The sequence below is a fragment of the Hydrogenoanaerobacterium saccharovorans genome, assembly GCF_003814745.1.
In the GTDB taxonomy this organism is placed as follows: domain Bacteria; phylum Bacillota; class Clostridia; order Oscillospirales; family Ruminococcaceae; genus Hydrogenoanaerobacterium; species Hydrogenoanaerobacterium saccharovorans.
Window position 1 is genome coordinate 1 of record NZ_RKRD01000003.1, and the last position, 115,343, is coordinate 115,343.

General features: G+C 42.8%; 95 protein-coding genes, 5 tRNA genes, 1 rRNA gene, 1 pseudogene and 3 riboswitches (1 of these 105 running past the window's edge). Of the genes and pseudogenes, 53 read left to right on the top strand and 49 right to left on the bottom strand.

What is annotated here, in order from left to right:
• From rrf to EDD70_RS12260, 7 genes and pseudogenes are all read left to right on the top strand, one after another.
• Positions 1-90, top strand: a 5S ribosomal RNA gene (gene rrf / locus EDD70_RS12230); the annotation flags it as partial.
• Between the two features lie 90 nt (positions 91-180).
• A tRNA-Asn gene (locus EDD70_RS12235) sits at positions 181-256 on the top strand.
• Positions 257-313: 57 nt separating this feature from the next.
• Positions 314-390: transfer RNA gene (locus tag EDD70_RS12240), tRNA-Ile, on the top strand.
• Positions 391-416: 26 nt separating this feature from the next.
• A tRNA-Trp gene (locus EDD70_RS12245) sits at positions 417-492 on the top strand.
• A 216-nt stretch (positions 493-708) separates the two neighbouring features.
• A tRNA-Asp gene (locus EDD70_RS12250) sits at positions 709-785 on the top strand.
• Between the two features lie 4 nt (positions 786-789).
• Positions 790-865, top strand: a tRNA-Thr gene (locus EDD70_RS12255).
• A gap of 900 nt (positions 866-1,765) precedes the next feature.
• Positions 1,766-1,927: pseudogene (locus EDD70_RS12260) on the top strand (transposase); the annotation flags it as partial.
• A 1,600-nt stretch (positions 1,928-3,527) separates the two neighbouring features.
• Here EDD70_RS12260 and EDD70_RS12265 read toward each other — a convergent pair.
• The 7 genes from EDD70_RS12265 to EDD70_RS12295 form a co-directional block, all read right to left on the bottom strand.
• Positions 3,528-4,007 carry a DUF3888 domain-containing protein gene (locus EDD70_RS12265; RefSeq protein ID WP_092755786.1) on the bottom strand — a complete coding sequence of 160 codons (480 nt, stop codon included), beginning with the start codon at positions 4,005-4,007 and terminating at the stop codon, positions 3,528-3,530.
• 359 nt (positions 4,008-4,366) lie between these two features.
• Positions 4,367-5,602 (bottom strand): uroporphyrinogen decarboxylase/cobalamine-independent methonine synthase family protein, encoded by a 1,236-nt coding sequence (locus tag EDD70_RS12270; protein WP_092755788.1) that lies wholly within the window; start codon positions 5,600-5,602, stop codon positions 4,367-4,369.
• Positions 5,603-5,604: 2 nt separating this feature from the next.
• Positions 5,605-6,027 (bottom strand): ureidoglycolate lyase, encoded by a 423-nt coding sequence (locus tag EDD70_RS12275; protein ID WP_092755790.1) that lies wholly within the window; start codon positions 6,025-6,027, stop codon positions 5,605-5,607.
• Positions 6,024-8,204, bottom strand: coding sequence for an alpha-amylase family protein (locus EDD70_RS12280; RefSeq protein ID WP_092755792.1), 2,181 nt, complete (start codon positions 8,202-8,204; stop codon positions 6,024-6,026). The genes EDD70_RS12275 and EDD70_RS12280 overlap by 4 nt, the downstream gene beginning before the upstream one ends.
• A gap of 4 nt (positions 8,205-8,208) precedes the next feature.
• The gene (locus EDD70_RS12285; protein ID WP_092755794.1) at positions 8,209-9,033 is read right to left on the bottom strand and encodes a carbohydrate ABC transporter permease; all 825 of its coding nucleotides are present in this window, start codon (positions 9,031-9,033) and stop codon (positions 8,209-8,211) included.
• Positions 9,033-9,905, bottom strand: a complete 873-nt coding sequence (locus EDD70_RS12290) for a carbohydrate ABC transporter permease (protein ID WP_092755796.1) — start codon at positions 9,903-9,905, stop codon at positions 9,033-9,035. Before EDD70_RS12290 ends, EDD70_RS12285 begins: the two co-directional genes overlap by 1 nt.
• Before the next feature lie 67 nt (positions 9,906-9,972).
• Positions 9,973-11,301 carry an ABC transporter substrate-binding protein gene (locus tag EDD70_RS12295; protein ID WP_092755798.1) on the bottom strand — a complete coding sequence of 443 codons (1,329 nt, stop codon included), beginning with the start codon at positions 11,299-11,301 and terminating at the stop codon, positions 9,973-9,975.
• 399 nt (positions 11,302-11,700) lie between these two features.
• A riboswitch (cyclic di-GMP riboswitch) is annotated at positions 11,701-11,786 on the top strand.
• A 142-nt stretch (positions 11,787-11,928) separates the two neighbouring features.
• Positions 11,929-12,014: riboswitch (cyclic di-GMP riboswitch) on the top strand.
• A 139-nt stretch (positions 12,015-12,153) separates the two neighbouring features.
• Positions 12,154-12,239: riboswitch (cyclic di-GMP riboswitch) on the top strand.
• Between the two features lie 68 nt (positions 12,240-12,307).
• Between EDD70_RS12295 and EDD70_RS12300 the strand changes: the two genes are divergently transcribed.
• Positions 12,308-18,169, top strand: coding sequence for a Spy0128 family protein (locus EDD70_RS12300; protein WP_092755800.1), 5,862 nt, complete (start codon positions 12,308-12,310; stop codon positions 18,167-18,169).
• A 125-nt stretch (positions 18,170-18,294) separates the two neighbouring features.
• Here the strand turns inward: EDD70_RS12300 and EDD70_RS12305 are convergent, their stop codons facing one another.
• From EDD70_RS12305 to EDD70_RS12335, 7 genes are all read right to left on the bottom strand, one after another.
• The gene (locus EDD70_RS12305; RefSeq protein ID WP_092755802.1) at positions 18,295-22,071 is read right to left on the bottom strand and encodes a glycosyl hydrolase family 95 catalytic domain-containing protein; all 3,777 of its coding nucleotides are present in this window, start codon (positions 22,069-22,071) and stop codon (positions 18,295-18,297) included.
• A 279-nt stretch (positions 22,072-22,350) separates the two neighbouring features.
• On the bottom strand, positions 22,351-24,597 hold the full coding sequence (locus tag EDD70_RS12310; protein WP_092755804.1) for a glycoside hydrolase family 30 protein: 2,247 nt from the start codon (positions 24,595-24,597) through the stop codon (positions 22,351-22,353).
• A gap of 26 nt (positions 24,598-24,623) precedes the next feature.
• Positions 24,624-25,517, bottom strand: coding sequence for a carbohydrate ABC transporter permease (locus EDD70_RS12315; protein WP_205408619.1), 894 nt, complete (start codon positions 25,515-25,517; stop codon positions 24,624-24,626).
• A 4-nt stretch (positions 25,518-25,521) separates the two neighbouring features.
• Positions 25,522-26,403 carry a carbohydrate ABC transporter permease gene (locus tag EDD70_RS12320; RefSeq protein ID WP_092755806.1) on the bottom strand — a complete coding sequence of 294 codons (882 nt, stop codon included), beginning with the start codon at positions 26,401-26,403 and terminating at the stop codon, positions 25,522-25,524.
• A 114-nt stretch (positions 26,404-26,517) separates the two neighbouring features.
• Complete coding sequence (locus EDD70_RS12325) at positions 26,518-27,843, bottom strand: ABC transporter substrate-binding protein (RefSeq protein WP_092755808.1); 1,326 nt, start codon at positions 27,841-27,843, stop codon at positions 26,518-26,520.
• Positions 27,844-27,996: 153 nt separating this feature from the next.
• The gene (locus EDD70_RS12330) at positions 27,997-29,598 is read right to left on the bottom strand and encodes a response regulator (protein WP_092755810.1); all 1,602 of its coding nucleotides are present in this window, start codon (positions 29,596-29,598) and stop codon (positions 27,997-27,999) included.
• Positions 29,599-29,622: 24 nt separating this feature from the next.
• Positions 29,623-31,404: a cache domain-containing sensor histidine kinase gene (locus EDD70_RS12335; RefSeq protein ID WP_092755812.1), complete on the bottom strand. Its 1,782-nt coding sequence runs from the start codon at positions 31,402-31,404 to the stop codon at positions 29,623-29,625.
• Positions 31,405-31,810: 406 nt separating this feature from the next.
• Here EDD70_RS12335 and EDD70_RS12340 point away from each other — a divergent pair, with 406 nt between their 5' ends.
• Both EDD70_RS12340 and EDD70_RS12345 read left to right on the top strand, forming a co-directional pair.
• A complete protein-coding gene (locus tag EDD70_RS12340; RefSeq protein WP_092756271.1) occupies positions 31,811-32,332 on the top strand; it encodes a transcription repressor NadR in 522 nt (173 codons plus the stop codon).
• A 97-nt stretch (positions 32,333-32,429) separates the two neighbouring features.
• Positions 32,430-33,026: a hypothetical protein gene (locus tag EDD70_RS12345; protein WP_092755814.1), complete on the top strand. Its 597-nt coding sequence runs from the start codon at positions 32,430-32,432 to the stop codon at positions 33,024-33,026.
• 103 nt (positions 33,027-33,129) lie between these two features.
• Here the strand turns inward: EDD70_RS12345 and EDD70_RS12350 are convergent, their stop codons facing one another.
• The 8 genes from EDD70_RS12350 to EDD70_RS12385 all read right to left on the bottom strand — a co-directional run bounded on the left by EDD70_RS12350 (position 33,130) and on the right by EDD70_RS12385 (position 40,656).
• The gene (locus EDD70_RS12350; protein ID WP_092755816.1) at positions 33,130-34,281 is read right to left on the bottom strand and encodes an ABC transporter substrate-binding protein; all 1,152 of its coding nucleotides are present in this window, start codon (positions 34,279-34,281) and stop codon (positions 33,130-33,132) included.
• Positions 34,278-35,045: a DUF364 domain-containing protein gene (locus tag EDD70_RS12355; RefSeq protein ID WP_092755818.1), complete on the bottom strand. Its 768-nt coding sequence runs from the start codon at positions 35,043-35,045 to the stop codon at positions 34,278-34,280. The genes EDD70_RS12350 and EDD70_RS12355 overlap by 4 nt, the downstream gene beginning before the upstream one ends.
• Positions 35,029-35,601 (bottom strand): FmdE family protein, encoded by a 573-nt coding sequence (locus EDD70_RS12360; RefSeq protein WP_092755820.1) that lies wholly within the window; start codon positions 35,599-35,601, stop codon positions 35,029-35,031. Before EDD70_RS12360 ends, EDD70_RS12355 begins: the two co-directional genes overlap by 17 nt.
• Positions 35,598-36,317, bottom strand: coding sequence for a class I SAM-dependent methyltransferase (locus EDD70_RS12365; RefSeq protein ID WP_092755822.1), 720 nt, complete (start codon positions 36,315-36,317; stop codon positions 35,598-35,600). Before EDD70_RS12365 ends, EDD70_RS12360 begins: the two co-directional genes overlap by 4 nt.
• Complete coding sequence (locus tag EDD70_RS12370) at positions 36,301-37,107, bottom strand: ABC transporter ATP-binding protein (RefSeq protein WP_092755824.1); 807 nt, start codon at positions 37,105-37,107, stop codon at positions 36,301-36,303. The genes EDD70_RS12365 and EDD70_RS12370 overlap by 17 nt, the downstream gene beginning before the upstream one ends.
• Positions 37,104-38,120, bottom strand: a complete 1,017-nt coding sequence (locus EDD70_RS12375) for a FecCD family ABC transporter permease (protein ID WP_092755826.1) — start codon at positions 38,118-38,120, stop codon at positions 37,104-37,106. Before EDD70_RS12375 ends, EDD70_RS12370 begins: the two co-directional genes overlap by 4 nt.
• A 75-nt stretch (positions 38,121-38,195) precedes the next feature.
• Positions 38,196-39,110, bottom strand: a complete 915-nt coding sequence (locus EDD70_RS12380; RefSeq protein WP_162840919.1) for an NTP transferase domain-containing protein — start codon at positions 39,108-39,110, stop codon at positions 38,196-38,198.
• A 205-nt stretch (positions 39,111-39,315) separates the two neighbouring features.
• The gene (locus EDD70_RS12385; RefSeq protein ID WP_162840920.1) at positions 39,316-40,656 is read right to left on the bottom strand and encodes a glycoside hydrolase family 18 protein; all 1,341 of its coding nucleotides are present in this window, start codon (positions 40,654-40,656) and stop codon (positions 39,316-39,318) included.
• Positions 40,657-40,882: 226 nt separating this feature from the next.
• On the opposite strand from EDD70_RS12385, the gene sigI reads away from it, so the two are divergent.
• From sigI to EDD70_RS12400, 3 genes are all read left to right on the top strand, one after another.
• Entirely contained in the window at positions 40,883-41,599 is a 717-nt protein-coding gene (sigI, locus tag EDD70_RS12390) for an RNA polymerase sigma-I factor (RefSeq protein ID WP_092755832.1), read from the top strand.
• Positions 41,596-42,711 carry an anti-sigma-I factor RsgI family protein gene (locus tag EDD70_RS12395; RefSeq protein ID WP_092755834.1) on the top strand — a complete coding sequence of 372 codons (1,116 nt, stop codon included), beginning with the start codon at positions 41,596-41,598 and terminating at the stop codon, positions 42,709-42,711. The genes sigI and EDD70_RS12395 overlap by 4 nt, the downstream gene beginning before the upstream one ends.
• 388 nt (positions 42,712-43,099) lie before the next feature.
• Positions 43,100-44,014 (top strand): GGDEF domain-containing protein, encoded by a 915-nt coding sequence (locus EDD70_RS12400; protein WP_092755836.1) that lies wholly within the window; start codon positions 43,100-43,102, stop codon positions 44,012-44,014.
• 17 nt (positions 44,015-44,031) lie between these two features.
• On the opposite strand, the gene EDD70_RS12405 is transcribed toward EDD70_RS12400, so the two are convergent.
• The 4 genes from EDD70_RS12405 to EDD70_RS12420 all read right to left on the bottom strand — a co-directional run bounded on the left by EDD70_RS12405 (position 44,032) and on the right by EDD70_RS12420 (position 48,624).
• Positions 44,032-45,132, bottom strand: coding sequence for a GerAB/ArcD/ProY family transporter (locus EDD70_RS12405; protein WP_092755838.1), 1,101 nt, complete (start codon positions 45,130-45,132; stop codon positions 44,032-44,034).
• A gap of 251 nt (positions 45,133-45,383) precedes the next feature.
• A complete protein-coding gene (locus tag EDD70_RS12410; protein WP_092755842.1) occupies positions 45,384-46,529 on the bottom strand; it encodes a Ger(x)C family spore germination protein in 1,146 nt (381 codons plus the stop codon).
• 2 nt (positions 46,530-46,531) lie between these two features.
• A complete protein-coding gene (locus EDD70_RS12415; protein WP_092755844.1) occupies positions 46,532-48,064 on the bottom strand; it encodes a spore germination protein in 1,533 nt (510 codons plus the stop codon).
• Positions 48,065-48,216: 152 nt separating this feature from the next.
• The gene (locus tag EDD70_RS12420; protein ID WP_092755846.1) at positions 48,217-48,624 is read right to left on the bottom strand and encodes a bacteriohemerythrin; all 408 of its coding nucleotides are present in this window, start codon (positions 48,622-48,624) and stop codon (positions 48,217-48,219) included.
• 201 nt (positions 48,625-48,825) lie between these two features.
• Here EDD70_RS12420 and EDD70_RS12425 point away from each other — a divergent pair, with 201 nt between their 5' ends.
• A complete protein-coding gene (locus tag EDD70_RS12425; RefSeq protein ID WP_092755848.1) occupies positions 48,826-49,038 on the top strand; it encodes a hypothetical protein in 213 nt (70 codons plus the stop codon).
• Positions 49,039-49,047: 9 nt separating this feature from the next.
• Here EDD70_RS12425 and trxB read toward each other — a convergent pair whose 3' ends face one another.
• The 6 genes from trxB to EDD70_RS14995 form a co-directional block, all read right to left on the bottom strand.
• Positions 49,048-49,959, bottom strand: a complete 912-nt coding sequence (gene trxB / locus EDD70_RS12430; RefSeq protein ID WP_092755850.1) for a thioredoxin-disulfide reductase — start codon at positions 49,957-49,959, stop codon at positions 49,048-49,050.
• A gap of 630 nt (positions 49,960-50,589) precedes the next feature.
• Complete coding sequence (locus tag EDD70_RS14985) at positions 50,590-50,757, bottom strand: hypothetical protein (RefSeq protein ID WP_162840921.1); 168 nt, start codon at positions 50,755-50,757, stop codon at positions 50,590-50,592.
• A 9-nt stretch (positions 50,758-50,766) separates the two neighbouring features.
• Entirely contained in the window at positions 50,767-50,919 is a 153-nt protein-coding gene (locus tag EDD70_RS14990) for a hypothetical protein (protein WP_162840922.1), read from the bottom strand.
• A gap of 5 nt (positions 50,920-50,924) precedes the next feature.
• Positions 50,925-51,110: a hypothetical protein gene (locus EDD70_RS12435; RefSeq protein ID WP_092755852.1), complete on the bottom strand. Its 186-nt coding sequence runs from the start codon at positions 51,108-51,110 to the stop codon at positions 50,925-50,927.
• 114 nt (positions 51,111-51,224) lie between these two features.
• Positions 51,225-51,428, bottom strand: a complete 204-nt coding sequence (locus EDD70_RS12440; RefSeq protein ID WP_092755854.1) for a hypothetical protein — start codon at positions 51,426-51,428, stop codon at positions 51,225-51,227.
• 15 nt (positions 51,429-51,443) lie between these two features.
• Positions 51,444-51,602 carry a hypothetical protein gene (locus EDD70_RS14995; RefSeq protein ID WP_162840923.1) on the bottom strand — a complete coding sequence of 53 codons (159 nt, stop codon included), beginning with the start codon at positions 51,600-51,602 and terminating at the stop codon, positions 51,444-51,446.
• Between the two features lie 141 nt (positions 51,603-51,743).
• Here EDD70_RS14995 and EDD70_RS12445 point away from each other — a divergent pair, with 141 nt between their 5' ends.
• The 3 genes from EDD70_RS12445 to EDD70_RS12455 are packed head-to-tail and all read left to right on the top strand — an operon-like array spanning position 51,744 to position 52,914.
• Complete coding sequence (locus EDD70_RS12445; protein ID WP_205408620.1) at positions 51,744-52,070, top strand: hypothetical protein; 327 nt, start codon at positions 51,744-51,746, stop codon at positions 52,068-52,070.
• A complete protein-coding gene (locus EDD70_RS12450) occupies positions 52,057-52,245 on the top strand; it encodes a hypothetical protein (protein ID WP_243116510.1) in 189 nt (62 codons plus the stop codon). Before EDD70_RS12445 ends, EDD70_RS12450 begins: the two co-directional genes overlap by 14 nt.
• Positions 52,246-52,248: 3 nt before the next feature.
• Positions 52,249-52,914 carry a GH25 family lysozyme gene (locus tag EDD70_RS12455; protein ID WP_092755858.1) on the top strand — a complete coding sequence of 222 codons (666 nt, stop codon included), beginning with the start codon at positions 52,249-52,251 and terminating at the stop codon, positions 52,912-52,914.
• A 26-nt stretch (positions 52,915-52,940) separates the two neighbouring features.
• On the opposite strand, the gene EDD70_RS12460 is transcribed toward EDD70_RS12455, so the two are convergent.
• A complete protein-coding gene (locus EDD70_RS12460; protein ID WP_092755860.1) occupies positions 52,941-53,288 on the bottom strand; it encodes a DUF3888 domain-containing protein in 348 nt (115 codons plus the stop codon).
• Positions 53,289-53,584: 296 nt separating this feature from the next.
• Here EDD70_RS12460 and EDD70_RS12465 point away from each other — a divergent pair, with 296 nt between their 5' ends.
• Positions 53,585-54,289: a response regulator transcription factor gene (locus EDD70_RS12465; protein WP_092755862.1), complete on the top strand. Its 705-nt coding sequence runs from the start codon at positions 53,585-53,587 to the stop codon at positions 54,287-54,289.
• The gene (locus tag EDD70_RS12470) at positions 54,264-56,405 is read left to right on the top strand and encodes an MFS domain-containing histidine kinase (RefSeq protein ID WP_123811054.1); all 2,142 of its coding nucleotides are present in this window, start codon (positions 54,264-54,266) and stop codon (positions 56,403-56,405) included. Before EDD70_RS12465 ends, EDD70_RS12470 begins: the two co-directional genes overlap by 26 nt.
• A 73-nt stretch (positions 56,406-56,478) precedes the next feature.
• Here the strand turns inward: EDD70_RS12470 and EDD70_RS12475 are convergent, their stop codons facing one another.
• The gene (locus tag EDD70_RS12475) at positions 56,479-58,776 is read right to left on the bottom strand and encodes a hydratase (RefSeq protein WP_092755866.1); all 2,298 of its coding nucleotides are present in this window, start codon (positions 58,774-58,776) and stop codon (positions 56,479-56,481) included.
• Positions 58,777-58,954: 178 nt separating this feature from the next.
• On the opposite strand from EDD70_RS12475, the gene EDD70_RS12480 reads away from it, so the two are divergent.
• Entirely contained in the window at positions 58,955-59,842 is an 888-nt protein-coding gene (locus EDD70_RS12480; RefSeq protein ID WP_162840924.1) for an LCP family protein, read from the top strand.
• A 368-nt stretch (positions 59,843-60,210) separates the two neighbouring features.
• Here the strand turns inward: EDD70_RS12480 and EDD70_RS12485 are convergent, their stop codons facing one another.
• The 6 genes from EDD70_RS12485 to glmU form a co-directional block, all read right to left on the bottom strand.
• A complete protein-coding gene (locus tag EDD70_RS12485; protein ID WP_242943171.1) occupies positions 60,211-60,705 on the bottom strand; it encodes a helix-turn-helix domain-containing protein in 495 nt (164 codons plus the stop codon).
• 495 nt (positions 60,706-61,200) lie between these two features.
• Positions 61,201-62,244, bottom strand: a complete 1,044-nt coding sequence (locus EDD70_RS12490; RefSeq protein WP_092755874.1) for a hypothetical protein — start codon at positions 62,242-62,244, stop codon at positions 61,201-61,203.
• A 159-nt stretch (positions 62,245-62,403) separates the two neighbouring features.
• Positions 62,404-65,862, bottom strand: coding sequence for a transcription-repair coupling factor (mfd, locus tag EDD70_RS12495; protein WP_092755876.1), 3,459 nt, complete (start codon positions 65,860-65,862; stop codon positions 62,404-62,406).
• 7 nt (positions 65,863-65,869) lie between these two features.
• Complete coding sequence (gene pth, locus EDD70_RS12500; protein ID WP_092755878.1) at positions 65,870-66,505, bottom strand: aminoacyl-tRNA hydrolase; 636 nt, start codon at positions 66,503-66,505, stop codon at positions 65,870-65,872.
• Between the two features lie 86 nt (positions 66,506-66,591).
• The gene (locus EDD70_RS12505) at positions 66,592-67,551 is read right to left on the bottom strand and encodes a ribose-phosphate diphosphokinase (protein ID WP_092755880.1); all 960 of its coding nucleotides are present in this window, start codon (positions 67,549-67,551) and stop codon (positions 66,592-66,594) included.
• 61 nt (positions 67,552-67,612) lie between these two features.
• Positions 67,613-68,977 carry a bifunctional UDP-N-acetylglucosamine diphosphorylase/glucosamine-1-phosphate N-acetyltransferase GlmU gene (gene glmU, locus EDD70_RS12510; protein ID WP_092755882.1) on the bottom strand — a complete coding sequence of 455 codons (1,365 nt, stop codon included), beginning with the start codon at positions 68,975-68,977 and terminating at the stop codon, positions 67,613-67,615.
• A gap of 345 nt (positions 68,978-69,322) precedes the next feature.
• On the opposite strand from glmU, the gene ppdK reads away from it, so the two are divergent.
• The 3 genes from ppdK (at position 69,323) to EDD70_RS12525 (ending at position 73,569) form a co-directional block, all read left to right on the top strand.
• Positions 69,323-71,953, top strand: coding sequence for a pyruvate, phosphate dikinase (ppdK, locus tag EDD70_RS12515; protein WP_092755884.1), 2,631 nt, complete (start codon positions 69,323-69,325; stop codon positions 71,951-71,953).
• 152 nt (positions 71,954-72,105) lie between these two features.
• The gene (locus EDD70_RS12520; protein ID WP_092755886.1) at positions 72,106-72,450 is read left to right on the top strand and encodes a Smr/MutS family protein; all 345 of its coding nucleotides are present in this window, start codon (positions 72,106-72,108) and stop codon (positions 72,448-72,450) included.
• 9 nt (positions 72,451-72,459) lie between these two features.
• A complete protein-coding gene (locus tag EDD70_RS12525; RefSeq protein ID WP_092755888.1) occupies positions 72,460-73,569 on the top strand; it encodes a DUF3810 domain-containing protein in 1,110 nt (369 codons plus the stop codon).
• Positions 73,570-73,622: 53 nt separating this feature from the next.
• On the opposite strand, the gene EDD70_RS12530 is transcribed toward EDD70_RS12525, so the two are convergent.
• Positions 73,623-74,057, bottom strand: a complete 435-nt coding sequence (locus EDD70_RS12530; RefSeq protein WP_092755890.1) for an RrF2 family transcriptional regulator — start codon at positions 74,055-74,057, stop codon at positions 73,623-73,625.
• 235 nt (positions 74,058-74,292) lie between these two features.
• On the opposite strand from EDD70_RS12530, the gene EDD70_RS12535 reads away from it, so the two are divergent.
• The 3 genes from EDD70_RS12535 to EDD70_RS12545 all read left to right on the top strand — a co-directional run bounded on the left by EDD70_RS12535 (position 74,293) and on the right by EDD70_RS12545 (position 75,977).
• Positions 74,293-75,309, top strand: a complete 1,017-nt coding sequence (locus EDD70_RS12535; protein ID WP_092755892.1) for an alpha-hydroxy-acid oxidizing protein — start codon at positions 74,293-74,295, stop codon at positions 75,307-75,309.
• A gap of 34 nt (positions 75,310-75,343) precedes the next feature.
• Complete coding sequence (locus EDD70_RS12540; RefSeq protein WP_092755895.1) at positions 75,344-75,601, top strand: hypothetical protein; 258 nt, start codon at positions 75,344-75,346, stop codon at positions 75,599-75,601.
• 103 nt (positions 75,602-75,704) lie between these two features.
• Entirely contained in the window at positions 75,705-75,977 is a 273-nt protein-coding gene (locus tag EDD70_RS12545; protein ID WP_123811056.1) for a hypothetical protein, read from the top strand.
• Between the two features lie 161 nt (positions 75,978-76,138).
• Here EDD70_RS12545 and EDD70_RS12550 read toward each other — a convergent pair whose 3' ends face one another.
• Complete coding sequence (locus EDD70_RS12550) at positions 76,139-77,089, bottom strand: AEC family transporter (protein ID WP_092755899.1); 951 nt, start codon at positions 77,087-77,089, stop codon at positions 76,139-76,141.
• Between the two features lie 648 nt (positions 77,090-77,737).
• Between EDD70_RS12550 and glgB the strand changes: the two genes are divergently transcribed.
• From glgB to EDD70_RS12585, 7 genes are all read left to right on the top strand, one after another.
• The gene (gene glgB, locus EDD70_RS12555) at positions 77,738-79,771 is read left to right on the top strand and encodes a 1,4-alpha-glucan branching protein GlgB (protein ID WP_092755901.1); all 2,034 of its coding nucleotides are present in this window, start codon (positions 77,738-77,740) and stop codon (positions 79,769-79,771) included.
• 59 nt (positions 79,772-79,830) lie between these two features.
• Positions 79,831-81,033: a glucose-1-phosphate adenylyltransferase gene (locus EDD70_RS12560; protein ID WP_092755904.1), complete on the top strand. Its 1,203-nt coding sequence runs from the start codon at positions 79,831-79,833 to the stop codon at positions 81,031-81,033.
• Positions 81,034-81,049: 16 nt separating this feature from the next.
• Positions 81,050-82,174 (top strand): glucose-1-phosphate adenylyltransferase subunit GlgD, encoded by a 1,125-nt coding sequence (gene glgD / locus EDD70_RS12565; RefSeq protein ID WP_092755906.1) that lies wholly within the window; start codon positions 81,050-81,052, stop codon positions 82,172-82,174.
• A gap of 113 nt (positions 82,175-82,287) precedes the next feature.
• Positions 82,288-83,712 carry a glycogen synthase GlgA gene (gene glgA / locus EDD70_RS12570; RefSeq protein WP_092755908.1) on the top strand — a complete coding sequence of 475 codons (1,425 nt, stop codon included), beginning with the start codon at positions 82,288-82,290 and terminating at the stop codon, positions 83,710-83,712.
• A 106-nt stretch (positions 83,713-83,818) separates the two neighbouring features.
• Positions 83,819-84,769 (top strand): AEC family transporter, encoded by a 951-nt coding sequence (locus tag EDD70_RS12575; protein WP_162840925.1) that lies wholly within the window; start codon positions 83,819-83,821, stop codon positions 84,767-84,769.
• Between the two features lie 15 nt (positions 84,770-84,784).
• Positions 84,785-85,087, top strand: a complete 303-nt coding sequence (locus EDD70_RS12580) for a DUF6506 family protein (RefSeq protein ID WP_242943172.1) — start codon at positions 84,785-84,787, stop codon at positions 85,085-85,087.
• A 193-nt stretch (positions 85,088-85,280) separates the two neighbouring features.
• Positions 85,281-86,624, top strand: coding sequence for an MATE family efflux transporter (locus EDD70_RS12585; RefSeq protein ID WP_092755912.1), 1,344 nt, complete (start codon positions 85,281-85,283; stop codon positions 86,622-86,624).
• Here the strand turns inward: EDD70_RS12585 and EDD70_RS12590 are convergent.
• A complete protein-coding gene (locus tag EDD70_RS12590; protein WP_092755914.1) occupies positions 86,577-87,464 on the bottom strand; it encodes a LysR family transcriptional regulator in 888 nt (295 codons plus the stop codon). The two genes, EDD70_RS12585 and EDD70_RS12590, sit on opposite strands and share 48 nt — an antisense overlap.
• 200 nt (positions 87,465-87,664) lie before the next feature.
• Here EDD70_RS12590 and EDD70_RS12595 point away from each other — a divergent pair, with 200 nt between their 5' ends.
• A complete protein-coding gene (locus EDD70_RS12595; RefSeq protein WP_092755916.1) occupies positions 87,665-88,855 on the top strand; it encodes a coenzyme F420-0:L-glutamate ligase in 1,191 nt (396 codons plus the stop codon).
• A gap of 150 nt (positions 88,856-89,005) precedes the next feature.
• Here the strand turns inward: EDD70_RS12595 and EDD70_RS12600 are convergent, their stop codons facing one another.
• Entirely contained in the window at positions 89,006-89,245 is a 240-nt protein-coding gene (locus EDD70_RS12600) for an AbrB/MazE/SpoVT family DNA-binding domain-containing protein (RefSeq protein ID WP_092755918.1), read from the bottom strand.
• 122 nt (positions 89,246-89,367) lie between these two features.
• Here EDD70_RS12600 and EDD70_RS12605 point away from each other — a divergent pair, with 122 nt between their 5' ends.
• Positions 89,368-89,619 (top strand): helix-turn-helix domain-containing protein, encoded by a 252-nt coding sequence (locus EDD70_RS12605; RefSeq protein ID WP_092755920.1) that lies wholly within the window; start codon positions 89,368-89,370, stop codon positions 89,617-89,619.
• Between the two features lie 63 nt (positions 89,620-89,682).
• Here EDD70_RS12605 and EDD70_RS12610 read toward each other — a convergent pair whose 3' ends face one another.
• Positions 89,683-89,922, bottom strand: a complete 240-nt coding sequence (locus tag EDD70_RS12610) for an AbrB/MazE/SpoVT family DNA-binding domain-containing protein (protein ID WP_092755922.1) — start codon at positions 89,920-89,922, stop codon at positions 89,683-89,685.
• A gap of 156 nt (positions 89,923-90,078) precedes the next feature.
• Between EDD70_RS12610 and EDD70_RS12615 the strand changes: the two genes are divergently transcribed.
• Complete coding sequence (locus EDD70_RS12615; RefSeq protein WP_092755924.1) at positions 90,079-90,321, top strand: helix-turn-helix domain-containing protein; 243 nt, start codon at positions 90,079-90,081, stop codon at positions 90,319-90,321.
• A gap of 132 nt (positions 90,322-90,453) precedes the next feature.
• On the opposite strand, the gene EDD70_RS12620 is transcribed toward EDD70_RS12615, so the two are convergent.
• Positions 90,454-91,047 (bottom strand): TetR/AcrR family transcriptional regulator, encoded by a 594-nt coding sequence (locus EDD70_RS12620; protein WP_092755926.1) that lies wholly within the window; start codon positions 91,045-91,047, stop codon positions 90,454-90,456.
• A 233-nt stretch (positions 91,048-91,280) separates the two neighbouring features.
• Here EDD70_RS12620 and EDD70_RS12625 point away from each other — a divergent pair, with 233 nt between their 5' ends.
• From EDD70_RS12625 to EDD70_RS12655, 7 genes are all read left to right on the top strand, one after another.
• The gene (locus EDD70_RS12625; RefSeq protein ID WP_092755928.1) at positions 91,281-93,377 is read left to right on the top strand and encodes an efflux RND transporter permease subunit; all 2,097 of its coding nucleotides are present in this window, start codon (positions 91,281-91,283) and stop codon (positions 93,375-93,377) included.
• Entirely contained in the window at positions 93,374-95,905 is a 2,532-nt protein-coding gene (locus EDD70_RS12630) for a hypothetical protein (RefSeq protein WP_092755930.1), read from the top strand. The genes EDD70_RS12625 and EDD70_RS12630 overlap by 4 nt, the downstream gene beginning before the upstream one ends.
• 202 nt (positions 95,906-96,107) lie before the next feature.
• Positions 96,108-96,842, top strand: coding sequence for an elongation factor P 5-aminopentanone reductase (gene ymfI, locus EDD70_RS12635; protein ID WP_092755932.1), 735 nt, complete (start codon positions 96,108-96,110; stop codon positions 96,840-96,842).
• A 20-nt stretch (positions 96,843-96,862) separates the two neighbouring features.
• Positions 96,863-97,531, top strand: a complete 669-nt coding sequence (locus EDD70_RS12640) for a lactate utilization protein (RefSeq protein WP_092755934.1) — start codon at positions 96,863-96,865, stop codon at positions 97,529-97,531.
• Complete coding sequence (locus EDD70_RS12645; RefSeq protein ID WP_242943186.1) at positions 97,531-98,196, top strand: M48 family metallopeptidase; 666 nt, start codon at positions 97,531-97,533, stop codon at positions 98,194-98,196. The genes EDD70_RS12640 and EDD70_RS12645 overlap by 1 nt, the downstream gene beginning before the upstream one ends.
• Positions 98,197-98,407: 211 nt before the next feature.
• On the top strand, positions 98,408-98,734 hold the full coding sequence (locus tag EDD70_RS12650; RefSeq protein WP_092756277.1) for an ArsR/SmtB family transcription factor: 327 nt from the start codon (positions 98,408-98,410) through the stop codon (positions 98,732-98,734).
• Between the two features lie 83 nt (positions 98,735-98,817).
• On the top strand, positions 98,818-101,079 hold the full coding sequence (locus tag EDD70_RS12655; protein ID WP_092755938.1) for a heavy metal translocating P-type ATPase: 2,262 nt from the start codon (positions 98,818-98,820) through the stop codon (positions 101,077-101,079).
• Positions 101,080-101,304: 225 nt separating this feature from the next.
• On the opposite strand, the gene EDD70_RS12660 is transcribed toward EDD70_RS12655, so the two are convergent.
• Positions 101,305-102,864 carry a HAMP domain-containing sensor histidine kinase gene (locus EDD70_RS12660; protein WP_092755940.1) on the bottom strand — a complete coding sequence of 520 codons (1,560 nt, stop codon included), beginning with the start codon at positions 102,862-102,864 and terminating at the stop codon, positions 101,305-101,307.
• Positions 102,848-103,522 (bottom strand): response regulator transcription factor, encoded by a 675-nt coding sequence (locus EDD70_RS12665; RefSeq protein WP_092755942.1) that lies wholly within the window; start codon positions 103,520-103,522, stop codon positions 102,848-102,850. Before EDD70_RS12665 ends, EDD70_RS12660 begins: the two co-directional genes overlap by 17 nt.
• Positions 103,523-103,725: 203 nt before the next feature.
• Here EDD70_RS12665 and EDD70_RS12670 point away from each other — a divergent pair, with 203 nt between their 5' ends.
• The 3 genes from EDD70_RS12670 (at position 103,726) to EDD70_RS12680 (ending at position 106,044) form a co-directional block, all read left to right on the top strand.
• Positions 103,726-104,868, top strand: coding sequence for an aldo/keto reductase (locus EDD70_RS12670; RefSeq protein ID WP_092755944.1), 1,143 nt, complete (start codon positions 103,726-103,728; stop codon positions 104,866-104,868).
• 145 nt (positions 104,869-105,013) lie between these two features.
• Positions 105,014-105,733: an NAD-dependent protein deacylase gene (locus EDD70_RS12675; protein ID WP_092755946.1), complete on the top strand. Its 720-nt coding sequence runs from the start codon at positions 105,014-105,016 to the stop codon at positions 105,731-105,733.
• 29 nt (positions 105,734-105,762) lie between these two features.
• Entirely contained in the window at positions 105,763-106,044 is a 282-nt protein-coding gene (locus EDD70_RS12680) for a CPCC family cysteine-rich protein (protein WP_092755948.1), read from the top strand.
• A gap of 95 nt (positions 106,045-106,139) precedes the next feature.
• Here EDD70_RS12680 and EDD70_RS12685 read toward each other — a convergent pair whose 3' ends face one another.
• Positions 106,140-106,958: a MerR family transcriptional regulator gene (locus EDD70_RS12685; RefSeq protein ID WP_092755950.1), complete on the bottom strand. Its 819-nt coding sequence runs from the start codon at positions 106,956-106,958 to the stop codon at positions 106,140-106,142.
• Between the two features lie 907 nt (positions 106,959-107,865).
• Here EDD70_RS12685 and EDD70_RS12690 point away from each other — a divergent pair.
• The 7 genes from EDD70_RS12690 to EDD70_RS12720 all read left to right on the top strand — a co-directional run.
• Complete coding sequence (locus EDD70_RS12690; protein WP_162840927.1) at positions 107,866-108,912, top strand: LacI family DNA-binding transcriptional regulator; 1,047 nt, start codon at positions 107,866-107,868, stop codon at positions 108,910-108,912.
• Positions 108,913-108,935: 23 nt separating this feature from the next.
• Entirely contained in the window at positions 108,936-109,565 is a 630-nt protein-coding gene (locus EDD70_RS12695) for a bifunctional 4-hydroxy-2-oxoglutarate aldolase/2-dehydro-3-deoxy-phosphogluconate aldolase (RefSeq protein ID WP_092755955.1), read from the top strand.
• Positions 109,562-110,305, top strand: coding sequence for a sugar phosphate isomerase/epimerase family protein (locus EDD70_RS12700; RefSeq protein WP_092755957.1), 744 nt, complete (start codon positions 109,562-109,564; stop codon positions 110,303-110,305). The genes EDD70_RS12695 and EDD70_RS12700 overlap by 4 nt, the downstream gene beginning before the upstream one ends.
• Before the next feature lie 45 nt (positions 110,306-110,350).
• Positions 110,351-111,643, top strand: coding sequence for a citrate transporter (locus EDD70_RS12705; RefSeq protein WP_092755959.1), 1,293 nt, complete (start codon positions 110,351-110,353; stop codon positions 111,641-111,643).
• Between the two features lie 167 nt (positions 111,644-111,810).
• Positions 111,811-113,940: a hydantoinase/oxoprolinase family protein gene (locus EDD70_RS12710; protein ID WP_092755961.1), complete on the top strand. Its 2,130-nt coding sequence runs from the start codon at positions 111,811-111,813 to the stop codon at positions 113,938-113,940.
• Positions 113,930-114,601: a hypothetical protein gene (locus EDD70_RS12715; RefSeq protein WP_092755963.1), complete on the top strand. Its 672-nt coding sequence runs from the start codon at positions 113,930-113,932 to the stop codon at positions 114,599-114,601. The genes EDD70_RS12710 and EDD70_RS12715 overlap by 11 nt, the downstream gene beginning before the upstream one ends.
• A gap of 4 nt (positions 114,602-114,605) precedes the next feature.
• Positions 114,606-115,343 carry the 5' portion of a sugar kinase gene (locus EDD70_RS12720; protein ID WP_092755965.1) on the top strand. Its footprint extends 207 nt past the window's final position, so the window shows 738 of its 945 coding nt (coding positions 1-738); its start codon is at positions 114,606-114,608; its stop codon lies beyond the right edge, outside the window.

The following is a 115,343-nucleotide window of genomic DNA, read 5'->3' on the forward strand; positions in this document are numbered from 1 at the left end:
CCCGTTCCCATACCGAACACGGTAGTTAAGCTCATTTGTGCTGAAAATACTTGGTGGGAAGCTGCCTGGGAAGATAAGTCGATGCCGACACTTTGCAGTTTCTTCACTATATAAAAGTGAAGAAACATTGTAGATTTAAGAATATTTTCAATCTGCAGCAAATATATTGTTTATTAATATTCCTCAATAGCTCAGTTGGTAGAGCATGCGGCTGTTAACCGCAGGGTCGTTGGTTCGAGTCCAACTTGGGGAGCCAAAATGTCTGCTGTGTAGCTATATATGCAGCAGACATTACCCTATTTTTGTAAGATAGGGGCCATTAGCTCAGTTGGTTAGAGCAACCGGCTCATAACCGGTCGGTCCTGGGTTCGAGTCCCCGATGGCCCACCAAATAACGCTCTTTACCAATCTTTTATAGGGGTATAGCTCAGTTGGTAGAGCAGTGGTCTCCAAAACCACGTGCCGAGGGTTCAAGTCCTTCTGCCCCTGCCAAATTTGCAAGGTCCGGCTGAAGATAGTTGGACTTTGTTTTTTTGTTATAAGCCATAACTAAAATAGTTATAAAATTGGGTATGCATTAAGTCTGTATTTTTTACTATAAAGCTTGACAAATTAGCTGTTTATGTGTATAATAAATTACATTGCGAAATAAAAGGCAGACAAAATTCCACTGGATCTACTGTCAGAATTACGCGAAAAAAGTTATTTGGCCTGGTAGTTCAGTTGGTTAGAACGCTAGCCTGTCACGCTAGAGGTCGTGGGTTCGAACCCCATCCAGGTCGCCAATATGCTGTTATAGCTCAGTTGGCAGAGCACTTCCTTGGTAAGGAAGAGGTCACGCGTTCGAATCGCGTTAACAGCTCCATTACATGAAAAGGGTTTACTTAATGTAAATCCTTTTTTTGTTGCGCAGCAAAGTATATAACTAGCAGGCAATGCTCGAACATCCTCCACTCGGTGATTATATGAGTTTCCATTTTGCACAAGCACATTTCCTATCCCTCAGCTAGGTAGCAATGCAGCAGTTAAGCTATCTTAGAATGTATTCACAAGGTTTCGCTATGCGCCGATTAAATAAAGGGCGAGCAGAATGCACACTATCCTTTATGCCTTGGTATTATGTTCTTGTATGGCTATTCAGTTGTTAGAGCATTTGAAAATGCTGTGCTCTAGCAGACGTCAATTGCGTTGCTGTCTGCTTCGTAACAAGGTGCGCCAGTGGGTTAAAGGTAAACCGTTACCCTAGCCCGCACATACCGATTAGGTTCATTCGACAGAAACAAGTCGATATTCGGTATGGATTTATTTAAAATGGTCGAGTGACCACCTTAAAACAAAAAAGCAAGAGTCCTCAAATGCCTCCGATGGATAGGTTGCATTTGAAAGCCCTTGACAGTGTATATCAAGCCGTGTTAAAATCACGACATGAATGCACTCTCATAAGTCTTACAAGATGTCCTTATCATCTTTAAGGCGGATGCGCATTGTCTGTTGACAGCAGATAATGCGCTGTGAGGGTGTTATTTTGTTGTCTCTAAATAATAGTACATGGTAAAGGATGCAAGGAATCCCCAATTTTATTTGCAAGTGAAAATACAAGTATTTTCTATGCAACACCGCAAGATGTAGTTTCCGGCGGGTATTTGTACATTGTAGAAAGTTCGTTTTAGTTGGCACGCCAGCTTTTTACACCCAAGGGGTATTTTGCACCCCATTTGGCCTTTAATTAATCCAGTGCGCCATTGGCACCGATTTGGAGAGTAAAAAAGATGTTTTGGGCATTTGGGTGGGTGCCAGTGAATCGGCGAAATACTGGCTTAGCGTACTCAATGGCCTGAAGAATCGTGATGTGAAGGATATCTTAATTGCATCGGTAGATGGCTTATCGGGCTTTGCAGAAGCCATTAGCGCAGCGTTTCCGCATACGTAAGCCGCTTTCTTTCTCCCATAACATAATACCTCCAAAGTCAGTTCTATTTTACTGATTTTGGAGGTTTACACAATCTTTTCTGTGCTACCTTGGACTTTACACAAAATTTTACGCGTTCTCCGCTAGTTTGTCGAGGGTAAGCTATAAAAATTCCACATCAGGTGTTAGTATCATCCTTTATTCTAATGGTAAATAGTTATTATTTGCTAGTTGTACCTCTATAACCCGTTGGTTGAATTCTCCGCTGGACAGGCATCCATTTAACATACAAAAACACCCCAATCGTTATTCGGTATATCATACTGTCTAACGATTGGGATGCAGTCCACTTTAGGGGGGAGTTCACTATTTTCATTGTAATAGAGGCTTCCAATAATTCTGAGACAGCCTGAATACCGGACAAGGATCAAAAGTGCAATCTATTTGCAGAGTATTGTAATTTGAAACTTAAAAGACAATGAAGTCTTCTATAAGTACTTACCGCATCTGTAACATCTTCTTGGTGTTCCCGCTCCCGGTGAGTGTCCTAGAGGTCCACCCTGCATGTTTCCACATTTGGTACATGTTCTAGGTGAAGTACAAGTAGCATCTTTATAAGTGTGCCCCGAAGCATATCCTGAGGTTGTGCCACATCGTGTACACCTGCCGGGGCTAGTACAAGTTGCGGCAGTAAAGTTATGTCCAAGAGGCGATCCACTACCAGCTCCACATCGAGTGCAAGTACTACGATTTGTACAAGTAGCTTGAGTATAATTGTGCCCTAATGGGCTGCGACCTAACGAACCGCAGCGGGTGCATTTTTCAAAACTAGTACATGTTGGTGGGGTATAGTTATGACCAAGCGCAAAACCACCACTAGCACCACAACGAGTACAATGCGATCCATTTGTGCATGTTGCAGTTGTGTAATTATGTCCCAAAGCCGGAGATTTTATCAAACCACAACGTCTACATGTAGATGAAGCCGTGCATGTCGCAGTGGTGAAATCATGACCCCATGCCACACCGATTATTACTCCACAGTTCTTACATACACTAGGTGATGTGCAGGTGGCTAGTGTGGGCTGATGATTTGTGCAAACGTCAGCAGGAATTGCCTCTGATATCATTACGGGATTGCTTTCACTTGAACTGGATGTTAATTCCATCTCATCATGATCATGTGCATTAAGTGCACTCGTGGGTACGGTGGTAGCAACTACTAACAAAAATAATGACAGTACTGTGGCTAAAATTCTTTTTTTCATAGTTACACTCCTCTTTATTATTTGGGTATCAATTGTAAATATTTTACAATATTGTTTTTATATTGTCAATACAATTTAGCGTATTTATGCCTGCGTCAAGAGAAGTTCGCGAAAAGGGAATCCTGTAATATGAATTAAGTTGCTTTTTGCAGCAATGTATGAATAGATTGCTTACTAATATATGCTCTAGAGACAGACCAGTCCTCCGCATATTCCATAAGATAGGTGGTAACCAGCCGAAGGTAAGCATCTTCGTTAATAGCATCAGGTAATTTAATATAGCGGTTTATATTGGCGTTTCTTTTCATAAAAAATAAGACACCCAATGCAAGGAGTGTCTTAACGGCTATTTATTCATATTCACCGGGTATTCTTTTTAATGCAAGGCTTTTTAGATGGTCAGGCAAGGTATAACTTATAATGTGCTTAAATTCAGTTAATTTTACTTCTCCTGTAAAATCAGCAGAAAAAGTAATTTCATCTTTACCAATTGTAATATGAGGACCGATAAATGGCTCAGAAATGAATGTGATAAAACTTGTTGAATTTACTGAGGATATTTTTTTAACAGTAATTACAAAATATTGAACTCTTGGCTCAGTTGTAAAGTACTCACTATAAAAATCAATCGTCGCCTGTTCAATGTCATTTAAGTAGGTGTTTACTAAAGCCTTTTTGCATACTGATTGTGACTCATAACCTTGTTGTATTGTTGCCTGTACATTTTGATTTGAATGCCTTGTCAACAAAAAACAGGTACTGATAACGATAAAGATAAATATAACGATAAAAACAGCAGTTTTGTTATTCATTTTTACAATAGTAAACATTCTCACCTCCTCAATAAATTATATGAGTATATCGAGGTGGTGTATGTTTATTTACTAGGGTTAAAAAGTCAAGTAAAGAGCACTGCAACAAAATTTGCTTATCCGAACATACCCTTTGTCAGTTCAGATGGTCAATGTAACACGGTCTTCGTGATTGGCAATAGTGAACGGCGCTGGGTTGCTAAATCTACCGCAGCACCTAGGGCGGTGGTAACCGTTGCCCCCTTTGACACTCCACATGAAACATCCTGAGACGTTAGGCGCACCATCATATCGGAGGGAGGGGGGGATCGCCCAGCAAATTATTACTCAGCCCTAAAAAATCATAGCGCAAATTAAAATCATCGCCGCAAAGCAATTTATGGCTGATAATATTTTTCGCATTGCTCGCGAATAATTTCTACGTATCTTCGCACTTTAGTTGGATTGTTGTGCACGGTATAAACATCGCGCTGTGTAAATTCAACCACGCAGCCTGCGGCGGCGTCCAGCGTTTCTTGAATATGCGCACGCACGGCGGCTTCGTCCAACACCTCATCAACGCCGAGAAAATTGGGGCTGGGCTTACGGTGAAAAATAATATTGGTGTTTTTCAGTTCACTGCCCATCATCTTTTGGTCGCACCACGGCGAGACAGAAACTTTTCGCAGATTGGGAAGCGTTTTTACAAATTGCCATACGGCAGAAACCGGCTCGCAGCAACCATAAGAAAGCAGCCCAAACTCAGCGGCAATTTGCCGATAGCACGGAAAAATTAAGTCCTCGTACATCTGCGGAGAAATAGATACAGTTTCCTGCGAATCCATAAAGCCCCAAATTTCATTGAGACTTGGGTGAGGTTTTTCTGGTAAACAATCCGTAAAGCATTTGCTGCCCTGTTTGAGCAGCTCGAAACTTGTCGTGGAACATAGCAGACCGTTATCCTGCAAAAAATGGTGGTAGGCAATGTAATCATCAGCAATGCGCTGCATCATTTGGCTAAAAAGATCGGGGTAATCGGTCATGTTGAAAAACATATTTTCCATACCCATCAAATGCACAACTTTTTGCGTAGGTACCGCCTCTGGGCTGGACATCACCATGCGTACAGGCAGAATATCGCCAAAAGCATCCTCAGCAGCGCTGCGATAGCTTTCGGTGGCTTCATAATCTACCGACCATGTGCTTTTACCCAGTTTTTCAAAATCGTCTTCTAAATCCGCAAGCACATGATTAAAGTGATGGCCTAGGGTATGGCCATTGACATCAGTTGCCGTGGTGCGTGTGATATTGTAACCAAACAGATGAAAATCGGTCTTCCACTGCACGCCGAAATAAGGCGCAACTACCCAGTCGTCGTCAAAAAGCTCGAAATTTATAAAGTTGCGCAAAAGGTCCGTTTCAAGCTGGCGAGCGGTCGCATCTTGGCACTCCAACACAGGAAGAATCACTTCTTGCTCAAATGTGTCAATTTCTACATGCACAATAGGGCGACCGCGTTTGCCTGCATTGTGGCGTTTCCAATCCTCCACACGAGCAAGGTTGATGGGGCTGTTTGCCAGCTCCAATTGCTTTTTTGCAAGGGTACGCAGGCGCTCTTTTTCTTTTGCGTTCATCTTCAACCCTCCGTTGCACCTATAGTAATGGGCGCAGTAAAATTGTAAAACTCAGATGTTACTTCAAGATTTTCTGTGATTTGATAGAATGATTTTTCACTAAGTGTAATCACCTCGTGCCATACACCCTTTCCAAGGCAGACCGAAGTATCCAGCAAAAAAGCGTGTACGTCGGCAGGAGTTTCAGGCGATGCACACAGCAGCACTCCTGTTCCGGAAAGAGGCGTAAAGCTTTCCAGTGAATGGGGATGACATTCCAACCGCTGTGCCGCCTTGATTGAAACACAAAATACCGCGATACGCCATGGCTGCGCAGGCTCGGTAACTTTAATTTCAAAGCGTGGGTCGGGCGGATTTTCCCCAAAGGTGAGTACGGTACCAAAGGGAGCAAAGCTCTCCGGCGTAATTTTTAAAATTTCTTTCATACAATTTCCTCTTTTTTGAAATGCAAAATAATTTCCGCACTGCCTTTTTGAAATTCCACCGACACAATGAGCAAGTCACCTTGTGCGCAAGTGATGTTTGCACCGTCTGCTGTGGCACTTTGCAACGTCATGCCTTTGGGAAGATGCACAAAATACTGTTCCGTGGTGCAAGGCACGCCGGTAAGCGTAACGGTAAGTGTATCCGCGGCGGCATGGTATTCTTTTACGCTGACCGCGTCCATAGAAACGTGTCGGCTTGACGCAATCAGCTGCGGCACCTCCTGCATACGGTGCAGCGCGATAATCTGACATTCACCGATAGCAAGTGCCTCGCAGTCCAATGCGGTTTTGACGATGCCAAGGAATTTCTGCTGCCAGAAATCAAAAGCAAGATACGTTTGGTTTGCTTCAAGGCCAAGATTTTCAAGCGGCAGACTGCAAGCAGGAAGCGGCATAGTTGCAATACGCGCGGCAACACACCAACTGCCCTGTGCACCCTGCAAGTGAAATGCCCATAAGGACGAGAACGGGTGGTTGTTGTGCATGGTGGGAAAATCGCCTGCCATGTTGAGCGCATCCTCGAGCGAAACATCCTCCATTTCCACTGGTGTTTCATGGCTTTGTACGGCAAAACCGTGCAGCTTTGTCCATGTGTATGCCGGATATTCGAGCGAAAGCGGACCTGTTTCGGCGGTTTTGCCCGTGAGCGGCGGCAGCGTTTTGCGAATGACTTCCAGCTTTTCCGGCGTATAGGCATCGGTAGTGTCGCTGAGCATATACAGTTCGCCCGTTAGTGAAATCAGCGACAGCACGCTTTTTGCCCATGCAAGCTTTGTACGCACGCACACATGGTCGGGGTCGTTCAAAAACAGAATACGATGCGTATGAAACCAACGTGCAGATTCAAATAGCTGCATGCGAACGCCTGCCCATGTGGGGTTTGCATCCATGGAAATGCGGCAGGCATCCGCCACGCCGACTACCTCGTGCATTTCACCCCAACTGGCGAGATAATACACCTCGTCACCAAGCCCCTTTCGTGTGGCCTCCATGTAGGCGCGAAAACGTGCTTCGGCATCTTCGTTTGTCATAATGCCAAGCCGCACACACTCGTGCAAACCGTCAAACAGCAAGTGGCGGATGGCATCAATTTTGACGTAAGTGTAGCCGGTCTCTTTATATTTGCGAAAGAGCGGCTCCACATGCATGGCAAGGCATTCGGGCGAACAGGTGTATAGAAAATCAATCCACTCGCCTTTCAGCGGTTTACCATCGTGGAAAATTACATCGTTCGGATGATTTTCCGGGAACTCCGGATTGGTGATATTGGCATTCGTCCACACAGCGGGTGCAAAGCCTTTGTTCTTAATGGCTTGCACTATGCTGTCGTGACCTCCGGGGAATTTTGTTTTCTCACAGGTGAACCACCCCTCCGTCATTGTGCCTTTGGGGTTTGCGGGCAGAGGCATTTTTTGATATCCGTCATCTACTTGAATGTATGTAAGGCCGTAATCCTTGAGCTTTTCGTTCATAAACGCGGCGATATGCTCGATTTTGTCGATGCTGATGTCACGGCGATACGCCTCCCACGAGCACCAGCCTGCTACTGCCTTTTGATTGGGGACAAATTCCCAAGGTTTGTGATAGGTATATCCAAGGTGCTTGCGGTAATACTGCGGACGCAGATTGATAAACATTGCTTTTTGCGAAAAGCTAACTTCCATACGTGCGATGCATTTGCCTTCGGCAGTGGTTTCGATGCTGCTTGACAGCCAATGCCAATCGCAGCCATGCCAGTCCAGCAGCAAATCCCACTGTGTATCGTACATGCCGTTGGCACCGTGAATAAGTGGTGTACCAAGTTGCCCGAGAATGGCTTGCTCGGCCTGTGCACGGTGCGGGCGCAAATTGATGGCACCCGCATTTAGCGTAAAGGTAACGATTGCTTTGACCGGCACATCGCTTGACACGTAAATCTGCTGGCAATACTGGATACTTTGCATAGAGCCGTCCGAACCATGGCGAAAACCAATATTGTGTCCTGTCGGTATTTGCAGCGTAAGCACATCCATGCCGTTGTATTCATAGCGTAGTGTACCGGTTGCTTCGTCCCAATGGTGCAGGGCATGGGCAATCGGCGGTACTTTTTGTATGGGATGAAAATTTTTGTTGTTCATAGCATTACCCTTTCACCGCGCCAGCGGTCATGCCGGAAATCAGATATTTCTGGCCAAAAATATAGATGAGAACAATCGGGATGATATTGACAATCATCACTGCGCACACGAGGTTCCATGAGCTGATAAACTGGCTGAAATAGTTGTACATCAGCATAATCATACCCCATTTTGAAGACGAATTGAGGAAGTACAGCGGTACGATGAAATCGTTCCAGCAATTGAGAAAATTAATAACAACCGCTGTCATAGTAACCGGCTTCAGCAAGGGGAAAATGATGCGGTAAAACAGTTTGATGCTGCCGCAGCCGTCGATGATGGCGGCCTCGTCCAGTGTGCGGGGCACACCGCCGATAAAGCCGTAATAAATAAAAATGGTAAACGGGGTGTACTGCGCAGTGTAAAGCAGAATTGCACCTGCAAAGGTATTGATGAGATGTAAGTATTGCAGCACTTTCACCGTGGTAATGTAGTTGATGGGTGCCACAAGACCCAGCAGAAACACAATGTAAATAAAGCGGTTGAATTTGCTGCGGTTGCGTGAAAGCACAAAGGCCGCAAGTGAAGAAAGTGCAGTGGTGGCAAAGCACGAACCTACACAAAGCAGCACACTGTTAAAAAACGAGCGCACAAGCTTGTCGTCGCGCAGCACCTCAAGATAGTTTTCGGGATGGAAAGCAGTGGGCAGCTTGAGGCTCATCACAGCCGACTCGGTGACATCCTTAAATGAGTTGAGGATAATCATAGCGAGCGGCACGATAATGACAAGGCTGAGTATCCACAGCAATGCGCCGATGAGAAAGTCGGCTCTTTTTTGTTTTGCACGCATTATACATCCTCCTCATCTTTAGTATAAATTCGAATTACCGCAATAGAAATAATCGATAGTACCACAAACAAAATGGTATTGAGCGCTGTGCCGTAACCATAATCGCCCATAGAAAATTGTTTGAAAATTGTGATGTTGATAACTTCGGATGCGCGACCGGGGCCGCCGTTGGTCAGCGTGAAAATCACGTCAAACACCTTGAGGCCGGAAATTACATTGAGCAGCATATTGATGACCACAGACGGCATAATCAACGGAAAGGTGACGCGCTTGAATTTTTGCCACGCACCTGCGCCGTCAATATCACATGCCTCGTACATATCCTGCGGCACCCCCTGCAAGCCTGCAAGAAAAATAATCATATTAAAGCCTGCTGCCTTCCATACCTCAATGGCAACACAGGACCACATTACAATTTCGGGGGCAATCAGCCAGTTTTGTGCCAGTGCGCCAAGACCAGCCGCATTGAGAAAAAGGTTTAAAACGCCATGCTCCGGATGTAAAATCTGCTGAAAAACCAAACCTACAATCAGGTTTGAAATAACCATCGGCAGAAAGAAAATAGTGCGCAGTAAGTTGCGCGTTTTGATGGCGCGATTGAGTGCAAGTGCCAAAAGCAGACCAAAGGCACCCTTAAACAGGCTTGTCATCACTGCATAAAATACGTTGTTGCCAAAAACCTGCCACATGGATTTATCCATAAATATTTTTTTATAGTTTTCAAAACCGATAAATTTGATGCCGTCGCTCATTACATTCCAGTTTGTAAATGAAAAAAACAGACCAATGATACTCGGCAGCAAAAACAGCACAAAGAACACAAGAAACGCCGGCAGAACATACCAGCCTTTGTAAACTTTTTTAAGCTGCATAAGACTTCCCCTCTCTAAAAAGAGGCCGGTAAAATTTTTTACCGGCCTCCAACAAATTTACAAACGATTAGCTTTGTGCGTCAAACATTTTCTGACGGTCCGCGTCAATGGATTCGAGCACTTGTTTTGCAGTTTTGTTGCCAAGCAGCATTTCTTGCATGTAAACACCTACCTGTGTATTGTCCCAGTACAGCACACCGTATTCCATTTCCATGCCCTCGCCACCGGTTGCATTTTTCATCATGGCATTGCCTGCAGCAGTTGGATTGCCCGGTACATCTGTAAAGGATGGGTTGGATTGCAGGTCGGGGCGGCCTTCGTAATATGTTTTCAGGTTTTCAGCTTTTGTAAGGAAATCGAAGAACTGTTTTACATATTCGAGGTTTTTAGAATCTTTATACGCAACGGTCATGTTGCCGCCGGCACTGTGAGAATACATGTTGTTACCTGCGATGGGCAGGGGATACATCTCCCATGTTTCCGCTTTGCTGTCGGGATATTTCTCAGCAACTTCGTTCTGATAGGACTGATAGCCAAGGAAACCTGCCGCTTTGCCTTCGCCCAGTTGTCCATAAGCGGCATCCCAGGGATTGGCAAGGCTGTTTTGACCAAGGTAACCTTTGTCGTAAATGGATTTGAACTCGTTGAGGAATGCTTCGAATTCTTTAACATCGGCAAATTTCATTTCGTTTGCGTTCAGTTTTTCATAAAGATTCGGGTTTTTGCTGGCTGCATAAGGGCCGTAGCTGGACAGCCAAATGCCCCAGTGCCATGTGTCCTTGCCGGTTTCGTATACCGGTGTGATGCCTTTGGCAAGCAACGCGTCGCAAGCTGTGGCAAATTCTTCGGTCGTTGTGGGAACTTTAATGCCCATTTCATCGTACATGGCTTTGTTGTACAAAATGCCCCAGCCGTCTACGTTCCAGCGCATCAAGCCCATGATTTTTCCGCCAATGGTGGTACCTTGTTTTGCGTATTCAGCATAACGAGAAACCCACGCTTCATTCGAAAGGTCTGCAAAATATTTTTCAGGCATAAATTTCTGTGCACCTACGCCGCCGGACACCATGAACATATCGGGCACTTCACCGGTAGAAAGTTTTGTTTTCAGCACGTTGACGTACTGGTCATCCGGAATTACCTGCATATCAATTTTGATGCCGGTTTCTTCTTCAAATTTTTTGTTTAGGTCGTCATCGACTGTGCTGCCTTTATTGACCCAGTTTTGAGATACGACATAAGTAAGCGTAACCCCTTCTACCTTGCCGGATGCCTGTGACGAATCGGCATTGGATGACGAAATGTCTGTGGATGCCTTTGAACCGCAGGCAGTTATGCTGAGTGCCATTAACCCAGCCAGCGTGGCACTCAAAATGCGTGTTGTGGTTTTCATCATTATTCCTCCTTAAAATGTAGGTTCAGTTTTATGCCGAAAGAGTTTTCGGCTTTCGCTATATTCAGCATACTCTACCGCGCACAGAAAAGGAATGCACATTTACCCACAGTTGAGGTGGACAAAACGATACTGACGGTTATGAAAGTTGCATAGATACTTCGTTAGACAAAAACAATTTTCAGTATTATAATGACAACAAACTTTACCGCGCGGTGCTTGATCCTGTCAATATCTGCCGTAAAAAAAGCAGAGCGAATTCAGCTCTAAAATTCCTTTTGTATTTTGTGTAATTAAAATGACAAACAAATAGTAATTTGCCTATTGCTTTTTCTTGAAAAATATTCTATAATATCAATAATTCAGCAAATATAGGCTTACGTAAAAAGTTTATTATAAACAAATTAATATTGGCAAAGCCAGCGAAAGTTGGTGACGCAAAGCTGTGAGTCTAAAGCATAATTTGCTATGGCAGTCAAGTTGCAATCGTTGTTCCCCATAAATGGGAATGATGATTGCTTTTTTTATACAAATTTTAAACAATATCAAATTTGTATAGTTACTCAAAATGCGTTTAGTATCGGTTTTTGCAATACAGTATCTAATGAAACATTTAACTTTATTACAAAACTGAATAGTAGGCAAACCCAGCGAAAGCTGGTGACGCAAAGCTGTGAGTCTAAAGCATAATTTGCTATGACAGTCTAGTTGCAATCGTTGTTCCCTAAAGAGGGGGCGATGATTGTTTTTTTATACAAATTTTAAACAATATCAAATCTGTATAGTTACTCAAAATGCGTTTAATAGCGATTTATGCAATCCGGCATCTATGAAACATTTAACTTTATCACAAAACTGAAAAATAGGCAAAGCCAGCGAAAGCTGGTGACGCAAAGCTGTGAGTCTAAAGCATAATTTGCTATGGCCGTCAAGCTGCAATCATTGTTCCCCATAAATGGGAATGATGATTGCTTTTTTTATATAACTGATATATTAGGAGGAAACAACCATGAAGCAATCAAGACGATATTCGTTGAGATTACAGGCACTTATTTTAAGCATTGCCATAGCACTGACTTTTGCTTTTCAAGCCCTTGATGTAGTTGCAGTATCCGATGAAAATAATGAATTATCAAACGTGTTGGATTCGGGAGCGATTGATTCAGGAGAAGTAGATTTCACTGCTGCTGACCCGGCGGACTTGGGCTCGGGCTATATTGATTCAGGTATTGTGGATTTGAACCGAAACCAAGACCAAACGGCAAACTCTGATATTGTTCGGGACTTAACTTTGCATTACATGCTCAAGGGCAGCTCAGAGTTTTTGGAACTTTTGCCCCCTTACCAAATTAAAGATGGGCTAAAAGTTGAAAAATATCATGCCAAGTACAAATTTAAGCTCAATGATAATATCGATACTCAAACGGGAGAACCGCAAAGAACCCTAAAAAAGGGAGATTATTATCTTATAAATTTGCCTGAAAAACTGAACATCAAGAACCCAAAAGACGGAGATATTTTAGGCAACGCGAACGAACCGATTGCGAATTACAGCTTTGTAAAAACCGAAAACGGTACGTGGCAAATAAAAGTGACTTTTACCGATTATATCGATAACCCCAATGAGTTTGATATATTTGGTGAAATGGAATTTGATTTTGAACTTGATTTAAGTGCTGAAGAGGGAGGAACAACTTCAACAATCTCTATCCCAATTGATAATGAGAATAACGTGGAAATTGAAATAACCATACCCGAGCCCCAACCAAACGCACCTGTTTCCCTTACCAAAACAGCATCAAGCTACAATCACCTAACAAGAGAGCTTGTATGGAATGTAAAAATAATGCCAGAAACGGGTGTGTTCAGCGGGTGTGTGTTTACAGACACAATCGACAGAACTTACCTTGACCTAGCATCAATCAAGCACGGTAACATCACCCTTACTGAGGGCAAAGATTATACCTTTGACGATGCAACGGGTAAAATTACATATACGATTCCCGACGGACGTGACGGCAAAGATTATCAGAATATCACCATTACCACGGTTGCCAAAAGAGGCATCTATGGTAATACGACAGCTACTACAGTGCAAAATCAGGCAAACTTATCCGGCGGAACATCGGATGTTGACATTGATTCGAATACGGCATCCCATACAATTACCCCCGACTGGCTTAAAAAGAAAGGTTCATTATATCAAGGCAACAGAATAGTGTGGACGATAACTGCCAACAGTACGCGGCAGCTTATGTACAACGCCGTTATTACGGACTTGCTGCAGGCAGATGTTAAGCTGGATAAAAATTTAGTCTACCTAGGGAGCCAAAAAGTAACGATTTATGATAATGCCCATACACCTGCCGATGACAAAGAAATATATGGGGTGTTGGTTGCAAACAGTGACGGCACATCTCAGCTTAAAATTTACTTGCCGAGAGGGAAAGAAAACGCCTCTGATGCGGTACAAACCATTACACTTGTAACCGATATTGTTTTAATCAATGATTCACCTACGGAGCAGAACCAGGTTTACAGCAACTCCGCCAGCCTGGAAGCCAACTATGTAACCGATGGTGACGGTGAGGGCAGCGTGGAGACCGGTGATTTAAGCCAAATTGGCGTGTCTGTTCCCAATGTTTTTGTTGACAAAAGTCATAATGCGATTTTGGAAGAAGATAAACGAAATGGCACGATTACTTGGAAAATTTCTGCGGCGAGCAATCATTCTAGTTACGGCAAATCTCAAATAATAGATAGTTTGCCTAAAGACCAAGAATATATAGCGGATGAAATTTACTGGGGTGAGCAGAAGATTAACAGCACAACTGAGCCGAAGGCAGAAATAAGCGCGGATGGCAGGACATTAACCATTACTTTTAACAACCCCAATGCATTGCGTACACAGCAGAATTTTACGGTTAAAACCAAGATAAAACCCGAAATTTACGGCGATAACCTCAACCGCGTTTTTACAAACAAGGTGCAATGCGTTTTACTGGATACTGGGGGGAATGCAATTGCAGACAGAGAAGATACAGATATTGTTTGGATTCAAAACAGTGTTATATCAAAAACAGTGGGTAAATACAACGGCAACACCACCAAGGTTGGTATAAACCCTCGAGTAGAATTTAAAATTATCGTTAATAAAAATTTAATGCCCTTAAGTGATGTTGTAATAACCGATGATTTAAACAACATTGTTACGGAGTTTCGAAAAAACGGCGAATCCCAATTTACACCCGTTAACGGAGTAAAATGGACTTATGTGGCGGATACACTCAAAATTGTTAAAAGTAAAGGCGCGCGGGATAACCTTGATTTGAATGCCATTGCAAATGCCGCAACCTATCAAGACAACATTATTACCGTCAATTTCGGCAGTGGTGCAGCGGTGAACGATGAGTACACCATTACGTTCACAGCAGAAATAGATATTTTGAATACCCCCATCTTTAAAGAGAACGGTACGATTCGTTGCAGAGGCAACATTGCTGAAGTTACAGCAGTAGGGTTAAAGCCGGGCACGATTTCTACTCCGCCTACCGGTAACACCGAAGAAATCAAAAACGAAGTGCTTGGTAAATCCGGTATTACTTTGATTAAAGAACAACAAGTGCAATGGACAATCAACTTGAATCAACGGCGAGTTCAGATGGACAGCACAAAAGTGGTAGATGTTCTGCCCAAAGGGCTTACTCTGGACCCAACCTCCATTAAGCTATACAAGAACGTCATAGATACCGACGGTAATTTTATTACAGGCAATCTTGTAGAAGCAAAAGGGGAAGAGGTTACAAATTTTAGTTATACGTATTTGCCTGCAGAAGGTGAGGGGATGGAAGGCAGATACACGCTTACGGTAGATTTGCCTGACAACAAAACCGATTATATTCTGCGTTTTTCAACGGATTTTGATGACAGCCTTTTGGGTGATAATAAAAAAATTAACAACAGCGCTTATTTTGTAGGCGAAGTGACGGTGCCAAGTAATACCGATACAACTACAGTGACACTGTCCAGTACGGCGGGGGGCGGTTCAACAACCAAAACCTCGGTTACCGTTAATAAGCGCAGTAAAGATAACGACCAAAAAATAGATGGTGCTGTATTTGAACTGCACTGGCTGCCCAACGGGGGGATGGGTACGCCCGTATTGGTTCGTACGCTTGCCGCAACCAACGGTTCGGTTATATTCCGCGGGCTTACAAGGGGAGAAGTGTACACGGTGACCGAAAAGAGCGCTCCGAGCGGGTATTTACTCGATAACGCAGCCCCTGTTACAGTTTATGCACCATCCGATGGCACAGGGGATGCAGAGCCACTGGATTTTTACAATACACCTATCAAAACAGGCAGTTGGAAACCCGGAGCAATTAAAAGGCTGGATGGTAAAGGGATTATCCGCCCGTTCGATTTTGAAATTACGGACGGAATTAATGTAGTGATGACAGGTACCACAAAAAACAAATTATCCAACGGTGATTACACAGTTGAATTCACGTTGAACGACAATGCAAAAGCCGAGGATATTTTGAAGTTTACAGATGATCACATATTCGAAAATAATGATACGGAATACTTAGTAACCACCAAGACTTTTACTATGAAAGAAAAGCCTGCCGATCTCCCCGGATATGGCTTTGACAAAACCGTTCATACCTTAGTGGTGAAAGTATACAATGTCAAAGGGCGTGAAGCTTTAAAAGTTGTGGTTGAAGATGATAAGGGCAATGTGCTATCCGATAACGACGGCAGCTTTTTACCCGATAGAATGCCGAAATTTACAAACACCTACACAGCAAACGGAGAAATTCAGCTAAGTGCCGAAAAAAAGGTATTGGGGCATTTGCTTGCTGCAAAACAGTTCAGCTTTGAACTGTATGAAAAAACGAAAGACGGCGAAACCCTCGTTGAAACGGTGGGCAACCAAGCCGGACGCAATATGGAACACACAACTTATATAGGCAACATTGCGTTCAGTCCCATCGGGTTCACTCAAAAAGACGTCGGAATCAAAACATACATCATCAAAGAAAAACACACATCTCTTGCCGGATACACGTATGACCCATCGGTTTATACGGTAACGATTGAGGTGACCGACCAAGATAACGGCAAGCTTTCCGGCAATATCCTAAGCACTAAAAAGAGTGTAAACGGTGTAGAAACAGATGCATCCAACATCCAATTTACCAATACGTATATAGTTGCTGAAACGGATGTAATCCTCACAGCGAAAAAGGCTTTATCCGGGCGCAATCTGCAAAACGAGCAATTCTCTTTTATCCTCAATCAAACTACTCCCGATGGGGCTTTTATTAAGCAGATTAGCACGGTAAAAAACATTGGTGAGAATGTATCTTTCCCAAAGCTTACCTTTACACAAACTGATATTGGCAAAAGCTACTATTACCAAATGAGCGAGACAAACGACAGCAAAGCGGGGTACAGTTACGACAATGCGGTTTATAGTGTAAGAATTGATGTGAACGACCGGGAAGATGGTACGTTGAAAATTGCCCAAACCATTACCAAAGGCGACGGAGAAATAGCAACTGAGATGATTTTTAACAACGCATACAAAGCAGCAGGCTCAAGCCTTATTAAAGCTGTTAAAACATTGTCGGGCAAAGCCATCCCCAAAGAGCAATTTTCTTTTGCGTTGCAGCAAATTGATGTTACCAACGGCAATGCTTTGGGCGAACGAGTAATCGTAAAAAACGATGCAGAAGGTAATGTTATCTTCCCTATAATTTTATATACCGAAGCAGATGCAGGCAAAAGCTTTTATTATACCGTGCGTGAACTGAATGAGGGGATAGGGGGATACACTTACGATCCGACGGTATATACTGTTTGTGTGTCGGTTACAGATAATGGAGACGGAACGCTGAATACGCAGCAGGCCATTGTTACACCAGCGGGTAAAACGAGCATAGAGTTTGCCAATGCGTATAAAACATTCAATACCGCTGCGAGTATAGAGGGAACAAAAGTATTAAACCGTCGCCAACTTACCGAAGGGCAGTTCCATTTTGTTTTAAATCAGGTTACCGAAGCGGGCGAGCTTGTTCAAAAAATCCAGCAGGTGAGCAATGCTCAGAACGGTCAAATCAAATTTGATGATATCGTATTCACTCAGGCGGATATGGGAAAAACCTATTATTATCAGGTATCGGAAGTGGCGGATCAGAAAGATTCCGATTATCAATATGATGAGTCAGTATACCTGTTTATCATTGATGTGATTGACAACGGAGATGGTACTCTCAGCACAAATCAAACCATTAAAAAAGGCAATATTGATGTAGAAAAAGCCATATTCACCAATACCTATATCCTAAAAAGCTCGCATTCGAAATATACGGCAAAAGGCTCGGTGAGTTTGAGTGGAACGAAAGTTTTGCAGGGGGCAAAACTGACTGACAAAATGTTTCAGTTTGTTTTAACGGATGAAAACAATCAGATTTTGCAGACAGCTTTCAACGATGTTGACGGTAATGTTTTATTTGATAAGATTTATTACAATCAAAACCTTACCGGCAGGCACATTTATTCCATTCGTGAGATACAAGGCGACAAAGCAGGTATCACCTACGACGGTACAGAATATATTGTTACGGTTGATGTTTCGGATAACGGTGACGGCAGTTTAAAAATCGAATCTTCTATAGTGAAGATGATTAGCGGCAAAAAAGTTGACGCAGGCGCGATTGAATTCGTAAATCAATATCAAACAACAATGCGCTTAAATAACCCTGAAACAGGCGATTCATCATTTGTAATGTTGTTTGCTGTTGCCGGATTGGTGTCTTTTTCTGTTTTGCTGCTTTTAACCCGCAAAAAGGTGAAGCGTATGTAGCGCCATATGTATTTTGCGCAAACCCTACAACTTGACAAAGGCTGAGGTGATATCACCTCAGCCTTTGTGCTTATAAGGAAGAAAAAATGGGGGGAAAACAGTAATTTGCTTTGCTTATCTGTATGCTACACCATTCCGGAATCTAAAAAGTCAGGCTGATTGATTGGTTGTTTTTCTTTGTCTTCAATATTTGGTTTAACTTCAGGCTGAGGATTTAAAATTGCTTGTTTCGCTGCGGATAACGGGTCTACTTTTTTAAATGCAAATTCAGTTGCTTCACTGGAATTTGTTAAAACAAGAATACCGTCATTATTTTTTATCCCTCTGCCGTCCGGAGCTATTACTTTAAACCCGTTGGCAACAGAAACGATAGACCAAATGTCGCCCTGTGCCTTTTGTACAAGCTCGTTGCCCTGGGCTGCAAGCGCCTTGCCAGAGTTGAAATTTACAATTCTGCATTGGTTAACAGAATCGCCTTGCAAAGACCATACCTGATGTTTTTGAATGGTGATTGTGTCTTCGTTCACCAATGTTGTAGTTAAGGCATCCGCTTCATTATTGCCGGGCTTTAAGTACTTTCCGTTCCCTTTATTCAAAAATGCAACTTTATCGCCTACAACCACTTTTGTCCATTTTTGTGTATCGTCGTTCGTATCCGACGAGCAATGGCCTACATTCCCGTTAGAATCTAAAGTAAATACTTTTTGTGTGTACTTATCCCAAATTCCCGTCCATCTTAAAAAGCAGGTTTGAATAGATACATAGCTATTCCCCGCATCTGCAAGATGAAAATATCGGCTTGGCTCGTTAACGTTGATAGGCCCGCCCCATGTTGCTATTTTACCGTAATTGGTTGTAAACCGTTTGTCGTTGATATCAATATTTTTACCGGTTACTGTGTTGGTGTATCCATAGTATGTACCCGGTACAGGGTTACCGTACTGCAAATTATTGTTTGCTTTATTATCGATTGCTGCTTGATCCAGGTTGACAACCGTTTCCATCCACAATGCTTTGTTGGGGATGATGACATCCTGCATTTCAACACCAGCGCCCTCGTGTGTGGAGGCAGCGGCTACCGAAACAAACTTGCCGCTATCAATGATGGCGTAACTGTTATTGACGGCAAGCGGTTCTTCGGTAAAGAGGATAGTTGCAGTTTCGCCTTGCTGTAAGGTGAGAAGTATTTTTTTATCGTTTGTTTTTACCACGCGGTTTTGGGGGATGCCAGTGATATCTGCTTGTGTCCACGCAATACCGCATTTTAATGTGATTGTCTGCGCTTTATTCGATTTAACGGTAACAGATGCAGCCTTTCTTGCAGTGTTCCATTCGAGGTTTACCACTTCTGCCTGTGTTCTCGCCAGTATCCCTTTGACCGCGCCTTGTGCCCAGTCTGCGGGCAATGCAGGTAAAATTTCAATTTCTCCTGTTTGAGAAAATACCAGTGCTTCGTTGATGATGCTTGGTGTGGTAATGGCAGTATCGGTACAATATGCCGAACCGCCATCGGTATCGTGTGAGGTCATCAGCGATGGATAATAAATCTTGCCTGTAATGCCGGGGCTAAGGCAAGTGATTACCTGTTTGGCATCCTTTAATCTTGCGGCAACCAGTGCCTTATGCATCCAGCCGTGGCTTGCCTTATTGTCACCTGTATTGTATTTGTTCCTGTTTTCGATTGCTTTGATTGCACCTTGGCGAAGCTCCATATTATTTTGCCCTTCGTACCCCGGCCAAACGGGGTAAAGGTGGCTGACATGCCTGTGATTGTTATTTTCTGCAAACATATCGGAAGACCATTCGCGCAACGCGCCGGTTTCATCGTATTTATACGCGGGCATATTCTCTTTCAGTTCTTGCCACTGTGCAATAGCCGGGCTGTTTTCGCCGTTTACGGCACGCTCCATGGCAATTACCATGTCAAACCCGTCTCGTGCAGCGGCAATATCCATCGTCACATTGGCGGCAACGGGCGAACCTTTGGTACTGTTTTCAGGTGAATAGCCGGGCAGCAGCAGATATTTCTCGCCCGATGCCAGTTGGTTGTGGTTTTTATCCATTTTAGCATTTCTGGCGGCATCTTCATAAAAATTGGGGTTTACAAAGCCTTTCCAAAAATTAGCTTGCTTTGTCAGCAGGGGCAAAAGGATATCTGTTTCCAAATCCAAAAAGCCGTCATTGCCGATTCTGCTTACATCGTCATTTGATAAGTCAAGAACCGATTTTAACGATTGGTTGTTGAGGTCTAACCCTGCGGGGATGGGAATATTTTGGTTGCCGTAGCACTGCCAATACTCAAATATCGGCAGAAGGAGCCAGCTTGCGCCCGCATTCCACACATTAAACGGATAGCCCCTGTTAAAATGATAGATATAGCCGTTTTCTCCGTCTGTTCTGGGGGGTGCCATTAAGGCATTTTCAATTCCGTAAATCCGTTTTGCATTGTATTCCCAATCATCGGCAATACGGAGAATAAAATTGATATAACCTTCTGCGGCGTCTTTCATATGGCCTGTATTTACACCCGATATTTGTAGGTTAACGTTTGCGTCTGTGGTAAAATCGCCCTGCCACATGGGGTTCCATGCGCCTGTCCATATTCCGCCGAGGCGTGATGTACTGTACCCCGAAGAACAAATTTGGGCGTACCTGCCCGCAGAAAAAATTCTTTCAAGCAAAGCTTTGTTCAGCGAACTTTTATTAGCACGCTGTTTTGCCAACAGCTGTTCATTCGTCATTTCACGGTCGATGCTATCCCCGTTCAGGTCGAGCTTTACGCTTGTAAAAAGCGGAGTATGTTTGGCTGTATGTGCTTGCAACGCGCTGTCATAATCAAACACGTTGTTAACGCTATACTTGGTGTAAACGTTTTGTGTATCGGTTGACAACCTGTTTAGTAACGGGTAATCGGACATTGCCCTAAATGAGCCGAGCTCACCCATTTGAACGTCTCTGTCTGACTTTGTAATCAGAACAATTCTGGATGCTCCGGTTACTGCAACCTTAGCATTTTCGCCTACATTTTTAGAGTCGCTGTTTTCTGTGGTTACCTTTTTCTTTACACCATCGGTAAAAATGCTTGTAACACCGGCATAACCGCCTTTGTTCAGCTCAGCGGCATTGTTAAAGGTAGGGTAATGCGCTACCTGTGCAATGTAATCTGCGCTTTGCGGCACGATGATTTTATATTGCAAATTAGGGTAGCTGCCGCTTTCTTTTGCCATGCTTGATATGGCATCGATGCTGAGTGTCATATCAAACGTACTTTTTCCCGTAGGCGGGGTAATGTACGTGATAATTACATTGTCTTCTCGCGAAGCAAACGTTTTTCTAAGCCAGTCTCCGTTGCTATCGCTGTACTCTACGCCTATTTCGGCAGTGGCATAATCGGTCCATCGTTTGTAATTGGTAACCGAGCCGTTGGCGGGGATGTTCATTCTCAGCTGGTGCCCCGGATGGAACGAATAATCGTACTGAATCTGCCAAGACAGCCAGCCAAGGTTGTGCTCAATTTCATCTTCGGCTGTGGTGTATGCTTTCCAACCGCTCCCGTTCATAATTTCTTGCCTCATTTTATCCAGAGCGGGTGCCATTAAGGGGGTGTCTCTCAAATCGTTTTTGGACATGTTGAATTTTGTGTTTTGAAAAATCAGAATATCGTAGGTGGGGTTGCAGGAGGCTATTACGGCATTTTCGCCGTTGCCGGTGACCAATCCATCACGCCAGGAGCCATTGTTGTTTGTAGTGGAAATAAATTTTGTAATGGGTTCTTGCGAGGCTTTGTAAATGCGGATGTTCGGGGTTGCCGACTGTGCATAAGATTGCGATGTGGAACCAAATAGAAGTACAAGGGACAGGACAACCGACATAACTTTGTGTGCCTTTTTCAATTGACTCATTCTTTTTACCTCCCAACTTTTTAACAGCTACCAGTTACTGATCACTTTTTTGCGAATTACTTGCTTTAACAACAATACCATAATTTTACTTTTTGATGAATTGAAAACACAACGGACAATAGTAAAAAAACGCTGAAAATAGTTATTTACAGTAAACCTTCTTTGTGTAATAAACCGCTTTAGATTTTTTGTAAGATTATGGATTGAAAATATAGATCATTGGTATTGATTCGTTGGGGAATAAGCTGTTAAGGCATTTTCCTTAACAGCCTGATTATGTTATGCAAAATCAAATGTTATTTCTGCAAGCTGTTTATCCCACGGGAACAGCCCTCCGCCCGAAAACTCTACTTTTACATACTTGCAATTTTTAAGGTTGGTTGCAGGCATGCCGTATATCCTGTTCCAATACCCGCCGGTATCCATCCTGTCGGTGTATTTCATTTCGATTGCGTCCCACTGTGTACCGTCGGATGAACTGTAAAAGTTCATATTATCGGAGTGTGAGCGAAAGTAATACAGCTTTGCCCTAAAGTTTGCAATGCTTTTGCCTTGTTCCGCTGCATAAGTGATGTATTCCGTGGTAGCGGTTGTTCTGCGTGCTCTGGAAGTATCGTTTTCAAAACACTCCGATTTGTCGCCGTCCAGCATCCAGTTTTCGGAATGGGCATAAACTTTCGACCAATCGTTCAAAGTATCGTAGGGGGCATCTGGCTCTTTCTGTTTACACAAAAACTTGATTTTTGCAAGGTGTTTATCCCATTCTTTACCGCCTAAATCAAACTCAATTTTAAAATAATTGGTGTTTTGCGGTAATTCACTCTCCGGCATTGCCTTAAATTTCTCCCATCCACCGCCGGTGGTTAAGAATTTTGAAGTTTTATAAGGTAGTTCTTCCCACTCGGCTCCGTCCGGCGAAGTGTAGAATTTTAGCCCCTGCAAACCAAGATGAAAATAGAGTTCAGCCTCAAAATCTGCAATGTTATCGTATTTGTACACAATCTCTTGCTTGGATAGGCTGGTTCTTCTTGCCCTGGAAGGGTCTTCGTCAAATGCGCCGTACGGGTTATTTCCTTCCAGCATCCAACTGGATGAAGAAGAATACACTTTTGACCAGTCATCCAATTCATCTGTGACAGTCCACTGCTTTTCTTCTGTTGGATCAGAGCCTTCGGTACCCGTAAAGGTGGTTACGCTGTAGGCGCCAAGCGATACAGTGAACTTGCCGTTTTGCAGGGGGATAGCTTCATACTCCTCCAGATTCACTTTTTCATTGGTTACATTCGGCGTCAATTCCGCCGCCGTAAACCCCTCGGGGACAATATGAACGAGTTCGTTGCTGTCGGTATCGTTTATAGCTACAATCGAAAAATCACCGGTATCAGGGTTTTTATAGGCAGAAACATAAATGCCTTTTTGCGGGTTGGCAGTTGCCCCTATCCTTACATATCCGGGCTTTACAAATTTACTGAAATTCCCCATTGTGTAAAGCCTTTTTGCGGGTACATAGGTACCGTCGTTGTATAGCCTGATAAGACTTTCGTTATTGGTTTTGTAACTTGCCCCAAGCCAATACATAAATGCATGGATCTCTGCATCCGTCATAAAAGAGTGGATTCTTTTTGCCCAGCCAACCCCGTCTTTAATGTGATTTTTGTAGATAGAAGTATTGGAAACCTCAGTTTCCCACACATGCTTGCCTTTGCTTTGAGACACCATAAACGGCACGATCGAACCGTTGTACTGGTGCCCGCCCACGATATCAATCCTCTCGCAAGCTTGCGGGTCGTTCAAGGCATTTAATACCATTTCTTCACTCCACCAGCCTTTTTCGCCCACAATTACCTTTGCCGGTACATTTTGGGCAGCAAATTCTGGCGCAAGGTTGTTTTTTAAAAATGTTGTAATCATCTCAGGCTTCCATAAACACGATTGCCACGTTGCGGCATATTCCGGCTCGTTCGCAATAGAAACCGCATAAATGTCAATATCGTGGATTGCTTTATATTGATTTACATACTGTGCAAGATACGCTGCAAATTTTTGATAGCAATCGCTTTTCAAATAACCCCCGTTTGTGATTTTTCCTGTCGTTTTCATCCATGCAGGGGGGCTCCATACCGTGCTGAATATTTTATCAATGCCTCTTGATTTTGCTTCGTTTATTACCCAAAGTTCCGATTCCGCACCGGTAAAATCCCAAACTCCGTCCTGCGGTTCAATGGTGGGCATATTCAGCCCGCTGCCCACTTCGCACCTGAGGATGGAAAGGCCGATACCGCCGTCTTCAGAGAAAAGCAAATCCATTACTTCGTCGCGTTTTGCAAAGTTATAGATTTGGTCTGCATACACATCACAAGCCTGCGCTGCACCAAACCCGTCAATCACTTGTTTTTCATCATTCCAATCAATTTTTACACTGCTTGAGGCATAAGCTGTAAGCGATAAGTTTGCCATGAGTACAGACATTGTGGTTGAAAGCGCAAGAATACCCGAAATTGTCTTTACCATTTTACCGTGAGCCATAATATACCTCCTTGTAATTTTATCTATTATTCTTTAACGGCACCTTGTGTAATACCGTTAATAATAGCCTTTTGGAAAATAATGAATACAACCAAGGTTGGAATCATAACCAAAATAATCGCGGAGGAAAGCTTACCCCAATCCATGTTTCTTTGTCCGGCAAACATCATAAGCGATGTGGAAAGTGTTTTTAATTTGTTTGACGGCATATACAGGTAGGGGATATACATATCGTTGATGACTTCGACGAATTTGATAATGCCGAGCGTTGCAGAGGCGGGCAGCAAAAGCGGAAAAACAACTCTCGTAAATATCTGGAAGAAAGATGCACCTTCAATCATTGCTGCTTCTTCTAGTGAATAGGGTATTTTTTCAATGTACTGCGCGTAAATGTATATTTGCATCATGTCGGTGCCTATATAAATGATGAGCGGGGCATAAAGCGTATTATAAAGCCCCAACCCTTTAATAATGTTAAACCTTGCGATTTCGGTTGTGTAAAACGGCAATACCATGGCGAACAAAAACATTGCCATAATAAGTTTTTTGGCTTTAAAATCGTGCCGGATGATAACATAAGAAGTCATAGTGCCAAGTATTATATTTAAAACAACTGCTGTGAGAGAAAGTATCATAGAGTTTTTAAAAGCAGTTGCCATTTTTGCCTGTTTAAAAGCCTTGTAAAAGTTCTCTAAATAAAATGTTTTCGGCAAACTCAATGGGTTCCCCTGCGATATTTCCAGCGGTGTTTTGAAAGCCGCGAAAACAAGAGTGATTAAAGGCATAATCACTGCAAAAGCAATTAACAGCAGCAAAAGATACATGACAAGTTTTGATGCAAATTTTCTTGCTTTATTTTGTTTTACCATTTTAGAAAGCTCTACGTGTTTTTGTACTTCAACCATACTTACAGCGTTCATCACCTTACCCCCTTAACTTGGTTAATCTGTCTTGCGTAAGCGACACGATGCAGATTAACAGCATAAGCACAACTGCCATTGCAGACGCCATGCCATACTGGTCGAACTTAAATGCTGTGTCGATGGTATAAGTTGTAAAGGTTGAAGATGCAAAACCCGGCCCCCCATTTGTGATTAAGAAAGGAATATCGAAAACCTGCAATGCACCCCGCACATTTAAGAAAAGAACCATTTGAACGACACGCTTAATACCGGGGATGGTAATGCTTTTGAGTTTTTGAATGGAGTTTGCACCGTCGATATCCGCGGCCTCGTAATACTCGGGCGGGATGGATATAATACCGGATATAAATAAGATGACATGGAGACCACTAAACCGCCAAAGAGATACACTTACCAGCGAATAGTTGACGATGTTCGGGTCGCCCAACCAGTTGAGCGCGAAAAAGCCTAGCCCCAAATGCTCCAACAAGCTGTTTACTGGCCCGCCGACAGGGCTATATAAAAACGAAAACATATAGGCAACGGCAACACCGTTGATGATATACGGCATAAAGGTGATCGATTTAAAAAACTTAAAGCCGCGGTACCCTTTGCATAGAATTGCTGCAAGGATAATTTCAACCGGAATCATAATCAGGTGGATGAAAAAATATAAAAAGTTATTTTTAAGTGCAATCCATACTTCGGGGGATTTGAAAAATACATTCCAGTAATTCTTTAGCCCTATGTATTGAAACGTTTTGCCGATTCCATCCCAGTCGGTTATGCTGAGCTGCAACAGCTTAAAGGTTGGGTAAATAAGAAACATCAGCAATAATGTGACCGGAATAAAAAGAAATGTAAAAATCAATAATTTCTTTTGAGTTTTATAACTTGTTGTCATAAAATCCCCTTCTTTCTAAGAGAGGGAATTGTTTTTCAACAATTCCCTCATCTGCGTAAATAGCTACAGTTATTAGCTGCCAATGCCTGCTTTTCGGGTATAATACCGAAAAAGCTATAAGCTGGCTCTTGCTTCTTTCCATTTGGTGTTATATTCTTTCAAAATATCGGCAAAGTTTTCGCCCGCAAGCATCCGCTGCCCAATTGTTTTGGCATCGAACTTGGTTTGGTTTACCAGCTTGCTGTAATCTTCGTTGCCGGGGTAGTACATAAACTCTTCCGAATCTGAATTTTCGCGGTATTCTTTAAACAGCGGGTTGTCGTTTTCAACCCCTGTTACCGTTGAATTGTTCATGGTAGTTTTAAGATACTCGGAATAGATTTCGTCCTCAAAGCTCCAATTGACAAATGCTTTTGCAGCATCGATGTTTTTGGAATCTTTGTTGATGGTGAGGAAGTTATCTGCCATTGTCATAACACGGTTTTTCTCGCCTTTGCTAACTACAGGCAGCGAGAAGAATCCGATATCATCCATGCTCTTTACGCGTTCGAGGTAATTGGGAAGGTACCATTGTCCAAGAACAATCATGGCTGCCTTATTGGCTTCAAACAGCTGCTGTGCCTGGTCACATCCAATACCGAGAGGGTCTTGCCCCATTACATTGGCTCTGTAAAGGTCGTTTATCTTAGCATAAGCATCGTAGAACCCTCCGCCTTTAGAGAATGGTTCGTCTTGCGCTGCAATATTCGAAAGAATTTTTTCATCATTTGAGATGAGGTGAGGCATAAACTCGTTAAACGGGTAAACGGGCCAAACGTCTTTTCCGCCCATTGCGATTGCGGTATACTTTCCGCTGCTTTCAATTGTTTTTGCGGTTGTTATAAAATCTTCCCATGTCTTTGGAATTTCAAGATTCAGCTCTTTAAAGATAGATTTTTTATAATACACAAACTCGCTGAAGCTTCGCAGCGGCAAGCCGTATATTTTGCCTTCTTGCTCAAATTTAAGTGCAAATGCATTTTTCTTAACAACTTCTTCGTTTTTATCCCACTCCATCAAGTAGGTTTTAAAGTCGTTGATAAAATCCGGCTTCAGCTGAATAATATCCGGCAGCTCGTTGCCCGCCTGACGGATTTTAAGATTTTTCATCATCTCATCGGTACCGCCAAAGCACTCAATATCAACCGTAATGTTGGGGTTTTTCGCGGTAAAATCCTCCGCTTTCGAATCCCAGTAAGCATAATCCTGCGGGTCTGCCAATGCGTATGTAATGGTGATTTTCTCTGCCTTTTCGGTTACTGGCTTAGACGATGGTTCGGTTTCTGCGGGTGTGGATTGCTCTGGAGTTGTTTTTGCACCGGAACAACCTGTAAGTGTTGAAAGAATCAAAACCACTGCCATAAATAGTGCCGACCAATTTTTAATTTTGCTGTGTAACATTTCATTGCCTCCTCAAAATTTATCTACAACACACTACCTTAAATTCATTGTACACAAACACCTTTGAATGCAGAATGATTTATCTTGCACATTTATGATGGTTCTTACACTGCAGAAAAAATAAAACGGTATGCACCGCTTTATTTTTAAACCTTATGCAATTATAGAGGTACTTCTGTAGTTCGAGGGGCTTTTGCCGGTGTGCTTTTTAAAGATACGGCTGAAATGTTCTTGGCTTTCATATCCCACTTGCTCGGCTATTTCGCTAATGGGCAAATTGCTGTTGCACATAAGTTCTTTTGCCTTTTGTATGCGCAGTTTCGTAACAAAGCCGATAAAGCTTTCGTTGTTATTGGCGGTAAATATTCGGCTCAAGTAAGTTTCGCTTACATCGCAGTAATCGCTTACCACTTTTAGGTTGATATTTTCGGTATAATGCTGTTTTATATAGGCAACCGCCATTTGCAGTTTATAATTTTTATTTGCATTGCGGTTTTTTATTTCTTCGTGGATATAGCGCATTGTGTTGCAAAACCAATTGTTCATGTCATCAATCGTTTCTAAACGGGTAATTTTTTCATAAAAGTTGATGTGCTCGTGAAAGATTTCATTAATTTTTATTCCTCTTGCGCTAAGGCTGCCCACAGCAATATACAGCACCTCGCTGTAAAACGAATAAGCATCGTTAATATCAACAATGCAAAGGGCTTTTACCGAATTACAAAATTTGTTGAGAATATCATCTACTTGCTCTGAGTTTCCACAATCTAAAAAGTGAATCAGCTCATGCAAGAGGTCTTCATTAAAATGGATTTTTTTGGGTGCCACCGCACGGACATCCCGCTGAGTAATAATCTTCCCCGTGCCGTACACCATCCGAAGTTCGGATGCAGAGATTGCCTGCTCGTAAAGCTTGGTAATCGATTCGAACCCATCCATCATATCGCTGACACCACAGGTAATAGAGAGGTTGAAAAACTCTTTAAAACTGTAAGAGATACTGGTGAGAACCGTATGTATTTTTTGTTGAATTGCAGAGATACTGTTGTCTTTCTCAAAGCTCATGAGGTAGACGAACAGCCGGTTTGAGAGGCCGATGACTTCGCCAAGTTTAAACTCGCGCATTTTTTGCTCGAGCATATTGAATACCGAGGTTTTTAAATTGGTAAGTATCACATCATCGTATTTGGATTGCATCAACTTATAGTTATCAATAATGATACGGACGACCACCAAATTTTTTGGTGATAAATTAATATCCAGTTCTTGCATCTGATGCTCTAATGGTTCGATTTTTTCTCCACATAAAATTTTTTCTAAAATCTTTGCTTTTTTTACTTTAGCAGAAATACTTTTTTGGTCATCGGTAATTTGTTTTCCGCGTTGTTCATCGATGCAGCGTTTTAAAAGCTGTAAGATTCCATCACCGGTCATTTCATTTTTCAAGATGTAATCTACAGCCCCTAATTTAAAAGCTTCGCGCACAAAAATATAATCGTTATAGGCGCTTAATACCAGGATGGGAATGTTGGGGTTTTTGGATTTTACCGCTTTAATAAACTCGATACCGGACAGTTTAGGCATATTGATATCGGTTAGTATAATATCAAACCGGCTGCATTCCAGTAAATCCAATGCATCTTTTCCGTCACCGGCTTCAGCGGATATTTCATACCCGTAATTCTCCCAATTCAGTAACGACTTGATTTTTAACCTGACGAGCGGTTCATCGTCAACAAGAAGAATCCGATACATAGCTTCCTCCCTATTTTTTTCTGTTTATAAGTCACTGTAAATCATATCTTTGGTGAGTTTAGGCAGCTTTAATTGCACAATGGTACCCTTGGGCTCTCGCCTTAACATATTGAGCCCATATTTTTTGCCGTAGTAAAGCTGAATTCTTTTATTCACATTGTAAATACCCAGTTTATTAAACCCGCTTTTATTTTCATGTTCAGTCGCCATTAATTCATCTATCTGCTGTTGTGTTAACCCCACACCGTCGTCTTCCACCGTTACAAGCAGGTCGCCGTCTTTACAACTTGCGTGTATGTCAATGTGCAGCTGGACAAATACATCTTCAAAGCCGTGGATAATGGAGTTTTCTAAGATGGGCTGTACAATCATTTTAAGAATATAGGTATTACGAACATCATCGTCGATAAAATACTGCACATGAAAACGACCGGAGTATTTTATCCCCATAATATATTCGTAATTGCGCAGCAACTCAAAAGATTCTTCGACGGTATTGTAGGCACCTTGCTTTTCTAAAGTATTCATCAAAAGCTTTGTAAGAGATTCGGTCATATGCTTTACGTTTTCAACACCATAGGTTGCTGCCATTGTGGTGATTGTATTGAGAGTATTAAAGAGGAAATGAGGGTTGATTTGATACTGCAAGCTTTTAATTTCAAGCTGTGTTTTTTCTTGCTCTTTGCGTTCCACTTTTTCAATCAGCTCTTTAATTTTATCAACCATATTGTAAAAAGATAGATTCAGCTGCCCAATTTCATTTTTATTATTAATTGGTGCGCGAATTTGAAAGTCACCCGTTTCAACCTTTTTCATTTGGTTCATCAACATATGAATGGGGTGTATGACTGTACTGAAGGTAGAGCCAAAAAACACGCAGAAAAATAAAATAGAAATTGTTACAAATATAATGGAAACGTACGTTGTTGTGATATGAATATCTCTGGTTAAGGTTTTATACGGTACCGAGCCGATGACCCGCCAATTAAGGTTGGGTACGGTATAATAGGTAAGTAGCAAATCTTTATTATTGTGCCGGTAACGCTGATACCCATAGGCGTTTGTACTGCCATCGGGCAGGCTTAAAATTTGTGATGCATTTGTGGCACTTTGTAAAATGGATGAACCGTCATAACTCACAATGTCTATGGTCCAATCGTCGGAAAGATTGAGCTGAGAATATATTTTTTCAAACGTATTGGGGCGAAATGCAAAATATACAAGCTCTACATTATTGGGTTTTTTGTCATCGGGTACAGCTGCGAAAGAAACTGCTTTGCTGGTTTTTGATACAGAAAACAAAAAATTATCGGTACAGTCCAGTGTAAAAACCTTGTTTTTAATTTTTTGCTGTAAAATTCCTTCGTACCAATCCATTGCTCGAATTTCTTCCGATTTAATGCGGGGAGGATTTTTATAATAAAAATAACCGCCATTTTTATAAACAAATACAATGCCGATGAGGTCGGTTGTGTAATTAAAGTAGTTTTCTAATTTCAGTTCAATTTGTTTTTGGGTGTTGAGGCGCAACTGGGGGTTATCCATACTATTTAAATTACTGACATCCGAGATAACGTCAACATCGTTAATAATACTTGCGGCGGTGTGTATAAATGATTTGGTGGTATTGTTGATGTTATGTGAAATCTGTTCGGTAATTTGCAGGTTTTTGCCAATGTTATTTTCGATTAATATTGATTCAAAACGTTGGATAAGCATGTAACCGCAGATGATGACAGGTATTAGAATGAAAGTACAAAAAATCAGCAAAAACTTTGCAGAAATGCTATTTGCAAACTTCGTCAATACTCTTACCCCAATCCTCAAAATATTTTAAATATTCAATCACACAATCATAATATCAAGTGTTCAATGTACCCTTTCGGCTCAAAATCGAACGGAGTTTTGTCTTTATCATCACTATACCATTCTTCAAGTTGCGAGTAAATATCATTTATTCCAAGATTATACAGCTGCATTTGATGCATTGTAACGAGAACAGGCTGTTTATCAGTAAAAATATCTTTTCAAATTCATTTATGATATAATAACCGCAGAGCACATATTATATTTTTTAGCTGGCAACAGAAGATTGCTGTTTTATGTACGGTTATCTATTGATTCTGATATGGGGTGCGAAATTTGCCTATCGGCAAAGCCCCACATTGCCGATGATATCATATTAGTACTAGAAAGAAAGGGTGGGATAGAAATGGACGCGGCGCAAAGACGACAGGAAATACTTGAATTTTTAAAACAAAACAATCAGCCTGTAAGTGCAAGCAAAATTGCAAGCCGATTTGGCGTTAGCCGCCAAATTATTGTTGGAGATATTGCCTTGCTACGCGCGTCTAATGCAGCAATATCGGCAACACCGCGCGGATATATTTTGGACGATAACGATGACATCACCAACCGGTGCACCCATACGATTGCCTGCAAACACAGCCGCGACAATCTCGCCGAAGAGTTGTATACCATTGTAGACAACGGCTGCGGACTGATTGACGTGATTGTGGAGCATGCCGTTTATGGGCAAATTTCGGGCCGGCTGCACATCTTTTCTCGTTACGATGCGGACAATTTTATGAAAAAGCTTGCGAAAGATCAAGCATCGCCGTTATGCGATTTAACAGGCGGTGTGCACTTGCACACTATTTCTTACCCGTCAGAAGAAGCGTACCGAAGAGTACTTTCTCAATTAAAAGAGAAAGAAATTTTGTTTATTAAGTAAACAGCCCTTGACATTTGTATGGTTTGCCTTTACAATAAAAGAAAACGTGTCAAGACACCTGTCAAGACATTGACTTAAATTGAAAGGACCATACGCCATGAAGAATAATACAAACCAACATACACAATTGCAAAGTATGGTAATTGCTGCGCTGCTCTGTGCAGTTGGTATCGTTATCCCAATGTTTGCACCCAGAATTGTACTTGAGCCGGCATCTTATACCCTTGCAAGCCATGTTCCTGTTTTTATTGCGCTGTTTATTTCACCGCCTGTTGCTTTGGCAGTGGCGGTTGGTACAACAATCGGCTTTTTATTTGCGGGGTTTCCGCTTGTAGTTGTAATCCGGGCATTGTCGCACGTGGTTTTCGCTTTGATAGGGGCTTTGCTTTTGAAAAAAAAGCCGAACACACTTACTACACTCGGCGGTACAGCAATGTTCAGCTTGCTTCTTTCGGTGCTTCATGCAGTCAGTGAGGTTTTCGTGGTAACGCTGTTCTATTTTGGCAACAGCATGACGGCGCAATATTATAACAAAGGCTATTTTGAAACTGTAATTATCCTGGTAGGGGTGGGCACTGTTGTGCACAGCCTGATTGATTTTGGAATTGCGGCTTTTGTTTGGAAGCCTCTTACCCGCGTGGTAAGAATCCCATACAATGCAAAGATTAAGTTACAGCAGAAAGCAGAAGTTTAATAAAATGAAATTAAAAAGCCAGACAGAAAATTTCTGTCTGGCTTTTATTGTTGCCGCGCTGCATTTTGTGTTTAGCGGTTTGCTTTTGTTAATTGCTTAAAATCTACTGTTTTGCAAAAGTGGAATTTGCCATAAGTTCTTTTGATTGCTCATCGGTTAACTCGTAGTGGTAAAACAGTTTGTAAAAGGTTTTTACCTCGTCTGCCATGTTGTATTTGAACTGCTCGGGGTAAAGCAAATTACCCAGCCATTTTACACCGATGATTCGATTCACCGCAGGCGGGCGTCCCATCCAATTGTATGGCCCGTTGGGGATTTCAAAATACTTCTTCTGCTGAACTGCGGTTAAATCCTGCCACAAAGCATCTTTTCCGATTGATTGATAGATACTGTTTGGGCCGAGAATAATTACATCCGGTGTCCAAAGCAAAAGCTGCTCCATGCTGATTTCGTTACCACCTGCTCCTGACGTTATGGGAATATCCGCAACATTGCTACCACCCACAAGTTCAATAACCTCTGCATGAAACGAGCCTTTGGGGTTGGTTTGCAAGCCGGTTTTGCCCTCGCCGTAATACACTTTTACGCGTTTTTCCTGCGGGATAGCTGCGGCGTATTTTTTTGCGTCTGTAATCGTATTATCGCAATAATCTGCCAGCTTTTTTGCATCTTCAGGCAGGTTCAGCAGTTCGCCCAGTGTTCGGTAAGCATCTCCCATAGTCTCTAGCTTCGCCTCAACAAACACCACGGGGATTCCGATTTGCTGCTGTAATGCATCTAAGCTTTCTTTCATGTTTGCCTTTACTTCACCCACATCTATCACTACTTGTGGGTTTGCCGCAATCAATGCCTCTACATTCAAGTCTGCATTTTTACCATAAAATGTGCCGAAAGTAGGTAAATTGATGTATTTGGCATCAAAATATTGTGCCATGGCATCGGTTGGTTTGCTCGTCCACCCAACCATACGGTCGGGTGCAAGCCCATAAAGCACTAACTGTGCCAAAGAGCCGGACGGGGCGAATTTTTGGATGTCGGCAGGGATTTCGACGTCACGTCCCAATGAATCTGTAAACAGTCGGGTATCCGATGCGGGGGACGAATCTGTTTGAGAAACAGAAGATATACTGCTATCGGGCGAAGTTGGTTGGGCGGGGGACAATGTAGGAGTGGGTTGGCCGCATCCTGCCAGTGATGCGCCAATCATACACAGAATAAGCAGCAGAGCAGCGAATCGCATTTGCAAATTCTTCATAAAGACACCTCGTTTGTATTTGTTTTATTTGCCAAGCTGACCATTTTACCGCAGGAGAACAAGGAACCGTTCAACCTCTGACGCACAAATTCAGAGCATTTTTGAGGGGAGGTTACCAGAAAGCTTTCGAGTGAATGAACACCAAAGTGGAATAAGCACGGTGCCAACGGAACGCTGGGACCCACCAAAACAACTTTAGCATTTTTTGAAAGCTCGAGTAAACGCGGCAAGGTTTTATTGATGATTGTAACGCCTGTAATAAAAACGTAATCTTGCTCATGCAGCAGGTATTCGCAAGCAGAGTCGGGAAAATCGCCCTCTTTGGGGTTTCGCTCCAAAACAGAAAGAGAACAGATTGGCTGAAAACGTGTCTCCAAAAAAGGGAAGTGCCCGATTACGGTTACTTTTTTATCCGTAATCTCCTCTTGATAGGTGACAAATGCATCTCGTTCCACTCGGTTTTTGCCATATGTAATGTTGAGTGAATCTGTATGGGGGGGCGTGTTATACCACGCATTGATAGCGGCAAGACCAAGGCTTGCCTCAGCAAAGTTCCAAGACTTGATGCATTCAGCCATCTTTTTGAGAGGTTCGCCGAAAAAGCTTGTGGGATGCATGGGCGGGCGAGATACTCCGTCGATTAACATGGCTACGCCTGTACCCTGGTTGGTTTGCACCTCAGACCAAAGCCGTCCGTTGCAATAATCCTGCACGGTGATATTCTCTGGAATTTCATTTATCAGTGCATCATAAAGTTCCCACATTGTCGGTTACCCCCTTAACGCGGTAATAATGCCCGCCATGGCAGCCTTTGCAGAAGATATGCCCATCTACCTGGATATGTCTGCCATCGATTACTTCTTCTCCGCAGATTTCGCAGGTGGCAGCCATAATCGGCTTACCGGGCATATCCTCAGGGCGGATGGGGATTTCAATTGGTTGTGCAATAAACAATTCTTCATCCGAAAGTGCCTCGTAAAACTCTACCAAATCTTCTCCATCTGCCGGATAAATGAGTTTTTCGCGATAGATACGCACTGCTTGTCCGTCTTGCAAATTGAGAAAAGATACAGCAGTCTTACCGTAATCCATCCATTTCAATCTTCTCCGCCCGATTTTACAGCCGGTCACCGTGCCAACGGCATCTGCAATGCAGCGGTCAGTCTCTACATAAACGATTAAGTCGCGAAAGGCAAGAGGGTCATCAATTCCAAGCAACCGCAGTCCCATTCGTGCCATCCTTACCCCCAGCACTTGCCCGGAACAGAGATGCCCATGATAATCGACTGCCCGTTTTAAATCTTCCCTAAAACTATTCATGTTGTTTCCTCCTGCTTATCAATAATAAAAATTCCATAACATTTTTGATTTGGCAGACAATATCTTCCATCGCCAAGCTGCTTTAAATGTTCTTTTGCATGTTCGGCAGCAGTTTCAACAGTGCAGCCGGGTGTGTAATGGCAGATAAAATCGATTGCATCTTGTTGTGTACTTAAAGGCTGACCGAATTCTAAATTTTGTTCAATCAAGCGGTAGGGGATACCTTGTTTTTCTAAAAAAGATATGAGTTTTGGAACATGATCTTTTTCATAATGTGACAAACCGGACGGAGATATATTGCTTTTGGCGTTGCTGCCGACAATGGAAATTAGACGCTTTTTGCATAAAGCCATATATTTAGTAAAATTATTGTTTTCGGTTAGCCTGCCGAAAGAACAAAGCACAACTACATCCCATATTGCCTGCGACGGTATCAGTTGAACATCTTCCCTCATCACCTCAATGTTTGAAGTACCGTTTTGGCTGATAGACGCCCGTAAAACGTTCAATGCATTGTCGTCAATGTCAATAGCGGTAACTTGTTTTGCAATTTTTGCAAGTTCCAACGAAAGATACCCCAACCCGCACCCAAGGTCACATGCCGTACAGTCACAATTTATGTATGGGGCGGCTACTTTTACAATTTGCTCGTGAAAACAGCCGTATTCGGCGGCTTCTTTGTACCAGCGTATGCTTTGTTCATTCCAGTAAAACATGTTGCTCCTCCAACTGTTCCAGCGGTATACATACACGCATCTTTTTTTGCCCCAAACTGATTTCTCTCAGCTGTACATTTACTCCATATACCTTATGCAAAAGCTCGTTGCTCATCACTTCATCGGGTGTACCAAAACGCAGCACCGTGCCGTCAAGCAACACAAGTACACGGTTTGCATACATTAGCGCTTGCTCGGGGTTATGGGTAGACAGAATAATGGTATAACCCTGTTGGGCAAGGCGGCATACTTCTTGCATAACGCGAAACTGGTTGCCGTAATCGAGGTTGGCTGTGGGTTCATCCATAACAAGTATTTTTGCTTGCTGCACTACCGCACGGGCAATTAGGGCAAGCTGGCGCTCTCCGCCGCTGATTTGTGCACAGCCGCGGTCGCGCAGGTGTGCAATACCAAACCGCTCCAGTGCCTGCATTACTGCATGTTCCTGCGCTTTGCCCGGTGAGGCAAGTGTACTTATTTGCGACGTTGTGCCCATAAGCACCATATGAAAAACAGTATAGTTAAAATACATAGAATAGTGCTGAGGAATGTACGCGATTTTTTTTGCGAGAACTGCCGCGGGCATAGAACCAATTTCCTGCCCGTTTACACTTATATCGCCTTTGTAACTATTTTGCAGCCCTAGCATACAGCGGAACAAGGTGCTTTTTCCAACGCCGTTGGGGCCAAGCACACAAACCAATTCGCCTGAATTTGCCGAGAAATTAACATCTCGCAGTACCTTACGTTCTCCATAAGCAAAGCAAAGATTTTTAATTTTGATGCTCACAGCTTTTTTCCCTCCCTCAGTATCAAATACAAGAAAAACGGTGCTCCCACAAATGAAGTAAGGATACCGAGAGGTATTTCCGATGTGCTCAGCATGCGCGAAAAATTATCCACCACAATGAGAAAACTTGCACCCAAGAGCATAGAGGCAGGCAAAGAGCGGCGGTAATCGCAACCAACAAGCATGCGCGAAAAATGCGGGATTACCAGGCCGACCCAACCAATCATACCGCTGATGGAGACACATGCCGAAGTAATTAATGTTGAGGATACGATGACGATATATCTTAAGGCACGTGTGTTAATACCGATGGTGCGCGCTTCTTCTTCACCCAGTGTAAGTACGTTCATACGCCAGCGCAGTAAAATGAGAGGTACAAGCCCAATTGCAATAGGGATGGATGCAAACAGCAGATCGTTTTTGCGTATGGATGCAAGCCCTCCCATCAGCCAATAAGTAATAGCGGGCAGCACATTGGTAGGGTCGGCCATCAGTTTGATGAATGAAGTGCCGGATGAAAACAGCGAGCTTACCATAATGCCTGCAAGCACCAGCCCCATGATAGGATGATTGCGTACATTTTGGCTGATGAAACATACAACTGCCACCGCCGCAATTCCGCCTATAAAAGAAATGATGGATACACCGACATAGCCGAGTGAAAGGAAAAGTGCAACAGCTGCGCCAAAACCTGCACCCGCAGATGCCCCAAGCACGTCGGGCGACACCATAGGGTTTTGAAACAAACCTTGATAACAGATGCCCGCGGCAGAAAGAGCTGAGCCAATCAGCGCAGCAGCTAGAACACGCGGCAGCCGTACCTGCAATATGACGGTTTCTGCCTGAGGTGCCCAAGTTACGGGAATATTTACAACACGTGACAGCAGTACTTTAATAAGTTCGGTTAAAGTAACGGGATATCTTCCCAACAAAAAAGCACTGCAAAAGCAAAGTAAAAAGATAACTGTAAACAAAGGTAATAGGCTAATTTTCTTCTGCTTAAACTGCACCATGATGCCTCCTGAATTACTCCGAATATTTTTTAAAAACAATTCGATTGATAAAAATTTTTTATGGCATACAACCGATTAAAAAATTTGCTCAAAAGCTTGCTGTACCAATGTACGGCAGCATTCCTCGAATTGGCGGAATTTATCTAGCAATTCTTTACCCTTTGGGGTAAGAGAAGCCATACCTCCGTTTTTGCCGCCTTGCTGGCGGTCTACAATCGTTTCGCCCAATTGCTCTTCCATCACAGCGAGAATCTTCCACCCTTTGCTGTAAGATATACCCATTTGTTGGCAAGCCAAACGTACCGAGCCTGTTTCTTGAATGAATGTGAGAAGTTGTACCGTACCCGGCCCGAAAAACGGTTTTTCTTTTACAAGGCGCAGTTTCAGTGAGGGATGAAGTATCTGGTGATTGTGTTGTTTTAACAATTCATCATAATCGTCTGAAGAATCAATGTCGCATAAGATACCGTCATCCTCTACCTCAATAAAAGTACGGGCACAGCCGCAGTTTTTAATGGCACCGCGCAGCCCATTCTCGCCTTCATATTGCAAAATAAATGGGATGAGACTGCTGGCGACTAAGAGTGGATGTCCTGCTCGCTCACCGCAAACAGGGCTTGCCAGTTTTGCACCGCACTGCATAAGCTGCTGTACGGTAAGTGCTGTGAAAAAGGGGATATCTGCAGGTGTGAGCAAAATCTGGTCGCATTTTTGCTGCAAATATGCAAGCCCTATTTTGGCATAATCAATCATCTGCCAGTGATCGGCATCATAGTTAGGCAAACAGACAGTACCCATGCGCGCAACATGTTTTTCCAACGCTTCGTGCTCCTGCTGGGAAGTTACCAGTACAATGCGATGTACCCCTGCCTGCCGAAAAGTTTTTATTAACCGTTGAACAGCAGATATTGAGCCTACCTTTTTCATAGGCTGCATTTTATCTTCATGCGAAGAGTTCCCCGCAGCAATTATAACAACTCCTGTACGCATTTCCATTCTCCTGCTATATTATCCGACTTATATTTGAAAAACATTCCAATATTGGTGATTATAACACCTGCTGTATCTTTTGGCAATATACGAAACCATATAAAACCAAATACAGCTGGTGCAAAAAAGGGGTATAGCATGCTAATATAAAAAAATAGGCAGGAATTTATCCTACCTATTTTTTGCAGATTATTATTGTGTTTATTTAAAACAAATTGGAATAAGCGCTTGACAAAAGAGTGTTCTGGCTATCTTGTGAAAGCTCCCAAGCCCCAACTCCAGCCAGCCCCAATTTTTTAGCGAGCTGAACTTTCATAGCAATCGAATTTTCATCGTCATATGTAATAAAAGTATCATTGCCAAATAAATAGGGTACTTTTGCCTGGGGATGCTCCGATTTATCATATTTATCCAAATAATCGGTAACAATTTTGCTGTAAGCAACCGATTTTCCGTTTGAAAAAGTTTGATATAATCCGTAGTTATCGTTATTGGTAACCTCATACCGATAGCCGTAAAAAGGCATACCCAGCACAAGCTTAGAAGCTGCAGCACCCGCGTTGAGGTAAGTTTGTACCGCGTCATTGATGCTGGAGGAGTACTGGGGAGATGATTCTTGCGGAGTATACAGCGGTGCATTGAAATCCGCAAACTCATCCCATGGCCCGTGCATGTCGTAACCCATTAAAAATATGTAATCCAAATAGGGGAGTATTTTTGTAAGCTCAATGTTTTTTAAATAGCCGGATGACGGTGCACCTGCGATTGTTAGGTAGTATTTTTTCGAGTCTTTTTTTGTTTGCTGCTGCATTTTCTGCCTGATTGCCTGTATCAGTTTGGTAAAATTTTGTTTGTCTTCGGGGCGGTTGATAATCCCCCCAAAACCGCCCGATACAGGATATTCCCAATCAAGGTCGATACCATCCAGTTTATGTGTTACGATAAAGTTGATACATGAATTAGCAAATGTTTCGCGGCTTTGGGCGGTAAGTGCTGCGTTTGAAAAATTTTTTGAACCATCCCACCCGCCCACAGAAATCAGCAGTTTTAAGGCGGAATTTTTGGCTTTTAGTTTGCGAAGCCCCTCAAAATTTTTAATATCTGTTTTAGGGTGATTCATTACCAGCTTGTTATCCGAACTGATACTTGCAAAGGCATAGTTAATGTGAGTGAGTTTTGCTGCATCAACATCCGACGGTGAGTAATTGTTTAAGTAAGCCCAAGATGGAAAATAACCAACGATACATTTACCGCTGGGTGCTGCAACAGGCTGTAACGGTAGTGGCTTGTCGGGTGCAGATGCAGAAGCAGAAGATTTCTGCTTAGTTTGTGTGCTCTGCGAGGATGAGGATTCAGTAGCGGAAGATGACTGCATTTGTGACGATTCGCTGGAAGATGAAGGCGGCTGGTAACTTACAGAAGATTGCGATGATGCTTCAGAGTTTTCAGCTTGGCTGATTGTTGCTTGGTAAGAACCGGATATAAAAAGAATGAGCGCTGCAATCATAATTGGTGCAACAACTTTTAATGCTTTGTTTAAATTCATATCAATAGTCCTACAATCATTTATTTTGCGCTTAGGCTGCAAATTATTTTTATGATACCAACTGCAGCCAACGAAAACAATATTGAAAATATAGGTAAATAATTTTACGTTGGTGTAAAACCTGAATACAATGCGATAATTTAAAACATGATTGTAAAATAAAAAAAATCGTGATAAAGTAAGTACATCAAAAAACAGGTAATATTTTACCCAAAAGGTGTGCTGTATGAGAGATTTAGACATTGCAGCGGCTGAAGCCGCAAAAGACCATAATAAAATGAATGAGCTAATTATGCAATACCAGCCTTTCATCTTAAAATGTGCGTCGCATACTGCTCAAAAGCATATTACAACCAGCGATGATGAATGGTCGATAGCATTAACGGCTTTTTGCGAAGCGGTAAGAAATTACAACTTTGAAAAAGGCGGTTTTTTGAGTTTTTCTGAGATGGTAATAAACAGAAGGCTGGCTGACTATTTTAAACGGAACAAAAAATATTACCATGAAATTTCTGTAAATCCCGATGTTTTCGAGAGCGATATGGATGAAGAAGACAATGTTTCGGTGTATCTAACGGTTCAAGAGAAACTCTCTTACCAACATGATGTAAGCATAAAAGACGAAATTGAAGCAATTAATAAAGTCTTTTACAGTTACGGCTTCTCTTTTTTTGACCTTGCAGATTGTTCGCCCAAGGCAGAAAAAACCAAAAAGCATTGCGCTTTGGCTGCAGCATATATTTGCAAAAATCCAATTTTGCTTCATGAAATAAAAAAGACAAAACAACTGCCAATCAAAATTATTGAAAAAAATGCGGGTGTACCCCGAAAAATTCTGGAACGTCATCGAAAGTATATAATAGCAGCAGTTGAGATACTTTCCGGAGAGTATCCCTGCCTTGCAGAGTACATGCAGCCCATTAGAAAGGAGCTAAACAAATGAAAGCAGTGATAGTTGAAGTAAGAGGCAAACTTGCTGCGGCTCTGTCTGATGACGGCTGTATAACCAAAATCAAAAACAATAATTATGTGATTGGACAGGTGATTGAAGTGAAAAAAACAATTAGTAAGAAAAAAAGTATCATGCCTAAAATTGCAGTAGCGGCAGCCTGTGTCATTATGCTCGGCGGTGTTGGTGCTTATGCCTATATGACGCCATCTGCTTATGTAAGTCTTGATGTCAACCCATCAATCGAATATTCGCTGAATATGTTTGACAGAGTGCTTTCTGCAAAAGCTGTTAATGATGACGGAGCCGAAATACTAAAGCAAGTTGACTTAAAAAACATGAGCAATAAAACAATTGACGAAGCGATTAAAATGACCGTTGAGGAGATTTCTAAAGAAGGATATTTTGATGGTGAAACCGAGGGCGGTATCGTTATTACAACCTCGGGCAAAGATTTGAAAAAATCTGCGGAATTGGCAGAAAGCTTAAAAGAAACTGCCGATGAAAAAATTAAAGAAGATGAACTGGACGTGGAAGTTGAAGCACTTGCTGTTGGCAAAGATCGTGTTGAAGAAGCCAAAGCATTGGGTGTAACCCCCGGCAAGCTGAACTTGGTGCAAAAGCTGCAGGCAAGCGCCTCGAACCCCGAAGAAATTAACGTCAATGATTGGCTGAATAAATCGGTTAAAGAAATTATGAAAGCAACCAAAGAAAACAAAAAAGCCAATAAAAACCAAGATGCTTCATCGGAGAGTGAATTGACTGACGAGACCAGCTCGCAAGCACAAGAAAGTTCTTCTGAAAGCTCATCGGAAGCGGATACTTCTGTAAAAACTGACACCCCAAAAAACGAAAAAGCAAATGAAAATGCCTTAAAAAACAAAAAGGCAGACGAAACCAATGCTGTACCTGAAGTTAAAAAACCAGAGAAAGTAAAAGAGGATTCTTCCAGCAGTGAGGTTTCAACAGAAATTGAAGAAGAAGTTGAAGAAGCAAGCCAAAACGAGAGTAAAAACTCCGGTAAAAAGCAGGATGAAAGCGGAGCGGTAGAGAAAGAGAAAACACCATCCGGCAACAGCAAAGGTAATTCCGGTAAAAAGCAGTAGTCTAGCCACCCAAGTTATTTTAATATGGCAATTTTAAAAGGGCAATCGCAGTAATATTGCGATTGCCCTTTATATCTTTATTGCGTAAAAACCAATGGTGTTATCTTAGTAAGCCAATTGTAATTTGATGGGAATTGTGCTATACTACATTGGTATATGCTGTTCTCACGAAGTTTTAACGTTGGTATCAGTTCATAGTTTTAAGGCTTAAGTGGGCATTAATATACTTGGCAAAATTGTAATGTTGCAGGGGCGTTTATGGCTATAAATGCTGTCGAGTTCTAATATAAACTTCGCAATAGTAGTTGGTACTCTTACAACAGATTATATATTCTATTAAAAAGTACAAGATTGAGCATCAATCAACTTTGGATGGAGGTTTTTGCCGTTGAACTCGACAGACCTGCAATTTTTAAAAGAATTTGTAGATAGATTTGATAAACTTTTTGATCTTATTCGGGTAGTAGACCCCGTAAAAAAACAGATTGTGCAATATCAAAATTTATCGTTTGAGGTGCTAACTTCGATTTGTTATGATTATTGGAAAAACGATGCCCATTGTGCGAACTGTGTTTCGTATCGCGCAATGAAAGAAAACGACACCTTTGTTAAAATCGAATACAATAAAGAAAAAATTTATATGGTAACTGCAAGTCCAATTACATTGAGTAACCAAACTTATGTAGTGGAAATGTTAAAAGATATTTCAGAAACAGGTATTATCCCCGATTTAAAAGGCAAGACAATTGAAGAAATAAACAACATTATAGATAAACTCAACAAAGAGGTTATTACAGACCCGCTTACCGATTTGTTTAATCGACGTTATCTCAATGAAAGGCTGCCCGTTGATTTATACGATGCTTTTAACAACCATACAAAATTGTCATTTATCATGCTGGATATAGACTATTTTAAAATTATCAATGATACCTACGGGCATACGGCAGGAGATGTTATTTTACAAGAATTGGGTACGATTATAAAAAACTCCATTCGAAAAAATGTGGACTGGGCAGCAAGGTATGGCGGTGAAGAATTTTTTGTTTCATTAATCGGTGCCGATAGTTTATCTGCTTATACAGTTGCCGAAAAAATTAGAAAAACAGTGGAAACAAAGAAGTTTGATTTTGCTGGAAATACAGTATCAATCACGGTGAGTGCCGGCTGCTATACAATTGGGGATCATGAATTGACCGTAGAAGAGCTATTAGGTTATGTAGACCAAAATTTATACAGAGCAAAACAAAATGGGCGCAATATGGTAGTTGCAAACTGCCAAAAAAGCAACACAGCAATTTGATATGCTGTGTTGCTTTTTTATTCTTTTGCCACCAAAGTAGAATTCTTTTTAGGCTTTTTGATTAAGGTGACAACTAAGAGAAGAAAAGGTACGAAGATTTCTATTACAGGAGCATAGTACTTGTAAGGTTTCAAATATGCCATCATCTCCATTGTGCTGGAACTTGTGACGGCGGAAATCGCTATCATCATCAAAGCTACAGGTGCTGCAAAATCTTTGTAATTTGCAACGTTAAATAAATGCGCAAACCCTTTGCATGTAACGTAGATACAGACGCACACTTTTGCAAGCCCCGATAAGATAAAATTACCTATCATTAATACTTCAATACGTGTTATAAATTCTTTAATATTTATAATTCCTACCGAGGTGTAAGACGGAAAATACAATGACTCTAAAGTAGGCAGCCCCAACACCAGTGTATTGCGCAGCCTGCCCATTACAAGTATAACACAGCCGATTGCAGTACCCATAAGATAAACTTTATGCGGATTGGCTTTTGATTTTAAACAAGGCATAACCGATAAAAAAAGAACAGCCTCACCAAACGGGAAAGAAATATAGTTTGTGCAATTAGATAGTATATTACCGAAACCTGCGCCGAATATAGGCTGAATATAGCTTAAGTCCATATTGTTGATATTCAAAACGACAGTAAGAATAGTAACTATAATTACAATAGGCCCTGTTATCATAGCACCACGCGCCAATATCTCAATACCCGACTTAACTGTCCATATACAAAGCACCCCGATAAATATTGCTGCCGCATATTGGGGTGTTTCAGACAGCGAAACCACTTGAATAAACTCGGTAAAATTGCGGATAACCAGCGCGCCTAAGTGCAATGAAAAAAGTGTAAAAATGATGGTGAAAGTTGCCCCGCCTATTTTGCCGAAGCATTCGTAAAACATTTCAAACACGTTTTTATTTGGGTACAATTTATTCAGTTTTCCGTATACCAGATAGATGGGTATCAACAATAAAAATGCCAAGATGATTGAAATCCACGAATCCTGCTTTGCAATAGCAGTTCCCCCCGCAACAAATGCAGTGCCGAGAATAAAAAGTATGATAATATTAATCATTTGTTTGGAAGATACAATTTCTTTACCCATAAAGTTGTAACACCTCACTTTGTTATCTTTAGGTATTTATTTGAGGATAGGTTCCATTATTTTTAAAACAATTGAAGTGATGCTGGGTATTGGAATACTAAGCACCATGCATGCTTGCAGCACAAAAGATAATGTTATCATGACACAATAGATACCAAAAGTTTTGTATTCTTTTTTTTTATAAATGGGTACTAAATCAAAAATGATAAACAGCAAGTATAAGATAAAAAAAATAAATAAAAAAAGCAAGGTTATTCTCCAATCTTAATATATAAGTCGGTTGTTCCGCTGCCGCGTACTTTTACTTTAGATTTAACGTTGAATTTAACGGTCTCAAATCGTTTATCCCAATTGGTGCCGTATTCTTCCCAAAGTTTTGCCTTTTTTTGCCGTATAATACTGCCCAGCCCAAAAATATCAACTTTAAATTCCTTTTGTACCTTGCGTATTACTTCTGTTAATCGTTGTTCCAATTGGGTATTAAATAACTCCTCAAACTCATGAAGTGTAATTTTTGCATCAGTATCAAACTCACTTACAGTTACAATAGGGTGTACTTCTATATTAAAGATGAGTTCCCCGTCTTTTTTTTCTGGTATTATTTGAGTTTTGTTCTCAATAATCTCTGTCGAAAAAAAAATGTTTTTTTGTTCATCAATTTTTATGGATAAAGCTGCATTTTTAATTTTATTTTGAACAAATAGAACGCTTTTTGCATCGTCTTCATTTAAAAAACCAACCATTTTTTCTTTGTTAAAAACTGCTACACCCGAAAGTTTACCTGTGCTTGCATTTTTACTTGTATTTACTGTTTCAAATGCGGGGGCGATTGGGCAAATACCGTCTGTCCCCAATGTGTTAACAAATTGGTAAACCTTTGTTTTGCTGGACTCAAAAAGGACTTTTTGATTTGTTTCAAGAGTATCATCCATTTCGTAAGATAAAATGGGGTTCATAATTGGCTTCAACATCAGCAGCTCTTTCGCTGTACTGGTTTTGGATATGACAACCTCCATAGTGAGCCGTAACTCAGGGTCGCGCATAATTGTATCAAGAATTGGTACCATTTCGCTTTCTGCCATATTTTTGCTTATTATCAATACTTTACAATGCCCAAAATACAACTTTTCTGAGGTAATGGCTGCTGCTTTTCGAATGGTTTCGAATAGCGTATTTCCATCAGATTCTACCAATTCTGTTTTGACTCCTGCTTTTCCTCCGCTGGTTTCCATACTCATAATTTCTGCAGTGATGTGATATTTCTTACCGTTTTGCCCTTTGTCAATCGCAATACCCGAAACATTAGCCTGCTGATCCACCTCGGTATAATTCCAGCATCCGCAAAATAAAAGCATAAAGAGTGTTGCCATAAAAAAAACAGATATTTTTTTTAACACATTCAGTTATCTCCATTCTCAGAGCTTCGTATATTGTTTTTTTGTTCGAACAAGGGCCTTGTTTTCATCAACCACCACGGTGCTCGTATAAAATTATCTTTCATTGCCTGGCTGTTATAAGATGTGATTTGCGAGGTGTATTCCACACCGAAAGATCTTACGTTCATCAAGTGTATCAATACCCCAATCAAGCCGAAAAAGTAACCGTAAAATCCCAGTATTCCGGTTAAGATAAGCAAAGTGTACCTTAACAAAATACTTGCCCCTTTAATCACCGGGTTGATAAGCCCTGTAATAGCTGTAATTGCCACAATAATAACCATAGGTGCACTAACAAATTTGGCTTCAACTGCAGCCTGGCCGATTACCAATGCGCCTACCACACTTAATGCCTGCCCAATATTGGATGGCATGCGGATGCCGGTTTCTCTGATAAGTTCGAATACAAAAAGCATGACTACACACTCAACAAAAGTTGGCAGCGGCACACCCTGATGCGATTCTGCCACACTTAATGCCAAGGAGGTTGGAATCATTTCTCGGTGATAGGTGGTTAGAGCTACATAAATTGCAGGTACACTGATGGAGATAAAGAACCCTAAAATTCTTAACATTCTGCCAAAAGATGCAAAAAAGAAATTTAGGTAATAATCATCGGCCGACTGAAAGTTTTCAATAAACAAAAAAGGCAATGTTAACACCATCGGTGTGCCGTCTAAAATCAGTGCGATACGCCCTTCGAGCAATTTGGCTGCAACAACGTCGGGTTTTTCGGTTACACCGATTGTTTTGTAAGGGCATGTTGGCGAATCTTTAATATATTCTGAGATATAGTTGGTATCTATTACGCCGTCGATTTTTATTTTACTTAGCCTTTGGTCGAGTTCCTTCAGTATTTTTTTATCAACCAAGCTATTGAGATAACAAATGCATGCCTGCGTGTTGGATCTTGTACCGAAAGTTTTAAATTTAAACTTCAAGTCGCTTGTACGCAGCTTTCTGCGTATCAGTGAGAGATTAATCATAATGGATTCTGTAAAGCCCTCGCGCGGTCCTCTTAAAGCCTTTTCGGTGTCCGGTTCTGTTACTGCGCGCATCAGCCAACCCTTTGTGCTGATAATAAGGGCTCCGCAAGCACCATCTGCAAACAAAACAGTATCGCCGTAAAGGATGGCTTCGACAATGTCGTTAAAGCTATCTGTATTTTTTACATCGTTTGAAACGATTACCTGTGTTTGAATTTGTTCCAATAGCTTGTTGGATGGACATAAAATATTGTTCGCTATAATCGGTAAGATGATATTTTCGTTGACTATTTCGTTATTGACCATTCCGTCTATAAAAAAAATGCAACATTTTACACCAATTTGGTTTTGGTTTGCAAATTGTCTGATTACCAATGTATCATCATCTTTAAAGACATTTTCTATGGTTTTGATATTTGAGTCTAAGTTTTTTTCAAACGATAGTTGATTCAAATCAATAGTGCCGTCTTTTTGAGGGAGTATTGATTCGTTGTTTTTAGTAGCAGACATGTTCAAACCTCCTTTTTCCATACTTAATAGTATTATTTACCAAAATATTTTACATAATCATAGAAATTCAAATATTTTACAATAAATTAAAAAAGGACTGATGCAGTACTACTGCATCAGTCTTTAATGGATTGCATTTTAAGGGTTAAATCTTAATGTTTAAGGCTTTTTGCATAAACACCAATTTTTTTATCTTGCGTAGAAATGTGCTGAACCAGCCAATCAACTACCATTTGGTTCGCATTGATAATCACGACGATGTTACCGCCGGATTGCTCATAGTCTTTCTTCAATTTATCCAATTTTGCGATAAAATCGGTATGTAATTTTTTTTGTACTTGATATTCGGGATAGTTAATTTGCTGCATGTATTTTTCTTCGTCACGAAAATGCAATTTTGTATAATCGTCTAAAAATGCAAGCATTTGAGAAATAAAATCGCGCGCCTTACCGCTTTTACCGGCCTCAAACAGTTGATTTGCTTTTTCAAACCATATGATATGCTGCTTGTCAATTGCTTCTACACCAACCGATAAATCCGGCGTCCAACCTGTTGCCATAAAGATAGCCACCTTTTTAAAATAATTTGTTAAGTCCATTATATGCCGATTTAGTATAGAATGCAATGCTTTGGATAGAGATACTTTTACAAAAAACGACAAGGTACAAAAAACGGAATGAATCCAGAGTTTTTGTGCATATACTGGATTTTGAAACCTGAGTGGCTGAGTGGCATAAGTTATAGGATGGAGGTGATAAGCGTGGATTTAAGAAATAATCAAATAACCATTGGAGAGCTTCTTTTAAACCCCAAGGCAAAAATGATTGCAAGAAGAGAATTTTTAGCGTTGATGAACCCATTCATGCTGAGTATGGCCAAAAACATGACGTTGGAGCAGGCGCTGAAATATGCCGAAAAAGAAATACCACAAAATAAAATTAACAGAATCATTGCAGAATTAAAAGCAATTTAAATTTGCAATTTATTCCGGCAAAACATTAATGTAATTTGCAGCCTGAAATGCCGCAACCGCCCCATCTGCTGCTGCGGTAATAATCTGCCGCAGCAGTTTTGTTCGGCTGTCGCCCGCGACGAAAACACCAAGCACACCGGTAGTGCAGCTTTCGTCAGCCACAATGTACCCTTTTTCATCCAGCGTAAGGCAGGAGAATATTTGGTTATCGGGTATTAAGCCGATTGCAATAAATACTGCTTCCACCAATAGTTCAGCGTATTTTCCTGTAGCCGAATCGTGCACAGTTACAGAAGACACTTTGTTGTCTCCGCTGATTTTGTGAACCGTGGTTTTATATAAAATGGTGATATTTGGCCGTTTCAATACGGCATCAATCATCACTTTTTCACCTCGAAAAGCATCGCTGCGGTGGATGATATAGACCTTTTCGCACAAGTTGGATAAAAACAGAGCATCTTCGAGAGCGGTATTTCCGCCCCCCACAACAGCAACGGTTTTACCGCGGAAGAACGCGCCGTCGCATGTAGCGCAATAAGATACCCCCCTGCCGGTGAATTCTTCTTCTCCGGGGCAATCGAGTGTACGGCGTTTTACACCATTTGCAATAATTACAGCTTTTGCCGAATAAGTGTTCTCGGTAGTGGTTACCGTTTTAACAGGTTCGTTAAGATTTACAGAAAGAACCTCTTCAAAGCGGATATCCGCCCCTTGGTTGACTGCTTGCTGGTAGATGTTATTTGCGAGGTCTACTCCCGAAATTTTTTCAATTGAGGGGTAATTCTCAACGTCACTGGTAAGGGCAATTTGCCCCCCATACATATATTTTTCAAATACAAGTACACTTAGCCCTGCCCTTATGGCATAAACGGCAGCAGTCAAACCGGCACATCCTGCACCAACAATAATTACATCTATCATCACAGATACCTCCATATAAAAAATCATAATACTCTAATTATGTCTACATTCAATATACTCATATTTCTGAAAAAAAACAAGAGCATCTTTTAAAATTAAACAGATGCACTTTCTGCCGGTGTAAATAGTTCTACAAAATTCAAATCAAAAAAACGAATGGCAGCAGCTAGCAAAGCAAAAATACTTGCAGTATGATTAAGCCCACTTGAACATGATGATATACAATTACTTTGAGGCTGACTAGCGTTTTGCTTAGACTGATTGTAGAAAAAAGTAAGAGACGTTAAAATAATCAAGCTTGATACCCAACGGATGGGGAACACATCCGGCAGGCACTCGCAGCTTTCTTCAGAAGCTAATTGGCAGAGTAATTGCTGCTTTTGAACGTTAAACTATAAATGGTTAGCAATATTGCGGCAATTAGTATGAATGAATGACATTGAAAAAGATGGATGGTATCAAGCTGTTGCTGTATTGGTTCTGGCAGGCTTATTGAATTTGTCATATTATATCACCGCTTATGTAAATATAATACATACTACACAATTATTGTTAATATGTTACTTTTTAAACAAGAAAATGCGAAAAATAAGCAAAAAGCCAGCATTTTTTATTTGCTGGCTTTTAACTTTAGTAGTTGCGCAGCTTAGCCACATATTCCTGCATCTCCTCAAAAGAGCGCACATCACTGCGTTTTATTTTGTTTTGAATATCCGAAGGCAGCGAATAAAAGTACTCATAACTTGACAAATCTTGATCTAGCAGATCGGACAAGCACAAATGAAAAGATTCTGACATCATATCACCTCAGCTTTGCATCAAATGTTGTGCGCATTGAATCAATTCGCCCAAAGTGGATATCTCTGCGCCTGATTCTGTTATTTGTTTTTGAACGGCAGGGGGCAAAGAATTAAAATATTCGTATAAATCGGGGTTGGCTTTATAAAAATCGGCAGACATTGCATTCACCTTTTTTTCTTCATGTTTTCTGCAAATTCTTCAAGTTCTTCGCGGGTATGGAATTCATCTGCATGCTCGTTAACAGCCTGCTGAATCTCGGCAGGCAGTGATGCAAAATAATCACCTGCACCGATTTGTGCCCAAAGCAAAGGCAACCCAAGCAAAAGATTTGCATTGTAAGAATCGTTCATATCATCACCTCCGTTATTATTGTCTGTCAATTTCGTAAAAACATCGGTGGGAAATGCAGGATATTTAAATAAAAAAGCCGCTTAACTTATAAGCGGCTTTTGTTAATGCTGTACTTATTTATCGCCTGCAAGCAAATTCTCGGCATAGCGGTGCAGTTCATCCTCTGATTGAACATGATCGCTGCGCTGCTGGATCATACCTTGTACATAGTCAGGTAGGGACATAAAATATTCTTTTGCACTTGCACTTTTGCTGAGTAAATCATTTAAACCGCCTTGAGCGAATGTACCGTTATGAAAGCTGTTGTTTTTTGGCATGGTATCACCTCGATATCAGTTTGAATTCATCAAATTTTCTGCGCATTGGCGAAGCTCCTCAACGTTTTGTACATTGGGGTTGCACTGCATAATGTTTTCTTGCACAAAAGGGGGCAGCGAACTAAAATATTGCTGCATGGCTTCATCTTTATACGGATTGATGGGACATGGCATTTTCATCACCTCCATAACTATTGTTTGCTTTTTCAGCAAAAAGATAGTAGGAAAATATTACTAAAAATAATTGTGTGAATTTTGCATTAAAAAAAACCTTTTGCTGCGTTTTGCAGTGTTTTTATAAAAGGGGTGAGTGTAATGTTAGAATTTATTATTCGTTACTGGACAGAAATGCTTTTCAGTGCTGCGCTTTCGTTGCTGGGCATGGCATACAAAAAACTGGCAAAACGTGTGAAAGAGCAAGATGCCATTAAACTGGGTATTAGGGCGCTGCTGCGAGACCGTATTATACAAGTGTATAACCATAGTTATGATTTGGGATATTGCCCTATTTATGCGCTTGAAAATGCAGTGGCAATGTATGAGCAGTACCATGCCCTTGGCGGAAACGGTACGGTTACCGAACTGCTTGACCGCCTTAAAGAACTGCCCACAAACCGAAAGGAGGATTATGATGAATATTAAAAAACGCATAGCAAAACTTGTAAATGTGAAAAGTATTGTTACCATCCTGCTCACACTGGTGTTCGCTTATCAGTTTTGCGCGGGAACGATATCTGAAAATAGTTTTATGGAGATATTTAAGCTGATTGTAATTTTTTATTTCGGCACGCAAATCGGAAAGGCAGGAGGGGAATAGAAGTTGAAGTTTCATGTCATTGATATCAGCGAGCACAACGTGCGCAACGGCAGGATTAACTGGGTAAAGGTGAAGGCAAGCGGTGTACATGGGGTAATGGTGCGTATTGGGTGGGCAGGCTATAACGGCGAACTCACCGTTGATAAAAGCCTGTACGATTCCATCACCCGTGCGCATGATGCAGGGTTGGGCGTGGGGTTATACGTTTACAGCTACTGCACCAGTACACGGGCGGCACGCAAGGCGGCGAGGCAGGCAGTCGAAATAGCCAACCGCTTTCAAGGTAAAATAACCTACCCCATTTGTTTTGATGTGGAAGAAACCGCGCTGACGTGCCTGGCGAGGCTTGGCAAGGCAAAATTAACCGATACAGTTGCGGCATTTTGCGATGAAACGGAGAAAAACGGTTACTATGCGATGTGGTATACTTACACCTATTTTGCAAAGCTGTATCTGGATACGCATAACCTTGCAAAATACGACCTTTGGGCGGCAGATTACCGCAGTACCGTAGAATGCCCATGGAAAATTCCCCACGGAATGTGGCAGTATGTAGGCAACAAAGGGCGGTGCAGCGGCGTCACCGGTGCGTGCGACAGAAATTATGCATACAAAGATTATCCTGCAATCATTCGCTCGGCGGGGCTCAATCAACTTAAAAAATTATAATAAAAAAACGGAGTGGTATCTCCGTTTTAAAATGGCTGGCAAACAACATCCCATAGGTGGTTTGGTATGGGGAAGCTGCGCACTTGTTTAAATGAAACAACCGTAATTTCGCCGTCGTAAGCATTGATGCACACTGTCATACGGTTTACCGCTATGGTGACATGTGCGCCGATGTATGGGTAGATATCAAAATCCAGTATATATTTAGAGCCCTCACACGGTGAGTGGCGGATATTGACAAGCTTGATGCAATAAATCATAATGGAAGGCTTTACGGTTAAAAAATCCTTATAAAACTTACAGGCTTCGGCCTTAGCATATGGTAAAAAAATAGCGCATAGGGCATCTTCGCATAGTTTGTTTGATGATTTCATGTTTTTCACCTCGCACTATTGTATGCAGCGAATGTTCGGCAGGTCATGCGAACGTTACTAAAAAATGCGGAGTAAACGTACATCGCTCCGCATTTTTTAGTGATAAAGCAAGAACCTTAAGATTTTTGTAAGAAATTTGTTAAGAGGTTATTAAGAAAGTTGCTGTATAATATATCCAAGGCCATGGTAACTGCGGTAAAAAGAAAAGATGCTCATAATGTGATGCTTGTTGGAGAATTGTATGGCACAATGATATAATGAGAGGTGGCAACAACCCAAACAGGAGGGGACTTCCAATGGAAAAGTTAAATGTTCTGGTAGTGGATGACGACAAAGAAATTGTTGAATCGATAGCCATTTACCTTAGCAAAGAAAAATTGCATATTTATAAAGCCTATGACGGTTTGCAAGCACTTGATATGGTTGCAAACAGTTGTATACATCTTATTTTAATGGATGTTATGATGCCGAAAATGGACGGAATTAAGGCTATGCTGAAGATCCGCGAAAAAAACAACATCCCCATTATTTTAGTAAGTGCAAAAAGCGAGGATACCGATAAAATTTTGGGGTTGGAGTTCGGCGCGGATGACTACATAACCAAACCATTCAACCCTTTGGAGCTGATTGCTCGCGTAAAAAGCCAACTCAGGCGTTACACAAGGTTGGGTACTATCACCAATGCAGGCGGCATGGCAGAGCAGTTGTGCAGTGGCGGGTTATGCCTCGATTTACAGCAGAAACAGCTTACAGTAGACGGCGAAGAGGTAAAACTCACACCGATTGAATACAAAATTGTAGAGCTGCTGCTGCGCAATCAGGGGCGCGTATTCTCCATCAGCGAAATTTACGAGCGGGTTTGGAACGAACCCAGCTTTTCGCCCGAGAATACCGTTGCAGTTCATATCCGGCGTATTCGCGAAAAAATCGAAATAAACCCAAAAGAACCAAGATACTTAAAGGTGGTGTGGGGCATTGGCTACAAAATTGAAAAAGCGTAAACCGTGGGTTACATTTAGTTTCTTCGCCGCAGCAGTGAGCATGCTGTTTGTATGTATTTCTGTTTTTATTGGCATGCGTAACAACAATACTATTGTATTGGATTTTAAGGACAAATGGGAGTACAAAAATGCGGTGGGCAATGTGTTATACAACTGTTATAGTTTGGCGTTAGACCAACCTCTTGAAAAGCCGGGGGAGGACGGAACAGCCGTACTATATCCGAGCCAAACAAAATATTTGGATAATGAGGGGGACAATATTGCCTATTATATTGCAGCGGGAAACTATTTGCCTGTTGCAACCAATACCGATTTTCGAGACAGTGATGCATTTTTAAACGAGATTACAAACTCCGGCCTATATGAGCATATCATTTTGCTGAAAGGAGACCAAATTTTACAAGAAACAAAAATAACATTGTTGGGTGGTTTTGCGCACGAAGGTAAGCTCTCGGATTCGGACTATTACAGGCTGTTTTCGCCGTATACCAGCAGACTGATTGAAAGTGGAAGGGCAGACCAAATTTCGGTGTATTTGGCTGTAAAATCGGGAGATCGCCTTAGCAATAGTAAGTCGAATCTGAGTGCAATTTACAATGCTTACAGTTGGTGGTATAGCCAAATGGTGGTACTTGTGCTATTGGCAGGCGTTGCTGCTGCAAGTATAATAATCCTGCTGGTTACAATAATCAAGCACAAAAGCCTAAGCATGGCAAATGCCGTTATCGTGCGTTTGATGGGTAAGCTTTGGTTTGAAGTAAAATTGGTTTTAACAGGGTTTGCACTTTTAGGGGGTATCTACTTTGCAGATTGCGTTTTTTGGGCAGACTGGGATGTAGTATTTCTGTTTATCCCTTGTTTTTGGTGGTGCTGGTTTGTATTGCTGGACATTATTTATAACAAAAAAAGGTTTTTTACGAACAACATAGTTTATTCCCTTATAAAGTTTATGCGCAGCCTCGAAAACAAACACGATTTTTTGGAACGGATGAAACGCCGCTTTGTGGTTTTGATTGTAACAGAGTTTGTAATGGTAGTTCTGTCGGTAATCTTATTGTTTATTGGGCGCATCGGCTGGATATTCAGCCTGCTTTGGATTGCCTTGGGAATATACCTGCTGCTGCGCTACATGAAAGAGTATAACCGCAACATGGATGAATTCGGGTTGATTATTGACTACGTGGAACAGATTAAAAGCGGTACGGTAACAGAGCCCCTGATACTGCCCCAAGAGGATGACTTTGCACCGCTTGCAGCCAACCTTAGCGATATCCACAGCGGGATAAGCCTTGCAGTAGAAGAGCAGGTGCGCAGCGAAAAAATGAAGGTAGAACTGATTACCAATGTATCGCACGACCTAAAAACCCCGCTTACCTCCATTATCAACTATGTCGATTTGCTGTCTGCCGAAGATTTGAAACCGGATTTTGCAAACGATTATGTGAAAATTCTTGCGCAAAAAGCAAACCGATTAAAAAATTTGGTGCAAGATTTATTTGAAGTGAGCAAAGCCAACAGCCGTACCATTGATATGAACTTGGAACAGTTGGACATTGTTGCATTGGTAGAGCAAACCGTTGCCGAGATGGATGAACGTGTTGATATAGCGGGGGTTGAGGTAAAAACACAATTTTCGTCGCAGCAGATGTTTGTGGTTGCAGACGGTAAAAAACTCCACCGCGTGTTTGAAAATTTACTTGGCAATGCGCTGAAATACTCGCTTGCAGGTACCCGTGTATATATAACGGTACATCAAAAGCAAGGTGTAGCAGAGGTTACATTTAAAAACGTTGCAAGTTATGAAATGACTTTTACAGCAGAAGATATAGTGGAGCGTTTTCAACGCGGAGATGCCAGCCGTACAACCGAAGGCAGTGGCTTGGGGTTGGCAATTGCAAAAAGCTTTGTTGAACTCAACGGAGGCACACTTAGTATTGAACTGGACGGTGACTTGTTCAAAGCAATTATAAGGTTACCTGTTTCAACAAATAGTCCTGCACCAATCCCTGTTGATGTCGAAGATCCTGTTCACGAAAAAATATACGATGAACCAAGCGCTTTGCCTGATGCGATTGAGCAGAACACGCAGCAAGATTCGCTGCAAACGACCTGTTAAACAATTTAAGATAGATGCTAAAACAAAAAGAACGATGGATTTCATATCCATCGTTCTTTTTTATGGGTTTAAATTATTCGCCGCGATAATAGTTGATGAGACAGCCGGAAAGTATAATGTTACGTTCGTCATCGGTAAGCTGACCGAGAGTGAGGTTGAATTTTGCAAGTTTTCCTTCACTGAGGGCATAGGCGGTGATGTTGTCGGCTTTTTCTTCTACCGCTTTCCGAATACCGGGTACGAAAATATAATCGAGATTTTTAAACGGTAATTTGCCTTGTTCAATTAAGAACGGAAGCATACCCCAGTTAATAAGATTGCTGCGGTAACGTTTGGTGGCATATTCGTTGGCGATATTTGCCCAGCCGCCCAATACCTTTTGGCAGCTTGCTGCCTGCTCGCGCGCACTGCCATCGCCAGGTTTTACTGCGAAGATGACGCTGCCGATGCCGGTATTTATGGTATCGATGGGTTTGACCTCGGTAAATGCCTTTACGGCATGTGCAAGTTCAGGGAATGCAGCAACAGGGTCGCCCCCTGCAAGACGTGCAGTTTCTGCCTTCTGCACCTCTTTTGCTCTGCCAACATAAGCCGGGTCTTTGCGCGAAAGTGCAAATTCGGCGAGTTTTAGCGGGTTAGAGCGGTAACTCGAGGTTTCACCCGATGGAATCAGTTCATCGGTGGTGGTGACAGGGTCGTGAATTTCAGATACAACCTTCAAAACCATATCTTCTGTAAGGGTAGACATTTTGGGCCAATCCGCAATGTTGGGGCCAAATTTCAAATCCAGCAGGTCGTTGCCTTTGCCATAGCTGTCATGTACGCGGTTTTGGTACACCGTGCGGTTAAAGTGGTATACAGGCTTGGTAAATGTTACATCCAGGTCGGTAGCAGGGGTGAGATAGCCGCCGTTTACTGCGGTTGCTGCAATCGAGCGCGCATCCATCAGTGCAACCGATGCAATCTGGTTGTTGCCGGGCTTGCTGCCTTCGCGGCTTGGGAAGTTGCGTGTGGTGTGGCGGATACTGAGCGCACCGTTTGCAGGTACGTCACCCGCACCAAAGCATGGGCCGCAAAACGCAGTTTTAACGGAAATTCCTGCCTCCATAAATTTGGCAATGCTGCCGTTGTTGACAAGTTCAAGGTAAATCGGCTGGCTTCCGGGGTAAACGCTCATTGCAAATTCATCGCTGCCAATGGAATGGCCGCCGATAATATCTGCGGCATCAATCAGGTTATCATAAGTACCGCCTGCACATCCTGCAATAATGCCTTGATCAACTTTCAATTTACCATTTACAATTTTATCAGTCAATTTGAACTGTACATTGGGGGCGTCAAGCTGCTCTGCGCCCACGCGCTCCACCTCACGCAAAATATCGCCGAGGTTTGCATTCAGTTCTTCTATGGTATAGGTGTTGCTTGGGTGGAACGGCATAGCAATCATCGGTTTTACGGCAGAAAGATCAACCGTAATCAGCCCGTCGTAGTAAGCCACGTCGGCGGGTTTCAGCTCTTTGTACTCGTTTGGTCTGCCATGCACCGCAAAATATTCCTGCACTTTTTCATCGGTAGCCCAAATAGAAGATAAACAGGTGGTTTCGGTGGTCATAACATCGATGCCGTTGCGGTATTCCACGTTCAGGTTTTTAATGCCGTCACCCACAAATTCCATCACTTTATTTTTTACATAGCCGTTTTTAAACACCGTTCCGATAATGGCGAGCGCAACGTCTTGCGGGCCAACGCGCGGGTCGGGTTTACCGGTAAGGTAAACTGCCACCACTTCGGGGCAGTTGATATCATAGGTTTTGCCCAGCAATTGCTTTACCAGTTCAGGGCCGCCCTCGCCGATTGCCATGGTGCCAAGTGCACCGTAGCGGGTGTGGCTGTCGCTGCCGAGTATCATTTTGCCGCAGCCACTCATCATCTCGCGCATATACGAGTGAATTACCGCCTGATGCGCAGGCACATATATGCCGCCGTATTTTTTTGCGGCAGAAAGCCCAAACATGTGGTCATCCTCGTTAATGGTACCACCTACCGCGCAAAGGCTGTTGTGGCAGTTGGTAAGCACGTAGGGGATGGGGAACTTCTCAAGCCCCGACGCACGTGCCGTTTGCACAATGCCCACATAAGTGATGTCGTGGCTGGTCATTGCGTCAAATTTAATTTTTAGCCTGTCCATATTATCGGCAGTGTTATGCTGCTGTAAAATACGGTATGCCATCGTGCCTTTACGGGCGGTTTCTTTTGCTGATGTGGATTTGCTTGTATTGTCAGAAGGTATTGTAAGCTCTCTTGCATCGTCTTCGGGGATAATTTTATGTCCGTCTATCAAATAAACTCCGGTATTGCTTAAAGTTACCATAAATGTTCCTCCGTTTTTCAATCGCTCTTGTAGTTCATATTATCATAAAAAAGCCTGTTTTGCAATTCCAAGATGCAAATCCTGCAAAGCAACATTTGCCTACAAAAACAGTAAGATGCTGTATTTTTCGCCCTTGCATTGTCCATGCTATAGTTTGTATATGGGAGGTGATAGGCAGATGAAACACCGCAACTACGAAACAGCCAAATATTTTGTACTTACTTTCGCCGTTGCTTTTCTAGTGCTGATGATGCTTGCAGTGGCAGTTGTTATGGCTATGCAAAGCAAAAACTCTGCGCATCAAAGTATACCGCAGCAGCCCCAAACCGATGATTATTATCTGCCCAAAGCGGAGGATAACCTCAACTTGCTTCTCATCGGCAGAGATAAGGATACAGACAAGCCAAAATATTATTTTATGATTAGGTTGGATGTGGAAAGCGGCGAACTGCCTGTGGCAGCGCTGCCTGCGCAGACTGTGGTAACCTTTAACGGAAAAAGCAAAACACTTGCCGAACTGTATGCACTAAGCGGTGCAAAAGCAGTAAAGCAAGGGTTGGGCGAACTGCTTGGCATTACGGTAGACCGCTATGCATCATTCAACGCTGAGAACCTGATTCGCGCCATAGATATGATTGGGTTTGTGGAATACGACCTGCCCGAGACACTGATATTTAAAGATGAAAATATCTCCATCAACCTTGCAAAAGGTAAGCAGATGGTAGATGGGCAAAAACTATACGATATTTTGCGCTTCCCAAATTACGGCGATGAATACAAACGCGGTACTAAATCAAGCGATTTGCTGGCACACTATATCAACGACCGCCTTGAGGTGGTGCTTTCGCCGCAGGCGGACGAATTGTTTCGCAACGTGATAAACCTTACCGACTCCGATTTATCTTTCGGCGATTACGACAGCCGCAAAGAGCCGCTGCGCTTTCTTGCAAAGCTTTCGGGTAAGCATGCACGTACCGTATTGGTAAGAGGTACCTTTAATGCATCGAAAGACAGCTTTGCCCTTACGCAAAGTACCAAAGAGCTGATGCAGAAGCTGTACAGTTAAAAAGAGATATTTGGCATAAGTGATTCATTTAAAGATATTTTGAAAGGCTGGTATCGGTTAAATAGATACCAGCCTTTGCTTTGCAATATGCTAATAATTAGTATTACGTTTAATTTTCTACAAACTTATAAATATATTTTCGCCATCTACGGAACTAATATTTACAACTTCCCAGCGCTTGTGTCTCCGTTTGTATTTTTTTATTGAATGAATGAGTTTCATAAAATCTTTCGTGCTTATATCAATAGATGGCTGCTTGCTTTTTATAATTTTGGTGGCAATGGTAGCTGTTAATCGGTTTAGAAATAGTGCTGTTGGTAAAATGATAAGAATTTTCTTTTTCTCGGACTTAATAAATACTTTCATTTTTATTCTACCACAACATTAACAATTTCACCGTCTGCACTTTCGATTTCAACTAATTTTCCTATGACTCCGCTTTCTACCATTGAAATTATTTGTTTGAAATCAATGCCTTTAAGTTGCTCATTATTTGTTATTTGTGGGATTTTCAATCCGATTTCTAAAGCAACTTTAACTAATTCCATCGGAAGATTAATACGAACTTTATCACCATCTTTAGAATCAACAATAACCTTTAATGTTAAATCCTTTATGTCATGTCTTTCGTTTTCCGGTAAAAGCTGTACACTTTTTACAGAATCAGCAGACAACAATTCGTCTGTTGTTGTACCAAAGAGTTTTGATAACGGAACCAATAGTTGTATATCAGGACATGCAATATCATTTTCCCATTTAGATACAGCCTGCGCTGAAACTCCTAATTTTTCTGCTAATTCTTCTTGTGTCATACCTTTTGCTTTTCTGTAGAAAGCAACTTTTGTTCCAATACTACTCATCATATTTCCTCCTAATGTTTTAGTGCTTTCATTGTATTTTAAAAAAGCAATGTATTGAAGATATTATCAGTTGTTTTTACCCAACCATAGGTTTATTTAGTTGTAAACTTATGGTTGAGTATGACTATTTAAGAAATATATTTGTATTTGATTTATGTCTTTACAAGCAAAATATAAACAATCTATCTATCGCTAATATAACAGATGGAATATATCAATTCAAGCACAATTTGAGCCTTATTTGGCGAAAATCGAGTGTTTTCGGGTACATTTATTTTGAATCCCCCGTGTATAACTGAGGTGAACAATTGGCGCATGATTGTGCAAAATAAAAACCGTGCGGCACTGTGCCGCACGGTCATGGCGTATAGATTTAAAATGGTTGCGAGGTTCACAACATAGAACAACCTCGGTGTTTTGTCCGGCTTACCATAGGCGTATGCCTGTGGGGCTGTGAAGTTTACAATTTTTGTGTAACCTTGTGCCGATTCAGCCTATTTAGAATTTCAGTTTGCTGGGTGTGTAGAGATTTTTTGCCTCAGCGTTGTATTCGACGGTGGTTGCATCTGCCCACTCGAGGATGGTTTTGTTGTATTCGTCACCCTTTAATTTTTTCATCACAGCGGTACGGTAGTTTTCCACATCCAGCGGGTTCTGGGTAATGTCGAGCTTTTTCAGTACATAAACCGTGTTGCCTGTATTGATTACGCGAATTTCATCGTTTTTCATTTCGCCAACTTGTTTCAAAAACTCCGCGTCATAGCCCTCGCTCTCTTTGGGGATAAAGCTGACATGAGAACTTTCGTTGTGCTCATGAACCGTGCTTTCATCTTCGCCCTTTGCTTTTGCCTGTTCTTTTTCATAAGCAAGAATCACATCGCTGTAATTCGCGCCTTCAGCAGTTGCTTTGGCGTAAACCTCGTCGGCTTTTTCAACAACTTTCTTTTGCGCTTCTTCATCTTTTTCTTTGCCTTCGTTGTCAAGCAGGCTCATAGAAACATACATGGTTTTATAGTAGCCTTCTTGAAATGCCTTGAGAATGTCGGCATCGGGAATAGGCGTTTTGCCTTTAGCACCATATTGTGCCTCAAACAGCATGTTTTCTAAGTAAGCATTTTGAGAAACTGCCGCATAACTGTCGTAGCTGATGCCGTTTTTCTCGTACATTGCACTCATAAACTGCCACTGGTACTGAATCTGCTGGTCGATGTAAGAACGTTCAACGTCAGAGATTGTAATGCCCTGCTCGGCAGCCTTGTTTTCAATAGCAATATGGCGTTTAAGGCTTTCGTCTGCTTTGTTCTGTATCCACTCGGCAGCGGGTACGCCTTCAATATCCTGCTTCAGCACATTTTTATCTTTGTCGGCAATCTTGCCCATAGCCTGCGAATAAGCATTCAACATATAGGTAAGGTAGATGCCAGAGGGAATTTGTTTACCGTTGTCAGTTGCAATCCATTTTACATTTTTAGATGCACAAGCACTCAGCGAAAGTACCATCAATACAGCAAGCACGGATGCTGTAAGTTTTTTCAGTTTCATTCAACTTCCTCCTGATATTTCAAATAAGGTGTAATAGTTGGCATACCCTCAAATTATACACAGTTTCTTCCAAAAAGTCTATAGATATATCTTAAACAATAAAACAACGAAAATACAAAAACCAAACCAACAGGTACGCGCTATTTTTATTGTTGCTCATCATTCTTTGCTCAGTGCATAAAGTGTGGTTCTGATAATATCAATGGGCTTTTCGTTCTTCGACATTTTTACAGTAATGCACGGCTTGGTGCCTGCATTGATGTTTACCTTGTTGCGCATCAGTGCTGCCAGGTTCGACATTTTTTTCAAATCAAGCTGGGTGGGGTAGAACACCATGCTCTCGTTTTTCTGCGAAATTTCGTAGATATGGTTGCGCGCCGCAATGTTGCGTATCAGTGCAACATCAATCAGCCCTTTCACAGCCTCCGGCGGTTCGCCAAAGCGGTCGATAAGTTCGTCGGTTACATCCATACTGTCTTCTTCGGTTTGAATAGCAGCAATTTTTTTGTATATATCAATGCGCTGGGTGAGATTGTCAATGTAATTTTCGGGGATATGTGCACCGATGCGGATATCGATGAGGCATTCGTCGCTGGATACCTCGGGTGCTTCTCCGCGCTGTTCCACAACCGCTTGCGACAACAGCTTGAGGTACATATCGTAACCAACTGCCTCCATGTGTCCGTGCTGGCTGGCACCCAAAATATTGCCCGCACCGCGGATTTCAAGGTCGCGCATCGCGATGCGAAAACCCGAACCGAACGTGGTGAATTCTTTGATGGCAGAAAGCCGTTTGGTAGCAATATCGGTAAGTGCTTTACCGCGTTTAAAGGTAAGATAGGCATATGCACGGCGGTTGCTGCGCCCTACGCGCCCGCGCAGCTGGTAAAGCTGCGACAGCCCAAAGCGGTCGGCATCTTCAATAATCAGCGTGTTGCAGTTGGGTACATCTACGCCGGTTTCGATGATGGTGGTGCACACCAAAATATCAATTTCATGGTCGATAAGCTGTTGCCACACGTCGCTGAGCTGTTCCTCGCTCATTTTACCGTGCGCGGTAACAATGCGGGCATCGGGTATCAACTGCGCAAGCTTGTAAGCGCAGCTGTCGATGGATTCTACGCGGTTGTGCAGGTAAAACGCCTGTCCGCCGCGCCGCAGTTCTTTTTTGAGCGCCTCGGCGATAATGCCATAATCGTGCTCGACAACATAAGTTTGTACAGGGTGCCTGTCTTGCGGCGATTCTTCGATGGTGGACATATCGCGGATGCCGCTCATTGCCATATTCAGTGTGCGCGGGATGGGTGTTGCAGAGAGGGTGAGCACGTCCACATTGCTGCGCAGTTCTTTAAAACGCTCTTTGTGTGCCACACCAAAACGCTGTTCTTCGTCGATAATACACAACCCCAAATCTTTGAAGGTTACGTCTTTTTGCAGCAGGCGGTGTGTGCCAATGACAATATCCACCTCGCCACGGCGCAGCTTGCGGATGGTTTCTTCCTGCTGTTTGGGTGTGCGGAAGCGCGAGAGCAATTCAATCTTAATGGGATAACCCTGCATACGGTCTACAAAGGTTTTATAATGCTGCCAAGCCAAAATGGTAGTAGGCACGAGCACCGCACATTGCTTTGCGTCCATCACGCATTTAAAAGCACCGCGTAAAGCAACCTCGGTTTTGCCAAAGCCTACGTCGCCGCAAAGCAGGCGGTCCATGGGTACGGTACCTTCCATATCATGCTTAATTTCTTCAATACAGCGCAGTTGGTCGTCGGTTTCGTTGTAGGGGAAGCGCTCTTCAAATTCCCGCTGCCATTCCGTATCCTCCGAAAAGGCATATCCCTTTACAGCCATACGCTGTGCATAAAGTGCAATCAGCTCTTTTGCCATGTCGGCAACCGCAGCTTTTACGCGCTTGCGGGTGTTCTGCCACTCTACCGAGTTCAGCTTGTTCAGCTTGACGGTACCGTCTTCTTTGGGGCCGATGTATTTTGATACAAGGTCGAGCTGTGTAACGGGTACAAACAGCGCGTCGGTACCTGCATAGCGTATTTTAATGTAATCTTTGGTGATACCATGGATTTCGCGTTTGATGATGCCTTCAAACACACCGATGCCATGAGCGGTGTGCACAACAAGGTCGCCGGGCGAAAGGTCGCTTAAGTTGCGGATATGCTCTCCCGCTTTTTTACGGCGCTTTTTGCGTGCGGTAAGGGGGCTGACGCCTGCTTTTGCATGTGCAATCACCGCAAAACGGCTGTCCGGCAGTTCCAAACCGCTCGACAAACTCCCCTCCACAATAAAAACCGACGAGGGTACGTATTCGGTTATTTCTTCTACAACAACAGGCAGAAGCTTGTGCTGGGTGAGGTCGCTTTTTAAAGCCGCAGCTGCTTTGGCAGAACCGGCAAGCACCGCACAGCAATACCCCCGCTCCAGGTAACTATCCAGGTCGTCGTACAGCAGCGACAGGTCGCCGCTCCATGGCGAAAGCGCAATGCTGTTTACATTGATGAGGTCGCCCAGTTTTAAATCGGGCACACTGCGTGCAAACGTATCCAGCAGTACCGCATCGTTTTTGGCGATGGCAGACAGCACGTCCGCAGGCTCCATCGTAAAGTGTTCGCATCCTTTAAACAGAATGCCCTCTTCCATCATCAAACCAATGTCTTCGTAGAATTGCCACATGCTGTTTTTTGCGGTTTCGCGCGCGGTTACCAGTTCGCTTACAAACAGCATGGCGTGGCGCATGTAATCAAACAGTGTTGCAGGCTGTGGGTAGATTAAGGGCAAATATTTATCGAGATTATTCAGCGAAAGCCCTGCTTGCAGCCGCTCGATGTCTGCGGCAATGAGCGCTTTTGCCTTAACTCCTGCTTTGCCGCGCAGCGCGGCAGATTTTTCGGTGAGCAGCTTAATCAGCCAGTCGGCATTTTTATAAAGCACTTCACGCGCGGGCGTAATAAACGCACGGTGCATGGTGTCGGTACGGCGCTGTGTGTCAATGTCAAACGCCGAGATGGTGTCGATTTCATCGCCCCAAAATTCGGCTCGCAAGGGGACAGGGCTGTCCGGCGGGAAGAAATCGAGTATGCCGCCGCGCTGTGCAAACTGGCAGATGCCCTCTACCTGGTCGCGCCGCTCGTAGCCTGCATGTACCAAGCGCTCTACCAATGCAGCTATAGAGTAAGTGCCGCCTGCCTCCAGCGTGAGGGTGTTTTCTTTCAGCACACTCTGGGGCGGGATGTACTGCATTATGGCTTCCATACTAGCCACCACAACACGGCATTCGCCGCGTGTGATTTTACCCAGTGTGCTTAGGCGCGCATGTTCGTATTCACGGCTGCTGCCCTCTAGGTCGCGGAACACGAGTTCGCGCGTGGGGAACAGCATCGCTGCATCTTCTGAGCGCAAAAATGCGTTGATGTCTTCTGCCATGCGGTTGCCTGTCGCTTCGTCGGGGGTAATTACCAGCACTGGCGAAGAATTTGACGCAGCGGCAACCAAAGCAGCTTTGTGGATGCCTGAAAGCCCCGTCATAGCAACAGGCGTTCTGCCGCTTTGCACATCGTCCATCATGCGGCGATATTCAGTTGTAGAGGCGATAATTTGATGAATCATATTGCACCTATCGATTGTATTTGTTCATCGCGGCGTCAATATTGCCCTCGATGATTTTTGTTATCATGTCCAGTGTATTATCAAAAATGGCATTCAATGCATCAAAATCCTTTTCAGTAAATCGGCTGAGCACCCAATCGGCAAGGTCGTAATCGGGGTGCGGTTTTTTGCCTACGCCGATTTTGATGCGCGGGAAGTCGTCTTTGCCGAGCAGATAGATAATGCTTTTGATACCGTTATGCCCCCCGTCGCTGCCTTTGCGGCGGATGCGAACACCGCCGACGTCCAACGAAATATCGTCGAATATTACAATGATACGTTCGCTGGGTACTTTATGGAACTGCGCCGCATCCCGCACTGCTTCCCCCGAATTGTTCATAAAAGTGGATGGTTTGAGAAACAGCACACGGTGCCCTGCAATCATAGCATCGCCGGTAAGGCTTTTAAATTTCAGTCGGTCTATCGAAATGCCAAGCTTTTTGGCAATACGGTCTACCACCAAAAAACCGGCATTGTGGCGGGTGTTGTCGTATTTAGTGCCGGGGTTGCCCAGCCCAACCACAATGTATTCCACCTGCCCCGTGGGTGCACCCCCTGCGGGGTGTTTTTTTAATTTTTCCAATTGTGCAAAAATATCAATCATAGAGCCTCCTTGAACAGCAAACAATGGCGGGACAGCAGTGCTGCCCCACCCGTGCGAAATATGAGTATATGTTTTTGAAAGAACGGTTAAATAAATAAGGGGGAGATTGGTTTATCGGCATAAATACGCTCGATTGCTTCGGCGAATACCGGCCCAACAGGCAATACTACGATTTTATCACTTTTTTTCTCATCAGGCAAAGGAATTGTGTCGAGGATTGCGATGCGTTTGATACAACTTTTTTCAATGCGCTCAATGGCGGGGCCCGAAAGCACGCCGTGTGTAGCACAGGCGTAAACGCGCTTAGCACCGCCTATTTGCATAATCGCCTCTGCACCGTTGCACAGTGTTCCCGCTGTGTCAATCAAGTCATCTACAATAATCGCAATTTTATCTTTTACATCGCCGATGATGTTCATAACCTCGCAAACGTTCGCTTTGGGGCGGCGTTTATCAATAATAGCCAAAGGTGCTTCCAACTTTTCGGCAAATTTGCGTGCACGTCCCACCGAACCAAGGTCGGGCGAAACCACCACAATCTCATCTTTTTTGTCTTTGTATTTTTCAACATAATAGGGTGCGAGCAGGGGAACACCAAGCAAATGGTCGACAGGGATATTGAAAAAGCCCTGAATCTGCGGTGCATGCAAATCCATTGTCAAAACGCGGTCTGCACCGGCGGCGGCAATCATATCTGCAACCAGTTTTGCGGTGATCGGGTCGCGCGACTTTGCCTTTCTGTCCTGCCTTGCATAACCGTAATAGGGGATGACCGCGGTGATGCGGCCTGCTGACGCACGTTTGAAAGCGTCAATCATAATCAGCAGCTCCATAAGGTTGTTGTTAACCGGTTGGCAGGTGGACTGAACCACAAATACGTCCGAACCTCGCACCGACTCATGAATCGAAACCGAAATCTCACCGTCAGAAAAGGTGGTGACATCGCATCTGCCCAATGGCAGGCCCAACCCCTTTGCAATGGCCTCCGCTACGCGCGGGTTTGAGTTAGCGGTAAAAATTTTAATATCCTTGCCATGAAGATTCATGTTGGCGCTCCCCCTCTTTTTATATTTCCGTTCATGCCGAAAACGGCAGTACAGATAAAACTTATTTGATACCTTGCCAGTTTTCTTTGTTAACCTGCCTTGCTCGCGCTATAGATAGTGCTTTTTTCGGCACATTCTCGGTGATGGTGGAACCGGCAGCGACATAGGCGCCCTCTTCCACCGTGACGGGTGCAACCAAATTGGTATTACAGCCGATAAAAGCATTGTCTTCTACAGTGGTGCGGTATTTGTGCTTTCCGTCGTAGTTGCAGGTGATAATGCCACCGCCCATATTACAGTTCTGCCCCAAATCCGTGTCTCCGATATAAGAGAGATGGGCGATGGAGGTTTTTTTGCCGATCGTAGAATTTTTCAGCTCTACGAAATCGCCTATTTTGGCATGGTCTTCTATTTTACAGTTGGGGCGAACATAGCTGAACGGCCCAACACGCACACCGCTGCCTACCTGCGAATCAAACAGCTGGGAGGCATTGATAACGGTATTGTCACCGATCGTACAATTTTCAATCACCGTGTTTGGCCCAATGGTACAGCCGGTGCCGATAGTCACATTGCCACGCAGGATGGTACCCGGTAAAATGCGCGTATCTGCACCGATTTGAACGCCATTTGCTATTATAACACCGTCTGTCAATAGAATTTCCACACCGTCAGCCAGTGCTTTGCTAATATTTTTCATACGAGCTATTTCGTTAAGGCGCAAAAGCCCTGCGCGGTCGTTCGCGCCTAAGATGACGTCGGGATCTTTCGCTTTGTAGCCGCCGATGGGAAGCCCTTTTTTTGCGGCATAAGAGACAGAATCGGTAAGATAATATTCACCTTGCTTGTTGTTGGTGGTGAAACTTTCCATTGCCTGCATCAAAAAATCGACATTAAACCAGTACCCGCCCGAATTTACCTCACGGATGGGCGCTGTGGCGCTGTCGGTATCCGCCTGCTCTACAATGCTGCTGACACAGCCGTTTTCAGCGTCACGCACAATGCGCCCATATCCAAACGGGTTTTGTAATTCTGCGGTGATAACAGTCATCACATATCCGCCGTTTTTGTGGTGCTGGTACGAGCCGGCAATCACCTCTGCGCTCATAAAAGGTGCATCGCCGCACAGAACAATGCAGTCTTCGCCTTTATGGCGCAGCAAAAATTCTTTTGCCTGCATCACTGCATGTCCTGTACCTCTGCGCTCAAATTGAATTGCAATTTCAGCAGATGAAACCGCTTTCTGTACCTCATCCGATTTATCGGAGCACACCAAACACAGTTCTTCAATACCTGCTTCTTTTAATGCGTCCTCAATCCAATTTACCATAGGTTTAAACAAAACCTCGCACAACACTTTTGGCTTTTGCGATTTCATTCTTTTACCGTCGCCTGCACACAATACCACTGCACATATTTTTTGCAATTAGATCACACCTTGTTGTTATTTTCAGTTTTTACTGATTAACGCTGATTAAATTTGGAAAAAAGCGTCAATTTATACTATGTATATCTACACTTATTATTGCAATTTTTATTAGTATTTTCAAGTGTTTGCGTGTTAAATCATAGAATATTGTTCAAATGAATGAATTTATAAAGATTTTTCAAGTTTCTATAGAAAATGCCTATAGGATTTGCTATACTTAATCTACGCCTATTTGCAAATAGGTGTATGTCCTTGTGTGGAAAAAGATTTTGACCCATCTTTTCGATATGGGCTTGAAATTTTTCAATAAAAGAATTCAATAAATTCAGGAGGTAGATTCAAATGGGTAAAAAATTTGTATACCTATTCTCCGAGGGCGACGGTTCAATGAGAGAACTCCTCGGCGGTAAAGGTGCAAACCTTGCAGAGATGACCAAACTTGGTATGCCGGTTCCACAGGGCTTTACAGTTACTACTGAGGCATGTACTCAGTACTATGCTGACGGCGAAAAAATCAACGAAGAAATTCAGGCTGAAATTTACAAAAACATGGAGGCACTGGAGAAAATCGCAGGTAAAAAATTCGGCGATTTGCAGAATCCTCTGCTTGTTTCTGTACGTTCCGGTGCAAGAGCTTCAATGCCCGGCATGATGGATACCATCTTGAACCTTGGTCTCAACGACGAGGTTGTTGAGGTTATGGCTAAAAAAACCAACAACCCCCGTTTTGCATACGACTCCTACCGTCGTTTCATCCAGATGTATTCCGACGTTGTAATGGAAGTTGGCAAGAAATACTTTGAAGAACTCATCGACGAGATGAAAGAAAAAAGAGGCGTTACACTGGATACCGAGCTGACTGCTGAAGACCTCAAAGAGCTTGCAAACCAGTTTAAAGCAGAGTTCAAAGCGAAAAAAGGCTTTGATTTCCCCTCTGACCCCAAAGAACAGCTGATGGGCGCTATCATGGCTGTATTCCGTTCTTGGGACAACCCCCGTGCTAACTACTACAGAAGAATGAACGACATTCCTTCTTCTTGGGGTACCGCTGTAAACGTACAGATGATGGTATTCGGTAATACCGGTGACGACTCCGGTACCGGTGTTGCATTTACCCGTAACCCTGCAACCGGCGAGAAAAAACTGTTTGGTGAGTTTTTGCTGAATGCTCAGGGCGAGGACGTTGTTGCAGGTGTTCGTACACCCGAAACCATCGACCATTTGAATGATGTTATGCCTGAAGCATACAAAGAGTTTGTAACCATCTGTGATAGACTTGAGGATCACTACAGAGATATGCAGGACATGGAGTTTACCATCGAAAACAGAAAACTCTACATGCTCCAAACCAGAAACGGTAAACGTACCGCTGCTGCTGCTCTGCAGATTGCTTGCGACCTCGTTGACGAAAAAATGATCACCGAAAAAGAAGCAGTTATGATGATCGACCCGAAACAGCTCGATGCTTTGCTCCATCCCCAGTTTGATGAAAAAGCACTGAAAGCTGCAAAACCCATCGGCTCTGCTTTGCCTGCATCTCCGGGTGCTGCTTGCGGCCGTGCTGTATTTACCGCTGCTGATGCTGTTGAGTGGCATGAAAAAGGCGAAAAAGTAATTCTGGTTCGTCTTGAGACTTCTCCTGAGGATATTGCCGGAATGCACGTTTCGCAGGGCATCCTGACTGTTCGTGGCGGTATGACCTCTCACGCTGCTGTTGTTGCTCGCGGTATGGGTACTTGCTGTGTATCCGGTTGCGGCGCAATTAAAATGGATGAAGAGAATAAATGCTTTACACTCGACGGCAAAACTTATAAAGAGGGCGACTACATCTCTCTCGACGGTTCTACCGGTAATATCTACGGCGAGGCTATCCCCACCGTTGCAGCTTCCATCTCAGGCAACTTTGAGCGCTTGATGGGCTGGGCTGACGAGTACAGAACTCTGCAGGTTCGTACCAATGCTGATACACCGAAAGATGCTGAGCAGGCTGTGAAGTTCGGCGCACAGGGTATTGGTTTGACAAGAACCGAGCATATGTTCTTCGATGGCGACAGAATCCCCGCTATGAGAGAAATGATTGTTTCTAAAACCGAAGAGCAGAGAAGAGCCGCTTTGGCAAAACTTCTGCCGATGCAGAGAAGCGATTTCGAGGGCATCTACGAGGCAATGCAGGGTATGCCTGTAACCATCCGTTTCCTCGATCCGCCGCTGCATGAGTTCCTGCCCACAGCAGAGGCTGATATTATTGCACTGGCAAAAGAAATGCACCTTGAGGTTGCTGACCTCAAAGCTACCATTTCTTCTCTCCACGAGTTCAACCCGATGATGGGTCACCGTGGCTGCCGTCTGGCTGTTTCTTATCCCGAGATTGCTGAGATGCAGACACAGGCTGTTATCGAGGCTGCAATCAACGTTCAGAAGAGACATCCCGATTGGAAGATCGTTCCCGAAATCATGATTCCGCTGGTTGGCGAAATCAAAGAGCTTGCTTATGTAAAAGGCGTTGTTGTTAAAACAGCTGACGCTGCAATTGCTGCTGCCGGCTCTGATATGCACTATAAAGTAGGCACCATGATTGAGATTCCGCGTGCTGCAATCACTGCTGATGAGATTGCAAAAGAAGCAGAGTTCTTCTCCTTCGGCACCAACGACCTCACCCAGATGACCTTCGGCTTCAGCCGTGACGATGCTGGTTCTTTCTTGGGCTCTTACTACGACAAGAAGATCTACGAGCAGGATCCGTTTGCTCGTTTGGACCAGAAGGGCGTAGGCAAACTGGTTGAGATGGCTGCGAAACTCGGCAAACAGACTCGCCCTGACATTAAATTGGGCATCTGCGGCGAGCACGGCGGCGATCCTTCTTCTGTTGAGTTCTGCCACAGAGCAGGCCTCACCTATGTTTCTTGCTCACCGTTCCGTGTTCCTATTGCTCGTTTGGCTGCTGCTCAGGCTGCAATCAAAGACCAGAAATAATTCGTTTACACGAAGTATTTTTTGAGTATATGCGTCAAAAGACCATCCGCTTATTGCGGATGGTCTTTTTTATGCTTTTTCACTTTCAGTTCACTTTTTCTGCTGCGACCATGTTATAATAATAGTTAATAAATCGGAAAGGCGGAAATGCGATGGCGGGATGTCAGGTTATCAACGTAGAAAGCGGTATGCCCACAGTGGAGGTAGCACGGACAAGGCTGAATCAGGGGCTGCGCAGTGCAAAGGCATCAGGCTGTAATGTGGCAAAGATTATTCATGGCTATGGTTCCAGCGGCAAGGGCGGTGCAATCAAAGCAGATGTGCAGCGTACTTTGCAACAAAAACGTGCTTCGGGGCAGGTAAAAGCCTATGTAAAGGGCGAAGACTTTTCACCGTTCGATTCTTCTGCGCGGCTGATTGTGGAACGTTGCCCGCAAATGGCGCGTGATATAGACTATAACCGGCAAAACCATGGTGTGACGATTGTGTTATTATAGAGGTGCGTTATGAACAATTTGCTTAAACAAAAACGGGTATGGCTCCTTTTATTGCTGCCGCTGTCTTTTTTGTTTATGTTGTTGGCAAAAAACAACCCCCTTATTGCAGAGAACTTTTTTGCTCAGGGCATTTATAAGTGGGTATCCCAAGCATTGTCTGTTGTTACAGGTTTATTTCCGTTTTCTTTGCTGGAATTTGGAATCATTGCACTTATTGTTATACTAATTGTATTTATCTATCTGTTACTACAAAATATTATCAGAAATAAACAAAAAAGGTTCGAAATTGTAAAAAAAGCAGCGCTCAATTTGCTGTGCATTGCAAGCGTTGTTTATTTTATGTTTGCAATGCTTTGCGGGGTAAACTATTACCGCTACCCTTTCAGCCATTACAGCGGTTTACAAATTCAACCAGCGTCTGTGGGTGAGCTGTATGAGTTGTGTACAGAGCTTGCCCTTCAGGCGAATACCTTACGGTCAAAAATACCGCATGTGGATGAAAAAGGTGTTACCAAAGTGTTTGCAGATGGCTACCAACCTGTAGCAGAACAGGCGCGGCAGGCGATGACTGAACTGGCAAAAAGCTACGATACGCTAAAGGGTTACTACCCCCGCCCCAAGCGGGTGATGTTTTCTAATTTTATGTCTCGTACCGAAATTACCGGCATATACAACCCGTTTACAATGGAGGCAAACGTAAACGTTGCGGCAACCGAGTATACCATCCCTGCTACGATGTGTCATGAACTGTCACATCTGCGCGGTTTTATGCGGGAGGATGAGGCAAATTTTATTGCATATCTTGCCTGCATGGCATCGGATGACGTTGCGTTCCAGTACAGCGGTACGATGCTTGCGCTGGTATACGCGAGCAATCAGCTTTATCGGCAGGATATTGGGCTTTACCGTCAGCTTCAATCCACCTACAGCCGAGGCGTGGCACTTGATATGGATGCCGATTATTACTACTGGCTGCAATTTAAAGATACCGTTATCAGTACAGTTTCTAACAAGGTAAACGACGTCTACCTCAAAGCCAATAATCAGGTAGATGGAGTAAAAAGCTACGGGCGGATGGTTGACCTGCTGCTTGCTTTGCGCCGCAGTAAAATTACATGATAAAAGCCACGGATATCCGAAGTTATCCGTGGCTTTTTTGTATACTGTAAAATTTATTGTTCATCGGGGTTTTTCTTATGGTAGCTCGCTACCAAATCTGCTAATGTGCGGTTATCAACTACACTTTCTAATGCCGCTTTCATATCGCGCCACAAGTCGATAGTAATGCAATTGTCGGCACGGCTGCATTCGCTTTGCCCCGAACAATCTGCACAATCAACAGGCGAGAGGTTGCCCTCCACTACGCGAAGAATATCTCCAACCGAAATTTGTTCGGGTTCGCGCGACAATACATAACCGCCGCGTGCACCGCGTGTGCCGCGAACAAGGTCTGCTTTTGAAAGCCTAATGATAATCTGCTCTAGATATTTTTCGCTGATTTCCTGCCTTGCAGCTACATCTTTTAAGGCAACCGGTCTTTCTCCGCTGTTTAAAGCAATATCCAGCATCAATCTAAGTCCGTATCTTCCTTTTGTAGACATCTTCATATGAAAATACCCCTACTATCCTATCTGTTCTATGCAGTTTCATTGTTTTCTGCAACTTTAAGTATAGCATTATCGTCGAGTTCTTTCAAGTTTCCGTTCTTATGCAATTTTGTAATTATTATAGTTGTATTGCCGCCGATTTATCGCGGGCAGCACAAGCAAATTGTTGTACTGGTAAAACTGCCGAGAAGACGTTATAATAAAAACATGAATTTAATTGTATCAGGAGGGCTTTATGACCTATCAGGAAATAATGGAAAATGCACGCAAAAACATGGGCGGCTTTTGCAACGCTTGTAAAGAATGCAACGGCGTTGTATGCAAAACAAAAATCCCCGGCCCCGGGGCAAAAGGGACGGGCGAGGTGTTTCAGCGCAACTATGCAAAGCTGCAAGAGATTAAAATTAATCTGGACACCATTTTTGAAGATGAGCCGGTGGATACCTCGGTGGAACTGTTCGGTAAAAAATTTCGGTATCCTGTATTTGCTGCACCCATTGGTGCTATGAAACTGCACTACGGCGAGATGCACGACGATATTACCTACAATGTGGAACTGGTTGCCGGCTGTAAAGACGCAGGAATTGCGGCATTCACGGGTGATGGTATCAACCCCCAGGTGTATGGCGGTGCACTCCAATCGATTAAGGCGGCGGGCGGTATTGGTGTGCCTACCATCAAGCCGTGGGATGTGGAACTGGTAAAGGAAAAAATCAGACAAGCAGAAGAGGCAGATGCCATGGCGGTTGCAACCGATATTGATGCTTCCGGTTTGGCACTGCTCAAAAACGTGCCCACACCCGTATCCCCTAAATCGGTGGCAGAACTGCGCGAAATTACTCAAAGTACCAAGCTGCCCGTTATCGTTAAAGGTATTATGACGGTGCGCGGTGCGCTCAAAGCACTGGAGGCAGGGGCATACGGTATTGTAATTTCCAACCATGGCGGGCGCGTGCTCGATCAAACCCCCGCGACTGTCGAGGTGCTCCCCGCTATAGCACAAGCGGTGGGCGGCAGGATGAAAATTTTCATTGATGGCGGCATCCGTACGGGCTTGGATGTATTCAAGGTGCTTGCTTTGGGTGCCGATGCCGTGCTGATTGGCAGACCTTACGTGACCGCTGTTTACGGCGGCGGTGCCGAGGGCGCTGTGGTATATACGCAAAAGGTAGGCATCGAACTTGCCGAAACTATGGCGATGACAGGGGCAAACAAGCTTTCGGATATCAACAAGGAGATGCTTTACCTGTAAGCGCTCACATACCTATGCTATTCTGAGATTGGTAGTGATAATTGGCATAGGCATCGGTGCAGTTTTGTTCCTTTCGTTAACCGGTGTGGCGTTTGCCGATCATGCATCCGTGTATCATGGCAAGGATAATCAAGTTGTTGTAGTTCACTCAATTTCAGATGACCGAGTGGACAATGGCACCTTGGCATCGGGACAAGATGACGTGGCTGTTGGGGATGTGATTAATGAACAAACCGGAGAAATGGTATTCGCTATCAACCAAAACGGTTCTTATATTACTATGGTACCATGAATAGCAACTGAATTATTGCAATTTTTAATGTGAGGTGCTCCTGATTAAAAAACCGTTTATTTTGCTGATATGTGTCACGGTACTTGTAACGATGGTAAAAATAATGAGTATACCACAGAAAGCGCCTGTTGTAAGTGTTGATTTGCGTGTTACAGAGACAACCGAAAACAGTTGTACGATATATTGGGGTGTCCAAAACAAATCAGATTATGACATTCATTTTCAAAAAGGAACTATTGCAATTTGCAAGGTGGATGGAAATAATTATGAATTACGGGGCAGTGGAGCTGTTACTAAACTTAATCCGCAAGAAAAATATGAGGCACAGTATACAGTGAAAAACTTATCCAAGGGCTACCATACCATAGATAGCTGAATGCAAAGAAAACACAACAGCCAACTATCAAACGACAGTTAAAATAGAGTAATTTTATGGATTATACTACGCAAAAAAACAGAGAACGGTTGCAACGTCCCCTGCTGAATGATGTTATTAAGAGAGTACCGCATGGTACTCTCTTTTTGTATGTAAACGGTTTATCCTACAAGCGGCGGAACAATGCTGAACAACAGTACAAACAGAGGTAGTGTCAGCATAGAAAGTAAGGTGGAAACCGCTAAAATCTCTGCGCCGTGCGTGCTGTCGTACCCCAGCTTTGAAATCAGCAGAACGGAGCTTGCTGCTGTTGGGCAGGCACATGCAATGATATGCGAAAATGCAGCGGTGTCTGCACCCGGGAACATAGAGGCAATGGGCAGACATTTCAGCAGTACAAGCATAATCAGCGGTAACAAAACCAAGCGAATCATGGTGGAAAAATAAACTTTTGAATCGGTAACGGCAACCTTAAAGTTTACCTGCGATAAAAATACACCTGTAATAATCATTGCGAGCGGGGTGTTAAGGTCTGCAACAAAACTTACGGTATCTCCCAGCACTCCGGGCAGACGCAGCCCGGTAAAAAACAGTACCAAACCAATTGTAAGCCCAATCATGGCGGGGTTACCAAGCAGGTTTTTGGCTTTGATACGTTTTTGTGCAGTCAGTGTCATAACACCATGTGTCCATGTCAGTACATTGAACACACCAATAAAAGCCGCGCCGTAAAACACACCATCGTCACCCAGCGTTGCCTGCAGCAGCGGTACCCCCATAAAGCCGCAGTTGGAATAAACTGCAGCAAGAATTTCTACACGGTAAGCATTGCCTTCGCGCTTTTTCACTAAAAAATGGCTTACAGCAATTGCAATGATGTGGAATACGATAGCGAGTGCAAAAGCCAGCATCAGCCCTTTTAACTTATTCGGGTTAAAGTCTTGCTGATAGGCGCGAATAAGCAGTGCCGGCATTACAATCGTAAGAAGCAATCCCGAAAAATTTCGGGCAGATTCTTGTGTGAGCATTTTTGTTTTGGCAGTATAAAATCCAATTCCCATCAGCAAAAACATAACCGCTACTTGTTTGATGACTATTAGTACAATCTCCATAATCACAATCCTTTTGGTTTTTGGTGGTTTCTGATTAAAAAACCAAAACCTTTGTCTTTTTCCGATGCAAAAGTCAAACAGCGGTATTAAATGCTCGAAATGCGGCAAGTGCTTTTTGCTTTTTATTAACTGCACATGATACGGCAGATTTATGTTTCAGAAAACCCCATAAATTTCTGTTCTAAACACAACTTTTTTATAATACTCTAAGTAGTTGATTTTTACAATAAGTAAGAGTAATCTTTGTAAGATTTGTTACAAAGATAATTATTTAGTCAATTAATTTGCAGCATAAATCAGTAGCTATGTACAAAGAAATATGGCATTCTTTGTTCAGAAAAACGGTTTTTCGCGTATCCGTTTCTGATGTTTTCGACATGACAGTTTTGTTATAATAAGATTTGTGCAAAAATTGGAGACTTGCCCTTTCAAAAACGTCAGAAAATATCAACATTGTTGTGCAAGGTACACAAAATTACGAAATGCAACAAGTCTGAATTTACTAGAGTTATACAATTAATACTTGAAAACCTACCCAATAAATGCTATGATTTAGTAAAAGAAAAGAGGGCAAAGTGCTCTTAGCCGCATTGGCTTATCTCAGGGCAGATACCATGCGCCGGCGAGTATGGATAGGGGGAATTTCCAATGGTTAAAGCTGCAAAAAAACTCAATTTGCCGTTGTACCTGTTTCATCAGGGTACAAACTATAAGGCGTACGAGTTTCTAGGTGCGCATCCGCATAAAAAGGGCAGGGCCCAAGGGGTTATGTTTCGTACATGGGCGCCTGCTGCATCCGCAGTTTCTGTTGTAGGCGATTTTAATGAATGGGAACCGACTGCAACCCCTATGAAACCTATCAGCGAAGATGGTGTGTGGGAGGCATTTGCAACCGGAATCAAGCCTTTTGACAACTACAAGTTTTGTATTACCACAGCAAAGGGCGAGCAGCTATTCAAATCCGACCCTTATGCGTTCCATGCTGAAACTCGCCCGGGTACAGCATCCAAGTACATAGATATCAATGGCTATAGTTGGGGAGATAACGAGTGGTTTGAGAAAAAGCAGGGCTTTAACATTTACCATTCCCCCGTGAATATTTATGAAGTGCACCTTGGTTCATGGCGCCGCTATGAGGATGGCAACAGTTTTGATTATAATAAAATGGCTTCTGAACTCATACCATATGTAAAAGATTTAGGGTATACCCATATTGAGATTATGCCAATTACCGAGCACCCGTACGATGGTTCTTGGGGTTACCAGGTAACAGGTTATTTTGCGCCTACCTCACGTTTTGGTAAACCGGCAGATTTTATGAGTTTTGTCGACCAGTGCCATCAGGCTGGTATCGGCGTGATTATGGACTGGGTGCCGGGGCACTTCCCAAAAGATGAAAACGGGCTGTATGAATTTGACGGCAGCAGCTGCTATGAATATGCCGATCCGCAGAAGAAAGAGCATGATCAATGGGGCACTCGCATCTTTGATTATGGCAAAAATGAGGTTAACTCCTTTTTGGTTTCTTCGGCGATGTTTTGGATTGAAAAATACCATATTGACGGAATTCGCGTAGATGCCGTAGCCTCTATGCTGTACCTCGATTATGGGCGTGAGCAGTGGCAATGGACGCCCAATATCAACGGCGGCAAAGAAAACCTGGAGGCGGTTGCATTTCTGCAAAAGCTGAACAGCGCAGTGCTTACCGAGCACCCATCAGCACTGATGATTGCAGAAGAATCTACCTCGTGGCCGCTTGTTACCAAGCCCCCTATGGTGGGCGGATTGGGCTTTAACTTTAAATGGAACATGGGCTGGATGAATGATATGCTCACCTATACTTCGCTTGACCCCATTTATCGTGCCTACAACCATGATAAGCTGACGTTCAGCATGTTCTATGCATTCTCCGAAAATTTTATCTTACCCATCTCACACGATGAGGTGGTGCACGGCAAATGTTCGCTTATCAACAAAATGCCCGGAGAATACGAGGAGAAGTTTGCAGGTATGCGCGTATTTTTAGCCTATATGATGGCACATCCCGGCAAAAAGCTGTTGTTTATGGGGCAGGAGTTTGCCCAGTTTAATGAATGGGACTATCAGACAGAGCTTGATTGGAGTTTGTTCGATTTTGAAAAGCACGAAAAGATGCATGATTTTGTACGTGCAGTCAATCATTTTTACCTTGAGAATGCTTGTATGTGGCAAATAGAAGATTCGTGGGATGGGTTTAAATGGATTTCACATGACGACCATGCGCAGAACATTGTATCGTTCCGCAGGATTGATGAGCAAGGTAACGAAGTTGTGGTTTTATGTAATTTCTGCCCTGTGGGGAGAGAGGCTTACCGCATTGGTGTCCCCGATGCGGCAGCTTATACAGAAGTACTCAGTACCGATGATACAGCGTTTGGCGGTACGGGTATAAGCAACGGCAAGGTTTTGGTCGAAGACATCGAGATGCACGGCTTTAACCAATCTATTGAATTTCAGGTTCCGCCGCTTTCTTGCCTGTATTTTAAACCGATAGCAGGGAAAAGAATGCATAAAAAAGCTGTGGAAGAAAAAAGGGCAGCAGGTGCTGCACAGAAAAAAGAAGAAAAAAAGAAATCATCGAAAAAGAAAAGAGATGAAAAGTCGGGTTTGGCGGTCGATGAAAAAACATCCGAAAGCCGTTAAATCAAATAAAAACAATTATTATAAACAGCAAATGCCATGCATGGATGGGAGAGAGAGTTATGACACGCAAAAAGGAATGTGTAGCAATGCTGCTTGCCGGTGGGCAGGGAAGCAGACTCTACACGCTGACCAAGAATCAGGCAAAGCCGGCCGTCCCTTTTGGGGGAAAATACCGCATTATCGATTTTCCTTTGTCAAACTGTGTGCATTCAGGTATCGATACGGTAGGCGTATTAACGCAATATCAGCCGCTTGAGCTGAACGAGTACATCGGAAGCGGACAGCCGTGGGACCTTGACCGTCTCAACGGGGGCGTTTTTGTATTACCCCCCTACCAAAAAAGCTCCGGTTCAGATTGGTATAAAGGTACGGCAAACGCAATTTATCAAAATATTCAGTTTATCGAGCGCTACGAGCCCGAATATGTTTTAATCCTCTCAGGCGACCATATTTATAAAATGGATTATGCCAAGATGCTTAGTGCGCACAAAGAAAAGCAAGCCGACTGTACCATTGCAGTACTTGAGGTAGAAATGGCAGAAGCTTCGCGCTTTGGTATTATGAATACCAACTCCGACGGCAGCATCTATGAGTTTGATGAAAAACCCGAGCACCCCAAAAGCAATCTGGCTTCCATGGGTATTTACATATTCACATGGAAAAAGCTCAAAAAGTACCTTGAGCTGGATGAAGCAAACCCTAAATCCAGTAAAGACTTCGGCAAAGATGTTCTCCCTGCTATGCTGAGCGACGGGCAACGGATGTTTGCGTATAATTTTGAGGGCTACTGGAAGGATGTAGGCACCATTGACAGCCTGTGGGAGGCAAATATGGATTTGCTTGACCCCAATGTTCCGCTGGATTTGTACGACCCCACATGGAAAATCTACGCGAGGAACCCCGTAAAACCGCCCCACTTTGTGGCAAAAGGCGCAGTGGTAGAAAACTCGATTGTCACCGAGGGTTGCTACATAGAAGGCACTTTGGATTTTTCTGTGCTGTTTGCAGGGGTTAAAGTCGAAGACGGTGCAGTGGTACGCGACAGCATTATTATGCCCGGTGCAGTGATAAAACGGGGTGCGGTAGTAGAATACTCCATTGTTGCAGAGAATGCGGTTATCGGCGAAGGTGCAAAAATTGGTATGCGCCCCGAAGAATGCGAAGACAAAGATAAATGGGGTGTAGCAGTCATCGGCAGCAAGGTAAAAGTAAGCTGCGGTACAGTGGTTGCGCCAAAAGCAATGATAGATACAGATATTTGAAAGGAGAGACGAAGCTGTGAAAGAATCAAAGGTATTGGGCATCGTGTTCTCCAATATGCACGATGAATATATGGGCGAAATTACGAATAAACGCACAATGGCTTCTGTGCCCTTCGGCGGGCGTTACCGTCTTATCGATTTTACCCTTTCTAATCTGGTGAATTCGGGTATCGAAGACATCGGCGTTATCACCAAAAGCAATTACCAGTCGCTGATGGACCATCTGGGCAGCGGCAGAGACTGGGATTTGGCACGTAAAAGAGGCGGGTTGTGTATTTTGCCTCCGTTCTCCAGTGCGAATTCCACTGGCATTTATAAGGGAAGGCTGGATGCATTGGCGGGTATAGGCGGATACATCCGGCACAGTACCGCGGAGTACGTTGTGATGGCAGATTGCGATGTCATCAGCAGCATCAACCTAAAGGATGTGCTCAAACAGCACCGTGAAACCGGCGCGGATCTTACATTGGTATATAAGCGAGAAAACTGTAAGCTTAACCGTTCCAGCGATACCACGGTATTGAAATTTGATGAAAACGGCAGAGTGAATGACGTTTTAATCAGCCCCGAACTCAGCGGTGATAATTGCTGCTATTTGGATATTGCGGTAATTGAAAAGAAAAAGCTTGAGCGCATGATTACCGAGGCTGTGGCACGCAACAAAAAGAGCTTTAAACACGATGTTTTGGTGGCTCAGCACAACCATATCGATATCCGCGGCTATGAGTTTAAAGGCTATGCTGTAAAAATAAACAGCATGAAGGCATACTATAAAGCCAATATGGATCTTTTGAATTACGATGTTCTTTATGAGCTTTTTGCCGCTGATAAACCGGTATACACCAAAGTGCGCGACGAAGCACCCGCAAAATACGGGCTAAACGCCGCGGTTGCAAACAGCCTTGTAGCCGACGGATGCGTGATTGAAGGTGAAATAGAAAATAGCATCTTGTTCCGCGGTGTAAAGGTGGGCAAGGGCGCAAAGGTGAAAAACTCCATCGTGATGCAGGGTTGTGACATCGGCGAAAATTCCAATATCGATTACACTATTATCGACAAGGATGTTACAGTGCGTGCCGGCAGAAACTTGATGGGCTACAATACCTATCCCGTTTATATTACAAAGGGCAGTAATGTCTGATACAAGAGCCTGCGATAACTCTTATGTTACCTGCAAGGTGCAACAATTATGGTAAACAGGGGCAGAGCACAGGGTTTTGCCCCTTATAGACGAAAAGAAGAGGTGGTAACAATATGAAAATATTATACGCAGCCAGTGAGGCACTCCCGTTTATCGCATCGGGGGGGCTGGCAGATGTAGCAGGCAGCCTGCCAAAGGCAATTCGCAACCGCATGCATGCATGCCGTGTGGTAATGCCGCTTTACGGTGATATTGACCCTGAACTTCGCGCAAAGATGAAGTATGTAACAAACTTCACTGTAGCGCTTGCGTGGCGCAGGCAGTATTGTGGCGTATTCGAATGCACTGTGGACGGTGTTATTTATTACTTCCTCGATAACGAGTATTATTTTAAACGCAACGGCATTTATGGTTTTTATGATGACGGTGAGCGCTTTGCGTTTTTTGCCAAAGCAATACTCGAAATGGTGAATTTTATTGATTTTGAACCAGAAATTATTCACTGCAACGATTGGCAAACGGCGCTTGTTCCGGTTTATCTGAACCTGTTTTACAGAAACATTCCAAAGTTTAAAAGAATTAAAACGGTGTTTACCATCCATAACATTCAGTATCAGGGCAAATACGGTATGGAGATTGTCACAGACCTGTTGGGTATTCCACAGTATGCATCTACTGTTGTGGAATGTGACGGCTGTGTAAATTATATGAAGGGGGGCATTATCCAGTGTGATATGGTTTCAACGGTTAGCCCCACTTACGCTGAAGAAATTCTCGACCCGTGGTTTTCGCATGGGCTTGACTCGGTGCTGCGCAACAAACGGCACCGCTTGCGGGGTATTCTTAACGGTATTGACGTAAAAAACTACGACCCCGAAACAGACCCTGCCATTTTTAAAAACTACTCGGCGGCAGAACCTGAGCTGAAAAAGCAGAACAAGGCAGCTTTGCAGCAAGAGTTTGGCCTGCCGATAGAACAAGACAAAATGCTTATTGGTGTGGTGTCTCGCTTGGTGGCGCATAAAGGGCTGGATCTCATCAAATATATTATGGAGGACTTGCTGCAGCAGGATATTCAGTTGGTGATTTTAGGATCGGGAGATTATTTGTACGAAAACTTCTTTACCGAAATGCAGGCACGCCACCCCGACAAGCTGTCTGTCAGGATTGGATTTATTCCGTCTGTTGCACGGCAAATATACGCGGGTGCCGATGCTTTTCTGATGCCGAGCAAAAGTGAGCCCTGCGGGCTTTCGCAAATGCTTGCGCTGCGTTACGGCACAATTCCCATTGTGCGCGAAACAGGCGGGCTGAAAGATTCTATCACTGATTTTGGCGATGAAAACGGCAATGGCTTTACATTTAAAACTTATAATGCACACGATATGCTTGGTGCAATCCTGCGCTGTAAAGAAAAGTTCGATTATAAACCCGAATGGGACGAACTCGTAAAACATGCTCTTGAGTGCGATTGCAGTTGGGGTAAATCGGCAAACGAATACATTAAGCTGTACAAAGAAGTAATTGGAATCGAATAATTTTTATAAAAACAAGGGGGCAGATAAATTTCTGCCCCCTAAGTTGGTTGACGGCTTGCTGCTTTCGCAGTAAAATAAAGTATTCAATGCTGAAATGGGGGAGGACATGCAGAATTTACTCACGTGCCTGAACATTATTGTCCCTATTTTTGCACTAGTTGGGCTTGGCTGTTTTTTGCGTAGAATGCACATCACCAACGACAACTTTATCCAAGTGGGCAGCCATATCTTATTTTATGTGGTTTTACCCTGTTCTTTATTCATGAACCTTTACAACTCCGACTTCTCTACGGTATTTAACCCAAAACTGGTTTTGTTTGTGGTGATTACTCATGTGGGCACAGTGCTGCTTTTATCTATGGTTATGCCGCACTTTTTTAAAGACAGAAGCCAGTGCGGTATTGTAATACAGGGTGCTTTTCGCGGCAATATGATTTTACTTGGCTTGCCGCTTGCTTATAATATGTTTGGGCAAGCGGGTATGGGGCCAACCTCGCTGGTGATGGCATACACCATTCCGCTTTACAATATCCTTGGCGTTATAACACTTTCTGTCTTCTCCGATGAAGAAGACGAACGCAAAATCCATTGGGGCGGCATTTTAGTTAAAATATTTAAAAACCCCTTGGTGATCGGTACGCTTGTTGCAGTTCCGTTTGCACTTCTGCGCATTCCGCTGCCCCATATTATAACAGACACAGTTTCCAGTATCGGGGGTATTGGTGCAACATTTGGGCTGATTTTGCTCGGAGCACAGATCCGCCTGCCCAGTATGCGCCAAAACAAGGTACCCATTGCGGTGGCGGTGGGCATAAAACTGGTAATATTCCCTCTGGCGGTAATGGCATTGGCATTTTGGATGGGCTTTAACAGCAGGGAACTGGGTGCCGTATTCATTCTGGTGTCGGCACCGATGTCGATATCTAGTTTCGTCATGGCAAACAGTATGGGGCATGACGGAGAGCTTGCGGGGCAGATGGTGTTTGTGTCTACCATCCTTTCGATGTTTACATTGTTGGGTGGTTTGTATTTGCTGACAGTATTTGGTATATTGTAACGAGGAGGACTAAAAGTGGAAAAGAAAAAATATGCTTTTATGTTGCTGGGTGCGCAGTATAATCCTGCACAGCATTGCGCGCATTTTGAAACACAGGGTATGGATACCTACATTGTAACGGTAAGCAGTTTTGAACAAGCGTACGAGGCAGTAAAAAAGCTGGATAACATGGGCGTAGGTGCTTTGGAAGTTTGCGGAGCATTTGGCGAAGAGCGAGCAAAAGAACTTATTGCGCTTACCGACGGCAGAATGGCAATTGGCTTTGTTACGCATTTACCCGAGCAGGATGAGCTGTTTTATAGTTTCTTTGGTAATTGACCGCATAGAAACAGACAGAAATCTGTAGGAATTTGACGAATGTATGCCGATATGGTATAATCCTAAAAAACAAATAAGTCTCGGATGTAACAACCGCCGGGTTGTTGTATCGGTAATGAGAAAAGTAGGAATATCGTTAGGCCTGTGGATAGGACAGACCTGGCGATTTTTTTGTATTTTTAGGAGGTTTTTTATGAATCAGAAAAATATCTACCAAACATTTGCCCGCTATGTTTCACTCAATGTACTCAGTATGCTGGGGTTATCACTCTATATTTTGGCAGATACTTTTTTTATCGCAAATGGTGTGGGCAGCAGTGGGCTTGTAGCGCTAAACCTTGTTTTGCCTGTGTACAGCGTGGTTAACGGTACGGGGCTGATGCTTGGTATTGGCGGTGCAACACGCTTTTCGATAGCAGTGGGTGAGGGTAACCGCACGTTGGGTAGTAAAATATTTATGGATGTACTTTATGTTGCTTTGTTTGCAGGTATTTTGTTTACCGTAGTAGGTGTGTTTTTCTCAAAACAAATTGTAATTATGCTTGGTGCTTCCGAGCAAATCATCCCGTTGGCAGATACTTACCTCAAAACGATTCTGTCGTTTTCGGTAGTATTTATACTGAATAATATTTTGGTGTGCTTTGTACGCAACGATAATAACCCCCATCTTGCTATGGCAGCAATGCTGTCCGCAAGTGTCAGCAACATTGTTTTGGATTACCTCTTTGTTTACCCCTGCGGGATGGGGATGTTTGGCGCGGCTTTTGCTACCGGGCTTGCACCGATTATCAGTATGTCTTTGTTGTCCATTCATTTTATCTGTAAGAAAAACAGCTTTGCTTTGTGCCGCAGCCGTTTCAAGGTAACCGAGCTGAACCACATCATTCTATCGGGTGTGCCGGCATTTATCAACGAGGTGAGCACAGGCTTGATTATGCTGTTGTTTAATTTTATCATCTTAGGCATTTCAGGCGATACCGGTGTGGGCGCTTACGGTATTATTACAAACATTGCGCTTATTTGCATTGCTATGTTCACAGGCGTTGCACAGGGCATTCAACCCATTGTCAGCCTGAATTTTGGGCAAAAAAATACCGCCAACATAAAAAAAGTATTGTTGGCGTCAAGCGGTGTTGCTGTTGTATTGGGGGTTGTATTTTATTTTGTCGGCACATTGTTTACATCCCCCATTGTTGCAGTGTTTAATGGTGAGGGCGATTTACAGCTTGCAGAAATTGCAGCATATGGGATGCGCATCTATTTTATTGCATTTTTATTTATGGGTATCAATATCGTTATGTCTGCATTTTTAGCATGTATCGCAAAGCCGCGGCAGGCATTGCTCATATCGGCAATGCGCGGGTTTGCGGTTGTTGTGCCGCTTTTATTAGTTTTACCGCGCTTTTATGGGATGACCGGGGTATGGCTGGCAATACCGTTAACCGAGCTGATTACTTTGGGGGTTAGCTTGGTATGCCTTTTTTTAAGCTTAAAGCATCGCGGGTATGAGCTGCATAAAACGCTCGGCAGCGAATGACGGCGACACACCTGCGAGTGAGCACAACCCAATGGAACGCGGCGGTACAGGCTTTTTCAGTTTTAGCACAAATAAGTTGCCGCTTTGCAGGTATTCAGATGAAAACTCCTCGATAACGCACGAAATACCCAACCCGATGCGAGCAAATTCGAGCAAAAGGTCATGCGCACCAAGCTCAATTTCAGGCTCAAGCGGTACACCGTTTTGTAAAAAAAAGTTGTCGACATACCGTCGCGAATTGCTTAAACGCTCCAGCATGATTAAATGGCATTTGGCAAGCTCCCAGCTTTCTAGCGTGCGCCCTTTAAAATGGTTAAATTTTTCTGAAGCTACAAACACATCATGAACCTGGATGCATTCTTTTACCGTGATTTCAGGCTCATTGAGCGGAAGATTGGCAAACGCAAGGTCGATGGCGCCTGTTTTTAGCAAATCGAGTGCCTGTCCGCTGGTGCGGTTGATTACCTTGAGGCGGATTTCGGGGTATTTGCTGTGGAATTGTTCGAGATAGGGCAGCAGATAATGCTCTGAAATGGTGTCACCCGCACCGATAGAAAGCTCGCCCGCCTGCAAATGCCGCATGCGTTCCAGCTTTTCTTCACCCGATGTTATAATGTTCAGTGCCGACGTGATATGCTCGTAAAGCATTTTGCCTTCCGGCGTAAGAGTAACCCCTCGGCTGCTGCGTGTAAACAGCTTGCGTTCCAGCTGCCGCTCCAACTGCTGCACAGATTGGCTGACCGCCGACTGCGTAATAAATAAAGTGCGCGCCGCTTGCGAAAAACTGCCGCAGCTTGCTACCTCGCGAAATACTCTGTAAAGCTCCAAATTAATCAGCATAACTGCCTCCTTGTCTTATGCCATTAGTAAAACTTATATTAAATAAGATAAATACTAATTTTACTTATATCTCAATTTATATTATAATAACTTTGGTCGAAATTGCAATTGTGTTTGGTTATAAAAACCACTCGCAACAAAAAATAAAAGCCCTTTTGGGTAAATAACAAACGGCGTTTGCTGTAATTGGAGGAATCATCATGTCAAGAGCTGTTGGTACGGTATCTCGCGGTGTCAGAGCGCCCATCATTCGTGAAGGCGACGATTTGGCAAATATTGTGGTTAGTTCTGTTTTGGATGCTGCAAAAAATGAAAACTTCCCCATCAACGACAAAGATGTTATCGGTGTTACCGAAGCGGTTGTTGCCCGTGCTCAGGGTAACTATGCTACCGTGGATGCAATTGCTGCGGATATCAAAGCAAAATTCCCAAGTGGCGAATTTGGTGTTTTGTTCCCCATTATGAGCCGTAACCGTTTTGCTATCTGCCTGCGCGGTTTTGCAAGAGGTGCAAAAAAAATCTACATCATGATGAGCTATCCGTCCGACGAAGTAGGCAACCATCTTGTAGACCTTGACTTGCTTGATGAAAAGGGTGTAAACCCCTGGACAGATGTGCTGTCTGAGGCAAAATACCGCGAATTGTTCGGCAGTAACCCCCACACCTTTACCGGTGTTGACTATGTAGAATACTATAAATCCCTTTGCCAAGAAGAAGGCGCAGAGGTTGAATTTGTATTTGCAAATGCGCCAAGAACCATCTTGAATTATACTAAAAACGTTCTCGCTTGCGATATCCATACACGTGCCCGCACCAAACGTTTGCTCAAAGCGGCAGGCGGTGAAATTGTACTGGGTATGGACGAAATCATGTCCGCATCGGTAAACGGCAGCGGTTATAATGCGGATTACGGTCTGCTTGGCTCGAACAAAGCAACCGAGGAGACGGTAAAGCTGTTCCCGCGTGATTGCGAGCATTTTGTTACCGAGGTTCAGGCACGCGTAATGCAGGCAACCGGCAAACATGTTGAGGTAATGGTGTACGGCGACGGCGCTTTCAAAGACCCTGTAGGCAAGATTTGGGAACTGGCTGACCCCGTTGTATCACCCGCATTTACCGACGGTTTGGTTGGTACCCCCAACGAAGTGAAACTGAAATACCTTGCAGACAATAATTTTGCAAACCTCAAAGGCGATGAATTAAAAGAGGCGATTTCTAAGTTTATTAAGAATAAACCAGCAGCACTGAAAGGCAGTATGGAGACACAAGGCACTACCCCCCGTCGTATTACCGACCTGCTTGGTTCGCTGTGCGACCTTACCACCGGCAGCGGCGACAAAGGTACACCCATTGTGCTTATTCAGGGCTATTTCGATAACTACACCGACTAAGCGGGTAAGCTGAGGATAGGTTAGTGCAAATAATAAGGTGTTGTAGTACGAGTATAGAAACGTTGGCAGCACCCCATGTAAGTTGAATAGAATTTGCACGAATAATCGCATAACAAAAGGCTTCGGAAATGTTTCCGAAGCCTTTTTTGTTTACAGGTTTTGAATTTTCTTAACGCAGTTACAGCAAATTTGTCTGCCATCAAGTTCACATAAACCTGTACTGCATCCGCAGAAGATACAAGATGGTTGCGATGTGGTGAGCAACACTCCGGCACCGGTGTAGGATAGATTTAGGCTGTCTCCTGCTTTCCAATTCATTGCCTCTCGTAATTCTTTTGTTAACATAATTCTGCCCAACTCATCAATTTTACGCGTTGTACTTGTAACCAATTTTATTCACCTGCCTTTACATAATTTTTAAGTGTTGAACACTATTAAACACTTTACGTGTTATTATACATTAAAATTAAAACATGGTAAACACTATTTATCAAATTTTAAGGAGTTTTGCCATGTTTAAGATAAAAGCACCTGATGGGACAAACAACCTTTGCGGTAAAAATTTAAAAGCGCTACGTTTAAAACAAAAACCACCGCTTTCTCAAAGAAAGTTGGCGCAAAGAATACAGATTATGGGATATGACGTAGATAACCATTTTATTAGAAGAGTAGAGAACGGAGAGCGATTTGTTACTGACATTGAAATAGATATTTTATGTAGGGCGCTAAACGTGAGTTATGGTGAACTAATGAACCATGAATAGCTGTATTAAGTAGATATTGAGATAATAAAAGGCTTCGGAAAAACTTCCGAAGCTTTTTTACGTTTACAGGTGCTGTATTGCTTGAATACATTGGCGGCAAATTGGTTTTTCGTTCAGTGTAAGTAAATCATTACTGCCGCCGCAAAGGATACAGGCTTGCTGGGGGGAGGAGAGCAAAACACCTTCTTTGGTACAGGTTAAATTAAGGCTATCTCCCGTTTTCCAATTCATTGTCTCTCTCAATTCTTTTGTCAACATAATTCTGCCCAGTTCATCAATTTTTCTCGTTGCAACAATTCTCAAACTAAAAACCTCCTAAACTGTTATTTTATGTATAATTATATCGTAAGCAGTTGTTTTATAGTTGCGATTATCGCAAGTATAAAAATAATTTGTAAAATAAAAGCCAATAAAAAATAGTGGGAACAGAAAATAATATTAATTTTATGAGTTGATATCATGTTTAAAAACTTAATTAGCAAACGGTTAAGGCAGGCACGAGAAAACAGCAACCCAATTATTACGCAAGAAGATTTGGCAGCAAGATTGCAATTACTGGGTATTTGTCTTGATGCCACCATGTTATCAAAAATAGAGCAAAACAAACGAAGAGTTTATGATGTGGAATTGGTTGCAATAGCACAAACGCTAAAGGTTGGAGTTTGTTGGTTATTGGGACTAACCGACGACAGAACAAAATAAACTATAGGCATTATGTGCAGAGCCTGGAATGTTAGTGACAATGAACTGATGAAATAAAAAAACACAGCGAACATGTTTGTCCACTGTGTTTTTTTGTTTGCAATCCATTTATCTGTAATTTTCGACTAAAAATTACACTTCTAGTATTTTTCTTATAATTTTATACAAAAATGGCTTCATGTTGTCAATGGTATCGGGTTGACCATTGATGATGGAGGTGTAGCAGATAGAACCGCATATTTCTATAATCACAAACAGTAATTTAAAAATTTCATCCTGACTATGGCCTGCAAAATAAGGGTTTTTAAAGCATTCTTCTAAAATTTTATTTACTTCACTGTATTGCGAGTAAAATATTTTTTCGCGTATCAATGGCCAAGAAAAATCTTTTTTAACCATTTTCAGTACAAGTTTGTTTTTTTTGAAATACTCGACTATATAATCTACAATTGCAATCATATCCTCCACAAAGTCGCCTGTGGAGTTTTTTTTCATGCTGTTGTATGCATCGCAAAGCACGCGGCAACTTAAGCGCAGCATAATATCTTCCATTACATCAGACTTATCTTTAAAATAGAGGTAAAATGTGCCTTTAGCTACATTTGCTTTCTTCACAATTTCATCAATCGATGTTTTGTTAAAGCCTTTGCTTAAAAACAAATCGTAAGATGCATCAACAAGGCTTTGCTTTTTTTCTTTTTTTTGCTGTTTCATATTCTGCGCCATACCGATATCTCCACCTTACTTTAGTTACTGTAAAAAGCATAGCATTAAAATGACTATCAGTCAATACACAAAATTAAGCCTTAATTAGCAGTGACTGTTGGTCATTTTAACAATTGACTAATAGTCATAAGACGAATATAATGGTAAACAATGAATGACTATTGGTCATTGATAACGATTTGCTTCATAATTGCAAACATTGTTCAAAGAGAAAAACAGGGGAGATGACGATTTTGGAACGACTTGCAAGATGGATTGTTAAGTGCAGGGTGCTTATTATTATTGTTGCAGTGGCACTTCTGGTACCATCCGCAATCGGGTATATAGGTACTTACGTTAATTACGACATTTTAACCTATCTGCCTGATGATTTGGAGTCGATGATAGGGCAGGGATACCTTGAAGATGATTTTAATATGGCTGGCACGGCAATGGTTACCATAGAGAATATGGAAACAAACGACCTATTGGCACTGAAAGAACAACTTGAACAAATACCGGGTGTTGATAAGGTTCTCTGGCAGGATAATGTGCTTGATGCATCGGTACCCCCTGAGATGCTGCCGGATGAAATAAGCTCGATTTATTACAACGAAAACGCCACCATGATGATGGTGACCTTTACCGACAAAAGCGCGTCGGACAGCACGATGAAAGCGCTTGAACAAATTAATGCAACGCTGAAAGAAAACTGTTTTATGGGCGGTATGTCAGCAATCGTGGCAGATACCAAAAACTTAGCTGAAAGTGAAATGCCGTTTTATGTTGTAGTTGCAGTAGTGCTTTCGGCTATTGTACTCATGCTTGGGATGAAGTCTTGGCTGGTGCCTTTCATCTTTATTGCAGGCATAGGGTTTGCCGTTGCTTACAACCTTGGTACCAATATCTTTTTGGGGCAGGTTTGCTACATTACAAAATCTTTGGCAGCAGTATTGCAGCTTGGTGTTACCATGGACTTTTCAATCTTCTTGCTGCACCGTTACGATGAGGAAAAAGAAAACGGAATGAACAGTGAGGATGCAATGGTTCATGCGATTGTAAACACCTTTACTTCCATTTCAGGCAGTTCCCTCACCACAATTGCAGGCTTTCTTGCCATGTGTACCATGAGCCTGACGCTTGGTGCCGATATCGGCATTGTTATGGCAAAAGGTGTTGTACTGGGTGTTCTCAGCACCGTTATCATTTTGCCTGCACTTATTTTGTTTTTCGATAAACCCATTCATAAATATACACACCGCACGTTTATACCAAAACTTACCAAACTCAGTGCTTTTGTAACAAAATATCATAAATCAGTGCTGTTTTTCTCTGTTTTGCTGTTTATTCCGTTTGCTATTGCACAAAGCAAAGCAGATGTGTATTACACGCTTACCGATTCGCTCCCTGCCGACCTGCCATCGGTAATGGGTACCAACGAACTGAAAAAGCAGTTTGATATGGCAACCAGCCACTTTGTTATATTGGATGACAGCGTTGAGGGTTACCAAATCAGAGATATTTGCAAACAGATTGAGAAGATGGACGGCATTACGAGTGTGGTTGCCTACGAAAAATTCCTCGGTTCGGGTATCCCCGAAGAGTTTATCCCCGATGATGTAAAAGACAGCTTTGCCAAGGGTGGCAAAAAGATGTTTATGGTAAACACCAGTATGAAGCCCGCCACACCAGAACTAAGCAAGCAGCTTGATGACATCAATGCGCTGATTAAAAGTTACGATAAAAACGCAGTAATTGCGGGTGAGGGCGCGCTCACAAACGACTTGGTTAAAGTATCCGATCAAGACTTTAAAAACGTAAATATATCCTCTATCGCGGTTGTATTTTTAATTATTGCAATTGTATTTAAATCAATCTCAATTCCTGTGTTGCTTGTTTCAGCAATTGAGTTTGCGATTATGATTAATATGGGTATACCTTACTTTACGGGCAATACAATCCCATTTATCGCGAGTATCGTAATCGGAACAATTCAGCTGGGCGCAACGGTGGATTACGCTATTTTGATGACCACCCGCTTTCAAGAAGAACGCCGTGCAGGCAATGGAATCCTGGAGTCAGTGCGGATTTCGGCGGAAACCAGTTCGCAGTCCATCATCACCAGCGGCCTTTCGTTCTTCTCGGCAACCATGGGTGTTGCGCTGGTTTCTAAAATTGAACTGATCAAAAGCTTATGCCTGATGCTGGCACGTGGTGCAATCATCAGCATGGTGGTTATTCTGTTGGTAATGCCTGCAATTTTAATTGTATTTGGCAAGCTGATTGAAAAAACAAGCATTCACTTCCTCGGTAAACCGGAGAAACCAAGTAAGGAGAGAGCTATACAATGAACAACAAATTAAAAAAGGTATGTGCCATTACACTTGCGGTTGCATTGGCTGGTGCACAGACTGTATGGGCACTCAACAATGCAAAAACAGGTAAGACAGCACAGCCCGCAGATACGGCATTGACCGAAACAACCCCCGCCGCAGATATTAAAAAAGAGAATAACAGCGGAAAAGGGCTTACCAAGGATGAAAGCGTCTTTGTAATATTAAACAGCGACGGCAGTGTGAAAAAGCAAATTGTCAGCAGCTGGCTGCACAGTGATATTGGTTTGAACGGTGTGCAGGATATCAGCATACTCAACGATATTAAGAACCTGAAAAGTGCTATAAAGCCCGAGTTTAAAGACGGCAAACTCACTTGGAACAGCAGCGATAAAGATGTGTATTATCAAGGTACTACCGACAAACCCCTGCCTGTTAACGTGAGCGTAACCTATAAACTCGACGGCGAGGAGATTACAGGCGAAGAACTTGCAGGTAAAAGCGGCGAGGTAGAAATTTACGTTAAAGTTTCTAATGCATATACCAAAAAACAAGTGATAGACGGCGTAGAGCGCCCCATTGCACCGGTGTTTTTGACAACACTTTTGCTTAACCTGCCCGAAGAAAACTTCAGCAACGTAAAAGCAGATGACGGTATCATCATGAACGAATCAACCAACCAACTCATTACTTTTGTCACGGTTCCCGGGCTGAAAGACAGTTTTGACGGTCTGCTTGATGACAAAATCGGTGATATTAAAGATAAGCTGACCGATGAGTTTGTGGTTACCGCACATGCACAGAATTTCCGTCTGCCCTCCATCATGGTTGCTGCTGCCAACGACAGCGACTTATTCGATGATGATAACGACCTGGAAAGCGATATAGATGAATTGCTTGATGGCATTGATGACCTCAACGACGCAACCGATGAACTGCGCAACGGTACCTTGCTGCTTGCCGATGCGGGTGTGGAGTTTAACGACAATATGCGCACGTTCCGCAATAAATATCAAGATTTCCACGAAGGCTTCCGTGATGCTTACAAAGCAATCAACAGCCTTGTCGGCAAACTCAATGGTGTACAAAGTGTTGTGGCGGCTGTTCCCCCACAAAAAATGGCAGCGCTGAACAAAGCACTAAAACAGCTTGCTGAAATACAAAAAGAAAACCCCGAAATCTTTACAAAAGATGAGCTGGAGCTTTTAGGCAAACTATCAAAAGCTACACTGCCTGAGCTTAATGTGCTAAGCGAAGGGATTGCGGCAGCCAATGCAGAACAATTAAAAAAGGCTCTTGACCAGATTAAAAATATGCCTTTGCCGGGTATGGCTGATGATACCCACAATGTAAAACCCGAAGGTCAGCCATCGGTACCCGATGATAAAGCAGATAATGTAGAAGACGGTATCACTAAAACCGAACAAGGTACTCAGCCTGAAACACCTACCGACCAAAACAAAACAACAGAGCCAAAAACAGATGCTTCAACCGAACAAAAAGACGATGTAAAAACAGATAAAGAAGACGTACAAAGTGGTGCTTCTGACGAAAAACAAACCAATACCGCAACGCAGGACACTACTGAAAAAGACGCTGCACCTGCACCCAATGAACAGGATACTGTACAGCCAAAAACCGAGCAGAACGAAACAGAAAAACAACCAGAACAAAAAGATACATCCGCTAACAGTACCGCTATGACGTTCAGCGAGGAAGCACCTGCGGGAAACGTGCGCATACTAGGCGACTATGTAAGTGCAGAAGAAGAGCAGATAGACCTCCAAAATAATATGGCAGAAAAACTTATAAAAACTTTAGGCGTGAATGGTATTTTGGCTATAAAAGCATTGAGTGATGAGCAAATTGAAGCAATTTGCGGGTTAGCCAAACCTGTTACGTCTGCAGTAGTTACTGGGGTAGCTGAAAAAATTTGCAATGAAAAATTTGGTATGGGCTTTGATAAAACGGCAAAAATGTTAACCGATATTCAAGGTAAAAGCCAAGCAATACTTGTAACACTGCAACCGGTAATGGATGTTATCACCGACCCACAAGTCCAAGCGGCGATTGATAAAAACCCCGAATTTAAAAAAGTACTTGCAAATCCTATCGAAACTATGCAAAAGTTATCATCAGGCAGCGATGAATTGACAAAAGGTTTGGATAAGCTGTACTCGGGCGAGCTGAAAATAAGCAGCGCGATTGACGAATTTAAAGATGCCACACAAGAACTGCAGGATAAAACCGCAGAACTGAGCGACGGCGTGGAAGAATTCCAAATCGATGGTATTTATGAGCTGACCGATGAGGTAACCGACCTTACCGATGACCTCAAGCAGGCAATCCACATCAAAGAGGCAATCTCAAATGAATCAAAAGGCTTTACTACCTATACAGGTGCGCCACATGGTGCCGATACCAGTGTGAAGTTTATTATGAAGACAGAAGAGATTAAGGCAAAAGAAGAGGAGAAAAAGGCTGTAGTAATCGAAAAAGAAAAATCGAGCTTCTGGGATAAAATTAAAGGTTTGTTCCAAAAATAAAAGAAATATATAGCAAATCCAGCGGGTTAAAAACCGCATCTCTCTTTTGCAAAACACCGGTGCGTAATTTCTGCATCGGTGTTTTTGCATACTTTGTGATACTGCTTGTTTCGATGAAACCTGCGTGTTATACTGGGTACAAATAGGTCGAGGCAAGTTTTTTAGAAAAACGGCGCATCTCGTTTGAGAAAAGAGGGACAAGTTGAACAAAACAGTTTTGATAACAGGTGCTTCGCGCGGAATAGGCGCAGATACTGCACGGCTATTTGCCGAGCAGGGGTGGAATGTTGCAATAAATTATAACCATAGCGAACACCGTGCTCTGGCGCTTGAAGCCGAATTAAAGGCACAAGGTGCCTCTGCAATGGTTGTGCAGGCAGATATTGCGGAGGCACAGCAGGTACAAAGTATGGTGCATCAGGTGCAATCCCATTTTGGTACAATAGATGCTTTGGTAAATAACGCAGGCATTGCTCAGCAGCGTTTGTTTACCGAAATAACCGAAGAGGATTGGAACCGTATGTTTGATGTAAACGTGAAAGGAATGTACCATTGCACGCAAGCCGTGGTACGCGATATGATTAATAATCATGCGGGCAAAATCATCAATCTATCCAGTATATGGGGGATTACAGGGGGCAGCTGCGAAGTGCATTATTCCGCTGCAAAAGCAGCGGTTGTTGGGTTTACCAAGGCACTTGCCAAAGAACTGGGCTTGTCGAATATTCAGGTAAACTGTGTTGCCCCCGGTGTCATCGATACCGAGATGAATGCGGCACTTACTGCCGATGCCATGGAACAACTCAAAGAAGAAACCCCGCTTGGCGTTATCGGTAAATGCAGTGACGTTGCAAATCTGATTTATTTTCTTGCATCCGATAAGGCGGATTTTATTACAGGGCAAGTTATCAGCCCCAACGGCGGGTTGGTTATATAATCATAGAAAGGGCGAAATAGATGGATAAAAACATAAAACTAGTTATGGAAAAGCGAATTGCCAAAACCATTGCGGCACTGGAAAAAAACAATATGATGGGTTTTTATGTTGAGCATAAAAAAGATGTACCTGCTAAGGTGGCAGAACTGCTGAAAGACGGCTGTTCGGTATCGTTTGGTGGTTCGATATCACTGGTAGAAAGCGGAGTGGTGGACCTGCTGCGTAGCGGGCGTTACCAGTTGTACGACCGTGAAAACTGCGCACCCGAAGATAAACCCAAAGTACAGCGCGAAGCATTTTTTGCCGATGCATTTTTGTGCAGCAGCAACGCAGTTACCGAAAACGGTGAACTTTACAATGTAGACGGCATAGGCAACCGTACTGCGGCAATTGTATTTGGCCCCCAATCGGTTATTATGGTGGTTGGCTACAACAAATTGTGCAAAAATTTAGAGGAAGCTGCTCTGCGTGTGAAAATCATTGCAGCCCCCGCCAACTGCGAACGCCTAAATTGTGCCACCTATTGCCACGAAAAAGGCGAATGTGCAGCATTTGCAAAGGGCAACGATTTCATTACAACAGGATGTTCCAGCGAAGGCAGAATTTGCTGTACCTATGTGGTGTGTGCACAGCAGCGTATCAAAAACCGCATAAAAGTGGTTTTCGTGGGGGAAGAACTGGGCTATTGATGGAATACAAGATTGTTCGCTCCAAGCGCAAAACGCTTGCGATTTATGTTACACCTCAGGCAGAAGTTGAAGTGCGTGCCCCGCTGCGGTTGGCACAATGCCGAATTGATGCGTTCGTGCAGCAAAAACAAAACTGGATTGTGTCGCATCAATCGCGTATGCGCGAGCAGCTGGAAAAGCGCAGCAGCTTTGCTTTTGGTGATACGCTGCCATTGCTTGGCAAAGAGTACCCTGTTACATATGCAGAATGTAAAAATGCAGAGTTCAACGGCAGAAGCTTTTTGGTTCCGCAAGGTGATTTTGATACCGTGCGCAGCGCTGTTATTAAGCTTTATCGCTCTTTGGCGCACGATGAGCTTACCAAGAGGGTGCAATACTACTGTAAAGTGATGGGGCTTGCCCCCAGTGCGGTTAAAATAAGTTCTGCGCACACACGTTGGGGTTCGTGCTCGGGCAAAAACAGTTTGAATTTTTCTTGGCGTTTGGTTCTTGCTCACCCCGATGCAGTGGATTATGTGGTGGTACATGAGTTGGCACATATCCGGCAGCACAACCACTCTGCTGCATTTTGGCAGTTGGTAAAACGGGTTCTGCCCGATTATAAACGGCGTGAAGAAATATTAAAAGAGCTGCATCGGCAGCTTGCAGTACAAAATTGGCAGTAAAAAGAACAGGCACGACTGTGTCTGTTCTTTTTTGTTAGCATACAATATAAAATCTGAGCTTTTTAGGTGTGTAAATTTTTACAATAAAAAATAAATTAGAACCTTGACATCAGAAAGAACGAATGATATCATAAACATATGAACAATCATTCATATGAAAGGATGAACAGAAGTGCAAAGTAATGATGATTCGGTGGAACGCTGCGAATTTATGCACGTACATGAGGAGATTGTAACTGCGGTTGAAAACTGCATGCCCGACGAGGAAAGTCTTTACGATCTTGCCGACCTTTACAAGATTTTTGCCGATTCTACCCGAATTAAAATTCTGTATGTGCTGCTGGAATCTGAAATGTGTGTCTGCGATATTGCACAGCTGTTAAATATGAGCCAAAGTGCCATTTCACATCAGCTGCGTGTATTGAAAGCCTCACGTTTGGTAAAAAACCGCCGCGACGGTAAAACCGTGTTTTATTCATTGTCCGATGATCATATCAAAACAATTCTCGATCAAGGGCTGGAGCACATCAACGAATAGCAACGTAACTCCGCATGTACAAATCAAATCACAAAGCCGCAATATCGGTAAATTCTACAACAACGCAAGAACGGAGAATCAGAATGAAAAAAACATTCCATTTAGATGGCTTGGATTGCGCGAATTGTGCAGCCAAGCTGGAGCGTGCGGTTGGCGCGCTGGAAATTATAAAAACAGTAACAGTTGATTTTATGACGAAAAAGCTGATACTAGAAGCCGCAGATGACCAGTTTGATGCAGCGTTTGAGCAAGCAACAGCAGTTATTACAAAAATTGAACCCGATGTTGCGGTGCTTACAGAGAAAAAGGCCTCGAAAGCAAACAAACATGCCTACAAAAAACACATGCATGCTCACGAGCATGGCGGCGAAAACTGCGAAGGCTGCAATGGCTGCAGCTGTGAAGTGCATGACCATGACGAACATGCCAGCCACTCGCATGATTTAGATGAAGATGACCATAACCCTGAAAGCGGCAGCACAGGAGATAGCTACCTGCGCACGCAAATGATCCGCATTGTGGGTACGGGCATTATTATGGCAGCGGCAATGATAATGTCATCCGATATGATGTTGATTACCGAATTATTAATGTACTTAATTGCGTACCTGTTTATAGGCGGAGACATATTGTGGAAAGCGGTAAAAAACATCTTTCGAGGCAAAGTATTTGATGAAAACTTTTTAATGTCCATTGCAACCGTCGGTGCTTTTTTCATTGGCGAATACCCCGAAGGCGTTGCCGTCATGTTGTTTTACCAAATCGGAGAATTGTTTCAGCACTATGCGGTTAACCGTTCGCGTAAATCTATCGCGGGGCTAATGGATATACGACCCGACTATGCAAACGTACTAATCGACGGAGAGATTGTTACAGGCAGCCCCGAGGATGTGGAAATCGGAGACATCATTGTTGTAAAAGCGGGCGAAAAAATCCCGCTGGATGGCAAGGTGGTTGAAGGCAGCTCCACCATCGATACTTCGGCACTCACAGGCGAATCTATGCCGCGTGAGGCTCAAACGGGCAGTGAGGTTTTAAGCGGGTGCATCAACCTTACCGGTGTGCTGAACATTGAGGTTACAAAAGAGTTCGGCGAATCTACAGTTTCTAAAATACTGGACCTTGTAGAAAATGCCAGCAGCAAAAAAGCAAATGCCGAAAACTTTATTACAAAATTCGCAAAATACTACACCCCTGTGGTGGTGATTATTGCTGCACTTCTTGCTGTCATCCCCCCCTTGTTGTTTGGCGGTGTTTGGAACGACTGGATTTACCGTGCGCTTTCGTTCTTAGTGGTATCTTGCCCTTGCGCACTGGTCATTTCTATTCCGCTTGGATTTTTCGGTGGAATCGGTGGCGCATCCAAACATGGCGTGCTGATTAAAGGCAGCAACTATCTTGAGGCACTTGCCGATACCCAGCTTGTAGTGTTTGACAAAACCGGTACGCTTACAAAAGGCAAATTTTCGGTTACGCAAATAAACTCGGTTGGTATAAGCGATAAAGAATTGCTTGAACTTGCTGCATATGCAGAAGCTTACTCCAACCATCCCATCTCGCTTTCGATAAAGGCAGCGTACGACAAAGCAATTGATAACAGCCGAGTATCGGATGTGGAAGAGCTTGCGGGATACGGAGTAAAAGCTGTGGTTGACGGCAAAACAGTACTGGCAGGCAATGCCAAGCTGATGGAGACAAACAACATTGCTTTCAATGCGGTTTCTGTAGGCGGTACTGTGGTACATCTTGCGGTTAACGGTGTTTACGGCGGTTGTGTAATCATATCAGATGAGATAAAACCCGATGCAAAACAAGCCATTGCCGCACTGAAAGCAATCGGCGTTAAAAAAACGGTTATGTTAACCGGAGATTCAAGACTTGTGGGTGAATCGGTAGCAAAAGAACTGGGGCTGGACGAAGTTTATACTGAACTGCTGCCCGCCGACAAAGTGGAGCAGATGGAGCAGCTACTTACCCAAAAAACGGGAAAAGGCAAGCTTGCCTTTGTAGGGGACGGAATTAACGATGCACCTGTTTTGGCACGTGCCGATATTGGCATTGCCATGGGCGGGCTGGGCTCAGATGCAGCCATCGAAGCCGCCGATATTGTTATTATGACCGATGAGCCATCGCGCATTGCAACGGCGATGAAAATTTCGCGTAAAACACTCGGTATTGTAAAGCAAAATATCGTATTTGCTTTGGTTATCAAAGTGCTGGTACTGGTACTGGTTGGCTTTGGGATGTCTACGATGTGGGAGGCTGTATTTGCCGATGTGGGCGTTTCGGTAATCGCCATTTTAAATTCAATGCGTGCACTTGGAACAAAGAAAAAGCTGAAATAAGCAGTAGTTAAAAAAATAAAAACCGTCCGCTCAGCACAAGCGGACGGTTTTTAGCTGTATGCCCAAAACCGGCTTACAGCATGGACTGCCATACGCAGAGACAGTCGGATGAAGAAGGATAGACGGAAAAAGTAGCAGTGGCTGTTCTCAAAACCACTGTTTCTAATTTACAGCGCAAATGTGTTGGAAATATGATGATGCACCGATAAAACAAAATGATATTTTTTATATATCCTCGTCATCCGTTTCATCAATAGCGGCTGTATCAAGTTTAAACCAAAACTCAACACCTCCCGGTACATTGTGTGCGCCATACTCCTGCTTATGCAGCTCCATGATACTGCGTACAATTGCCAAACCCAGCCCGTAGCTTTGGAGGTTAAAACTGCGAGATTCATCAATACGGTAAAAACTGATGAACAGTTTATCCAAATCATCTTGCGAAATGGGGCTGCCTGTATTGTAGATGCGCACAATGCATTGCCCGTCCAGCCGTTGGGTAGAAACCTTTATGCTGCCGCCTGCGGGTGTATATTTAACTGCGTTTTCAAAAAGATTTATAAACGCTTGTTCAATACGTTGGAAATCTGCGTGGACGATGATTTCGTCGGGGAGGTCGCGCTCTATGACGAGGTGCTTTTTTTCAGCGGGCAGAGCATGCCTGCGTATGGTTTCAAGGATGATTTCGTTGATCGAAAATGCCATTTTTGAAAGCTGAACCATGCCGCTTTCCAACCGAGAAAGGCTAAGCAGCATGTGTACAAGATGTGCCATTTTATACCCCTCTGACGAAATGATACCGCAATACTCGTCGCGTAGCTCCAGCTGGTTTCCATCCAGTTCTTTGATATTTTCTGCGTAGCTGGTGATAAGAGTAAGCGGAGTTTTAAAATCATGAGAAACATTTGCAATAAACCGTTTTCGCATCATATCCTGCTGCTCTTGCTTATGCAGGTCGTTGCGCAGAATGAGGTTGGTGTTTTCCAGCTCACTGATGTTTTTTTGCAAACTGTCGGACATATTATTGATTGCTTGAGCCAGTTTGCCAATCTCGTCGTTCGAGTGAACGGTACAGCGTGCCGAAAAATCGAGATTGGCAATGCGCTCAGCTGTTTTCTGTATATCTGTGATAGGCGAGGTCATTTTGCGGCAGATAAAGTAAAGCACAACCGAACCGACTGTTAGTGTGAGCAACGAGATTATAATGCACGATTTGATTGCGAATTCGGCTGTTTCCGCTATATATCTGCGCGGAGTATCCAGTGCTAAATAAGTTTTGTCGTTCATTGCAGTGTAAAGCAGAATACTGTTATGATAATACTGTTTGGACCCTTGGTAGATTACATATTTTTCATTCTGCAGTTTAATATCCAAACCCTGTGCATAAAACTCATTTAAAGCTTCTTTGATAAATGGCTTATAAAAACGCCCTTTTGGTTTTTCACGTTCCATTGGGTTAAAACCCATTCGTGTGAAGTAATCCAATTTAATTTTATTGTCGGTGCTTTTATGAAAAACGCGTACAATAATATTTTTATTTTCAACAGTTCTCAGTGCAGTGTTGTATGTTTCAGAATCCACGCCTTGGGCATAAGCACTTTTGATTTCGGCTGCACCGTTTTTCAGTTCCTGAATTTTATGCTGTGTATACAGCTGTTCGAATGTGGTTGATCCAAGTAAAAACAGCAGGAAAATATTTGCAAGCAGAATTGCTATAATAAATAAAAATAACTTTTTTTGCACACTAAAGCAGCTTGCTGTTTTAATTCTACTGTTGATGCTCAAACTTATAACCCACCTTTCGCAAAGTAACAATGTACTTGCCGCATTCGCCCAGTTTCGAACGCAGGCATTTGATGTGCGTATCCACCGTACGGTCTTCACCAAAGTAATCCGCATCCCACACAGAAGCTAAAATTTGATCTCGCGTAAGCACTAAATTTTTATTTTGCATAAAAAAGTATAGTAAATCAAACTCTTTTGGGGTTAGCATAATTCGTTCGCCGTTTACCGTTACCATACGCTCGCGGTAACGCAGGGTAATGCTGCCCATCTCCAAATTTTCTTTGTTGCCTACAGAAGTACGCCGTAGTAAAGACTGAACACGAGCAACCAAGATACTGGAGGAAAACGGCTTGGAAACATAATCATCTGCACCGCTGTTTAAACCGTTGACTTCGTCTGTTTCGCCATCTAAAGCAGTCAGCATTAAAATGGGTACCGATGATTGTTCACGAATTTGTTCACATACTTGATACCCGTTCAGCCAAGGCATCATAACATCCAGTACAACCAAAATGATATCGGGGTTTTGTTCAAACTTATCCAAAGCATCCTTGCCATCACAGGCTTCTATCGTGTGGTAACCTGCTTTCATCAGGGTACTTACAACCACACGCCGAATATTAGCCTCGTCTTCAGCTATCAAAATTTTATTGTCCATAAAATCATCCCTTTACAGTAATTTTCTTCTGTTTCTATCATAGCGGCGGCTTGTGATTGTTGCGTGTTGTTTTTTCATTTTAACACGGATTTTTGAATATAAGCAAGGCTTTTTCAGTTTGTTTTTTTATGTTACAATAGATATAATACAACAATAATATATGTAAAAAATTTAAATAAATATGAACTAGGAGAGGTAACATCATGCAATACAGAAAATTCGGCAAAACAGGCATTGAAGTATCCGCACTTGGCTTTGGTTGTATGCGCCTGCCAACCACCGATGGAATTGCGTTAAGTGGGAACATCGACCAGGCTGAGGCTACTCGTATGATTCGTCATGCTGTCGACAACGGTGTAAATTACATTGATACCGCCTACTTTTACCATGATGGCAAAAGCGAAACTGCAGTAGGCAATGCTTTGCTTGATGGATACCGTGAGCGCGTGGTACTTGCCACAAAATCGCCTGTATACAGCTTTGAGCAGGAGGAGGACTTTGACCGTGTTCTTAACGAACAGCTTGAACGGCTGCAAACCGATACCATCGATTTTTACCTGCTGCATGCTCTAAGTTTAAATACTTGGAACGAAAAGGTTTTGAAATTCGGTTTGCTTGATAAAATGAAAAAGGCAAAAAGCGACGGTAAAATCCGCTTTATCGGGTTTTCGTTTCACGATGATTATGACGCATTTTGTACTATGATTGATGGTTTTGATAGTTGGGATTTCTGCCAGATTCAGCTCAATTACATCGATACAAACCATCAAGCAGGGGTTCGAGGGTTAGAGTATGCTGCTTCCAAAGGGCTGGGTGTTGTGATTATGGAGCCTCTTTTGGGCGGAAAGCTTGCAGTACCGCCCGAGCAGGTAGCTAAAGCGCTTTCTCCTGCTAAAAAACCTGTGGAGTGGGCACTGAACTTTTTATGGAACCGCCCCGAGGTTTCGCTGCTGCTCAGCGGTATGAGTACCACGCAGCAAACAGTGGATAACCTTACTTATGCTGCCCGTTCATCGGTTGGTATGCTTAGTACAGAAGATTTAGCGATGCTGGAGCATTGCAAAACCGTGTTTGAAACAATGGCACTAGTGCCATGCACCAAATGTGCCTACTGCATGCCATGCCCGTTTGGGCTTGATATACCCAAAATATATGAGGCATACAACTTAACAGCATCTTCAACGATGAAACACGCGGTTGAAAATTACAATAGCATCGCTGTAAAAGCCGATGCATGCAAACGCTGCAAAAAGTGCGAAGTAATCTGCCCACAGGCAATCAAATCCAGTGAGCTTATGCCGCAAATTGCAAAAACCTTTGCAGAAGCGAAGATAGAAGAAGATTAAAACAAAAATCCACCGCTTGCTCTAGGCGGTGGATTTATTCAATGCTGTTATTATGCAGGGTGCTGTGTGAGGTAAGCAGCCTAAATAACTGCTATAGACAAAGTATGTTCTTTAAAATAACATATATAAAGTAAAGGTGGTACACATGCAATACGTAGAAAAGTTAAAAGGATTGATAGAACAATCCAACAATATCGTGTTTTTTGGCGGAGCCGGTGTATCGACTGAAAGCAATATACCGGATTTTCGGTCGCAAGACGGTATTTATCATCAGCAGTACAAATACCCGCCCGAAATCATACTCAGCCATACCTTTTTCCGAAATAACACGGCGGAATTTTTCAGGTTTTACAAAGACAAAATGATTTATGCAAATGCGCTGCCCAACAACGCCCACAAAGCGCTGGCAAGGCTGGAACAACTGGGAAAGCTAAAAGCCGTTATCACCCAAAACATTGATGGGCTGCACCAATTGGCAGGCAGCAAAGCGGTATACGAACTGCATGGTACGGTACACAGCAACCATTGTATGAAGTGCAAAAAATTCTATCCTCTTGAATACATTCAGCGATCCCAAGGCATCCCGTATTGTAGTTGCGGAGGTGTTGTAAAACCCGATGTGGTACTGTATGAAGAAAGTTTGGATAATAAAACCATCAGCACAAGTGTTTCTCTCATCAAAAACTGTGATGTTTTAATCGTTGGCGGAACATCGCTTGCAGTTTACCCTGCTGCGGGGTTAATCGATTATTACTGTAAAAATAAACTGGTTCTTATCAACCGCGATAAAACCTCGTCAGACAGTAAAGCTGCTTTGGTAATTCATGAAAATATCGGGGAAGTATTGAGTGCCGTAGTACAGTAAAATGGCAGTAACAATGAGGTGATATATGGATGGATAAATATATACCAACGGCATATACCCGACAAACATCATCTGAAAAAACTGAGGTTAAAAATGAAGTTATCGGCGATGCACCGTGCCCCTGCTGCGGGTATATTACAATCCCAAATCATGGTGATGCGCTTGCTTATATCTGCCCTGTGTGTTTGTGGGAGATTGACTTATTTATAAAAAATGATGATGAACCGAGCGACTTAAACCATGGGTTGACTATATTGAAAGCAAAAAGAAACTACCAAAAATATGGCGCAGTATTACCCCATTTAAAATAGTATTGCAGGCAGCCGAAAGACTTTGAATATCCGAAATAAAAATGAGCAGAACTGTTAAATTAAAAACAGCTCTGCTCATCTTTGATATTAGAAACTTATTTCTTTTTTACGGGGTAGCAAACCTCGGTTACCCATTCTTCGGGGTTTTTTGTTTCGTGCGGGCTGACATGGTATATATTAAACATAGCTCCATTAAATTCGTAGCCGTTATCTCGTACCCAATTGGCAACCGCCTCGTTTACCTGGTCGATTTTATCATAGCTGCCTGTATAGGTTGCAGATGCAATTTGGATAGGTGCCACTGTTTTAAATAAAACGTGTTCTGTGTTGGTGTAGCTGCCTTTAACCGACATTTGCACCTCTACATCTACATTGCTTTCTTTGTATTCACTATCTTGAAAAATTGCAAGGGTATAGCATGGGTCATCATTCTGCATATGCAGCGGGGCGGTTTCTTCCATAAGGGTTTGCCATAGTTTGCCCTCGTGCGCATAAGTGGGGATAACATCTCGTACACTGGCCACATATCTTTCGGGCAGTTGCTTTAAAGTAACATTATAATTCATAACCGTACCATCCTTTCTTAACCGTTTGATTGTTGTTTCAAGGAGGCGCAAACGCCGAGCAGTTTCATCGGCTTGTTCTTGCATTTCGGTTTGTTTTAGCTGCAAATATTGTGTAAGTGCCTGTGGATTATTATAGATTTTTAGTATTTCACAAACAGTTGCAAGGCTGAACCCCATATCTTTCAGCGCAGTTATGCGGTTTGCAATAGGCAGTTGTGCCTCACTATAATACCGATAGCCTGTAAAATTGTCTGTACTGGCAGGTATCAGCAAACCGAGTTCGTCGTAATGCCGCAGCATTCGTATGCTTATCCTTGATAGTTTTGAAAAATCGCCAATCTTCAGCATTTATCTTACCTCACATATATGTGTTTTTGAGCTCATATTCAGTATAAAGTATACCATAATGTGAGAGTCAAGAGGTGGATTAAAATTTTCTGCCGAACAGTAACAATGCCCGATTTCGTTGATGAATAATACTTTTTGGATACGCGAACTGCTAGGAAGAGTATAAACTTGTTAAAACATACAAAAAGCTAACAAATCCATACAGTCCTAACAAAATAAGACTGTGTGGATTTGTTGAGTTTAGCGGTAATATATGATGTGAGTGTATCTTCTGTAGCGTGATTTGAACTGTCACATAAGGTGAGTTTTGCTCATTAATCTCACTGATAAAAAGGGATTTGTTAAAGCGTTTGGCCGTATTAAATAAACATATTAATCCGTCTGATATTTTTCCATCGAAAATGTACTGCAAATAGTTCAGATCGTGGCTGTGATTTGGAAAAGTGAATACATGTAGGTTTTTATTACCTGCTTTGTCAAAATCAGCTCGGATTTTATCAATATCAGAGATAGGAACGTTTACGTCATCTTCGCCTTGAAAAATGAAAATTAGCACAGAAAGCGAACACATTAAGGTGGTAGAAAAATTAAATTATGGTTAAAAGTAAAGAGAAAAGGTTGTAACTCCTCAATACGATGATGTGTTCAAAAAGATTTAACTGTTATTTCTGACAAGATACAGTGCTAATTATGTTCAATCTGTAGAAATATGAACAAGCTATTGACTTTATGAGAATACAAACCTATAATAATGTTGTAAAAAGTTAGTAAACCGGTTTCGTAAACCATTTTATATATTTAATTTCTATTTTTTTGTATATTTATATACTAATATTAGTAATATTGCGGTACAATTAGCTTCATAATGATTGCCAATGTACATTAATCTGCAGAAAGAAGGATGCAAATGTCTGATTTTAGGAAAGAGAATGTTACAATTAATGAAGTTGCAGCTGCCGCAAAAGTTTCTAAAACAACCATCTCACGCTATTTGAATGGGAAATATGAATTTATGTCCCTAGAAACAAAACACCGCATTGAAAGTGTCATCAATCAACTTAATTATCATCCCAGCAACATTGCACGCAGTTTGAAATCTCAAAAAAGCAGAGTTATAGGCTGTATCATAGCCAATATCACAAGCCCCTTCTCCTCCATTTTAGTAAAAGGAATCAGTGATGTTTGCCAACGAAATGGCTACCAAGTGTTGTTTATTAACGTGGACAATAATGCTCAAAAAGAGTTGGACGGAATTCAGTCTTTGCTTAATAGTCAGGTTGATGGTCTTATTATCAATACCACCGGTTACAACGATGATTACATCATAGAACTTTTTCAAAAGGGATATCCCGTTGCACTGGCAGACCGCTGCCTGATGGACCGCTTTGCTGTAGATACTGTTACCACAGAAAACTACCACACCACCTACGATTGCATTAAGCACCTCTATGAACAAGGTTACAAACACGTTGCATTTTTTACCGAACCACAAGGCAAAATAAGCAGCCGTTACATTAGGCATACTGGTTTTTTAGCGGCAATGGAACAGCTTTATCATGCCGATGGAAATGAATATACGTTTCCAGTCGATGCCAATGACATTAATGTGTGTGTACAAAGTCTCAACAGCTTTATTGGCAAGTACCCGAATGAACCCCTTGCTATTTTTACTGTAAACGGTGTTACCCTGTTGAATGTTTTAAATGGTATGAACACAGCTGGCTATCAAATTTCAAATAAACTTGGTATTTGTGGGTTTGATGATTGGGGATGGGCTTCGGTAATTCCACCGGGGATTACTACCGTTACACAGGATTCTTACAAAGTTGGCGTTTTGTGTGCAGAAATGGTAATCAAGCGTATCAAACAGAAGAATAAACTCAAGCCCAAATTTTTGGAACTGCCAAATGAACTAATTATAAGAGGTTCCACAGAACTGATTAAACAAAAATAAAACAATAAATCGAGGTAATTGCAATGAAAAAAAACCAGGTAAAAAATCGGCTGAAAGGTGCTATGATTGCCGTTATCCGTTCCGCTGATTTTGATACTGCTAAAGCAGTATGCAAAGCTGTATTGGATGCAGGGGTTGATGCTTTGGAAATAACTTTTTCGGTTAAAGATGCTCCAAAGCTTATTTTAGAACTAAAAAATGAACTTCCAAATGCCATTATTGGTGCCGGTACCGTGTTAAATCAAGAACAAGCAAAAGATGCTTTGGAAAGCGGAGCTGATTTTATTGTTTCTCCTTGTATCGTGCCAGAGGTTGGAGAATTTTGTTTTACAAATAATATATTCTGCTCTATGGGCGCTGCTACCCCAACCGAAGCTTATGAAGCATATCGTTTGGGCTGTGAGGTAGTCAAATTGTTCCCAGGCGAATGCATTTCCCCCAAAATTATAAAAGCTTGCAAAGCACCTATGCCGTTTTTAGAATTTATGCCTACTGGCGGTGTTGATGATACCACCATTGCAAATTGGTTTAACGCAGGTGCTTATGCTGTTGGTTTAGGAGGTTACCTCACCAAAGGCATTGACAAAAGCAACCTTTCACTTATAAAACAACGTGTTGACAGGCTGAAGGCTGCAAAAGGAGAATCTGTGTGAAAAAAAACCGTTTAGTTGTAAATACATTGGTTTATTTAAACCAATTAAAGGCGGGCGTTGCACAAGCTCAACTGCTAAAGCCACTGTGTGAACTTGGTGTTGAAAACGTAGAAATACGGCGTGAGTTTATGAAAGATTTCAAAACCGAACTACTCGCTATAGCAGAAGCTTCTCTAAACTATAAAATTAAACTATTTTATTCCGTTCCATCTTATTTGTATGAAAACGGCAAATTGATGATGAACCGACTGGAAAGTTTTTATGCCGAGGCTCAAATCATGGGCTGCCGGTACGTTAAACTTAATATTGGTGATGTTAGTGCTGTTACAAACGAGGATATAAAAATTATTTCCTCCTTATGTGAAAAATACAACATTACGCAGAGCATTGAAAACGACCAAACCCCGGAGAACGGCAAAAGCGAAAAAATTAACTGGTTTTTAGAAGAGACCAGTAAGAAAGGTGGGAAAATCACTCTTACTTTTGATACCGGTAACTGGATATGGACAAGGGAAAGCCCTAAATCTGCTGCCAAGTTATTGCAAAAACATGTCACTTATATTCACGTAAAAGATGTACTGCAAGGTACACCGCCCACAGCAACTTGGCTTGGAGAAGGTGATCTTTGCTGGGAGAGTATTTTAAAACAGCTCCCATCTAATGTTCCCGTCGCATTGGAATATCCTTGCGATACCTGTCTGGATGCTGAAATTCAAAAGCTGTTAGCGGCAGATATTTAACCAAGTGTATGGTACACTATTACATTTTGAGGAGGAGCAAAAAAGATGTTAGACATTATTATTGGTATTATTCTTTTGTTATCTTTTATTGGATTTACCGTATATGCGGTAAAAGGCGGCAACCTCATGATTGGTTTTTTAGTTATGGCAATTTTTTGGACGGCACTGGCAATTATAGGTGGCCAGCTTACTTGGGCGGATGCTCAAACCAAGATTTTTCAAGGCGGACCGGAAAGTTGGGGTGCTACCGCAGTTGTTGTAATTTTTGGTAGCTGGTTTGGACAAGTATTGGTTAAAACCGGTATTGCAGCTACCATTATTCGTAAAACGGTAGAGCTTGGCGGCGATAAACCATTTGTAACTACTATTTTGCTGTGCTTTGTTACAGGGCTTATTTTTACCAGCACATTCGGTGCAGGTGCAGTAGTGGCAGTTGGTGTTATTGTTCTTCCTATTTTAATGTCTTTGGGGGTACCTAAGCCTCTGGCTGTTTCTTCTTACCTAATGAGCGTTGGCTCTGGCATGTATGTAAACCTTGTACTATTTAAACAAATGCAGGGCATTTTCGAAGGCTTTCAATACGACAGCAATTATCTCAAATTTGGTTTTGCAGCAATGGCTGTTCAGTTGATTGTTATTTTTGTTATGGTTGGAGTACGTCTGAACAAAAAAGCACTTGTTCATTCCTGGGCAGCTTCTACAGGTAGCATCGAGAGTACCGAAGCACCGTGGTATTCGCTCATTACTCCTGTTATTCCTGTTATTTTAGCTATTGTGTTTAAATGGCAACCCATTCCTGCATTTATTGTTGCATCTTTCTTTGCCCTATTTGTTTGCGGTAAAATTAAATCTTACAAAGATTGCGAAAAAATTGTCACTAAAACCTTCTACGATGGTGTAGTTGACGTTGCATCCTTGCTGGGCTTTTTATTTATTTTGCCTATGTTTAATAAAATTGCAGGTCCTTGCTCTTATTTCTTCCAAAAAATTCTGGGTGGCGTCATTCCCACAAATGCGTTAGTCCTTTGCATTCTTTTTGCTGTTGTTGCACCTTTAGGGCTATTCCGCGGTCCATTAACCATATTTGGTGCAGGTGCGGCAGTACTTGGCATACTCAACGGTATGGGCGTTTACAGTGCTGTACTTCTATTCCCACTCATTTACACCCCTACTATTACAATGAACATTTCCTGCTGCCCAACACAATCTTGGAACCTATGGGCTATCAACTATTCAAAAGTAAGCACCAAAGAATTCTTAACTTCGGGCGTTCTTTGGGGATGGATTATCTGTGCAATTAACAGCTTGCTTGTATATTTTATGTACGGTATGCATTAATCTATCATAAACTACTGCCGCCAATCCGTTTTGGATTTGGCGGCAGAATTTAAAATAAGCATGGTATACCCCCAAAATACAGGAAACCCTTTTGAACCTCCCGTGTTTTAGGGATATTCCATAAATAGTTTATTCAACAGGCAACATCAGAAAGGAGCCCATTATTTATGAGCAACAGAGCAATCAGAGTCGGTATAGACGTAGGTGGAACCCACACAAAAGCAGTCGCTATTGATAATCTCACTCATGAAATTATTGGCAAAGCTTCGGTTATGACTACCCATGATGATGAAATGGGTGTATCGGCAGGCGTAATTGAAGCCTTTAAAAATTGCCTTGATGCAAACAATATTAACCCTCAAGATGTTATTTTTATAGCACACAGTACAACGCAGGCAACCAATGCACTTCTTGAAGGAGATGTAGCAGAAGTTGGCGTCATGGGTATTGGCAAGGGCGGTTTAGAAGGGCTGCTTGCCAAAAAGCAAACAAAGCTGGATGATATTGACCTCGGAACAGGAAGAAAAATAAAAATACATCATACTTATCTAAAACAAAAAGAACTCAACAATGCCACAGTGGAAAGCGCTATTAAGGAACTTACCAGCCAAGGTACACAGGTTATTGTTGCAAGTAAAGCATTCGGTGTAGATAACATTACGGAAGAACAACAAGTACAAAAGGTTGCTGAAAAGCACAATATTCCTGTTTCCGTTGCATCTGAAATAAGCAAATTGTACGGTTTAACACGCCGCACAAGAACCGCCGCAATCAACGCCAGTATCTTGCCTAAAATGCTGGATACTGCCAACAGCACCGAGCAAAGTGTTCGCTCTGCCGGTATTAAAGTGCCGCTTATGATTATGCGCGGTGACGGCGGCGTTATGGATATATCAGAAATGAAAAAACGTCCGGTGCTTACAATGTTATCAGGCCCTGCTGCCAGTGTTGTGGGTGCGTTAATGTATTTGCGCGCTTCTAACGGTGTTTATTTTGAAGTAGGTGGAACCAGTACCAACATTGGTGTTATTAAAAACGGCCGTCCCGCAGTAGATTATTCCATTGTTGGCGGACATCCTACCTATATTAATTCTTTGGACGTACGTGTACTTGGTATTGCGGGCGGCAGTATGGTTCGTGCTGGAAAAGATGGCATTAAAGATGTGGGACCCCGCAGTGCCCATATTGCCGGTATGCCCTATGCGGTGTACACGCCAGAAGAAGAAATTATAGACCCACAGGTGGAATTTTTTAGCCCTAAAAAAGGTGATCCCTCCGATTATGTGGCTATTCGTTTAGCAAATGGCAAACGAATTACCATTACAAACAGCTGTGCTGCCAACGTGCTGGGTATTGTAAAACCAGAGGATTATTCCTACGGTTTTGTTGCTTCTGCGCGTAAAGCAATGCAGCCTTTAGCCGATTATATGGGACAAACCGTAGAACAAGTGGCAGAAGCAATCCTTGCCAAATCCTACGAAAAAATTAAACCGGTTATTGAAACACTGGCTGAAAAATATAAGTTGGAAAAAGACCAAATTTCGCTTGTAGGTGTAGGCGGGGGCGCTGCTGCTTTGCTACCCTATACTGCAAAACATATGGAACTTAGCTACAACATTCCCGAAAACGCAGAAGTTATTTCATCCATTGGCGTAGCACTTGCTATGGTGCGAGATGTGGTGGAACGTGTTATACCCAATCCCTCAAAACAGGATATTGCAAACCTGAAAAAAGAGGCTTGTGACCTTGCTATTGCCAACGGTGCATTGCCCGACAGCATTGAGGTGCAGATAGAAATTGATGCCCAAACCTCACGTATTACAGCCATTGCGCTGGGTTCTACCGAAGTTCAAACCACCGATTTGCTGCGTGCCTGCACCGAAGAGGATGCAAAAGAGATAGCAGCAAAATCTTTGGGTACAACCACCAATCAAGTAGCTCTTTCAGCCAAAAATAATGTATTTTATGTATTTTCCAGTACCAAGCAAAATGGTTCTAATCAAATTCGTATTGTAGATAAAAAAGGCTTCATCAAAATTCAGCGCGGTGATGGTTCTGCTGCAACCTGCACGGTAGAACAGGCTTACGCTGTTATTGAGCAAATGTGGGAGGATTTATCAGTTTACAAAAGTGATATTAAGCTTACACCTGATATTTACCTTTGTGTTGGTGGCAAGGTTTTAGATTTTGAAGGTATGATGGATTTGGAACAACTGAAAATGGTAGTAGATACAGAAATCGGTACCCGTGAACCGGATGAAGAGATTATCCTTGTGGGTGCTAAAAATGATATCTAACGAAATAAAAGATCTCATGCCCAAACTTGTGTCTATGACGGAACAAGAATGGGGTGCCTATGCGTTTAGCCGTGACCCTATTCATAAACGGCTAAGCCCCCAACTTCAGCAAGAGATGATACAAAAAGCCAACCTCTGCGGGCGTAAAGAAGCCCAAAAACTGCAAAACCAATTTGGTGCACAGCATATCTTACAGCTTGCAGACACAATGGGGTTAGATATTGCACGCAAAGATTCATTTGGCACAGATAATTTTATAACGTTTGCGCAATTTCAGTTTCCAAATCATATTACTTTGTTTACGAAGAATATAACTGCTGCGCAAACATTAATAGAACAAAACAACATTGGTGGTATGCTGCAACATGTAAATATTGAACAGTTGCTTATAGCTCACGAACTATTTCACTTTATTGAAAGTAAAAATGCGCAGCTGTACACCAAAACAAAAATTGTCCTTTGGAGAATCGGTTCCTTTCAATACAAGTCTGGGCTTATTTGTTTGGGAGAGATTGCAGCTATGGCATTTGCCGCTGAATTGTTGCATTTAAACTATAGCCCCTATGTTTTTGATGTAGTACTGCCATGGAGCCAAAATGAAGCGCAGTGCCGTAAACTGTATCAAAATATACTGCAATTTAAAATAGATAAGGGAGATTAACATAATGGCAGAAGTAATTCTTATGGGCGAGCCAATGGCTATGTTTGTAGCAGACACTGTTGGGCCTCTTCATAAAGTACAACACTTTTCAAAAAGTTTAGCAGGGGCTGAGGTAAACGTCTGCATCGGTTTAGTTCGTTTGGGTCATACTCCATCCTATGTTACAAAATTAGGCAAAGAGCCTATGGGGGAATATATCTACCACTTTTTAGAGCGTGAAAAAATAGATACCACCTTTGTTTCATTTGATGATATTTATCGTACAGGTTTGCAGTTAAAAAGTAAAGTAACCGAAGGTGACCCAGCCATTGCGTATTACCGCAAAGGTTCAGCTGCCTCTCAGATGTCAAAAGAAGACATTGAAAAAGTTGATTTTTCTGGGATAAAGCATGTTCATGTTACGGGAATACCACCAGCACTTTCACCTTCATGCCGTGAGGCAACCTATCGTTTGATTGAACGCGCCAAGGAAGCTGGAATTTATATCAGTTTCGACCCTAATCTTCGCCCCATGCTTTGGGAAAGCAAAGAAAAAATGATAGAAGTTATCAACGACTTGGCATCAAAGTGCGACATGGTACTCCCGGGTATATCAGAGGGGCTTATACTATGCGGCAGTGATAACCCTGTTAAAATTGCAGATTTTTATCAGGAACTTGGTGTTGCTGAGGTTATTATAAAATTGGGCAGTGAAGGCGCCTACGTACGTACTCCAAACGAAAGCTACGTACAAAAAGGTTTT

What these genes read in the sequence shown, in the direction of transcription:
- EDD70_RS12265 (WP_092755786.1), bottom strand. Translation starts at nt 4,007, where the DNA reads ATGTTTACTATTGTAAAAATGAATAACAAAACTGCTGTTTTTATCGTT.
- EDD70_RS12270 (WP_092755788.1), bottom strand. Translation starts at nt 5,602, where the DNA reads ATGAACGCAAAAGAAAAAGAGCGCCTGCGTACCCTTGCAAAAAAGCAA.
- EDD70_RS12275 (WP_092755790.1), bottom strand. Translation starts at nt 6,027, where the DNA reads ATGAAAGAAATTTTAAAAATTACGCCGGAGAGCTTTGCTCCCTTTGGT.
- EDD70_RS12280 (WP_092755792.1), bottom strand. Translation starts at nt 8,204, where the DNA reads ATGAACAACAAAAATTTTCATCCCATACAAAAAGTACCGCCGATTGCC.
- EDD70_RS12285 (WP_092755794.1), bottom strand. Translation starts at nt 9,033, where the DNA reads ATGCGTGCAAAACAAAAAAGAGCCGACTTTCTCATCGGCGCATTGCTG.
- EDD70_RS12290 (WP_092755796.1), bottom strand. Translation starts at nt 9,905, where the DNA reads ATGCAGCTTAAAAAAGTTTACAAAGGCTGGTATGTTCTGCCGGCGTTT.
- EDD70_RS12295 (WP_092755798.1), bottom strand. Translation starts at nt 11,301, where the DNA reads ATGATGAAAACCACAACACGCATTTTGAGTGCCACGCTGGCTGGGTTA.
- EDD70_RS12300 (WP_092755800.1), top strand. Translation starts at nt 12,308, where the DNA reads ATGAAGCAATCAAGACGATATTCGTTGAGATTACAGGCACTTATTTTA.
- EDD70_RS12305 (WP_092755802.1), bottom strand. Translation starts at nt 22,071, where the DNA reads ATGAGTCAATTGAAAAAGGCACACAAAGTTATGTCGGTTGTCCTGTCC.
- EDD70_RS12310 (WP_092755804.1), bottom strand. Translation starts at nt 24,597, where the DNA reads ATGGCTCACGGTAAAATGGTAAAGACAATTTCGGGTATTCTTGCGCTT.
- EDD70_RS12315 (WP_205408619.1), bottom strand. Translation starts at nt 25,517, where the DNA reads ATGAACGCTGTAAGTATGGTTGAAGTACAAAAACACGTAGAGCTTTCT.
- EDD70_RS12320 (WP_092755806.1), bottom strand. Translation starts at nt 26,403, where the DNA reads ATGACAACAAGTTATAAAACTCAAAAGAAATTATTGATTTTTACATTT.
- EDD70_RS12325 (WP_092755808.1), bottom strand. Translation starts at nt 27,843, where the DNA reads ATGTTACACAGCAAAATTAAAAATTGGTCGGCACTATTTATGGCAGTG.
- EDD70_RS12330 (WP_092755810.1), bottom strand. Translation starts at nt 29,598, where the DNA reads ATGTATCGGATTCTTCTTGTTGACGATGAACCGCTCGTCAGGTTAAAA.
- EDD70_RS12340 (WP_092756271.1), top strand. Translation starts at nt 31,811, where the DNA reads ATGGACGCGGCGCAAAGACGACAGGAAATACTTGAATTTTTAAAACAA.
- EDD70_RS12345 (WP_092755814.1), top strand. Translation starts at nt 32,430, where the DNA reads ATGAAGAATAATACAAACCAACATACACAATTGCAAAGTATGGTAATT.
- EDD70_RS12350 (WP_092755816.1), bottom strand. Translation starts at nt 34,281, where the DNA reads ATGAAGAATTTGCAAATGCGATTCGCTGCTCTGCTGCTTATTCTGTGT.
- EDD70_RS12355 (WP_092755818.1), bottom strand. Translation starts at nt 35,045, where the DNA reads ATGTGGGAACTTTATGATGCACTGATAAATGAAATTCCAGAGAATATC.
- EDD70_RS12360 (WP_092755820.1), bottom strand. Translation starts at nt 35,601, where the DNA reads ATGAATAGTTTTAGGGAAGATTTAAAACGGGCAGTCGATTATCATGGG.
- EDD70_RS12365 (WP_092755822.1), bottom strand. Translation starts at nt 36,317, where the DNA reads ATGTTTTACTGGAATGAACAAAGCATACGCTGGTACAAAGAAGCCGCC.
- EDD70_RS12375 (WP_092755826.1), bottom strand. Translation starts at nt 38,120, where the DNA reads ATGGTGCAGTTTAAGCAGAAGAAAATTAGCCTATTACCTTTGTTTACA.
- EDD70_RS12380 (WP_162840919.1), bottom strand. Translation starts at nt 39,110, where the DNA reads ATGCGTACAGGAGTTGTTATAATTGCTGCGGGGAACTCTTCGCATGAA.
- EDD70_RS12385 (WP_162840920.1), bottom strand. Translation starts at nt 40,656, where the DNA reads ATGAATTTAAACAAAGCATTAAAAGTTGTTGCACCAATTATGATTGCA.
- sigI (WP_092755832.1), top strand. Translation starts at nt 40,883, where the DNA reads ATGAGAGATTTAGACATTGCAGCGGCTGAAGCCGCAAAAGACCATAAT.
- EDD70_RS12395 (WP_092755834.1), top strand. Translation starts at nt 41,596, where the DNA reads ATGAAAGCAGTGATAGTTGAAGTAAGAGGCAAACTTGCTGCGGCTCTG.
- EDD70_RS12405 (WP_092755838.1), bottom strand. Translation starts at nt 45,132, where the DNA reads ATGGGTAAAGAAATTGTATCTTCCAAACAAATGATTAATATTATCATA.
- EDD70_RS12415 (WP_092755844.1), bottom strand. Translation starts at nt 48,064, where the DNA reads ATGTCTGCTACTAAAAACAACGAATCAATACTCCCTCAAAAAGACGGC.
- EDD70_RS12420 (WP_092755846.1), bottom strand. Translation starts at nt 48,624, where the DNA reads ATGGCAACAGGTTGGACGCCGGATTTATCGGTTGGTGTAGAAGCAATT.
- trxB (WP_092755850.1), bottom strand. Translation starts at nt 49,959, where the DNA reads ATGATAGATGTAATTATTGTTGGTGCAGGATGTGCCGGTTTGACTGCT.
- EDD70_RS14985 (WP_162840921.1), bottom strand. Translation starts at nt 50,757, where the DNA reads ATGTCAGAATCTTTTCATTTGTGCTTGTCCGATCTGCTAGATCAAGAT.
- EDD70_RS14990 (WP_162840922.1), bottom strand. Translation starts at nt 50,919, where the DNA reads ATGTCTGCCGATTTTTATAAAGCCAACCCCGATTTATACGAATATTTT.
- EDD70_RS12435 (WP_092755852.1), bottom strand. Translation starts at nt 51,110, where the DNA reads ATGAACGATTCTTACAATGCAAATCTTTTGCTTGGGTTGCCTTTGCTT.
- EDD70_RS12440 (WP_092755854.1), bottom strand. Translation starts at nt 51,428, where the DNA reads ATGCCAAAAAACAACAGCTTTCATAACGGTACATTCGCTCAAGGCGGT.
- EDD70_RS14995 (WP_162840923.1), bottom strand. Translation starts at nt 51,602, where the DNA reads ATGCCATGTCCCATCAATCCGTATAAAGATGAAGCCATGCAGCAATAT.
- EDD70_RS12445 (WP_205408620.1), top strand. Translation starts at nt 51,744, where the DNA reads ATGTTAGAATTTATTATTCGTTACTGGACAGAAATGCTTTTCAGTGCT.
- EDD70_RS12450 (WP_243116510.1), top strand. Translation starts at nt 52,057, where the DNA reads ATGATGAATATTAAAAAACGCATAGCAAAACTTGTAAATGTGAAAAGT.
- EDD70_RS12460 (WP_092755860.1), bottom strand. Translation starts at nt 53,288, where the DNA reads ATGAAATCATCAAACAAACTATGCGAAGATGCCCTATGCGCTATTTTT.
- EDD70_RS12465 (WP_092755862.1), top strand. Translation starts at nt 53,585, where the DNA reads ATGGAAAAGTTAAATGTTCTGGTAGTGGATGACGACAAAGAAATTGTT.
- EDD70_RS12475 (WP_092755866.1), bottom strand. Translation starts at nt 58,776, where the DNA reads ATGGTAACTTTAAGCAATACCGGAGTTTATTTGATAGACGGACATAAA.
- EDD70_RS12480 (WP_162840924.1), top strand. Translation starts at nt 58,955, where the DNA reads ATGAAACACCGCAACTACGAAACAGCCAAATATTTTGTACTTACTTTC.
- EDD70_RS12485 (WP_242943171.1), bottom strand. Translation starts at nt 60,705, where the DNA reads ATGATGAGTAGTATTGGAACAAAAGTTGCTTTCTACAGAAAAGCAAAA.
- EDD70_RS12490 (WP_092755874.1), bottom strand. Translation starts at nt 62,244, where the DNA reads ATGAAACTGAAAAAACTTACAGCATCCGTGCTTGCTGTATTGATGGTA.
- mfd (WP_092755876.1), bottom strand. Translation starts at nt 65,862, where the DNA reads ATGATTCATCAAATTATCGCCTCTACAACTGAATATCGCCGCATGATG.
- pth (WP_092755878.1), bottom strand. Translation starts at nt 66,505, where the DNA reads ATGATTGATATTTTTGCACAATTGGAAAAATTAAAAAAACACCCCGCA.
- EDD70_RS12505 (WP_092755880.1), bottom strand. Translation starts at nt 67,551, where the DNA reads ATGAATCTTCATGGCAAGGATATTAAAATTTTTACCGCTAACTCAAAC.
- ppdK (WP_092755884.1), top strand. Translation starts at nt 69,323, where the DNA reads ATGGGTAAAAAATTTGTATACCTATTCTCCGAGGGCGACGGTTCAATG.
- EDD70_RS12520 (WP_092755886.1), top strand. Translation starts at nt 72,106, where the DNA reads ATGGCGGGATGTCAGGTTATCAACGTAGAAAGCGGTATGCCCACAGTG.
- EDD70_RS12525 (WP_092755888.1), top strand. Translation starts at nt 72,460, where the DNA reads ATGAACAATTTGCTTAAACAAAAACGGGTATGGCTCCTTTTATTGCTG.
- EDD70_RS12530 (WP_092755890.1), bottom strand. Translation starts at nt 74,057, where the DNA reads ATGAAGATGTCTACAAAAGGAAGATACGGACTTAGATTGATGCTGGAT.
- EDD70_RS12535 (WP_092755892.1), top strand. Translation starts at nt 74,293, where the DNA reads ATGACCTATCAGGAAATAATGGAAAATGCACGCAAAAACATGGGCGGC.
- EDD70_RS12545 (WP_123811056.1), top strand. Translation starts at nt 75,705, where the DNA reads ATGAGTATACCACAGAAAGCGCCTGTTGTAAGTGTTGATTTGCGTGTT.
- EDD70_RS12550 (WP_092755899.1), bottom strand. Translation starts at nt 77,089, where the DNA reads ATGGAGATTGTACTAATAGTCATCAAACAAGTAGCGGTTATGTTTTTG.
- glgB (WP_092755901.1), top strand. Translation starts at nt 77,738, where the DNA reads ATGGTTAAAGCTGCAAAAAAACTCAATTTGCCGTTGTACCTGTTTCAT.
- EDD70_RS12560 (WP_092755904.1), top strand. Translation starts at nt 79,831, where the DNA reads ATGACACGCAAAAAGGAATGTGTAGCAATGCTGCTTGCCGGTGGGCAG.
- glgA (WP_092755908.1), top strand. Translation starts at nt 82,288, where the DNA reads ATGAAAATATTATACGCAGCCAGTGAGGCACTCCCGTTTATCGCATCG.
- EDD70_RS12575 (WP_162840925.1), top strand. Translation starts at nt 83,819, where the DNA reads ATGCAGAATTTACTCACGTGCCTGAACATTATTGTCCCTATTTTTGCA.
- EDD70_RS12585 (WP_092755912.1), top strand. Translation starts at nt 85,281, where the DNA reads ATGAATCAGAAAAATATCTACCAAACATTTGCCCGCTATGTTTCACTC.
- EDD70_RS12590 (WP_092755914.1), bottom strand. Translation starts at nt 87,464, where the DNA reads ATGCTGATTAATTTGGAGCTTTACAGAGTATTTCGCGAGGTAGCAAGC.
- EDD70_RS12595 (WP_092755916.1), top strand. Translation starts at nt 87,665, where the DNA reads ATGTCAAGAGCTGTTGGTACGGTATCTCGCGGTGTCAGAGCGCCCATC.
- EDD70_RS12605 (WP_092755920.1), top strand. Translation starts at nt 89,368, where the DNA reads ATGTTTAAGATAAAAGCACCTGATGGGACAAACAACCTTTGCGGTAAA.
- EDD70_RS12615 (WP_092755924.1), top strand. Translation starts at nt 90,079, where the DNA reads ATGTTTAAAAACTTAATTAGCAAACGGTTAAGGCAGGCACGAGAAAAC.
- EDD70_RS12620 (WP_092755926.1), bottom strand. Translation starts at nt 91,047, where the DNA reads ATGGCGCAGAATATGAAACAGCAAAAAAAAGAAAAAAAGCAAAGCCTT.
- EDD70_RS12630 (WP_092755930.1), top strand. Translation starts at nt 93,374, where the DNA reads ATGAACAACAAATTAAAAAAGGTATGTGCCATTACACTTGCGGTTGCA.
- EDD70_RS12640 (WP_092755934.1), top strand. Translation starts at nt 96,863, where the DNA reads ATGGATAAAAACATAAAACTAGTTATGGAAAAGCGAATTGCCAAAACC.
- EDD70_RS12645 (WP_242943186.1), top strand. Translation starts at nt 97,531, where the DNA reads ATGGAATACAAGATTGTTCGCTCCAAGCGCAAAACGCTTGCGATTTAT.
- EDD70_RS12650 (WP_092756277.1), top strand. Translation starts at nt 98,408, where the DNA reads ATGCACGTACATGAGGAGATTGTAACTGCGGTTGAAAACTGCATGCCC.
- EDD70_RS12655 (WP_092755938.1), top strand. Translation starts at nt 98,818, where the DNA reads ATGAAAAAAACATTCCATTTAGATGGCTTGGATTGCGCGAATTGTGCA.
- EDD70_RS12665 (WP_092755942.1), bottom strand. Translation starts at nt 103,522, where the DNA reads ATGGACAATAAAATTTTGATAGCTGAAGACGAGGCTAATATTCGGCGT.
- EDD70_RS12670 (WP_092755944.1), top strand. Translation starts at nt 103,726, where the DNA reads ATGCAATACAGAAAATTCGGCAAAACAGGCATTGAAGTATCCGCACTT.
- EDD70_RS12675 (WP_092755946.1), top strand. Translation starts at nt 105,014, where the DNA reads ATGCAATACGTAGAAAAGTTAAAAGGATTGATAGAACAATCCAACAAT.
- EDD70_RS12680 (WP_092755948.1), top strand. Translation starts at nt 105,763, where the DNA reads ATGGATAAATATATACCAACGGCATATACCCGACAAACATCATCTGAA.
- EDD70_RS12685 (WP_092755950.1), bottom strand. Translation starts at nt 106,958, where the DNA reads ATGCTGAAGATTGGCGATTTTTCAAAACTATCAAGGATAAGCATACGA.
- EDD70_RS12690 (WP_162840927.1), top strand. Translation starts at nt 107,866, where the DNA reads ATGTCTGATTTTAGGAAAGAGAATGTTACAATTAATGAAGTTGCAGCT.
- EDD70_RS12695 (WP_092755955.1), top strand. Translation starts at nt 108,936, where the DNA reads ATGAAAAAAAACCAGGTAAAAAATCGGCTGAAAGGTGCTATGATTGCC.
- EDD70_RS12705 (WP_092755959.1), top strand. Translation starts at nt 110,351, where the DNA reads ATGTTAGACATTATTATTGGTATTATTCTTTTGTTATCTTTTATTGGA.
- EDD70_RS12710 (WP_092755961.1), top strand. Translation starts at nt 111,811, where the DNA reads ATGAGCAACAGAGCAATCAGAGTCGGTATAGACGTAGGTGGAACCCAC.
- EDD70_RS12715 (WP_092755963.1), top strand. Translation starts at nt 113,930, where the DNA reads ATGATATCTAACGAAATAAAAGATCTCATGCCCAAACTTGTGTCTATG.